This is a genomic window from Enterovibrio qingdaonensis, from assembly GCF_028683135.1.
Taxonomy (GTDB): Bacteria; Pseudomonadota; Gammaproteobacteria; order Enterobacterales; family Vibrionaceae; genus Enterovibrio; species Enterovibrio qingdaonensis.
In genome coordinates this window covers 57,672-173,014 of sequence record NZ_JAJUBB010000003.1, presented here as the reverse complement: position 1 = coordinate 173,014, position 115,343 = coordinate 57,672, and the positions used below count along the sequence as shown (strand labels likewise).

Below are 115,343 nucleotides of genomic sequence, written 5' to 3'. Positions count from 1 at the left end.
AAATTGATGGCTCACACCATGATTGGTTTGAAGGTCGTAGTCCGAAGTGTTGCTTATTGGTGTTTATTGATGATGCCACTGGCCGCTTGATGAACTTGCGTTTTAGTGAAACGGAATCAGCGTTTGATTACATGATGGCAACTCGGGCTTATATAGAACGCCGTGGTAAGCCAACGGCTTTTTACAGCGATCGCCACTCCATTTTCCATGCCAGCAATAAAAACGCTATAGAATCAAAATACCCAACGCAATACGGCCGCGTCTTGAAAGATCTTCATATCGAACTTATCTGCGCAAATAGCTCTCAGGCAAAAGGACGTGTTGAACGTGCAAACAAAACGCTCCAAGACCGCTTACTAAAGGAAATGCGGCTACAAGGAATTAGTAATATCGAGGATGCGAATGAGTGGCTGCCCTACTTCATTGCCGACTTTAACAAACGGTTTGCGAAAGCTGCCAAATTCCCTAAAGACATGCACCGCAAGGTGCAGCAAACAGCTGAAGAATTGGATGATATATTCTCTTGGCAAGAAGTACGTAAACTCTCCGGCTCGCTTACATTTCAATATGACAAGGTTTTGTATTTAATTGAAGATACAGAAGAAAATACTCGCCTTGTTCGCGAGAACGTTTTAGTCCTCGATTACCCTGATGGACGTATCGCAGTCAAATACGGCGAAAGGAAATTAACTTTCCGCACATTCGATAAACTAGAAAAAGTAGATCAAGGGCAAGTTGTTGATAATAAACGCCTTGGCAACGTGCTTAGGTTTGCGCAGCAGAAACAAGAAGAACTTGAAAAAGCCGAGAAAAGAGAAAGAAGCAAAAGTGGGCCCAAGCGACGAGCCCAACGGCGTGAGCTAACAAGACTTCAAAACATCAATCCTGTGCTAATGGATACCAAGACAAAGTAATGGCTACGATAACCCCTTTTCTCAAGCGTTGTTGAGGTCTTTACGAATCGCGTCTAGCAACAGATTAAATGCTTTATCACGAAGTTCTCTGGGGCAATCATTTGTATCAACAATTTCTTGTGCATATTTTGACACATCTGACGAGCCAAAGATCTGGCACTTAGTTTGCCATAACGCATATGCTTTAGAGTTTTCATTTGAGGGCTTTACAGCTGCATCATGCAGCGCGTTCAATAATCCGATGTGAGCCGCTTTCTTTTCTTCATAACGACGGTCATTTTGTTTTGCTTTTTGGGTTGTAACGTGACCAAAAAAGGTATTTAGCAAACTGCCAACGCCTAAACCACCAAGCATTGCCAGAATCGTGTTGATTTCCATCCCAAAACCTCATGAAGGGTTTCACTTAATTAGGTCATTCATATTACCAGATCAAGCCAATACAATACCTTTCACTCACTCAAAAAGAGACATTTTCACTTTGAAAAAAGAAGGACATTTCAACTTAGGATTGACAGAGAGTGTTAGAACTCTTTAGTAATGTCACTTTTAAGCAAAGTTCAAATGTCCCCCTTAGCTAGTCTTTTTGCACAAAGGTTGGCCAAGGGATACACGAGATGTTGATAACCATGAGTGACAAAGAAATTGATCGCGCTGATTTTATCCGTGATATTTGTTGCCATCGCCTTCGACGCAAAGATGCTGCTGCTCTGTTGGTTAAACGGCTAATGAATCAGTATCGCCAGTCCGGTATCGAAGGACTGGTCTCTAAACGTCGGGCGCAGGTAAGAACTATTGGTCGTAACCCAGTACTAGATTAAATATTAATGCACTCGGGATATATTTATTCTCAAGTCGTTAATTAATAGGTTAACCACATTCTCTTGGTCAACATTGCGCCAATCAGTTGTGATCATTTGATTGCCGATATTTAAGCGTAAATCTTGGGAGAAAAGCTTTTCAGACAGTGTATCGCCCGTGATTTTCTCATAGACTTCAGGCAAAACTCTTGCCTTCAAATTACGTCCATGCAGTTCAAGTTTCATCATTTCAATATTTTTCTGATTTTTCGCCCACGTAACGAATTCGAACAGTCTATCTTTATCGATGTTGCTTAAATCTACGTGCATGTTGTATCCCCTAGTCTGTTTTTATTCACTATAGACATTTTTATCCTCTATGAATGAAAAATCAGACAGGACAGTTTACTAATCGTTAACGGATCTGTTCAACCCAAACTCAGCGATACCTTCCACTTACCCACAAACCACAAAGTGACATTTCAACTTAGGGTACAACATACAGATTAATCTCGTGTTATCATGCTTTTATTCCATTCCCCCTATCTTGAGGTTACTTTGAACGCAAAAAATATGCTAGGACAAGAAGCTATTGTTGTACTTGCCTTGACAGGGTTAGTTTACATTTCTGTCTTTAATTATGAGATGAGCTATCTTAGCTACTTTGGTATACCAATGGACTTTGTTTCAGTGTCTTTGGATAGGCTTGTAATCACCGGTGGTAAGTTATTTCTATTTATTGGTATAGTGATATTTGTGTATCACCATGCACTACTATTTATACAACCTTTAGCTAAATCAGACGCATTAAAACGGCTTATAAGTAAGCATGGTTTCATGATTTCTAGCTCAATTGCTTTTTTAATTATAGGTTTTGAAGGGTTAGGCTATCTCATCTATCTAGTTGTTTTTCCTTTCGGATTACTGCTGTTCGATGTAATCCCCCCATTTCTGGATACTAAAAAATCAAACTCTAAGTATGATCAGGAACTTGAACGGTGGTTAGATACTCAAGTTGAATGCGACAACAGTTCTGGATTAGCATCTCTAGTTAAGTCTGAACATGGCAAAACGATTTTTCTATGTGTGATGTTAACGTTGTTATCTATCTTCTTTTCAAGGGCTTTGGGTAACTCTGAAGCAAGCAATATGACCTCAATATTTGTTACCGAAAACGGTAAAGCCATAATTCGAGTCGCAGATGGTAATGGGCTAACGCTAGACTATATCGAAGAAAGTAAAACTCTAGGTAACAATATCAAACTAATGAGCCTTGCGGGACAGTCATTATCTAGAAAAGATTTAATTGCAGAGTAAAAAACGCCTAACGGCGTTTTTCTTTTAACCGTTAAATCAATCTGCTGTATTTGAGAAGTCGGAGTGTAGCTTTATTATCAAGATACGCATCCTAGCAAACATTGCCAGCCTATACTTATACTGTTCCCCCAATCGATTACGCAAACGTTTGGTTATATTTGATCGCAAATATATTCACTAAACGCATGAATAATTGATGCTTTTAGGCCAATACCACAGTAATATCGCGCACCACTTTTTTCGTGCCACACCATCATGAAACACCAAGGCTTTACTCTCGTTGAAATCGTCTGCGTTGTCGCGATTTTGACCATTCTCTCAGTTACTGCTGTACCACGTTTTATCGCTATTGTTAGCGACAGTCGAGCGTCATCACTAGAGAATGTTGCTTCTGCAGTGGAATCGGCGATTACCATGTTCAGAACGCAAGCTATGATGGCTGGCGCGACTGATAAGTTAACGATTAACGGTGAGACCATAAAAGTTGGTCATGACAACTACCCTATCTTTTCTCGCAGAAACAATCGGCTACAAGATCAAGTAAATGCATTGGTGTCATTGGGTAGCAACTTTCGCATCGCATCTGATGAAGATACGCGTGACGAAGACGGCGGATTCGTGGTTATGTTTAGAGATCTCGATGAAGATGTGGAGTGCTATTTCGAATATGAACCACCCGAATCTGACGACGATGATGACGATGATGACGATGCAGAGTTTGAGGTTGAAGACGACGACTGCTAACGCGCAGTCGTTTAATAACTCGCGCCTTAGGGTGATCACAAGACTCTGTAAATAAGCGGTCTGCACGTTATACATATGGTTTGGCCAGTCGCACTTTTTCATTTGAACGCTGAAATACATCCCTAAAATAAGCAACATACGCCCTGTCTTGCGCCTTTGATTGAATACTCTGTTTCCGCTATTTCTCATTCACTCAAACGTAAGGAAATAGTATGCGACAGGAGTTGCCTTTACTTACCCCCATCCGCGGGTTTGCTGCGTTATTCGTAGCGTATTTTCATGCGCGTCTTGTTCTCTTTCCGCAGTTCAGAGACGAAATTGCCAGCCATACATTGTTTCTTGAAGTCGGTTTTATCTGGGTTGATCTGTTTTTCATACTCAGTGGCTTCGTGATGATGCACGTCTACCGAGATTCATTTACTTCTGGATTGAGTTTTAAAGCCTGGAGACAGTTTATGTGGCTTAGGTTTAGCCGTATCTACCCGTTGTTTCTAGTGACAATTGCCGTTTTGGTGCTGTGGGAAACATTCAAATATTTCAATGGGATCTTATTCTACGGTGGCCCGTTATTAGAGTATTGGGGATTAAGCGGCATCCCAGCGTTCCAAGGGCCTTACAATGTCCCACAAACTCTGATGTCGAACTTGTTTTTACTTCAAAGTCTCGATGCCTCTTCAGCGTTAACGTGGAACTTCCCCGCTTGGTCGCTTAGCGTCGAGTGGCTAAGTTATATGCTGTTTCCGGTTATTGTGTGCATGGTTCCCCACGGTGCAAAACGCGGAGTTTGGTTGCCCATCTTAATGCTGTTTTTGCTCTACAGCATGGCGACAACTCACGGCACTATCGATTTAACGTCTGGCCCACAAGCCTTGTTCCGCGCACTATGTGGATTCACACTCGGTATGTGGCTAAGTATGGTTAACCTCCCTACTCTCGTTAAACGACTAGCAAACAATGACGTAGTCATGTTTTCGATTGTCGCGGCGATGATTTATTTGCTACATGCAGGCGCATCAATTCAGCAAGGCGTGATGGTTTATGCGCTTTTTGGATTGCTTGTTCTATTTGGTGCAAATCAAGAGAAACGTCGTTCATTGTTTTTGGCTATCTTTGACAACCGAGCGACACGCTTCCTCGGTGATATTTCCTACTCTTTGTATTTATGGCATGCCGTGGTCTTGTTGGTCGGGGTTGAAGTCGTTAACTACCTTGCGCCTGAGTTTTTGTCATGGTGGTATGAACAAACGACGGGCTATTATCTGGCACTGTCGATGGTTTTGTTCACGGCATTTCTTATTGCGTTATCGACGCTGACATATCGGTTTATTGAACGACCGGCACTAAAAGCGTTGAGGCGTGTAGGTAAGAATAAACACGTTGAATTGGACTCCAACCAAGTCAGTTAGATGCACAAAAATTGCCTGAGATCGTCAGGCATTTTTTTCTCTTATGATCCTTCGGTTTTTTAGATGCCACGCACCAATGTAATTACCGTATTTTGTAGTTACATTTTTCAGGAACCGAGCTCGAAAATTTGAACCTTAATCTTGTAGTACGTGCCCTATGTACTAAGTTTATCTTAACAGAACGGCGGGCTTAGTAAGTTGTGTTTTTTTAATGAGTTACCGAACATTTAAGCGTACTGAATCTGCTTTAAAATAAAACAATATTTCTGTCTCTTTTACCTCCCATTAGGACGCATATGCGTCCTTTTTTTTTGCCTGAAATATAGGCGTTACAATCAGCAGAAAATGAAGTTATCTCGATAAGGGTTTAACCCTCTTATGCGGATATGTTTTCATACCACACATTAGTTATAGTGCGTTATAGCTATAGGTATTGTCCTCCTACATTTGTATTGAACGTTCCGCCGATACCAAATGAAAAGTCACTAAAGTCGGCAATATCAAAGGCAGGATGCGCAACAATGATGTAGCGTTCTTCACCGTTAACGTGAGCATCATTGAACGGATAGCACGTGACAAGCGTTAATCGGTTATCCCCTAAGTCATCGACCCAAACCGTTTCGGACTCATCAACAACATGAACGGATGACACCTCATAGACGACTTGTGTCCCGACTTTGGTTTCGAGTTTAATTTGGTCACCTATGGCAACCGCACCTAATGAAGAAAAGTGTGTATCGTTGTGGCCATAAATAACCACGTTCCCTCTTCGCCCAGGTTGCGCAGTATTCATTTGAAGCACGGGACCAAAGGCCAGATTCCTTGCATTAGCACCAGAAAGCACCATTTGCTCAGTACTCTCTCCCCAACTCAATTTGGCGATGGGAAAGGTATCCGCCCATGGCCAAGGCTTTTCATTCTGACGACTGTTTTGTTGCTTATCCCATGCCTGACTGATCAAATACTGTGCTAGGTGCGCTTTCGCTTTAATAAAGAGTCCTTGTGACATAAAAAACACTCCCAGAACCAATAGAACTAAACAAGCAAGTTTGACGGACTTCATCACATCATCGCTCCCTGTTTGATCACTTGTGTACGGTCGTGGTCACCTTTGTACTTCATTGTTGTGAACCCAATAAGGCTCATAATCAGCAAAAACAGCCCCAAGTAGAGGTCTCTGTCGCTGCCCAGACCACTTTGCAACAACGTTGATTGGCTTCCTTTAGGTGGCATTGGCTTTATGACATGCACTTCAGCATTACTTTCTGCCGGTCTGCTTGGCGTTTTTTCAATCGCAATTAAACTGGTGTACTTGGTCACAATGTGGTGTTTAAGACCCAAGTCAGTGATTGTCTTTTCTCTCACACTGTCTGCGATTGCGGGATTTAAGCGTACACTTTCGATTTGCATTCTTGCCCAAAGCACATTTAGCCCTGAGGCTTCACTGGGCATTATCGTGGTGGTGTCGATATCCTGCTTCCATTCACTATCTTGCAACCGACCAGATATGCTCATCATCTTGTTTTCACCATCAAATCGAAACACTTGTACTAGAGGCTGTTGTGAATATAAATCGGGTATTGGGTTTGGCCATGCGTCGATTGTTGAGCCGTCTTCCCACGTCATGCTAAGACTATGCAATACAGGGCTGGATAGCTTTTGGAAAAGTCGCTCAAGTTGTTTGCTGACGTTGTTTAAATTACCTATATGCGTAAATGTCCCTTTTCCCGCAAGTGCAGCGCGTTGCATGAATGACGTGTTTGGCGCAGATCCGATGCCCACCGTGAATAATCGTCGGTCCCCTAATCCACGATTAATCTCCGTGTAGAGTTCGCTTTCGTTAGCAATTGCGCCATCGGTTACGAAAACAATCTGATTGAGTGCATCCGGCAAGGTCGGAATTGAGAATGCGGCATCGATTGCACTCAGCATTTCAGTTCCCCCGTCGGCGTTTAGTTGCTCGACGACATGTGTTGCTAATCCGATATTCGAAAGTGAGGCCTGTAACGGAGTGTCAGAAATTCGGTATGCCTGATCGTTGAAATAGATAATATTGAAGTGGTCATCTGGGCCAAGTTTGCTCAAGCCGTAAATCACCGCCTCTTTCGCTTGCTCTATCGCTTCGCCGTACATTGATCCAGATACATCGAGAACAAATGTAGTGTTTTTCTTTAATGGCTCGGTGTTAACTGATGGAGGCACCATCATTAGCAGTCCATATTTCGCATCCTCTCTATTTTCAATAAACATAGCCGCGGCGGGTTCAGAGCCTGACTGTGGTGACCACGAAAGCACGAAGTCGCGGTTGGCAATATCCGACTCACTCAATGAAACGCTATAGCGTGACGGCGAGATCTCGGTGATGTTAAGAGACGCGGTATCGCTGTTAATATCCGCAATGGGCAATCCCATATTGATATCAATTGAAAGGTTGAACGATATCGGATCCTCCAGCATTGGATCTCGCTGCTCTGGTGTAATGGCGTTGGCATCAGGCACGCGACTGTTCGGAATTGCCCACCCATTTTGTAGACGATTTACGACCAAGGTTTCGTCCACCAGCAATGGTGAGCTCTGTGTTGTTGGAACATAACGGTGCGTGAATGTAGTTGGGAATCTAAGGCTGAACTCGCCATCTTGATAAGCCACGATTTCCTGATATTCAATAGTGACGTGAATGGTTTCACCAGGCGCGATGTTAGAAACTGCAGTCGAAAACAAATTAGAACGATGCTGCTCAATCAATGAGGCTTTCTTACCCTGACTTGCCGCCAGCTCAAACTGATCTCTCGCCTTTTGCTTAGGCTGAATCTCCCCTTCGATTATTCGCTCACCCACACGGATATACAGCCTGTCTACAGATGCATTCTGCGGCAGAGGAAAAACATAACGGGCATGAACCCATTGTTCAGTTGGGTTGGTAAAAGCTTGCGTAACTGTCGCACGATTTACGATGCCATTGATGACCATGTCGGCATCAGTTGAAAGCTGTGGTGCTTGTGTCCATTGACCGATTTCCTCGCTAACAGGCTGAAGATAAAGTCCGTTATCTTTCTCTGTTGCCTGTACGGATGCGCACAGAACAAAGGTGAGCACAACGGCCAAGCTCCAATCCCCTAGAGCCCCGGTAAAACGAACGCCGAATAGTTTGAGTGAGTACATTTGCCAATCTCGCGTTTCATTTGAATGGCCAAATTAAAACAAATCAATCTGTCGGGTTGAGGGTTTCAGAATGATGGATTAAGGCAAAATATGGCAACAAAATGGCAGGCACAACCATATAGTTATAGTGCATTAGAGGTGATTACACTGACAGGAATCGTACAACAAACATGAACCAAATATTCACTTATTTGAGTATATTATCAGTAACGTTTTTATTTTCCCGAGATTTTTCTAACGCTACCGCCTTTTTATTCACTCAGCTGAATAGCGTCAGTGTGTTTTTTTAACTCTCTGATTTATTGATAAGAAGCTCGGTATATCCTGTCGTCCCATCATATTCACGGCTGAACTGATAACTCGAAAAAGACAGTAAGCACACTTCTGCGGTATGACTAACGATACTTCCTTCCATCAAATGACCGCCCCATACGCGACCTTCCGTATCTGTCACACTTATATGCAAATGGACGTGATCTGGGGTCAGTGAGCCCGATACAGAGAGGATTTCTAACGGTTCATTGAACGTCTTTGTCGTATCGCCGTCTGCTAGACGAATGACCAAGGTGGACAGGCAACCGACTAACGAGACAACGCAGCCTGCATGAATGTTATGTTGGTGAACGGCGGACTGAATGGAGAGCTTTAGGTCTGCCCCTCGCGTTAAGCGAAAGGCGACAGGGAAAACAGATGGGTTCATTTGAAAGATTTATGCGGGAAAACGTTCTTGATTCGCTGCTGTATTTTGTGATCGATATTTTTCGACAACACAAGCTTGGCAGGGTTAAATCGATTTCTATACACCTTAATCGTGCCATTAAAAGGTGTTCGCTTGTTTATCTCTGTACAATCATTAAGGAAGCCGTGCGGGATCTTCCCTTTCTTCTTGACTAGCTCGCCATCTTTAAACTGGATAAATACGATAGGTCGGTCGATAGCGATAAAGATAAATAGCGCGATAAAACTGGCTAAAAGAAAGTACTCCATACTCTTTACCTTACAAATCTAACAAACTACTGAGATCTTTTTTCAGCGCATCAACTTTTTTGTTGGCGTTTTTAGAACGATTCGCTTCTGACAGCAGGTATTCGATGGTGTCAGAAAGCGTGGCATCAAGATCCTGCGCTTTACTTGATAGTTTCTCCCATACGCGAAAATCAAGGTCGATAGATTTTTTGCGCGTATGTTCTTGTTCTGCATTGAAGTGACGCTTGCGTTTAGCACGTATCGCTTGTTTTAACTTCACATCAAGTGCCGGAGACATGTTTTCTTGAATCCATTCGATAACTTTTGTCGGCTCATGCTCTAATGATAATAACGCCTTCACTGACAAATCTATCTCACTGGTATCCACATAACGCGTGACGTTAAAGCCTTCTTTATGCTTCTTAACCAGGTAGGTCCATTTCCAACCCGCTTCCAAATTTTCAAGTTGTTGATATTTCATAATAACTCGATTGTTATTGTTGAGAGCCAAATTCACGTTGAAATACAGTTACAGCGTAACAGTAGATGATATTTTAATCAAACCGCTTTGAGGAAATATTGCGATCACTGTTCTCTTTGCGTCGAATTTGCGATACGTATTAGCCTGCTTTGCCACCGCTGCGTTTCTCGATTTCTTACAGGTGCTTATCTTCGCTATTTTGCAGCTACAGATTCCTTTATACTTGCGGCAATGACGATTAATTCAAAGTTGAATCCCAAACGTATGCAAGAAGTATCCTGGCAGTCCGTTGTTCCTCAGTTTTCTCACGTTGAGCAGCATATTGAAAATTACGCTTCACTCAAATCAGCTCTTCCGTGTGCGTTACAACCACGCTTAAGAAACAGTGTTCAACGACTTGTTCACGAGCATCACTTCCCTCGTTTGCTTCTCGTAACCGCCCCTGATGTCGCAGACTACTTTTCTATTCTGAAATCTGTTGTCGACGAATGTACCTCTTCTTCAGGTATGCCTGTTGTTGAAGCCGAACTTGTTGATGAGGCACAACTATTTGGCACAGTTTATCCCAACGCAAATGATGTGACAACGTCACGAAAGGTGGAAGGTCTGCTTCACAAAGCGAATGGCGGTGTATTGCTCGTCTCGCTAACCTCTATCGTTAGCCATCCGAATATGTGGAGCCGTCTAAAATCAGCACTTTCTACAAATGTGCTTCCATGGAAAAGTGCAAAACCTGACGTTTACTGCGAGATGCCTGAGCCAGAGCAAATGTCAGTGCGCGTTATAATTCTTGGCGACCGTTCACTAATGGCGGACTTTGAGTCTGGTGAGCCTGAATTACACAAGTTGGCTATCTATACCGAGTACGAACAAGATCTTTACCTGACTGAAGACACCACAGAAAACTACCTGTCAGTGCTGAAAGGCTTCCAAGAACGCTATCGCCTTAAGCCTCTAACATCGGGGGCAGCAAAACGCTTCATGCAGGCTGGTGCACGTTACAGTGAAGATCAGTCACGTATGCCGCTTTGCCCACTGTGGATTCAAAGTCTACTTCGTGAAGCTGATTTCCAAGCGACAGGCGCCGAAATCACTGAAGATGATGTGCAGACGGCAATTGATGCGAAGTACTATCGTGAATCCTATCTCCCATTGCGTGCAGTAGATGACATTCACAAAGGACAAGTCTTCATTGATACCCGTGGTGAGCACATTGGTCAGGTTAATGGCTTAACGGTTATCGAAATGCCAGGACATCCTATGGCATATGGCGAGCCCGCCCGTATCTCTTGTGTCGTCCACTTCGGTGATGGCGATATTTCAGATGTAGAGCGTAAAGCAGAGCTAGCCGGTAACATTCACGCAAAAGGCATGATGATCATGCAGGCATTTGTCAGTGCCGCGCTGGACTTGGATGAACCTTTACCCTACTCCGCGTCTATTGTATTCGAGCAGTCTTATTGCGAGGTTGATGGCGACAGTGCGTCTCTTGCAGAGCTGTGTGCGTTTGTCAGTGCGTTGTCTCAAACACCGATTAATCAGAGTATTGCGATTACCGGTGCCGTCGATCAGTTTGGTCGCGTGCAAGCGGTTGGTGGCATCAATGAGAAAATTGAAGGTTTCTACCACATCTGTGAACACCGTGGCTTAACGGGTGAGCAAGGCGTTATCTTACCGAAAACCAACCTAGACGCACTGTGTTTGAACCGTGATGTCGCAGACGCTATTCGTGAAGGTAATTTCCATATCTGGGCCGTAGATAACGTTGAGGAAGCTTTCCCACTAATCACAGGTCTACCTTTCAGTGGTGATGAAGAAAGCGAAACTGAAACACTTCTCGATAAAATTGCAAATCGGATAGACGTTTTTCACCACGGTGAGCATCGTCACACATCATTAATAAATAAGCTGAAAAACTGGTTAAACCACCACTGATCCGAGTTGTTTAGCGTACACGTGTACGCTAATCTGCTCCTATCTTTTCGCAGGAGCAGTATAATGCTAATGAAACGCCACTCATACGACAGAGACGACCTTTTAGCTTCAAGCCAAGGAGAGCTGTTTGGACCAGGTCGTCCTCAACTTCCAGCCCCTAACATGCTGATGATGGATCGCATTGCGGACATCAGAGATGAAGGCGGTGATTTTGATAAAGGTTTTATCCTTGCTGAGTTGGACATCACTCCTGACCTATGGTTCTTTGATTGCCACTTCCCTGGTGATCCTGTAATGCCCGGTTGTTTGGGCTTGGATGCGATGTGGCAGCTAGTTGGCTTCTTCCTAGGCTGGATGGGCGGTGAAGGTAAAGGTCGCGCTTTGGGTGTTGGTGAAGTGAAATTCACAGGTCAAATCCTGCCAACAGCAAAGAAAGTGACGTACGAAATCCAAATGAAGCGCGTTATCAACCGTAAGTTGGTAATGGGCTTGGCTGACGGTCGTGTGCTAGTAGATGGTAAAGAAATCTATGTAGCAAAAGACCTGAAGGTTGGTCTGTTTAAAGATACCTCATCGTTCTAAAAACAGAATACTTCCAGAAACCGCCTACTCTAGGCGGTTTTTTTTATGCCCAGAGAAAACTTCCCTCGCGAAACACCAACGTAGATGACCAGTCATTTATTCGTGGGTTTAAAGGTTCGGATGTATAAACCAGCACAACATAGTTCTATTACTACGTGACGTGCTAATAACTGAAGTCTTTTCATGCAGTTATAGTGCATTATATTACAAAGTAAAGCCCCTTTCGGGGCTTAAATAGTTTGGAAAAATGGGATCATTTCATGGATGTGGCTTTAGTATCTCTGCCGTCGCGCCAGCCTCCTAGCCATTGGCTTCGCGCGTCCGTGGCTTGATAGGGACATGTTTCAGAGGATCGACCGCTCATACCAGCTTGATAGCCTTTGGCTTGTGCTCGCTCTAAACGATCTCGCTTCTGTCTCTTCATATTTCCGCCCTCTTATCCTTAGGTGGATGATTCTCTACAGTACGATTGCATTCAAGTTGATCTTTTATGAATCGTACTTAATAAGATTCAAACATGGTCGAAAATTAATCAAGCCAGAAATGACTCATCCACTAAAAATTTGTGAAGATGAGCCAAAAATGTTTACTACTTTTTACGACGCCAGAACCCACCCACTACCAGCAAGCCCAAACCGAGCAGGCCAAAGCTGGCACCGCTGCGCTTAACTGGCTCATTGATTTCCGTTCGAGGTGTGATTGTGCCGCTATTGTTACGGGTCAATTTCACCGCCACCAGCTGCTCGTTTTCGATACATTGTGCATTTTGCGCTGTCGAGCTATAGCCAGGTGCACAGTAAAAAGCTGAGGCTGAAATATCACCTTTATCATTGATATCAAAAGCTTCTGCGATTCGATATTTGTTCGCTTCACCAGAAGCATTCCCGTCATTCGTTAGGTCATCAAGTAACCAACCACGTGTATTATTGAAGGTGGAAGCTAAGTACGTTGCGCCATCGTTCAAATAAATATAACCACGCTGCTTGCGGATTCGATCTTGAACGTTCTCAACATCTACCTTACCAACAAGCTCATTGTTATTGTTGATACTCGCTGCCGTAGCATTGTAGCCATAGAAGAACAGGTTGCTTTGCCCTGATTGCAACACAGTCGTGCTGTTGCCCTTGTTAACAAAGATGTTTTCAGCGTAGGAGCCATTTTGCGGGTTTTGGTTTTTAACAACACCAACAACAACACCATCAGTGTTGATATCTGTGGCTACCGTGTAGCTATAGATTATATCGTTGTTTCCGTTTCTGACGTCAATGTTTGGAATGGTTGCCATTGTCCAACAACGCTTGCTGGTATTGGTCTCAAGGTCATCGATACATGTAGAAAAATCTGCGTCAGCAATTGGCGTAAATTTAACCGCACGGGTAAAAAAGCCATCATTATTATACGTGCTGTAACCCACCATCGTTGGGGAGGTCGCGGCACTTACAAATGCAGCCCCCTTAACAGAAGCCTGTGCAGTTTCTTCGTTGTGTTGTTGTCCGTTAGGAAAGTCTGCCATTACATGTGCATAGGCAGGGTTTGAATAGTCTGACACCCACACCGACGCCTGATTAGCGAATTCGAAATACTGACAAGCTCGATTTGTGTAGTCGGCGGTTGTAGAACAGGTAGAGAGATTAGCACCACTCCCTTCAGGCGATTTATTTTCGTTCCCTGGGTCAGCCATATTAAACTGTGAAGCTGAACCGAATGTTATAACACGCCCTGCCCCCAGATCGATGGAGCCATTCGCGTTGGTTTGACCAATGGTGCTGATTACCTGACTACTGCCAGTAGGTGGAAGCAACTCCGTTGACCCCGTAAATCCGCGTAATTGAAATGCACGAGCGTAGTTAGATGACTGGTAGTAAGGACTGCTTGATGAGCCAACCGCTGTGCCAGAGTCATCAACCTGATTGATTACAACGTTAGTCGAGCCGGCATTTTTGCTGCCCGAAGGCGGGTTCGCTACTCCATTGTCGCCAAAAGGATTTACCTGAGCAGACGTGAAAGCTTTACTATTACTGGTATAACCTTCCGTCCATGCATCAATCTCGTCCTTTATACCACCAACACAGACATTAGCATCGTGATCTTCAGAATTGCATATTTCGCCAGAAGTTTGAATGCCGTACCACTGCTCATCAGCCCAAGAGCCACAGGTTGCGTATCCAAGCCTATTCTCACAGTAGTTTGTCAGGTCTTCCACACTGTTAATAAAGTGTTCTTGGTCGACGTAAAATGGGACTTCTTGAGTGTAATCAATACCCTCTGGACCCGCGAGAACCTCGTAGCCCACCGACGATGAATTTGGAGAAATAGCTGTCGCTTTTGCGGATTCTGACGCTGACGCGTTATCCACTCTGTCTACTGTATAAACCGCTGCATTAGCAACGGTTGGCAGGCTAGCGATCGCCAAAGCGATCGCTGATAATTTGAATGTATTGAACTGCATTACGATTCCTTTTGCATTTCTTCGAGTTCTTCCCAGCGCTCAAACGCGGTATCCAATTCTGCTTCAGCATCACTGAGTTTCTGCAAAACTGACTGCGTTTCTTCGTTGCTTTGTTGGAAGAACGCAGGATCGTTCACCGATTCCTGTAATTGCGCGATAGCATTTTCTAGGTTTTCAATCTGCTGTGGAAGTGCCTCTAGCTCTCTTTGCAACTTATAAGACAGTTTTTTGCCTGATTTACTGCTGTTAGCTTGTTTTTTAGGCTCTTCTACTTGGACAACTTCTTTTACTTTTGGAATTTCGGCTTCAACTGTCTTTATGTAATTCTCACGTTGCTGCATTGCATCATGATAACCACCAACAAACTTACGGATAAGTCCGTTACCTTCGAAGATCCAACTGTGAGTAACCGTATTGTCAACGAACTGACGATCGTGACTCACTAACAATAAAGTACCCTGATAGTTGGCAAGCAATTCTTCTAAAAGTTCCAACGTTTCGATATCCAAATCGTTCGTTGGTTCATCGAGCACCAGAAGGTTGCAAGGTTTGAGGAAAATACGCGCCAGTAACAGACGGTTTTTCTCGCCGCCAGACAGTGCTTTTACAGGTGTGCGTGCACGACGTGGGTGGAACAGGAAATCTTGGAGATAGCCCAATACGTGACGCTTACGACCACCGACTTCAACTTCTAACTTACCTTCAGCCAGGTTGTCGACAACGGTTTTTTCTGGATCCAGCTTTTCTCGATACTGGTCGAAGTAGGCAACTTCAAGCTTGGTCCCGACATGGAATTTGCCAGATTGAGGATCAAGCTTCTCAAGCATAAGCTTCAACAAGGTACTTTTACCGCAACCATTAGGACCTATCAGCGCAATACGGTCACCGCGCATAACATTAAAGCTGAAGTCATTGATCAGATTCTTACCGTCCCACTGGTAATTGATGTCTTCGGCTTCAAAGACAATCTTGCCTGACTTCACCGCCTCATCAAGAAGGATGTTGGCATTACCTTGAACGTCTACCCTTTCGGAACGTTCACGACGAAGCTGTTTTAGTGCTCTTACACGCCCTTCATTACGTGTACGACGTGCTTTGATACCTTGGCGGATCCACGTTTCTTCTTGTGCGAGTTTTTTGTCGAATTCCGCATTTTGCTCCGCTTCGACGCGAAGCATCTCTTCTTTACCTTCCAGATACTTTTCGTAGTCTCCCGGCCAAGATGAAAGCTTACCGCGATCTAAATCAACGATGCGGGTCGCCATTGAACGAATAAATGCACGGTCGTGCGAGATGAAAATAATGGCCCCTTTGAAATCCTTCAGGAAGTTTTCCAACCAAAGAATGGTTGCAACATCCAGATGGTTAGTCGGTTCGTCAAGTAGCAAGACATCAGGCTCACAGACAAGCGCACGCGCAAGTGCCGCTTTACGCTGCCAACCACCAGAAAGTTCAGACAGTTTTTTAGAGCCGTCTAATTTCAGTGCTTCAAGCACTGTTGTCAGTTGGTTTTCAAAACGCCAAGCACCTGAATGATCAAGTTGCTCTTGAACACGGGAAAGGCGATTAATGTTCTTTTCGCTCGGATCCGATTCAATCAAAACCAATAGTTCGTGGTATGCCTTAAGTTGTGCACCAACTTCCGCGAGTCCCTCGGCAACGTAATCAACGACCGTCCCCTCTGCATCACGCGGAGGATCCTGCTCAAGACGAGAAACCTTCAAGTCGGGTTGACGAAGGACACTTCCATCATCCAGCTGTACGGTGCCATGGATGACTTTCATCATCGTCGACTTACCAGCACCATTTCGGCCTACAAGACAGACACGCTCGCCAGGTTGAAGAACAAATTCTGCATGATCAAGAAGAGGGTTATCTCCGTACGCCAATTGTGCGTTGGTGATATTAATTAATGCCATGTTTCACTAACCAAGTTTCTAATTCGGGATAATCAAAGGGCCAACCCAGTTCATCGACAACTGAGCCGCTTTTATTTTGATGAGAAAGTACGGGTATTGTGACACCGTAACGAGAAAAGAGTTCATCATCGAAGGCAATATCTACAATGTGTAAAGCAGTGGTTTTACCCACTGCTTCGTACAATGCCTTCGCATCTTCGCAAAGATGACAGCCTTCCGTGCTGTAAAGGACTAAGCCCATTAACCTTCCTTGTGAGTGATAATCCAACAGTTATGGATGTGCTTGTTTCGTTCAAAGTCCATTGGGATAGAACGATTAGTAATGTTTTGCGCTTTCATGCCCAACACGTCTAACTGCTCCATGTCCATTTTGAAATGACGTTTGTTGTTTGAGAACACGATTTCGCCATTCGGACGCAGCAAACGCTTCAAATCCGTCATGAGTTTGATGTGGTCGCGCTGGACATCGAACGTATCTTCCATGCGTTTTGAGTTAGAAAACGTTGGAGGATCGATAAAGATAAGGTCGTACTGTCCCTTCTCTTCTGAAAGCCACTTCAGGCAATCTGCGTGGATGAACTGGTGTTGACGCCCAACTTTACCGTTAAGCTTCATATTACGCTCAGCCCATGCCAAATAGGTTTTAGACATATCAACGGTCGCTGTTGATTTTGCCCCACCGACTGCTGCATGCACAGTTGCCGTACCGGTATAAGCAAACAGGTTAAGGAAATCTTTACCTTTCGCTTTTTCGCCAAGCATCTTACGGGTATAGCGGTGATCCAAGAACAAACCGGTGTCTAGGTAGTCTTGAAGGTTAACTTCTAGCTTTACACCGTACTCTTGAACTTGCATGAAACGTTTAGCTTCACCTAGCTTCTGGTATTGGCTCGTGCCTTTTTGCTTTTCGCGCGTCTTCAATACCACGTTATTCGCATTCACACCGGTTACGGTGATCGTTGCGCGAACGACATCAAGCAAACGACGACGTGCTTTCTCTTCAGGTACAGTCTTAGGTGGCGCATACTCCTGAATAACAATTTGCTCTGCATAGCGGTCAATCGCCACATTGTATTCAGGCAGGTCAGCATCATACAGACGGTAGCATTCAATGCTCTGCTGCTTAGCCCACTTCTCAAGCTTTTTGATGTTCTTACGAAGGCGGTTAGAAAACTCCGGCGCGACATCTGCCACTGGAGCAGCAACTTGCTGACCATCTTGTGACGTTGTCACCTCACCACGTGCAGTGATTTGATAGGTTTTCATTACACAATCAAGCGCACCATTTCGTAGCTTGTAGGTGCTCTCTGCGCGCATTCTCAGGCAGCTCAACAATTCGTCTGAGCCCGAGTAAATAGATGCAACAGAACCTTTAAATTGCGTTTTCAACTGCACACCCAGTTGGGTATATAGTGCGATCAAACCAGGTGTTGTACCCAAACGCTCGCCGTAAGGCGGGTTACAAATGATAACGCCCTCTTCAAAACCTTCTGGTCTCGTCAAATCTGCGGCATCTGCCAATTCGAATTGGATAAGATCACCAACACCAGCACGACGTGCGTTAGCCTTGGCTGTTTCTAATACGCGACGATCGTTATCGAAACCGAAGAAACGCGATTCACAGTTAGCTGGTCCTTTCTTAGATTTGAAGGTCACTTCAGCATGCACTTCCATCCAATCTTCACGTTTAAATGAACGCAAAGATTCAAAACCCCAACGTTTACGCTTTAGGCCTGGTGCAACTTGTGCAGCCATCATTGCCGCTTCAATCAGCAAGGTGCCTGAACCACACATTGGATCGAGCAGAGGCTTATCAAATGTCCATCCGCTCTTTTTAACCAATGCAGCAGCGTTCGTTTCACGTAACGGTGCCGCACCTGCTTCGGTACGGTAGCCGCGCTGATGAAGACCGCTACCTACCATGTCGATACCCAGTAAGCCTTGCTCTCTAGAAAGGCGCATGTGAATACGAAGATCAGGCTGCTCTCTATCAATGCTAGGACGAGCAAGGTCGGCTTTTACAAAGCGGTCAACGATTGCATCTTTGACTTTCAATGCGCCGTATTGGCTATTACGGATTTCATTATTCGTACCGTTAAAGTCAACGACAATACGTTTGTTTTCGCTAAAGTACTCAGGCCAGTTAATCGCCGTCGCACCGAGGTACAGGTCCATGTCATCGCGAACAGCGAACTCACTCAAAACGAGGATAAAACGCGATGCCGTGCGGCTCCATAAACAGCACGTGTAAAGGGTTTTTTCATCCGCGCGGAAACGAACACCGGCGTTTACTGCTTTTACGCTGCTTGCGCCCAATTGTTCTAGTTCTTCTGCTAACAGGTTTTCAAGACCGCGGGAGGTAATTGCTAAATATTGATTCATGGATATGGATACTGAGGAATGTTGCGCGCGATTATAACCGAAAACCCCGTGCCGCGCTCTACCTACTGGGATTAATCTTCACTTAGTCATCTCTTTGCTACACAAACACCCCCATCAAGATGTTTTATTAACGCTTCAATACTCTGAATATAACTTATCCACACGCCAGTTTTTGTTTACCAGAAGAAACATTTAATTCATCCCCATATGATAAAGACACCGTCTCCATTCATCCCATCACAACACCGCCCTTTTCGATTAATTAGTAAGCGCACACTTATCCACAGATACAACAAAATAAAGACATGTAATTTTTAAGTTGTCGACACTCTGAATCATTGATTTCCTGACGGGAAACAATCCACCCGTACGGATATTGGTATATACCAGTACGAGTTTTTAATGAATAAATGCGGAAATTGGCTACCTTTTGTTTCTAAAAAACATGGATATTTGGTATTTTTTTACGTTGAAATGAACAAAGATAAAATGAAGATAGATACCAATATGTGACGAACATCACTGTGGAATAACAGTAAAAAGCATACAAGAAGCGATAAATCGGCATACGCCATACGTGGTTTTACGATATGTTTTGAGAGATTGTGAAGCGAATTGGGTGAGATTTTTGAGACGTTCTGGGGATTAAAGAGTGATAGGTTGCGCGATTTTTGATGTGGGTTTACAGGCCGCCTCTAGAAAGAAATAAGGCTGATACATTACTGTATCAGCCTACCAACGCATACTGACCACTGCCACTATCATATTGTTCTTCATATGCTGATAGTCGGTCATTCATTACTTTTATCGCTTCACAGAACCGCATTTGTTTTGATTCTGACAGAGCCAAAGGCGACTCTCCTGCATGCATACATAATGACGCACAACCAGAGTTTTCAATCACCAAAAAGGCTTCACTGCCAAAGTCAGTTTTCAGCTCGACAATTGACCCTGCAGCTGGCGTAGCATGGTCGCCTATCGTTTTGAAAAACCAACTTTTTGGTAGTAACGGTTTATGGAAGCGGTTTGCTGCCACTGCGTTTAATATCAGTTCCGCCCTACGCGGGCTAGAAAGAGGTAGTACACGTAGTGCTTCGTTGTACACTTGAAAGAGAGATGCGTCATCGACTGAAAATGGGTTATCAACAAACGCATCGGGGATAAGATGCTTTTTTTCAATGGCAACGCGGAAAACCATATCTTTACCCAAATCTAGCATCAGCTGTTGTGCTTCTTCGTCGAAGTACCATTTCCATGCATTATTTGGTTTCAACATAATTCGCTCCTGCGCCTGCAGAGAATCGGTCCGTGACCACTGAAATTAAGGTGCTTTTACGAAGTTTAATCGCGGAAAAACAAAAAAAAAGGGGAAATGAAATTCCCCTTTTCGACTGCTTTTTTATTTCTATGGTCAGATATTTCTAACGATGTCTTTTACCAAGCGAGGGCCATGGTAAATGAACCCCGAGTAAACCTGAACAAGTTCAGCACCCGCCATCATCTTCTCTTTCGCAGACATTACTGAATCAATACCACCAACACCAATGATTGGAAGTTTGCCATTCAGCTCTTGATGCAAACGACGAATGACCTCTGTGCTCTTGTTTTGAACAGGACGGCCACTCAACCCACCAGCTTCATGCGCGTGAGGCATCCCTTCTACCAAAGAGCGATCGAGTGTTGTGTTCGTTGCGATAACACCATCGATACCATGACGGACTAAGGAGTCAGCAACTTGAACCAACTCTTCTTCACTCATGTCAGGCGCAATTTTTAGTGCCAACGGAACATATTTACCGCGAGACTCCGCCAATTCATTCTGACGCGCTTTAAGAGAAGAAAGAAGATCGTCCAGAGCTTCACCGTATTGTAGTGAACGCAATCCTGGCGTGTTAGGCGAAGAAATATTTACCGCAATGTAACCTGCATGGTCATACACTTTGTCCATACAAATCAGGTAGTCGTCTTTACCATTTTCTAGCGGCGTATCTTTGTTCTTACCGATATTAATGCCGAGAATACCGTCATACTTCGCTTTCTTAACGTTCTCTACTAAAGCGTCAACACCATGGTTGTTGAAACCCATTCGGTTGATGATCCCTTCAGCGGGAATAACACGGAACAAGCGAGGTTTGTCGTTTCCGTCTTGTGGACGAGGCGTAACGGTCCCTACTTCGATAAATCCAAAACCCATTGCGCCAAATGCTTCAATGCATTCACCGTTTTTATCAAGACCGGCGGCAAGACCAACAGGGTTTTTAAAATGCAGTCCCATAACTTGAGTAGGACGAGGAGGAAGATTTTGACGATAGAAAATATCGAGAGGTGTGCCAGTAAAGCGTTTAAAGTTTTTCATTGCCAGATCATGAGCATGCTCTGGGTCCAACTGGAATATTGCCGTTCTGGCGAGGCGGTACATCATGTAACCTCCAAAAAAAAAGCCCCGAATAAACGGGGCTGTATTATCAACGGTTTGTGGCCTTAATTCAAATTTAAAAGCGTCAGTTCTCGCAATGCGACAGAGAATTTTGCAAATTCATGCGCAGTACCGACTTTAAACTCGGCTACGATGCTCTCCCAACGCCCCAAACTCACTGCATGTTCGACCATCCAAGCCTCTAAACCAAGTTCTGCAGACTCGCCTTTCTTCATTCCTTCCAAGATATGAGCGGTCAACATACGTTGCTGCCAATCCAAATCTTCTCGGAATGATGCTCGCGCTAATGCTTGCCAGTGGTTTTCAACTGGCTGATTGGTGATCTGTTTGAGGAACCAATGAAGGGACAAGGTATCACCCAAGACAAAGTAAAGGCGAGCCACCACATCGAACGGCTGTTCGCTTTGATCAGAGACTTGCGCTAGATCCAAGCCAGCAAACAGACTACTTAGACGGGCTACTTTATCAGCAATCGCTTTAGGTACGCCTTTGTCCATGTATTCTTTACTTTGATGCTCATGCTCTTTAATTTCAGATGGCACCAAGTACTTCTCAAGATTATCGGCAATGTTGTTAACCGCAGGCTTATAGAAAGCGACTAATTGTTCAATGCCCTTTTCCTTCATAGGATTACGCAAGATCCAACGTGTTGCCCGGCGTAGCGTTCGACGACAACGGAACATTACCGCGTACTGAACCTGTGCTGGCAGTTGGTTATCTAGAGCGCGGATGTCTTCGAAGGTTTTACCAAACTCAAAGACTTCACGTGCAATCGCATAGGCCGACGCAATATCACCGACTCTCGCCCCAGTTTCATCTTGCATACGCGTGACGAAATTGAATCCCATGTCGTTAGACATTTGATTTGCAAGGCTAGTTGCTATGATTTCCCCTCTCAGAGGGTGCGTTTCCATAGCATCACGGTAGTTACGTTGTAACTCTGTTGGGAAGTAATCCGGCAATAACTTACCAAAATGGTCATCTTTCGTGATTTGTTCAATCACCAGTTGCTCTTTGAGCACCATTTTCCCATAGGCCACCAGCACGGCAATCTCTGGTCTAGTCAGACCTTTGCCGTGCAGTTGTCTTTCTGCCAAGGTTTCATCATCCGGTAAGTTCTCTAGTTGTCTGTCCAACTTACCGTCTTTTTCAAGGTAATGAATAAAGCGAATTTGTTCTTTGAGTAATGCAACTTGCTGCTCAGCAGTGACTGAAATCGACTCGCTTTGGCAGTATGCATCATCCAAAACAATGTCAGACACTTCATCTTCCATTCGCTCAAGCAATTCATTACGCTGCTTGTATGTCAAATCCCCTGCTGCAACCAAGCTGTTCAGCAAGATCTTGATGTTTACTTCATTGTCTGAGCAGTCAACACCACCAACATTATCAATAAAGTCAGTGTTGACGAGGCCACCATTCATCGCGAACTCTATACGTGCCAGCTGAGTCATGCCCAAGTTGCCACCTTCACCAACGATCCTTGCACCCAACTCACTGCCGTTAACACGAAGTGAATCATTGGCGCGGTCACCAACTTCAGTATGCGTTTCCGACTCTGACTTCACATACGTACCAATACCGCCATTCCAAAGCAGATCCACATTTGATTTCAAGATCTGTTTGATCAACTCATTTGGCGTCATGGTTTGCTTGCGCACGCCCAGCATTTTTTGAATTTCAGGTGTCAGTTCGATAGATTTCGAACGACGAGAGAAAATACCGCCACCTTTCGAAATCAGTTTTGCGTTGTAATCTTCCCAACTGGATCGTGGCAGTTTAAACAGTCGATCCCTTTCTACCCAAGATTTGGCAGAATCCGGCGTCGGGTCAATAAAGATATGCATATGGTTAAATGCCGCAACCAGTCGAATATGTTTCGACAAGAGCATGCCGTTACCAAATACATCACCAGCCATATCCCCGATGGCGACACACGTAAAGTCAGTTTCTTGGCAATTAATACCAATTTCTCGGAAGTGACGTTTAACCGACTCCCAACCGCCTTTTGCCGTGATACCCATGGCCTTGTGATCGTAACCATTAGATCCACCCGAAGCGAAAGCATCACCCAGCCAGAAGTTGTATTCTTCTGACACCGAGTTAGCCAAATCAGAGAAGGTGGCCGTACCTTTATCTGCTGCAACAACCAGGTACGAGTCATCTTCATCATGCCTAACAACGCTTGGCGGCGGAGCCAACTCGCCTTCAACAATGTTGTCGGTTATATCTAACAGACCCTTGATAAAGATACGGTAGCAACGCTGACCTTCCGCAAAAATTTCATCGCGATTCGTCAAATGATGTTGTTTCTTACAAACAAAACCACCTTTTGCACCTACTGGAACAATAACTGTGTTCTTAACTTGCTGCGCTTTAACAAGACCTAAGACTTCTGTACGGAAATCCTCTTGGCGATCAGACCAACGCAATCCGCCACGTGCGACTTTGCCGCCTCGCAGATGAACACCTTCAATATCCGCCGAGTAAACGAAAATCTCGAACGCTGGGATAGGTTTTGGAATTTCAGGAATTTTCTGGGGCTGCAACTTAAAGGAAATGTAATCTTTCAGTGCCCCTGTTGACCCATCTGTCTGGAAATAATTGGTACGCAGAGTCGCTAGAATCATTTCCATATAGCGGCGAATGATACGATCATCATCCAAACTCTCAACTTGCTCGAGCTCTTCCTCTATTTTAGTAATGATCTTTGTCTGTTCTTTCTGGCTATTCTTAGCTGGGTCAAAACGTTTATTAAACAGATCAACCAGCAACTGCGCCAGGTCGGCATGCGATGCCAGTGTTTCCTCAATGTATGCCTGACTAAATGGGAACGCAACTTGACGCATATAGCGTGCATAAGCACGAAGAATCGTCGCTTCCCTACCACTCAGCCCTGCATTAAGGACAAGTCGGTTAAACCCATCGCTTTCTAAACGTCCATGCCATATACCAGCAAACGCCTCTTGGAAACGATCGCGCGCTTCTGACAGGTCAAAGCCCTTGCTTGCGGAGTGCAGCATCGAGAAATCAAGGATCCAATATGTGTCGCCAGAGGTTGTTTCTACTTTATACGGTGCCTCACCAATGACGCGAAGGCCGAGGTTTTCGAGCATCGGCATCACATCAGACAGGTGTATCGCTTCATCTTTTTGGAACAGTTTCAAACGCACTGCACAAGATGACGCGGGTTCTTCCTGAGGACGATAAAAGAGCATATCGAGCTTTTTATCTTCACTGAGGTTTTCAAGACGTTCAATATCCGCAACCGCAGAACCCGGCAGCATTGCCTCTTTATAAGAGCGTGGGAATGCACGCAGGTAACGTTTGGCAATGGGGGTACCGCTGTTTTCACCAAAGTTAGCAATAACAGCTTCTTGCAAACGATCATCCCAAGACGATGCCGCTTCAGTGAGGTTTTGCTCTAGCTTTTTCACGTCGATATCAAAATTGTTATTCTCGACACGCACAATGTAATGAGTCCTTGCCAATGGGCTTTCCGAGAAGAAGGTATTAAATTCAACTTCCTGTTCAGACCCAAAGTAATTTTTCAAAATACGTTGAGTCACACGACGGAACTCGGTGTTGTAACGCTCCCTTGCGACATAGACCATGCAAGAAAAGAAGCGTCCGAAAGGGTCACGACGCACAAACGCACGAAGCATATCGCGATCTTGTACTTGAACGATCCCCATACCAATATCAAGCATTTCCATCTCAGTTGCTTGGAAAAGCTCGTCTCGTGGGAAGTTTTCAATGATGTTTGCCAGTGCTTTCCACGAATGCGATCCTTCGTAGTAACCACTGATCTCGAGGATCCGATTAACTTTGTTGCGTAATACCGGAATGTTGCTGGTGGATTGATTATAAGCGGACGAGGCATAGAGCCCGTGGAAACGGTGTTCGCCGACAACGTTACCCTTTTTATCAAAACACTTAACACCGATATAATCCATATATGCCGGACGGTGAACGCGAGACTTACTACTGCCTTTATTAATGATTAAAATTTCTTTTCTGAGCGCAGTTGCACGTGCCGATTCAGGCATATCGGAAAGCTTCATTCCCGGACGCTTTAAATCGAGTTTCTTGGCTAACCCTAAACCCGGATCTTTTGAAGGGATTAAAATATGATCCCCTTCTATCGCGTTCAGTTCATAATACTTGTACCCCATAAACGTAAAGTTATGGGACGCAATCCATTCTAAAAACTCAATCGCTTCGACCTGACGTTCTTTTTCAACGACAGGTTTTTCTTTTTTCAGCGTGTCGATGATCTGTTTAACTTGCACTTGCATCGACTGCCAATCATTAACGACAAGAGCAACGTCATTTAATGTCTCCATTAGTTCTTTTTCTAACGCAGACATCTCTTTCTTATTTGTCATCCTATCGACTTCGATATGGAAGACCGTTTGCCTCTCCCCTTTGTCCCCACCGATTTCGGTGACATTACCGTTACTGTCTTTGACAATTCGATGCGGTCCATTGAGCATTAAGTGCGTCGCGATATCCAGTCGATTCAGAGCCATACGGACAGAGTCGACTAAAAATGGTGCATCAGGAGTAAGTATTTCGACAATGGTATGTGTGGACTGCCAGCCATTACCGCTGAGCGTGGGGTTAAAGACTTTTACATAGATGGTGGATTGATCGTAGTTATTAAGGTGGTGCCAGAGACTTATTACTGCACCATAAAGGTCAGACTCATTTCTTTCCTGAAGATCGTCGTCAGAAATGGGTCCGAGAATCCTTTTTGCCAAAGTCTCTACGAGCGGCTGTTGTTTCTTATCCAGTTTTTCAGCAATCAGATGATAAACTTTCTCAAGCAACACCGGCACAATAGGGTCACGCGCGGTCATGGCTTACTCCATTTATTTTTTATGTAATCGCTATGAGTATAGAGGTTAATCAGTCTTTGCGACTTATGAAGTAGTTTACGGCGTTGTTAATAAAAACGTTACATTAAAAAACGTTAATCCGGCAGGAGTTTTTAGATATGTGATTGACGTACGGTTTAAACCATTTTGTCGAGTGACGTAAAACGGTTATTTTCATCCACAATCAGACGAAATCTCCCTTTTACACCCAGTTGACTTAAATATGGACGCAGTCTAGAGGCCGGAAGCTGGAGAGTTAACCCATTATCTGTCGTAACCACAACATTGGCTGCTACACCGGCATAGTGTTGCTGAAAAATGTGGTAAGAAATATCAACGGAAAAGTAATAGACACTTGAGTTCATAAAAAAGCCGCCCTATTGAAGACGGCTTTTAAATTACTTAATTCCAGAAATTAATCAAGATGTGGCATCCAACGCCTTGTTAATTTTTTCATAAAGATCTTTCGCAAGATCGTCGAGTGCGGCTAAGCGCTCAAGAGACTGACGCATCAACGCCTGACGATCTTTGTCAAACCGTCCGAACTTAAGCAGTGGATCAATCAAACGAGACGCAACTTGCGGGTTAGATGCATTCAACTGAATAAGGATGTCAGTAAGGAATTCATAACCCGAGCCGTCTTTTGCGTGGAAATGCAGTGGGTTGTTATTACAGAATGCCCCTACCAGAGAACGTGTACGGTTTGGGTTTTTTAAACTAAACGCAGGATGCGACATTTGCGCTTTCACATTCGCCAATGCACCGACAGCGGGATTGCAGCCCTGAAGCATAAACCATTTGTCCATCACCAGGCCATCATGTGTCCACTTGTCACTAAATATCTTCATCAGTTCGGCACGTGCAGGCAGTTCTGCATGGTTCGCAGCGGCTAAGGCGGCCGCTGTATCTGTCATATTGTTTGCGACATTAAAGTGCTCACGTACAAGTGCATCACCATTGTCTAGTTGCGCCAAATAGCCCAAGCAAACATTGCGAAGACTGCGCTTTCCAATGGCTTCATGCTCAATCGTATATTCGCCTTGGTGTAATGTATGGTAGACGGCACTCAATTCATCACATAGATCAACGGCCAGTCTTTGTTTGATCGCACTTCGTACTTGATTGATCGCATCCACATCCACTTCTTCAAACCAACCACCAATTTCATTCTCGCTTGGTAGCGTCAGAATTTCTGCGATAAGTGCAACGTCAAGAGAGCCATCAAGCAGTACACCACGAAATGCATCAACAACATCTCCAGGCAGAACAAACGCTTCACCCTTTTGGATGCGCGCAACATTTTGTTTGATGTGTTTAGCCAAGAGCATCTGACCTGCATCCCAACGCGCAAATTCGTTTCTGGCATGCACCATCAAAAATACTAACTCTTCATCCGTGTACTCAAACGTCAGTTTTACGGGAGCAGAAAACTCACGCAACATCGAAATAACCGGTTTCTCGTTAACGTTTTCGAACACAAACTCCTGCGTTTCTTGATTCACATGCAGAACGTTCTCTACTTTTTCATTGTTACACTGTAACTCAATAACGCTGCCGTCTTCACCATATAGCTCTATGTCGAATGGAATTAATAGAGGGGCCTTCTCTTTTTGATCTGCTGTTGGTCGCGTCGTTTGATTAACCGTCAGCGTCAGTGTTTTTTGTTCAATATCGTAGGCCGAAGAAACGGTTAACTCTGGTGTTCCCGACTGGCTATACCATAATCGGAACTGGCCAAGGTCAGTTCCAGATGCATCTTCCATCGCCTTGACAAAATCTTCGCAGGTCGCAGCGGTTCCATCATGACGTTCGAAGTATAGCTTCATGCCTTTTTGGAAATTTGTTTCGCCTAAAAGCGTATGCATCATTCGAATAACTTCACTGCCCTTTTCATACACCGTCAGCGTATAGAAGTTATTCATCTCTATGACTTTTTCAGGTCGAATTGGGTGTGCCATCGGGCTACAATCTTCAGCAAATTGAGGACCGCGCATGATGCGTACATTGTTGATTCGGTTAACTGCTCTTGAGCCAAGGTCAGAAGAAAATTCTTGATCGCGGAAAACAGTCAGACCTTCCTTTAGGCTTAACTGGAACCAGTCTCGACACGTAACTCGGTTACCCGTCCAGTTATGGAAATACTCGTGGCCGATGACTGACTCAATTCCCAAGTAATCTGTATCAGTCGCCGTATCTGAATTTGCCAACACAAACTTAGAGTTAAAGACATTCAATCCTTTGTTTTCCATTGCGCCCATGTTGAAGAAATCAACGGCTACAATCATGTAGATATCTAAGTCGTACTCGAGACCAAAACGATCTTCGTCCCACTTCATCGAGTGTTTTAGTGACGTCATTGCATGCGAAGCACGCGCCAAATTTCCCTTATCCACAAAGATTTCGAGTGCGACGTCTCGACCACTTCGGGTTGTGAACGTATCTTGTAGTAAATCAAAATCACCGGCGACTAATGCAAACAAGTAGCTTGGTTTTGCGAATGGGTCTTCCCACTGAACCCAATGACGACCACCGTCAATTTCTCCTTGGCCAACCTTATTACCATTGCTTAGCAAGAATGGAAATGCCGATTTGTCAGCGGTGATTTTAGTCGTGAACTTCGCCAACACATCTGGACGATCTAAGTAGTAAGTAATTCGACGAAAACCTTCCGCTTCACACTGCGTACAATATGCGCCGTCTGAAAGATAGAGTCCTTCCAGTGATGTATTCGCCGACGGGTCAATTTCAGTTTCTATTAACAGCGTGAACTGTTGCGGTAGATTGGTCAGAACAAGCCCTTCTGGCCCTTCTTCAAAACTCGACCATTCAGTGCCATTTATCTCTACACGGCGAAGTGTCAGTCCTTCACCATCTAGCGTTAAGGTATCACTGCCCGCAGTGAGTTGTTTCACCTGACTTTTTGCAATCACAACGGTGTGTGATTTTCGGAGATCAAAGTCTAAATCGATTTGGGTAATGGTGAAATCGGGGGCCTTGTAGTCTTTACGATACTTTGCCTGAGGTTGTTGTGCCATGACAGTTTCCTTTAAATATTCACGCCAATGCTCTCGGTCAAAAAGAAAATGCAGAGAGAGCTAATTATGTGAGATAATTACCTAAGATACTCATAAACATAACGCATTGCTACTCACTCCCTGCACAAGGCGTAACCAATTGAACTCAAACCCTCCACATTTTCAGATAGAAATCGTGGTACTAATGGGTTGACTAAACCGCGCCATTTGGCGTTAAATTTGCCCCCTTATGCTCAATGTTGCATTACTTGGGTAGCAAATTGAAGATCTCAGCTAAAACGTTTCAGAGGTACTTTTTAAGGCATGCTTAAGCCAATTATTTCGTCACTATTAGACACGGATGCCTACAAACTAAATATGCAACAAGCGATATTCCATCATTATCCGGAAGTCGATGTTGCTGCTGAGTTTCATTGCCGTAGCGATGAGAGCCTCGCTGAACTAAAAAAACAAATAGAACATGAAGTTCAGTCGTTAGCACGCCTCCGCTTTACCGCACCAGAGATTAACTTTTTGTCAGTGTTGGGGTTATACCAAGCTGACTACCTCTCTTTTTTAGAAAACTTTTCTTTAAACGCTGACCACGTTTCAGTGTCAATTGCCAATGATCAACTTGCCATTCGTATCGAAGGCAAATGGATTGATGTCATCCTGTGGGAAGTTCCGTTACTTGCTATTATCTGCGAGTTACGCTGTAACAAGAGATATTCACAGGCGACGACTTCACAGGCAGTAGAACTTTTAGACAACAAGTTGCTCTCACTTGCCCATATTGGCAAAGACTTTCAGTTTGTAGATTTTGGAACACGACGCCGTTTCTCTAAGGCGGTTCATCAAGCTATTGTTTCCCACTTAGTCGAGCACTGTGAACATTTCGTTGGTACCTCAAACCTTGAGTTGGCCATGACACATGGTATTCCGGCTGTCGGAACCCAAGCACACGAATGGTTCCAAGCGCATCAGCAACTCGCGGGAGATCTTGCAGATTCTCAACAACTTGCATTGCACCGGTGGCTTCAAGAGTATCCCGACAAACTCGGGATCGCCCTCACCGACTGCATCAATATGGATGCGTTCTTAAATGACTTTAATAAACACTTGAGCGAACAATTCAACGGTTTGCGCCATGACAGTGGTGACCCAATCGCTTGGGGCGAAAAAGCAATTGCGCATTATGAAAACCTTGGAATTGATCCGCTCAACAAGGTGTTAATCTTCTCTGATGGTTTGACACTTAATAAAGCTGTCGACATCCATCAGCATTTTACCGGTCGTATCAACACCTCATTCGGGATTGGCACGCAACTAACCTGCCATCTCCCTGAAGTGGAAACACTGAACATTGTTATCAAGCTTGTCACCTGCAACGGAAAGCCAGTAGCAAAAATTTCTGACGAACCCGGAAAGTCGATTTGCCAAGACAATGAATACTTAAGTGAGTTAAGAAAAGCTTTCAATATTTAATAAAAAAGGACGCCTTGCGTCCTTTTTTATTACGTGGTTTCACTGCCGTAGGTTTCTTTTTAACACGGCTTCCATACCAAACTGGTTGTTGCTGAGCTTTAACGTATCTGCTTCTAACTCAAACACCGAATCTTGCTGACCACCTCGATAAATTAAAACCAGATGATCATCTTCTAGATAGTACACACCACGGTGAGTCACCGACCGCCCTTCCACACCCGATACTTTGACAGAAAACAGGAAATCAGGTCTGAGCACCAGCGCGAGATCTGAAACGCGTTCATCAACGTCTTTGCCAGAAATCAGATTGCTATGCCAGGTGCCAGAAAGGTTATTGGGCAAGACTTTTGTAAACTGCGCACCTTGAAGAGAGAGTTGGTTATGATTGAGTTGATAAGCATGGCGCTGTGTTTCTCCGAAATCGTCACTTAGTACAAGTGTCGACTCATCTAGATCATACTCACCCACGGCTTCTTCAACCGTTCCATCCCGCTTCAACAATTTCACATTAAATCGGAAATCCGAATTGAACGAGATGTTAATTGCTTTGTAGGCATTTTCACCAGAGTCAGAGGTGGATTGATCAGGGCTGAACCAGTACCAGTCACCGATAAGCAATGGGAAATCAAGTTGAGTAAGATCTTGAGATTTTGCAGGCGTTGAAAGAAAGAAGATAACTAAGATAAGGCCATACCATTTTTTCATACGCTTCCCCTAACTTGTATTGTCTTATTACATTTTAGACAAACATCACAGGTTATGAGATTGTTAATAATAAAAATGATATTTTTACAATTGAAAAAAGGCGAGCACTATGCTCGCCTTTTTAGTTTATCTGCATCAGCACATTAGCTGCGTTTAAGCTTTGTTGCCATATCTAAGGTGATTAGAGCCGCTTCATCAAGATAAGCATCTGGCTCTTCATAATCACTAGGTACATCATCCAACGTTTTAAATGGTGGTTGACCTAAAGATACTTGACGTTCATTCAAGCGAATAAGACGTTTTTTATCTGCGTCTTCTCGTTCTTGAATTCTCGCTTTCTCGCTCAGTGAAACGTCATTGTCATCTTTGACTGCTTTGTATTCTGCGATGTCATCGAGAATAAAACCAAACTCTTGATCTTTATTGATACGAGTTTGGTGTTCTGCATCCAATGATTTGACCAAAGAACTCAATTGATTCACTTTCTCATAAGCAGCTGGTGTGATGCTGTCCCATGGAAGTGCATTCTCTTCAACACTTTCGCCCGTTTCTTCAGGATCAACCGCTGTTGGGAAAGCAATATCTGGTACTACACCCAAATGTTGCGTGCTCCCACCATTAATACGGTAGAACTTCTGAATTGTGTACTGAACATGACCTAATGGTTTATCAAAAAGGTCATAGATATGATTCAACGAACGATGTTGTTGAACCGTTCCTTTACCAAACGACTGTTCACCAAGAATCACTGCCCGGCCATAGTCTTGCAGTGCAGCAGCAAAAATCTCAGACGCCGACGCAGAGTAACGATTGATCAAAACAGTTAAAGGGCCGTCGTAGTAAATCGCGTTATCACTATCGCTATTTACTTTGACACGTCCGTAGCTATCTCTAACTTGCACAACAGGACCACTCTCAATGAACAGACCTGTTAGTGCGGACGCTTCACTTAACGCACCGCCACCGTTATTACGAAGATCAATGACAATACCGCTAACCTTGTCTTTCTTAAGGTTAGCGATTTCTTTTTTCGTATCTTCAGCTAAACCAACATAGAAGCTAGGGACAGAGATAACACCAATCTTGGCGTTGCCCTCTTCAATAACTTCAGATTTAACTGCGCGATCTTCTAATCGAATTTTGTCTCGCACCAAGGTGACAGTGTAACTCTTAGAATTTGCACCTTCAGGCAAGATCTCTAGTTTCACCGTACTCCCTTTCGGGCCCTTTATCAGCTGAACAACGTCATCTAAACGCCAACCTATGACATCAACTACTTTGTCTCTGTCTTGGGCCACGCCGATGATGCGATCACCTGGTGCCAGTTTTTTCGACTTTGAAGCAGGACCGCCAGCAACAAGAGAGCGAATCACAGTGAAATCATCTTCGACTTGAAGCACTGCACCGATCCCCTCCAGAGAAAGGTTCATCTCTGACTGGAATTGTTCTGCATTGCGCGGAGAAAGATAACTTGTGTGCGGGTCAACTTCGCGAGAAAACGCATTCAAGTACAATTGAAATGCATCTTCACTCTTCGTTTGCGTCAAACGCTTAATGGCATTATTGTATCGTTTTGACAACGTTTCTTGAATGTCAGGCCACTCTTTGCCAGCCAGCTTCAAGTTCAATGCATCATTCTTAACGCGTTTGCGCCACAGTTCGTTCAGCTCTGCTTTATCTTTCGCCCACGGTTGCTCGCTTCTGTCGATAAGCATGTTTTCTTCTGCGTCGAATGTGATCTCATTATCTAGCAGTGCTAACGCATACTGATAACGGTCAAAACGTTGTTGAAGAGACTTGTTGAAAATATCGAAAGCCGCTGTTGTATCACCAGAGCGAAGTTGATCATCAATCTGAAGTTGCCACTTTGAGAGTTCATCGATGTCTTTTTGAGTAAAAAACAGTCGATTGAAATCAAGTGTTTCTAAGTAGCGTTCAAAAACTTCTGAAGAGAATTCGTCGTCAAGCAAGAATTGCTTATAGTGAGATTTTTCAAAACGACGAGTAATTCGTTTACTCGCTGTTTGATGCTGAGGTTCAGAAACCAGCGTAGGAATATCAGCAGCGTCAAATTTGGCCTCGAAGGCCTGGGCGGATGCCGCTAGCATTAAGCTAGCAGCAATCGCGGAAAAGCGGAATCGACAGATCATGCGTCGAGGTTTCTCCTTTATGAACTTAGGTGCTCCGCTTTCACTAGCATGGTCAGGCCATTGCTCAAACGAACGCGTACCTCGTCCTTGTTAAGTTCTACAATCGTAGCAGGCATGTTGCCATTGCCCATATTTACGTTTACGTCTTTACCTACGACAATGTCTTCAGCCTTGAGTTCACGACGTGGTTCAGCAGGCTTATTATCTAGCTTAGTATTCTTTGCCTTAGCTGGTCGAGATTTTGAAGGGTTAGCTGTTGATTTATTTGCTTTTGGTGCTCTTTTCGCTTTCGCGCCAGGCTTTTTGTCACCGTTTTTAGCTGCTTGCTCTTTACGGCGTTCGCTTGCGCGCGCTTTGCTTTCTGCCAGCGCAGTTTGAGCATGGTCAATATGCTCTTGCTCAAGCTCTCCACAGTCATTGCCATCTAGGTCGACACGGATCGCGCCCGTTTTCGCACCATATAGGTAACGCCAAGAAGAAGTATACTGGCGTAGTGCTGCGCGCAGTTGCGTTTTACTTACTTTAGGATCATCAGCAAGGCGGTTAGCCAAGTCTTGAAAAATGCCGATCTTCAGAGGACGGGCTTCACCTTCCAGTGTGAAGCATTGCGGGAAAAGTTCAGCAATGTAGGCGATAACTTGCTTGCTGTTGGCCAGTTTTTCAGTGTTTTCCATCTTTCTTCCTGTCTCTTTGTGTTACTAGCGCACAATAGAGAGTGTACGGGTTAACAAATTAAGTGCTGCGTATTATAGATACCTCTCTGTGAAAAACCACAAAGAAGCTTAAATTTAGAGGTGTTTTTGCAATTCATTGACCAATAAAGTGAGACCCGTTTCATCATCTTGATCGAATCTTGCTAAATTTGGTGAATCTATGTCCAGCACGCCGACAATTTTACCTTTCACGATTAAAGGTAAAACAATTTCTGAATTACTGGCTGCATCACATGCGATATGCCCTTCAAATTGATGAACATCTTCGACTCTTACGACATTTTTATGGGTAAACGCACTTCCGCACACCCCCTTTTCGTAAGGAATCCGCACGCAGGCTGGTTTTCCTTGGAATGGTCCAAGAACCAACATTTCACCATCATCCAAATAAAAGCCAGACCAGTTGATATCTGGCAACGCTTGAAACAGCAACGCGCTAACATTTGCTAGGTTTGCAATTAAGTTTCGCTCTCCTTCAACCAATGCAACGGCTTGGCGAGTGAGTAATGAATAAAATTCGGCTTTATTTTCCATGGTGTTACTGCTTCCATATAAATCGAATGCAACCATAAAACGGATGCGCTTTTTATTCAATGCTGCCTTAGAATCATGACCATTTTATGTGCGCTTTGATTGCCTTTTGTTCACCTCTGGTGAAAAAGTGATTTTCTTTTTTAGGTCTAGTGACTAAACCGATGAAAAAAGGTGTTTAAAACTAGCAGTTTGATTAAGATACCTGTCAATGTATAGCAAGCATGTCTGCCTAATTGGATTTTGGTCTTGTGGATGAGTCATAAGATTGGCTACCACCCGATTTATCTAGACCCTAAGACATTCTCTCTAGTTCTCTCTACAAGAGATGTAAACTGTTAAAGGTCAGCATGCAATCTTTGCAAGGTTTAGAATATGCACGTCCTAAGATGCACGTCTTGCGATCTCCTGTTGAAGAACATTCCGGTTTCAACTGGCCAAAGTGCATGCTGCCCAAAATGCGGCACAAGAGTTATCAAACGTTCTTCAATCACGCTTTCCGGTGAACTTGCGATTGCTCTCGCAGCATTTGCTTTGCTCATCCCTGCGCAAGTCTACCCGCTTATTATCATCGAATTATTTGCTGTTAAGATATCGACGACAGTCACAAGCGGTGCGATAACACTTCTTAACACATTCCCGTTCGTTGGCGCGCTCGTCATCTTCTGCACTGCGTTTTGTCCGCTGATATATCTGCTGGCGATTTTCGCGTCTCACTGGTCCCTTCGCTTTCTTAATGTGAAAGCACTTTACTATGCCACTTACGTCATTAAAGTCGCCAGGCACTGGGTGATGATTGATGTGTTCCTTGTCAGTCTCGCCATCGCGGCGTTTAAAGTACGTGACTATGCCGACATCATGGTGGGGCAAGGCTTGTTTAGCTTCGTGATACTGCAAGTGCTCATGGCTATTTTACTTTCTCGCGTATCACCAAAACGCTATTGGGATGCTTACAGTGAAAAGTGTAAACAGGAAACCAGTTTAGATACGGAAAGCGACGAGGCGGTAGGCTCGGTGATCAGTTGTAGCCATTGTGGACTGACACAATGTGACTCACACTCGCAATGCAACCGCTGTGGTGCCCGACTCGCGCTGAGGCGTTACCAAAGTATCCAAAAAACGTGGGCATCGTTACTTGCCGCCGTCGTTTTTATCTTTCCCGCTAACTTCTACCCTATCTCGATTCTAATCACGAACGGTAAACGGCTAGAAGACACCATATTCTCCGGCGTCGCCTCATTGATCAAAACTGGCATGTACGGCATCGCCATTATCATTTTTACCGCCAGTATTATCGTACCGGTGGCGAAGATTATCTCCCTCGCTTACATACTGATTTGCATCCATTTTAAAGTGGAGACAGGACGTAGTCAGCGCATGAAACTCTATCGATTCGTAAAATGGATAGGAAAATGGTCAATGATGGACTTATGCGTGATCGCCATCATGGTGTCATTGATTGACCGAGGTAACCTTCTTGATTTCACACCGGGCCCCGGTGCCATTGCTTTCGGATTAGTTGTCGTGTTAACAATGATTTCAGCAGAAAGCCTAGATTCTCGACTTATTTGGGACAAGTATGAGCAACGTAAATGATTCTCAAGTGACTGAGCCAACCATTAAAAAGGATCGTGGTATTTCGCCACTTTGGATTTTTACCCTTCTCGCATTCATTTTGGCTGGTTGGCTACTTTATCGTTCCGTTAGTGAGGCTGGCGAGCGTATTCAAATCTATTTCACTGATGCACAAGGCATTCAAGCCGGACGGACCACCATTCGTTATCAGGGCTTGGAGGTCGGTATGATTCGCCGTGTGACACTGTCAGACGATCTTAAAAGTATCTACGCTGAAGCTGACATTTACCCAGAAGCAACTAAGATTTTGCGCCAGAATACGGTATTTTGGGTAGTTCGTCCTAAGGCATCTATCACGGGCATAAGTGGCCTTGATGCACTTGTGTCAGGCAACTACATTGCCGTTCAACCGGGCTCGGGTGAAGAACGAACGACCTTTATCGCAGCCGATGAAGCGCCGAAAGATGCTTTTGATGACGACAGCCTTCACATTCAACTGGAAGCCCCTGACTTAGGCTCGCTCAGCATAGGCTCTGGCGTCTACTTTAAGAAGATCCTCGTTGGCGAAGTGTACGACTACAAGCTAAACAAAGACAAAAGTGGCGTGACATTGTCACTTAAAGTCAAAAAAGAGCACGCACAACTCGTGACTAAAGCGACGAAGTTTTGGAATGTCAGCGGTATCAATGCCGACATCAGTCTTAGTGGCGTTGATATTAACGTTGAAAATCTCGCTTCCGTTATCGCAGGCGGAATCGCGTTTGATTCCCCTAAAGACAGTAAACCCGCGGACGAGCTAGACACTTATACGCTTCACAAGTCAATTAACGATACCGACCGTGGCATTACCGTCACACTGAACCTGCCGCCAGAGCATGGAATTCGCAACGCCCAATCCGCTATTCTCTACCAAGGTTTAGAAGTCGGACGATTAAACGGGATCGATTTCAATAATTCCTTCTCAGGGACGGTAGCAACCGCCAATATCAATCCAGAAATGGCATGGATGCTGAAAAGCGGCAGTGAGTTTCTGATTGAAAAGCCGCAGATTAACCTTAGTGGTTTTAAAAACTTAGGGAATCTGTTTACGGGCAATACACTCACCCTTCGTCCTGGTAAAGGGGACGATGAACGTGAGTTCACGGCTAAGACAAAGGAATCCCTCATTGCTGACGACCCAAATTCGCTCAAAGTGACGCTTGATGCGGAAAGCTCTTGGGGATTAGCAAAGAACACCAAAGTCCTTTATCGCGGCCTGCAAGTCGGTTTTATTAACTCTACCACCCTGAGCCCAGATAAGGTTCAGCTTGAGTTAGTTATTTATCCAAAGAACAAACACTTGGTTAGAGACAAATCTCGCTTCTTCATAGTCGGTGGCATAACGGGGCAAATCTCCTCTAAAGGTGTAGAGTTTGCAGTACCTGCTTTTTCCCAAATCGCCGACCCTGCGATCAGCTTTACTAGCGAAGGAAGTGATGGCGTCGCCGATAGCTACTACCTATTTAAATCGGAAATCCAAGCCCGCAATGCGAAAGATGCCGAGCGCGGTGTCACTGAGTTCAAGCTGATTGCAAACAAGCTCCCTTCTGTTTCTGAAGGAAGCCCTGTTATGTATAAGAACTTCGAAGTCGGCAAAGTCTCTCGATTTTCGCTCATGAAAAACCGCGTTGAAGTCGTCGTGCAGGTCGAGAATCGCTACAAGCACCTTATCAATCCAAACACTGTTTTCTGGAATCAATCAGGTATTGATATCAAAGCGGGCTTATCCGGTGTTGAGGTAAATACGGGGTCGTTTAAATCGATTGTTGCTGGCGGTATTGCGTTTGGTGACATTAAAGGCATCGACAACAAACAAGGCCGAGATTGGATTCTTTATGATAGCTTGAGTGCAGCACAGAACTTTGGCCTCGCCATTACTTTCTCATCAACTGCAGCAAATGGACTCAGCCAAGGCAGCAACATTCGCTATCAAGGCGTCAATGTGGGTGAAGTCACTCAACTTAAGCCTGACTTTGACACAGATGGTGTTGTCGTTTCAGCCATCATCTATCCGGAATACGCGGCTCAACTCGCGAAGGCCACGAGCTATTTCTGGGTCGCTCAGCCCACGTTGAGTCTGACCAAAACAGAAAATCTGGATTCACTATTTGGTGCCTATATTTCCGTTGTACCGGGTAAGGGGGCTAAACGCCAAGCGTTCACACTGCACAATGCTGCTGAATATGCGGGCGGACTTACCATTGTGCTAGAAAGTGAAACCCGAGGCTCCGTCGCTGTGGGCACGCCTATCCTGTTCCGAGATTTTGAAGTTGGCTCAGTAACCGATGTGCGTCTGGGTCGTTTTGCCGACCGCGTCCTCATTGAAATTAAGGTCAGTGATGATTACAAACACCTCGTCCGCCAAAACACTGTGTTCTGGAACGACTCGGGGATTGATGTCTCCATTGGTTTGACAGGTGCCACAGTGAAAAGCGGTACACTTGAAAGTGTGATCAAAGGTGGCATTGCCTTTGCTACCCCAGAAGGGGTGGAACTTGCTAAGCCTGCTCGCTCTGACCAGCACTTCTTGCTTCATAACTCTCCAAAAGATGAATGGGAGCTTTGGCGCACGGCAATTCCTTCTTACTAATAAAGTCCACGCTAAAAGGCGTTTTGATTACATCAAAACGCCTTTTTTGTATCTGTGCCGCGCCTTGTAGAGCTCTGTGTAACGTTATAAACTTCGCGGTTCACTAGAACTTCATGCGAGACCTTCCAGGTGCATCCAAATATCGTCTTTCCCGAGTTGTTCCTAAAGCATATGGAACAAACCCTGCCTTCACACTTATCGATGAGCGATTTTATAGACGCATGCAAACGTCCACTGCGTCGTAGCATCCGCGTTAACACGCTTAAAGTCTCTATTGAAGATTTCAAAGAACGAGCTGCGGAAAAAGGCTGGACCTTATCCCCTGTTCCTTGGTGCGAGACAGGCTTTTGGATTGATGAAGAAGACGACTCTGTGCCGCTAGGTAACACCGCAGAGCATATGTCTGGGCTTTTCTACATCCAAGAAGCAAGCTCTATGCTGCCCGTCACAGCATTGTTAGAAGAAGACCGTGAATTGGAGCGTGTGTTAGATATGGCCGCGGCTCCAGGGTCAAAAACCACCCAAATCGCTGCCGCTATTAACAATCGTGGGGTATTGGTTGCCAACGAATATTCGGCTAGCCGCGTAAAAGTGCTTCATGCCAATTTACTTCGTTGTGGCGTCTACAACTCGGCCCTCACAAACTTTGATGCGCGCGTATTTGGTGGTTGGTTGCCAGAAACGTTTGATGCGATCTTGCTCGATGCGCCCTGCTCTGGCGAAGGAACCATAAGAAAAGACGCCGATGCATTTGCAAATTGGAGCCTTGAGTCAATTTATGACATTGCCAACACGCAAAAAGACCTGATTGAAAGTGCATTTCATGCACTGAAACCTGGCGGTGTAATGGTGTATTCCACCTGCACATTGAGCAGAGAAGAAAACCAGGATGTTTGCCACCACATAAAAACGCTGTTTGGTGATGCTGTTGAATTTGAACCGCTCAACCATCTGTTCGAGAATGCAGGTGAAGCATGCACAGAAGAAGGCTTCTTGCATGTATTCCCACAGATTTTTGACAGTGAAGGTTTCTTCGTTGCGCGTATTAGAAAGACGAAAAGCGTTGGCAGTGAGATGGTTAAAAAACGCCCTCGCAACTTCCCTTTCAAAAAAGCGGGAGCAAAAGACGCTGACACGGTCGCTAAGGCACTGAAAGAGAGCCTGCAGCTTACAATCCCAGACACTTCAAGTGTGTGGAATCGTGATAAAGAAGTCTGGTTATTCCCAGAAGCTATCGAAGGCATACTGCCTGAAATTAAATTTGACCGCATTGGTTTGAAGCTTGCTGAAACACATAAAAACGGTTTCCGATGGCAGCATGAAACGGTGATGGCTCTGGCCACAGGTAAAGAGTCAAACTGCATCGAGCTAACAGCGGAAGATGCTAAAGAATGGTATATGGGACGAGATGTTCGACCACAAATAACGCCGACCAAAGGTGAAGTCATTGTCTGCTACCGCCGTCAACCAATCGGAATTGGCAAGTGGGTTGGCAATAGAATTAAAAATGGCCTTCCGAGAGAGCTAGTTAGGGACGTAAACCTCTTTATTGCATGATTGATTTTAAAAGTCTCATGCTTGAAACGCCCCTACCATCTTGCGCCAACTAAAGTTTGAAGTGCTACAAATCTCCATTTAAACCAGTTAGCGCAAGGCTCTTACGAGCCATTCCCCTAAGCCCGGAACAGGAATCGTTCCGGGCTCTTTTTATTGGTTACTTTCTACCGTGTCAAACAGTCACAAAAAAGGCCGCCATCGGCAGCCTCTTCATTGTGAGATTACTTAATCAAGTAAATACCATCTCTTTCAATTCGAATGCGGCGCTCTTTATATAAGCCACCAATCGTTTTCTTAAACGTCGCTTTACTTGTACGGAAAAGATCAAAGATCTGTGCAGGACTGCTCTTATCATTGACAGGAAGGAATCCACCTTTCAATTCAAGCGTATGGATAACTTTATCCGCAAGATCGTCGACTTTACCTTTACCTAGCTTTTGCAACGCAAGGTCAATTTTTCCGTCTTCACGCATTTGCTTGATGTACGCTTTCAGATTCTTACCGACGAACAACTTACCAAACGCTTCAGTTTTAAACAGCAAGCCCCAGTGCATATCGTTCACTGCACATTTGTAGCCCAGTTCTGTTTCTTCAACAACAGTGATATTTACTTGCTCACCTTTCTGATAGCGAGCTGGCGTTTTATCCAAGAATTTGTTGAATTTGGTTGAGCCAACAATACGACCAGACGCGTTATCAAGATAGAGGTATACAAGATAGGAGTTGCCTTCCTGCATACGCATTCGCTGTTCACTGAACGGTACTAGCAAGTCTTTTGGTAGTCCCCAGTTTAGGAATGCGCCAATACGGCTCGCGCTGACACAGTTTAACTTAGCAAACTGTCCAACCTCAGCCAGTGGCTTTTCTGTTGTCGCAATGATGTTGTCTTCAGAGTCGAAATAAATGAACACAGAGATTTCGTCACCTAGCAGTGTTCCTTTTGGCACATAGCGTTTTGGCAAAAGAATATTGCCGTACTCACGACCACCGTCAACAAAGACGCCAAATTCTACTTCTTTGACCACTGTTAGGGTGTTCACCTGACCGATCTTAATCATTGACCTTTTTACTCACTCTTTTTTAATTAGGCGCAGTATACGAGATTTACGCAAAGAGCGTTGCAGTAATTTATAAACTCATGTCCGATTGTCTTTTTATTGTTCCTTTTAAAACCCAAACAGTGTCAAGACATCGGCTTTCGCTTTCATTTACAGCCTGAAAAACAAAAAACGCCACATCTACGTGGCGCTTTAACGGGTGGTGCTTGAACGGTTAAGACTGTGTTTGGTGCGATTACTTAAAAATCAGCTCTACACCAGCACCATCAACGAGTTCGATCACTTTTTTATCCTGCTCATTTAACAACACTAACACCGGCTTTTCAGAGGATTGCGTTTTCTTGATGGTATCTAAAATCAAACCACGTACCGCTTCATTGTGCTTTGTGAAGATATAAGGCAATGCTGTGCAGTCGAAGTCAACGCCCAACGTAAAGCTGGCGAGGCAATCAACATCAATGATCACGCCATCAAAGTACGCCAACAACGACTCTGCGAGTAATGCGTTAGACGGTAGTTGACATGCAAGCAAGACTTTAAGCCCTTTCGCGCCGCGGCAAAGCCCTTGCTCTGCCAACAGATCGATCATGGTTGCGGCTTCACTGGACGTGCGGATAAAAGGGACCACAATTTCAATGGCGATGTTTTTATCTTCGATGGCCGATTTCAATACGTTGCACTCGAAAATAAAACCAGGCTTACCAACCTGACTAGCAAAACGAGAAACACCACGCAAGCCCATCGCTGGATTGGCTTCCGCTGGCTCGACCTCACCGCCTTTTAACGCGCTAAAATACAAGGCACCTTCATCATTGAGTAAAATGCGCAGTGCCCTACCACCGTTTGCTTTGCTCGCCTTATCTAACGCTTCTACCAGTCGATTCACTGCACTTTCCGTATCTGAAAGGACAGATGGGTGCTCACCAACGAGCTCTTGATAGAGCCCCGCGAGTGCGACTAGCCCAATATTTGCTTCTGCAGCATCCAACTGGGATGAGTGCTTGAGCAAGAGTGAAGAATTCAAATCCATTTGAGACATAACGCACCAAAACTACTTAGAAAAAACAGACATACCTATACCCAATCAACCTAACGATGCTTGGGTATATAAGGCTCATTTATTTGATAACGATAAGGTTGTTACACGCAACCGACTGATTTTCGTCCATCTACTACAAAACATACCCACACCATCAAATCGTTACAAGTGAAAATATTAAATTTACATCCCGTCTATCACATAGGAACAATATTCAAGCAACAGACCGCTAAACGAACAAAACTAAAGCAACAAAGAGAATAAATCGATGAAAGATCACATCGCTACTTTTATGTGACCGAAATTTTGCTATCTTACTGCCTTCGCAACAAAGCTGATGTAAGGAAGGCAGTGTCCATGCCTATTAAAACTGACGAACTAAGAACGCAACCTGTTGACACGCTGCCAACACCCGCTGAAGTAGAAGCTGCGTTTCCTATTACTGATAACGTCGCCGAACACGTTGCTCTTGCCCGCAAGCAAGCAGAAGATATTCTGACAGGACGCGATGATCGCCTGCTAGTTGTTGTAGGCCCATGTTCCATTCATGACCCTAAAGCTGGCTTAGATTATGCGGCACGCTTAAAGACGTTCGCAGATCAGCACAAAGATACGTTACATGTTGTCATGCGTACCTATTTTGAAAAGCCACGCACCGTTGTTGGCTGGAAAGGCATGATCAACGACCCGGACTTAGACGGCAGTTGCAAACTGCAAGAAGGCCTATTTAAAGCGCGTCAGTTCCTTTTGGAAGTGAACAAACTCGGTATGCCAACCGCAACTGAGTTTCTTGATATGATCACTGGCCAATACATTGCGGATCTTGTCACGTGGGGCGCGATTGGTGCACGTACAACTGAATCTCAGATCCACCGCGAAATGGCCTCTGCACTATCTTGCCCTGTCGGATTTAAAAACGGCACCGATGGCAATATTAAAATTGCGATTGACGCTATTCGTTCTAGTCAAACATCACATTTGTTCTGTTCGCCAAATAAACAAGGACAAATGACAATCTACCGTACTAGCGGCAATCCACATGGGCACGTTATTTTGCGCGGTGGGCATCAACCAAACTATCATCGAGAAGATGTCGTGAATGCTGCTGAGAATCTGGCTTCATTTAATCTTTTTCCTCGTTTGGTTGTCGACTTTAGTCATGCCAACTGTGAGAAACAACATCGTCGTCAATTGGACGTCGCTGCTGACATTTGCCAACAAATCGTAGACGGCGATATTTACATTGCTGGTATTATGGCGGAAAGCTTTATCACCGAGGGAAATCAAGCGGTCGATAAAGACAAGATTGAAGCACTGACATACGGCCAGTCTATCACTGACCCTTGTCTGAGCTGGGAAGATACAGAGACTATGCTCAAAATGCTTTCTGATGCTGTATCACAGCGCAATGGCAAAGCAGCCGCTCTGTGATACTATTCGATTAATTTTTCAGGTAATAATCAGGAAAAGCCAATGCCTTCTTTTGATATCGTGTCAGAAATTGACAGCGTAGAACTAGGTAACGCTGTAGACAACTCAACTCGTGAACTTGCTACTCGTTTTGACTTTCGTAATGTAGAAGCAAGCTTTGAACTAAAAAAAGAAGTTGTAAAAGTTTCCTCTGAGTCAGATTTCCAAGTGAATCAGTTGATGGAAATCTTGCGTGGTAACCTTGCAAAGCGTGGCGTAGATGCACGCTCAATGGAACCTAAAGACTACGTGTACTCAGGTAAAAACTGCTACGCAGATGTTCACTTCAAAAATGGTATTGAAACCACAGTCGCGAAGAAAATCGTTAAACTGATCAAAGACGCGAAAATTAAGGTTCAGGCACAGATCCAAGGCGAACAAGTTCGCGTGACAGGTAAAAAACGCGATGACCTGCAGCAAGTAATGCAGTTGATTCGTGAAGCCGACCTAGGCCAGCCATTCCAGTTCGAAAACTTCCGCGACTAATCGCCGAACTTTCGACGAAAAACGCCCCATACGGGGCGTTTTTACTTTTATAGGTGCTAGGTTTAAGTCACCGTAATGACACGGCTTGCTTTCTTGTATTGGATTTTCCAACCCTTCCACGGCGGCAACTCCCAACGTTTTGGCCCATCTTTTCTGCTGCCTTTCACATGATGTACGATAACTGTTCGTTTTAACTTGTTGTATTCCACCGAAAGATGCAAATCAGCCAATACCAAACGTAGCGGGTATTTCTCGACAAAGTCTTTAAGCTCCCACTCAGGTACCCCATCGAACATCAAATCCTCGCCGTCGATTAACTCAACATCGTCTTGAGATTCAATGCCCAGTGTTCTTAAACGGTCACATAACCATGTTGCTGCTTCAATATTCGGCTCGGGTGTGATTGCTTCGAATTGCTGATACAAGTTCCAATATGCGACATCATCACTAATACGATCTCCAACACCGGGAAACAATTCACCGTTTAGTATTTGTTGGCACATCGCATGTATTAATCCGTCGCCTTCAGACTCCTGCTGAACGGTTTCAATAATTCTTCCAGCATACACTCTCTGTTTGCTGTCAAGGATCATACCATCAATCTCTTGGTGCTCAATCACTTCCCAAATGCCCAGATCTGCATCAGAAATCCAGTTAAAGGGGATCGGTGCTAGGCATGTTGCATAAGAGGTTGTTTGCTTGCTTCCCTTACCGGCAAGATGAAACTGATCGAATACAATCGCAGATTGTGGGGTATCAGGGAAATCACTGTCACGACTCAACACAACTTCACTGATCCCGTTACCGAAGGCTTGCTGCCGACGCTCTCGACGCACAAACACCAACTCAGGAGAAATTTCGATGACGTTGCGAAGAAAAGCCTCGCGATCGAAACGCGAAGCGACTTCCCATTGCGGCAGTCCCAATGCTTCGCGTAATGATGCGCTCAAAACTCGTGCTTCGTTTAAAGCCAGAGAATCAACCAGTACTTCATCAGGTTGTTCACCTCGGATTACCGCAATTGATGTGACAACGTCACACACATTGCGATTCCAGTCTTTGTATGCATCTAACGCCAAATCGCCGCTCTGTCGCTGCCAAACCCGCATCGGCGTTTGCAAAATCGCAGCAAGATCGCACATCGCCTCTCGATTGCTTTTGGTTCTCATGCCAGTAATCAGGTGAGCAAACAGTGAATCGATCGGCAATGGATAAAGCAGGCGACCATGCTCTGTCACGTTCCCCTTATCATCGATTGCACGCATGCCAATCAGGCGTGCTTCTGCCGACGTCAACGATTTCGAGGGAAGCGGGGATAAAAATGCCAATTCATCCAACCTAACGCCACAACACGCCGCTGCCAACATTGTTTCAATCAGATCTTCACGCTCTAGTTCCGGTGGCGTAAAAAGTTCTAATGGTGCATGCTCACCATAGAGTTTTTCGCAAAAGCCTGCCGTAATCCGACCGGCTCGACCCGCCCGTTGTTTCGCGCTTGCTTGAGAGATAGCGTGCAATGCTAATGCCGTGCGGCCATTCCTCTGGTGCGTTCGTCGCTCTAAGCCTGTATCGATTACCGTTACAACACCAGGAATGGTTAACGACGTTTCAGCAACATTCGTGGCCAAAACAACCCGTTGTCTTTCGCCGATTTCTAAAGCCCGTTTCCTGTCGCTTTCTGACGCCGAAGCATGTAGAGGAATAATGTCAGCGTCTAAGTGCTTTAACAGACTTTGGCATGAACTAATTTCTTTCTTACCAGGCAAAAAGACCAATATATCGCCTCCCCGGGCTATCGCGTTTTGGGCGACAGGAAGAAGGCGTTGCTCTAAGTCCCTCCCCGTTGGGGTTGACTGCGTATCACGAGAATGGCAATTAACAGTGACACCGTAACTCTTGGCGTTTGCTTTTATCACGTCAGCAGAAAAGTAACCCGCAAGCTTCTCACTGTCTAAGGTGGCTGAAGTAATAAGCAGGCGGTGCTTGTCATGCTTGATTAGAAGAGCCGCCAATAAATCTGTTTCGGCACGTCTTTCATGAAATTCATCGATCATCACAACATCAAACTGCGCCAATTGATTTTCAGCAAACCAGCGAAGAACGACCCCCGGTGTGGCAAACACAATGTTGGTCGACTCATCAAAGCGATAATCGAACTTAATGGCGTAACCCACGCGTTCCCCTATTTCACTGTCTATCGTCTTTGCGACGAACGCAGCCAGCGACGTACAAGCAACACGTCTTGGCTCAACAACGAGGACTTTCCCCAGAGCCATTGCCCACACTGGGAGTCTTGTGGATTTTCCCGTTCCTGTATCCGCTTGGACGATGATATTATTCTTTTTTATTACCTTTTCGACGTCGCTTTTAAGCGCATCAATAGGAAGCGTTATCGGGGTTGGTGTTATCATTACTACGTAAATACAGATGAAGTCAGATTGGCTTAGTCTAAACGAATATTCATGGTTATACCCAAACTACCTGAACACGCGCGATTTCATTGCTGATTTGCGCGTAAATAAACGGAAAACGTATAGGATCACATACGTTTAAATCTCATCGCATTACGCAACAAAATTCACAATTATTTCTTAGGGTTATATTTAAAACCACGTTAATAATAAATTTGTATTTTGTACAAATGTGTCGTAATCCACCCGTCAATATTGGGTAACATCACTATTTTGACAAGCCTAGGGTTTTAATACCATTTTCACCTTGAATCCCTAAGCCCAACAACACTACACTCTTAGTGCAATTCTCCCATGTTAATATTGAATTGTATTTGCCCGTCCATTGAACTGAATTAGATTGAGTTGCTGTCATCCATGCATAATCAAAAACGTCCGCTATATCTCCCTTACGCAGGGCCCGCTTTACTTGAAACCCCTCTATTGAATAAAGGCAGTGCCTTCTCCGTTGAAGAGCGCATGTTTTTTAACCTTGAGGGTCTGCTGCCTGAAGCGATTGAGTCAATCGAAGAACAGGCAGAACGTGCATACAAGCAGTACATGCGCTTCGACAATGACATGGACAAGCACATTTACCTCAGAAATATTCAAGATACTAACGAGACACTGTTTTATCGACTGGTGAATAACCACATCACAGAGATGATGCCAATCATCTATACACCGACTGTCGGTGCTGCATGTGAAAACTTTTCTGAAATTTACCGCCGTGGTCGTGGTCTGTTTATTTCCTACCCAAACCGTTTCCGTATTGATGAGATGTTAAACAATGCATCTCGCCACAACGTAAAAGTCATCGTTGTTACAGACGGTGAGCGCATTCTTGGTCTTGGCGATCAGGGCATTGGTGGTATGGGCATTCCAATCGGTAAACTGTCGCTATACACCGCATGTGGCGGCATCAGCCCAGCGTATACGCTTCCAATCGTACTCGATGTTGGCACCAACAACCCTCAACGTCTATCGGACCCTATGTACATGGGTTGGCGCCATACGCGTATTTCTGGCCCAGAATATGACGATTTCATCGAAGAGTTTATTCAAGCAGTGCAACGTCGCTGGCCAGATGCGTTGATCCAATTCGAAGACTTCGCACAGAAGAACGCAATGCCAATCCTTGAGCGCTACAAAGACCGCGTATGTTGTTTTAACGACGATATCCAAGGTACTGCTGCGGTCACCGTTGGTTCATTGATAGCGGCATGCAAAGCGGCCGGCACAAAACTTTCTGAACAACGCATCACTTTCCTTGGTGCAGGCTCAGCGGGCTGTGGTATCGCTGAAGCAATTATTGCGCAGATGGTTGCGGAAGGAATTAGTGACGCAGAAGCCCGTGCACGCGTATTTATGGTCGACCGCTGGGGCTTGCTGATCGATGCAATGCCAAACTTGTTAGATTTCCAACAAAAGCTGGTACAGAAATCAAAAAGCATCAAAAACTGGGAACTGGCTGACCAAAACATTTCACTGCTAGACGTGGTCAACAACGCTAAACCGACCGTGTTGATCGGTGTATCTGGTGCGCCGGGTCTTTTCAGCGAAGAAATCATTAAAGCTATGCACTCGCATTGTGAACGCCCAATCGTATTCCCGCTTTCTAACCCGACAAGTCGTGTAGAAGCCACGCCGTTTGACATTCTGCGCTGGACCAACGGTGACGCTTTGGTAGCAACGGGTAGCCCGTTTGAGCCAGTCGTACTTGACGGTGGTAAGACGTTCACCATCGCACAATGTAACAACAGTTACATCTTCCCAGGTATTGGATTAGGTGTATTGGCGGTGGAAGCGAAACGCGTCACCAATGAAATGCTAATGGAATCAAGCCGTGCGCTTGCTGAGTGTTCACCTCTCGCCAAATTTGGCCGTGGTCCGCTTCTGCCTGCACTGGAAGAGATCCAAAACGTTTCTCGACACATTGCGTTAGCCGTTGCCAAGAAGGCTATTGAACAGGGTGTGGCACTTGAATTGACTGAGGATGCTCTCCTAGAACGTATTGACGCGATCTTCTGGCAACCTAAGTACCGTCAATATAAGCGTACGTCCTTCTAACCTATCAGTTCGGATAGCATACTGAACCTCCGCTTTATAAAATGGGCGGAGGTTCTTTTTGTTATTTCGTTCATTTTCGTATAACCTGCTGGTTCTCCGCAATTTTAATGCCTTTCTTGTTGAGATGTCATTGCGAAAAGTTTTAATAGCCATCTGTGCTTTTCTCATCCTTTCAATCACCACCATTGTGGGGATGGACTTGTGGGTCACGATAAAAGCATCCGATCGCATCTATACGTCTATCGATCAAATCCCTCAACGCCATATCGGCTTGGTACTGGGTACAAGTAAATACATTGGTAGAACACGAAACCCCTATTACACCTATCGAATTGAAGCTGCTCAGCGTCTCTATCAGGAAAACAAAGTCGACGTGTTACTCCTAAGTGGTGACAATGCACATCGTTCTTACAACGAACCGTGGACAATGAAACGCGACATGCTTCAAGCTGGCATTCCCGAGGATCGTATTTTTCTCGACTATGCCGGTTTTCGTACGCTCGATTCCATCATTCGTGCCAAACGTGTATTTGATGCCGACGAATTCACACTCGTTACACAGGCGTTCCATTGCGAACGCGCACTGTTCATTGCTGATTTCTACAATATTGATGCAATCTGCTTGGCCGTTCCTAGCCCTTCTGGATTATCAGGTTTGAAAATTCGAGCCAGAGAGACACTCGCTCGTGTCAAAGCCGTGCTGGATATTTACGTTTTAAACAAGCAACCAAAGTTTCTGGGACCAAAAGAATCAATCCTCGTTGAGCCAGTAAACACCGCACAAGATCCACAAATAGACTAGTCACAACGCGATTTATCGAGCCAAATAAAGACAGCTTCGCTGTCGTCACTATAAATAATGGGTGGTTTTACACCCATTTAAAAAATGACACATCTCAATTCAAAACATTCATGTAACACACCGTTAATATTGTGCGTTTTCGCCATTTTCAATTAACAAATAACCGCAATAATACCCCTCGACGTTAAACAAATAATTAACGAAAACCATACCCTACACTTTTTGAGGAAGTCACTATGACAGCACTAACTCTTGCGGTTCGAGATTGGCTGTTGAATCGAAATAGCCTGATTCTTATCGCCGACATAATACTCTTTACCCTACTCTACAATTTCTTACCTTATGAAAATGACGTCGTCATCGGACTAAGCCTACTGGTTTTTATCGCCATACTTTGGCTTACCGAAGCATTGCACGTCAGCATCACAGCATTGCTTGTTCCTTTGATTGCGGTTGGTCTCGGCGTATTTAAAACGCCAGCTGCATTGGCCAATTTTGCAAATCCAATCATTTTTCTTTTCCTTGGTGGCTTTGCACTTGCAGCTGCATTGCACGTACAAAAGCTCGATCAAGCGATTGCTGATAAAGTTCTCGTCGTCGCGAAAGGAAAAATGAGCGTCGCTGTCTTTATGCTATTTGGCGTGACAGCAGGTTTATCCATGTGGATTTCGAATACCGCAACCACGGCAATGATGCTACCACTCGTGCTGGGTGTGCTAAGTAAGGTAAATGCTAAATCAGAACGCGGAACCTACGTTTTTGTTTTACTTGGTGTCGCCTATTGTGCCAGCATCGGCGGGATTGCCACTATAGTTGGCAGCCCTCCAAATGCGATTGCTGCGGCTGAAACGGGGCTTAATTTTGCCGAATGGATGGCCTTAGGACTTCCTATTACTATCACGCTAATGCCGTTGGCCGTTGCACTTTTGTATTTCATCACCAAGCCAAACCTTAACCATACCTTCGAGCTTGACCACAAGCCCATCGAATGGACAAACGAAAGACGCCTTACGCTTGCGATTTTCGCGTTCACTGTATTTTGTTGGATCTTCAGTAAGCCTATAAACCAAATGCTGGGTGGACTCAGTAAATTTGACTCGCTGGTTGCTCTCTCCGCCATTGTTTTGCTAGGTGCTACACGCGTTGTTAAATGGAAAGACATAGAAAAGACGACCGATTGGGGTGTTCTGTTGCTCTTTGGTGGTGGCCTATGTCTTAGCAATGTACTGAAAGCGACGGGTACGAGCGTTTTCCTTGCCGAATCTCTAAGTACATTTCTGTCCTCTGCTGGTATCTTCTTTACACTGCTAACTGTTGTTGCGTTCGTTGTCTTCCTTACCGAGTTTGCAAGTAACACAGCAAGTGCTGCGTTGTTAGTACCTGTATTTGCCACAGTTGCAGAAGCATTAGGCGTATCTCCTGTCGTGCTATCAGCACTAATTGCTGTTGCGGCATCTTGTGCCTTTATGTTGCCAGTCGCCACACCACCAAACGCCATTGTGTTTGGCTCAGGTCATATTCAGCAATCAGAAATGATGCGAGCAGGCTTTTACCTAAACGCACTTGCAATCGTAGTTCTGTCGATGTTTGCATGGATCTTCTGGTAAACATCCGCTGAAACTAAAGCCGCATGCCTCATTGGTTATGCGGCTTTATCTTGCCTTTATAATCCGCTAACGACTTCACTATTGTCCTTCTCGCAACGGCTATCCTTTTTGTTTGATCATTTCTGTTTTAAACGAAATTATCCCTCGTTAATTTTTTTGAGCAAAGTTAGATACATGGCCTCATCGTTTGTTTCATACCTGTTTCACGGGTACACTAAATTTTCAATAACAACGATAAGAGAAGCTCATGCCATACGCAGAAATTACTGGCTGGGGAAAATGCCTACCACCAGCTGAATTAACTAATGACGACCTCAGTACTATTATTGAAACCTCTGATGAATGGATTTCTAGCCGAACGGGCATAAAGGCAAGGAGGATAAGCCATGTAAATACCTCTGATATGTCTACCGTTGCTGCAAAGCGAGCATTGGCCGCTGCAGGTGTTAACCCAGAAGATGTTAATCTTGTTATTGTTGCGACCTGCTCTCCAGACACTCTTATTCCGAATATTGCATCCAAGGTTCAACTTGAACTGGGTGCTGTGAACGCTGCAGCATTTGACTTGAACGCAGCATGTACGGGCTTCCTTTACGCTTTAGAAACGGCAACTCGCATGATTCAAGCGGGCGCCTATCAACATGCTGTTGTTATTGGTGCTGAGCGACTAAGTTGGTACTTGGACTGGAGCAAAAGAGACACAGCCGTGTTATTTGGTGATGGCGCGGGAGCTGTTGTCGTTAGTCGTTCAGAAGAAACAGTTGGTTTGCTTGAAGCCAAATTGGGCTGTGACGCTGAAGGCCGCGACGTACTTGCTGTTCCGAAATTCGGCACCGCAATGGCACGCTTTGATCAAGACAATGGCTATTTTGATTTCAATTTCGTTGGCAGAGAAATCTTTAAGCGCGCAGTCAAAGGTATGGGCTCTGCCGCGGGATCTGTGTTAACGCGCTCAAACATGACACCAGAAGATATTGACCTTGTTGTTCCTCACCAAGCCAATAAACGCATTATTGAAGCGTTGTGTGATCATGCAAAAATTCCGCTTGATAAAGCCTTCATCAATATTCACAAATACGGAAATACATCTGCTGCCACGATCCCTATCGCCCTTTGTGAAGCCGTCGAAGAAGGTGCGGTAAAACCAAACAGCACACTGCTACTAGCCGCATTCGGTGCAGGTCTGACTTGGGGTGCTGGTATTATCCGTTGGGGGTCACGTACAACGCCAATTTCCACGACTGACGCTGAACTACCGGAAGTGGGTAAAACCGCACTAGAGCTTCTTGAGGATGCCGTCAGGCACTGCAACGAGAACGCGAACAAATAAAAAAAGGCAGCTTTCGCTGCCTTTTCTTCTTTATTACTGCTGCTATTTATTTATGACCCAACATGCTCAGCCATATGGACTTCAACGCGATTACGTCCTGATTGCTTGGCCTGATAAAGCGCATCATCTGCGTCAGCAATTAACTCTGCAAGATTATGGTCAGTTGTTGAAGCCACACCCACACTACACGTCATCGACTCACCATGTGGCCAATTGAAATTTTCAAACGAATAACGAATCTTTTCAGCTAAAAAGGTTGCTTGCGCTAGATTTCTTGTCGGGCAGAAAATAACAAACTCTTCACCTCCCCACCTGACTACGATGTCGTTCGTGGATGTCGCATCGCGCAAAATCTGGGCTGTTGCAACGAGCAATTGATCACCCATGTCATGACCAAAATTATCGTTCACTGCTTTGAAGTGATCCAGATCTAAACACAATGCCGAACAGACCTGTTTATTCGCCGCTTTGAGGTGCTTATTAAGTACTGGGTATATTTCCGTTCGGTTTCTTAACCCCGTCAATGCATCCGTTGTAGCCAGTACCGAAAGGGTTTCGCTTTGTTGCCTCAGTGATGAATTGATTTTCTTTAGTTTGTCAGCACGACGCCTCTCTAATCTATACGTCGCTCTGCTTTGCCAATATTTGACCGTCAGAATAATCATCACCACACTCATCCACATAAATGTTAGCGTGCGGAATAAATCAGCCTCCGTCACCATTAAACCTTCGAAGCGAATACTTTTTATTGTTAGCGTGTGGTCACCGATGATTGGTGCACTCCCCGTTGCGATTTCAATCAAAGAAATATTGTCGAGCTCAGGTCCTGCATGTTCGAGAGGAACCGCCAAGTCAGAAATCCACCATGACAGCACTTGGAACGAATTTAAAGGGAGAACAAACTCGCTCATTGTCTCTGTAGGCGCATATTCTATGCCATTGAATTTCAATGAAACAGGATCGTGAGTATTAGAGTATTCTTCGTTGTAGTTTCGAAGGTAAACACGTAGCCGCTGGTCTGGAGCCGGTGCTTTATAGGCTGCCTCAATGACCATGGAATGGTAATTGGACAGATCGATGCCATTTTGGACTTTTTTGGTGAGGCTTATTGCTATTTCACAATAAGGCCATTTATACCTCTCTCCCAAGGTACACGCCAACACTGCGCCTTTTCCGTCGGCACTCTTTGACACCGTACCTAACGTATCTCCTCCACTGGGAGTGTCATCAATATAACGGAAATGATAATCGGAAGGAGATATAACGTATTCTGAACGCGCGCCACCAGCATAAAACCAAGTGACAGACGCGAGAGAGAAAAACGCAAGAACAAATAAGACGAACACAGTTCGAGAAAAATTCTGATTCAAACTAACCAACAGATGTTTTCTAAGTTGATACTACTCTAAGGCTGCTACTTCTTGTTTAAAGCTTTATTAACAACCCTACCCCCCAATCAACGCGCACTGTATTCAGCGAAGGCTATGCCTTCGCTGACATCTCTATCTTGGTTAACGTTTGATATTTAAAAACGCTGCACCGCGAACACCACCAGAATCGCCATGTTTGGCTTTCATGATTTTTGGTGGGTTTGCAATAGAAAGAAGATACTTAGGCACGCGTTTTGGCATTTCTTCATAGATATAATCGAAGTTGGAAAGGCCACCGCCCAACACAACAACATCTGGGTCAATACCTGTAAACATACCACCGAATACCATCGCAAGCATTTCCATATAGTTGTCGACAAACTTTGTTGCGTTGTCTTCACCTTCATAGAACGCATTGATGATTTCTATCGCTTTTTTACTTTCACCATAGAAATGCGTATAAAGCATTTCAAAGCCGCGACCTGAAAGGTAATTATCAATACAACCCTTCTTCTCACAACCGCAATCAAAAATAGGTGCGTTTTCACCCAACTGAAGCCACGCATCAATTGGCATACGCATGTGGCCTAGTTCACCAGCCACATTATTTTTCCCTGAAACAACAGTGCCATCAACAACGATGCCACCGCCAAACCCCGTTCCCAGAATCAGACCAAGAACCAGACTCTCATCTTGCAGTTCTTCATCCCAAGCTTCAGAGAGTGCAAAACAGTTTGCATCGTTGTTTAGTGCTACCTTGCGGCCAATCTTTGCTTCCAGATCAGCACGGAGTGTTTGTCCTTTCGCTGCAGGAACGTTAACCGTCAGCACTGTGCCATCTTCTGCTTTTTCGATACCAGGGATACCAATACCAACAGTGCCTTCACAGCCAAACTGACTGTCGTATTTTGCCACCAAACCCGCGAGGATTTCGATTAGCTTTGGGTAGTCGTCGCCCGGCGTTGGTACACGCTCTGTGGCCTGACGAACCAGTTTTTCGTCAAACGCACCAAACTCAATTTTTGTACCGCCCACGTCAAAGCCGTAATACATCCTTTACTCCATTGTTCCTAAACGCATATTTTATGATGTGCGCATTATCGCGTTTTATGAGGGAATTGAATGTGATACAAGACAAAGTCCCTCTTTGAATATCCGCCTAACGCCCTCGCAAATGATGCACAGATCGCAAAATGTCACCAAACTATATCTTGGCCGTCTCTCGATAACGATCAAGCGCACCGGGAATAGGCAGTGTTTTCTGTCGCTTCCCAGTCAGATAGTGCTCTCTGAAAACATCAAACCAAGCATCCAAACACTCGCTAGCGACGGTGTCTCCAGCCAACGCTAATACTTTTGCTGCCACCTCTGCTGTTGCAAGTTGGCTTTCCCCAGACGCCTCTCTCACACCATATCGAGAGCTTTCTGTTGACTTAATGCTCAGTACAGGAAAGTCAGCCATCCACGGACTTTTTCTAAAGATTTTCTTTGCCTCACTCCACGTACCGTCAATCATAATAAACAACGGCCTTTTCCCTTCAGGAGTACTCACTGAAGACACAACACGATTTTCTTCCGCATATTGAGCAGGGAAAACAACAAAAGGTTGCCATTTCGGGTCTTGAACCAACGCAAGCATTTCTTCATTTGGCTCAGTTCGAGACCAGATATAAGCGAATGTATCGTTGACAGTATCAGCGATTAACCGTCCTGTATTGCTCGGCTTTAATACTTCGTCATCATACATAACGAGCAAAAAACCAGAGTACGTGTCGAAAGTCACTTTTTCTTTACAGACACAAAGAGGCTTCACCAACATGCATAACTTGCATCGTTCAACACTTGCGCCACGCGCTCGAAAAGGCTTCGTTGAAGCTGCAAGGCGTTTGTCATAAAGGTGATGTACGGCGTGAAGTTTCATGAAATGCGTCTACTAAAAATGTAAAGACGCATTGTAATCGGGGATGATTAAGGTGCAAGCGTTATGCGAAGTAGGAGTAACTAAACGCTGTTTTTAAACACACTCTGAGACAGCCGCATCAAACAAGTTTTTGACAAGACCAATGTACTCCTCGAGCACAGAAACTTGCTTAAACGTCGGTTTTTGGTTCCATACGGAGCTTAATACCTCTTCGAGATCTGCGACAATTTTGTCTGCTTCACTCATGACCTCAAATCTCATGGATTGAGGCATTCCTTTGTTTTGATCGCAGATTGCCATGATTTCGCTAGCGACTAGCTCATGAACCAACTCATCGATAGTCTCAGAGCCCACTTTCTGATCCTGCGATGAGAAGACGGATAAGTTATCAACAAAGTACTCGATTAGAGCAGCGTACCCATCTGATTCAACAACCATTTATCTCTCCAAAACACGAAAGGTCTTTAAACAATTCTATTGCCTTTAATTGCATATTAACACCCATTATTACGTCGCATGTCACTTTTTTAAATCTTTAGTGCCCTTTTTGATACACTCAGGACTACAGTATAAGTTCCCTGCTGAGACACGCTGGTTTTTCTAAAATACGCCGCGACGCTTTTCCAAAAAAAAGCCCATTTAAAACGATATTCAAAAGCATCTCGCAGCGACAGCTCGTGAAACACTCACGCGCGAATTTAAGATGTAGTTCAAGGATGAGTAATGAGAGAGCGAAGGATAGAACGCGCTAATCAGTTTCCGTTCCCAAAAAGTATTGTTGGTAAAGTCGGCCTGATCATGGGCTTAATGACCCTGATAGCAATGGCTCTGGCAGTTTCTGCTTATGTCATGCACGATAGTGCGAGTGCTGACACCACGAAGACCAGCAAGCTAGAAATCCCCAGTGCCCTGCTGTCCGTTTCTATGCTCAGATATGCCGGTGAAATGAACCGTAGTATGTTTAGCTTTGCTTTAGGCGAACCTGAATCGCTCGATTCCTATCATTACAACAAAAACCAATTTGATGCATCCTTAGGGGAATTAAGGCGAATTCACGGAACCAACTCTGGGCATCTAAAACGCATCACAGAAAACTACAACACGTTCGTCCGTAAAATTGATCTTGGAATAATACAAGCGTTCGACCCGACCCTTGAGAAATGGGCCATGGTAGAGAAACGAACGATAACAACCCTCCTTGCTCCAGAACTCGACGAAGCCATTCAACTGCTGTATCAAAACAATAATCAAGACGTTCGTTTGGACATGCATCAAAGACGTTATCATTATTTGCTCTTGAAAGAAGAAGCCGACGACATGGTTGGTTTTTTGTTTTACTACCTCAGCAATACATCAGCGAGTCGCCATGAGTTTGCACAAAACGAAAGTAGCTTTCACAACTCACTAAACTACCTAATTAACAACACATACAATAAAGAAGAGTCTGAGCAACTTAAGCACATCCGCCAATTAAGCCAAGGGTTGATTTCTCGCATAAATTTCATTCTTGACCGTTACGACCCTAGCGACAAAGAATCAGTGACAACCACCCTAAGGCGCATAAATGACGGTGAGTACAAGGAGTTGGAAGCAAGCCTTACAGAATTCTCTCGTGAGACAAGCTTTAGAGCTGCAAACTCCATGGCTGGACTGCACAAGATTCTTAAAACGAATCAGTTAACGTTTTTTGCATTGTTTGCCGTTATGATTCTTTCCAGCGTTGCGTTGACGGTATACATCTACAAAAAAGTCACCCAGCCCATTGCGAGGCTGGCAGACACGATGCTTAAGCTTTCCGACGGAAACACGGAAATTCCAATTCACTACAAAGATCGTTCTGATGAGGTCGGTCAGATATCTCACGCGCTTAGCTCATTTAGAGATCACATCATTTCGAGGAACCAAGCAAGAGAACAGTTGCTGTATCAAAAAGAGCGTGCGGAGTCCGCATCAAAAGCAAAAGCACAGTTTCTTGCCGCAATGAGCCACGAAATCCGAACACCGATGAATGGTGTTATTGGCATGATTGACATACTTCGTCGTTCCAATTTAAATGCCACCCAACTAAGCGTCACCACTACAGTTCGAGAGTCTGCACTCTCCCTACTGGCAATCATTAACGATATCCTCGACTTTTCGCGCATTGAAGCGGGCAAAATGCGTATCGACAAAGTACCACTTTGCGTGAGAAGCATTGCTGAGTTAGTCATGGACAATTTAGCCAGTGAAGCCAGTGAAAAGAACGTATCTCTAATTCTTTATGTCCATCCTAAAGTCCCTTCATCGCTTCTGGGGGACCCAACACGAATTCGCCAAATATTGTATAACCTGATCGGTAACGGCATTAAGTTCTCAGGTGGTCAACCTCATCGTGGTGAAGTGCATGTATCAATTAATGCCAACACGGTGACAGGAGGAAAACACGTACTTTCAATCGCGATAAAAGACAATGGCATCGGAATAAGTAAAGATAAACTGCAAGCCATTTTTAAACCTTTCACTCAAGCAGAATACTCCACGACACGACGTTTCGGGGGCTCCGGTCTCGGTCTTGCCATTTGTCAGAATATTGCAACGCTGATGGGAGGAAAGATCGAAGCGTCAAGTGAAGAAGGTATCGGAGCGACGTTTACCGTTTCCTTTACCCTTGAGCGTGAAGAAGAAATCAACACACCGGAAAATTGCAAAATAGAAGTGCTCAATGCTGCAGCGAAATCACTTCAACACGTTGTTTGTATTAACACGTTGGAAAACGGCGCACTGAAGTCCAGTATTGATGCGTATTTAAGGGAGCTAGACATCCCTCATAGCCAAGTCGGCCTAGAAAGCTTACATACTGAATCGTTCAAAGACCCAGATAAAAAATACGTCATCGTTTGTCGCGATTATTTACGCACTCGACAGCTCATGCCGCCTAACCAGACAAAGAGTTCAGATATTCGCTACCTCGAACTGAATATGTCTTTACCCGTTAGACGTTATGGCGGTATTGATGTATTTGCCATCTATGCATCTCCACTTAAGCTGTCTACGCTGCTTAGTGGCCTGCGTATTTGCGTAGGTATGGAGAGTCCTGATTACCCTGCGCTGGATACGAAAGGAAAAGAAGACTTTATAGAGCGGACTAACTGCAACAGCGGCACGATCCTAGTGGCTGAGGATAACGTTACTAACCAGGTGGTGATAGAAAAACAGCTGACCTACTTAGGTTACAGCGTAGTGATGACCGCTGACGGCCAAGAAGCCTTGCGAGCTTACCGTAAAGAAGCTTTCTCTTTGGTCTTAACTGACTGTCACATGCCAGTCATGGATGGCTATGAACTGACAAAAGCCATTCGTGACATTCAAACTGAACGCGGGGAATTTGTCCCTATTATTGCTTTAACCGCAAATGCACTAGTTGGCGAAGCTGAACGTTGTATTGAAACTGGCATGAATGATTTCATTGCTAAACCTGTCGAAATAGATGTGATCCAATCCGTTCTCGATAAATGGATATCACAAACAAAACCTTACGACTCGCCAAAAGTAGGCCCAGACAGAATCATTAGCGTCTATGCAAAACCGTTGACGGACATTACGTCTGAAAAAAATACAGAGCTTGAGCCTGAAGTGCTTGAGAAATTGTTCTGGGGTGACAAAGAGACGTACTTTGATGTACTGGAGCAGTTTAACCATCACTGCTTACCCGAACTTCGGGAGCTTTCTAATTCATCGGCTCCCTTCAACTTTGAGAAACTGAAAGCATCGTCTCACAAACTCAAGACATCCTCACGCAGTATTGGTGCAAGAGCCCTTTCAGACATCTGTTTTGAAATAGAAAAAGCCAGCTCAGAACAGGACAACTGTGTAGGAAGAGCCTTAATAAAACTCGGCATCGAACTCACAATGTCGATCGCTGCGATTGAGAAAAAACAAAAAGAATTGAAAGAGGAGTTAGCCAAAGAAAGTGCTAATTAGTTTTTTACTTAATCCGACTATTGGAAATCGCTAAAAATCATATACGCGACGTACATTTATGCGTCGCTCTCCCTTTCTTATCAGGTCTATTCCCCTTCTCTTTTCTCTTTATCGGCATATTTCGGCAACGTTTCAGATTTAGTGCCACACTTATACAGATGCGCTAATAACAAAGACAAGTGGAAGAACTATGAGAAAGACAAAGATCATCACGTCCGAAGACATTTTGCTTAAACTTTGCCAATCAGTAACAGCCGTCCTGACAAAAGCAACCGACACACCCATTCACCATTCTGCGATGGTGCAAAAAATCAGCAAAACGAGCCTAAAACCTGATTTTGGTTGTTTTGTGTTATTTGATGGCGGCTTTTCGGGTTTGGTTGTCATCAATTTTGAAGCAAAAGCGGCACTTGAGGTCTACCAAAAATACATGTCACACATGGGTATACCACAAGAAGAACTCGCTACCTTGCATACATCCGACGAAGTTGCTGATGTGCTTGGCGAACTCATGAACCAGATAGTCGGTGACTTCACAGGCAAAGTGAGACGCTCGCTACACACGAATATCACGCAAAACCAGCCAAAAATGATGGCGATTAACAAGAACATCAATGTCACTGTCGATAGCAACATTGAGAGACCTCAAGCTAGACGCGTCAGTTTCAGCACAGAAGACAACAACATCTTTTATCTTGAGTTGTCCATGGAGCGTACCGAATTCATACAGCTCGAAGAGTTTGAAGAAGGCGATGAAGTTAACCCAGATTCGATTCTTGAAACTGAAATCGCGAAACAACTCGAAGGCAAAGATAAAAAGTCCGCGAACAAGTCATCCATTAATGAGTCAACATCTTTAACGGATGATCTAGGGATCTGAACCGATAGCAAACGGCTCTTTCTGAATAGTCAGAGCCGCTTTCAACTAAACGTATTCAAACTCTACGTAGTTAAATACCCGCATCTAACGATGTTCTTTCCCCATAGTTTAGGAGTGGTTGATGCATCATTTAGTGGACTGGCTAAGTAACATTGAAGCGTGGTATCGCGACGAGAACAGGCAGTATCCTGCGTTAAAGAAGCTAATCACTGCCCCTCCCGGAGACTTATTCCTTTCACCTGTGTCAGATGAAAAAAGTGATTCATTAGCATACTTTTTTGATGGTTGTTTGATGTTATACCGCCACGAAAAACAGCTGCAAAATATCGACAATGCATATAGCTATTTGCACTTTAGTTATGCAAAGTTACAACAACTTGCTAGCGAGCCCACATCAGACTTAGACGTACGACGCTGGAGTATAAAAAAACTCGATCATATCATTGTTGCAATGATGGAGTTTTGCCAAGAGCAAGGAACAGATGCTTGGCGAAGAGAAAGTGAAACGCTCGTCGAGCTTCATATTACCTTTATGCTCGCCCAATCAGATATGAATATACAGAGGACGACTAACGTCTGAAATCCTTCCATCTTTACTCTTCGCCTCAAATCGTCGTCTCAATACTAAAACATCACACACGTAAAACGTTCGACTCACAAGTTCGGGAAAAAATCCTCTTTACTTTTTAAAAATGCGAACGAAAATGATATGTATTATCGTTTATGGACATATCTCTATGATGGATGATTGGCAACACCTCATAAGAACGGGAAACCAGTTTTTCGCGTTGAGCGATCTAAACGAAGCGGAAGATAGCTATTTTGATGCATTGACGATTTTAAATAACCAGCAAAACAACGTGTTCCGTGAAAAAGATAAACTTTTCGGTTGGCTGGCCTGCCATCACAATCTCTCTGCAGTTTATCGCGTTGATCGCCAACATCTACTCGCCCGATTTCACCTGGAATCGCCGTTAGAAGTTATTGAAACGTATTTAAACAAAACACCACCTGAACAGTCATTTTTTGTTGAGCTATTAAAAGCGTACCAAATGGGCCTCAACGAATTATACGTGTTTGAAAAAAGCATATTGGAAGCGTCAGCCTAATATATATTGGGAGCGAACATATGGATATTCGAACCTTCATACTCCTGCTACTCACTAGCTACAGTTCTATTTCTCTTTCTCATGACGGTCACGACCATCACCATTAGCTATCAGGCTTTATTCATCTTCTTTGGATTACCCCACTGGTAATTGGAGTCATTATTATCGTATTGGCCATCATTTACCTCGATAGAAAAACAAACTTAGGAGATAAATAGTATGCTGCACGCACTAATGAGTCATATTGACCAACATATCAAACTTTCAACCGTATCTGCACATTGTGATATCCCTTGTAAGATTTATGATCCTATTCATGCCCAAATTGCAGCACTAACAATTATCAGAATGATAGATTTAATTGAGGATTTACCCAAAGGCAACCTGAGCGTCAACCAACACGCAACACTCTGTCGTTTAGTTGAGCAAAAAGACGTTCACGGGAAAAAAGTGAAGGAGGAAATCTGTGTCATTTGGGGAGATTACTTTAAGCAACCTCAATTTGAAGAGTTCCCTGAGATTCATGCACTTGCCCATGAAATTATGTTGTTGGCTTCACGTGCAAAACAAGAACTCAACCGAGACGATGCACTTGCATTACTTAACAAGATAAACCGTTTCGCTGAGATCTTCTGGACAACAAAAGGTGTGGCTGTCTATACGGCAGACTGTCCCTATCTCCCCTCACTGCCAACTGTGTATCCTGACCTCAAGCCCTAAATGTTTGCGATCAAAGTAATGCGAATCACAGGAGATTCAATGTCTCCTACTGTCAATCATCAAGACTATGTATTGGCATTTAGAGAGCCTAAATGGTGGCCGAAGCACCAGTCACCAATATATCTTTTTAAACATCCCCATTTAGGTTGGATGATAAAAAGACTCGTGCAATTCTCTTGGGGAAAAGGGATAACCTTTAGGGGTGAGAACGCATGCAGCATTTCGACTGAACAAATAGGAACCTTGCCCCTCAATACCCCTTTGTTTCGGGTGATATATATAGTCCGACGTCCTCGCTTAAAATCAGGTTATCTAAAATAGAACCATAAAAAAGCGCGTCAGCAGGTCTCTGCCAACGCGCTTTCCGAACCAAAACGGCTACTTCGCAATATTGAAGAAAGAACCGTCCTTGCAGGTGAACGTGTAATATTTATCGCGCTCCATGAACTTCTCGAAGCCCTTCCCTTCGCAATAAGTCGCATTCAAATCGCTAGAGATATTTAGACGGCTATCTACAACACGCTGATCTGGGTTTGGCATCGACTCGGCAGTTTCAATCGAGGAACATCCTCCTAATACAAGAACTGTCGTTGCCATCGCGAGTATTTTTTTCATTTATTCTATCTCTTTATAAAACGTAATTTGAGCCATCGTTGCAAGACAGTAAAATTTCACCGTCATCGCTAGACTGAAAATCTCGAATGCCCGTACTGGAGCAGTAGACACGATCCATTTCTACGATATTGTCCACGGTAACATCGCCGCGAATAACGTACGAACTGCCGTTATGACACATTACTCGAAGGCCATCACCAGTATATGAAAAAGCTTTCGTACTATCACTGTGACAAAGTTTTATTGAGGTATCAATACGTTCATCAACCGAATCTTTTGGCGAAGAACATCCCACGACCAAAATCGCGGTAAGAAGAGGAAGTAGTGCTTTCATGGTAGGTACCTGTTTTCTCATCACTAAAGTCAGCTTCAGCATTGCTATACGGTAGCATATGCATCCCTCTTAGACTAAGACATTTCAAACTGTTTCATACAGTTCAGATACCACACAAGAATACCGTTAGGTCACGAAAAAAATGGCTTTAAATTGCTATTTAGCAAATCTGGTGTCGACGTTGCAGTTATCGGCGTGATTCCGTAGTCAGAAATTCGCTTCAAAACCAACGCAGATGTGGATACACCAAGCTCTTTAGCTTCTGACTGCAAATCTTCCATCACGATGCAATTGATCAGATTGTCATAGGCTTCTGGGAGTTCATCCGGTGAGTGCTCAAAGCAGCCATCCATCAGTGGGCTATAGCCGATCACTTCCGGTTTAAATGGCAAACCTTTCAACGCACCAAATAAATGTTCATTCATGACGATTTGAGGACCAAAGTCTGCATCAGAGTTTGGTGTAATAAGTGAGTAGCGATATTGGGCTTGGTCAAACGGAACCAATCCATGCTCTTGAATCACGTCAACAAGCTCAAGCATTCTCGCTTCGGTGTAATTAGAGATGCCCAAGTGCTTCACGGTACCTTCTTCTACAAGGGCACTCATTTCCTTCCATGTTTCAAGCAGCGGCGTGTTTGGGTCATCAACATGTGCATATAGCGTATCGATGTAGTGGGTTTGTAATCGATTTAGACAATCGTCAACCGACTGACGTATGTTGTTTCGCGACAATCCATCTAATCTATCGTAGGTAAAGCCATCTACGGATCTGGCACCTATCTTGGTGATAATATGCAGACTCTCTCGCTGCTTGGTTTTCAACCACTCTCCCAGCAACGTTTCACTTTCTCCGCCTTCTCCATCAGGGTGCCAACATGCATAATTATTTGCAGTATCGAGACGCTCTCCGCCAAGTTCTATAAACCGGTCTAATACTGAATAGCTCTGCTCTCGATCATTGAACGTTCCAAATTTCGCTGTGCCTAGAATAACGGGGAACATAAAAAACACCTCAGTGTGTCAATCTAAGTGAATGGTGCGAATGTTATTATTTTGTTATCTCCATAATTAACCATAGACATAGTCGGTATAATGCTCAATGAATACTCAAACCCAAATCCCTCAATTTCAGCCGAGAAACACGCATTCTCAGATATGAATAAAAAAAGGACGCCAATGCGCCCTTTCTTTGTCCAGTCATCAACAAAAGCCGTCTAGTAACCCGTCACTTCCATAAAGCCAACGCCTTGTTTTGAACCTGTTATCTCTATAGGCCCTTCCCAATACGGGAAGGCAAATGACAACCAGTTTTGTTCATTTAACGGTGATGTCGTGATATCTATACCATGCTTGGGTAGTTTCAATTGCCATTCCGTTGGCACGTAGCGACCTGAAGACACTTTGGTGAATGTCTGTGGCATCATTTCGATTTCTTCAGGTTGTAAGATAACTGTTTCCCCTTCGGCATTTGTTAATGAACCAAATCGATAGGGTCCATTTTCGCTGCGTACCTGTACCATCACCAACGAATCACCATCTTCGAATTGTAAAGCAAACCAATCCCAGCCTTTTTGGTCATCACTCAGGGCCTTTGTGCTCCACTCACGATCAATCCAGCCCTTACCGGTCACATCTACTGATTCACCTTCAATCATAATCGTTCCAGCAATATCAACCGCTGGCACACTAAAGTAATAAGATGCGACATTGTCCTTTGCATGCTTTTTGCTATAGCCGTCGACACCTTGAAGAACTTCGCTTTGTGTCCGCTTCATGTTCAAATAAAAACTAAAGGTGTTTTCTCCTGCGACAAGAATCGAGGGAAATACTTCTTTCGATGCTGAGGTCCATTCCCAATCATCAAGCCACACTGAAAATGGTTGAGAAGAAACGCCAGCTTGTCCAATCCCGCCGCGAGAGAATCGCTCTGAGCTATACATCTGTTCTGATGTCGTTAGTACGGCATGCGCCATATAAATCTGTTGATTGTCCCATTGCTCACCTTTTTCTGGTGAAACTGCACTGCGAAACACCGTCCACTGAATACCGTATTTATTCCCGTCCTTGTCGCTCAGATTGGCGGTGACATACCACCACTCTTGGCGGAACTCTTCGTGTACGCCATAGTCTTTTGGAAATGTTATTGCATAGCCAGGCTCAACGTTTGCGAAACCTTTCTCGTTGTTAGCGAGTAGCATTTCCACCGCTCCGCGCTCAGGTGGCGAGCTCTTAAACAATACAGAACCAAAGAATGCGATTACGCACAGAAAGATTGCCGTGCTCCACCCAATAATTCGAAGCATGGGCCCTTGGCGTGGATCTCTTCTCGACATTACTGTGCATCCCTCAACGACAAAATGGCCGACCGCTTAATCAATCGCCAAACTGGCCAACACCCGGCAATCAGCAGAGACGCGAGAGCACCGCCTAACGTGACGAAATAACTGAAGGGGAAATAAGACACAGTCATGGTCCAACCGAAAGAGTATTTAAGCACTATATTGACGAGGACTTCGGCGATGATCAGGCCGAGTGGCAAGGCAAAAAGCGCAGAGAACAAGCCGATCAACATCAATTGGCCACCGCCGACAAATGCGAGCTCACGTCCTGAAATCCCCATATATCGTAATAACGCATACTGGCGCTGTCGGGAGAGTTCAGTGGCTAAAGTGGAGAAGAATAAACCACAAATTGCGATGATGAGTGTCAGTGTGCAAAGCGTGTCCGTCACCAAGAAAGTACGGTCGAATATACGCATAGCCATCGATAAGATATCGCGCTGATTACTGATCTGAGAATCTACCAAACCAAACTCTTGCTTCAGCTTGTTCACAAGAGTTTCGCTATCAGCCCCATCTTTCAACTTTGCCGCAACGCCGACCCTGCCTTGATCCTCTACCCAAGGAATCAGTGCAGAGCGATTAGAAATGATCACCTGCCCATGAGGGTTACCATAGTCAAAATACACACCTGACACTGTCCATTCATCGGCAAACGGTGGTGGCAATTGAATCGTATCGCCCGTTTCCACATCAAATTCCAGAGCTAACGATTCACTCACTAACAAGGATTGCTGTTGGTGCAATGCATTCCAATAGTCAGGTACAGTAACTTTGAGGGCGAGAGCTTCACGTTCTTCTTTCGTGGTGCCTATGGTTTGAATCTCGACAACACCACGCAACGAATCAATTTCATGCCGCCATTGAATGAGGTTTTGTTCAACGTCAGGCTGCGCTTTAAGCCAATCGGAAAGCGGCGTGACAATGCTTTTATCCGGACGAATGTAAATGTCAGCTGCGAGGCGCTGTTGAAGCCAATTCTCGGTGGTATTTCGGAAACTCCCTACCATGGTTTCCATGCCAATATTGGTCGCAATAGCCATCATAAACGCCATGGCTGCGATACCACGATAACTCAGGCTCGCAGATGCATCCGACATTAACCAACGCAGACGTGCGACGTTTACCTTGTCTGAAATCAGCAGAAACGTCTTCCACATAAAATACGGCAGCAGCAGACCACCACTGATCAGAATCAACGCAATGAGTGTGAACCCCTGAGCCTGACTCTGTGGTGCTGCGTAAACGAACAAGGCGACAATACTGAGAAATACTGCGATACCTGCCTGCCATTTAAACTCTTTCCCAGAGAATCGCACCAAAGACATGCGCTTGGAAAGGTGGGCCGGTGGCGTTGTAAGCAGGCGATATAGCGGCCAGCCAGAAGCGAGAATAAAACCGCATACGCCAAGCAAGAAGCTGTAGAACCCCCACTCCCACTGCCAATGCAGCGTAAGGTCGATATTGGCCCCGTAAAGGTCACTCAGTGTTGTCGCCACCGTTGGCATAAGTTTTTGAGCGAGCGTCAGGCCTGCGATGTTACCGCCTACCAAACCCAGGAATAACCAAATCAGCATTTCCAATGAAATAACGAGAGCCAGAGACTTGCGCCCAACGCCCAATTCTCGCATCGTCCCAACGAGCGGTTGTCGCTGTGCCATCGACAAGGATATGGCTTGGTAGAAGATAAACAGGCCAACAACGAAAGCCAGCAGCCCCATAGCAAAGAGGTTCAAATGAAAGGCATGAGTCAGCGGGCCAAGTTGCGCAGATTCTGTACGAGTAAGTATGGCTGTCGGGTGGACAAACGCCCGCAACGCATCCCTTTCAACCTTTGTCATCTCGCCACAATATACTTGCCGGAAACCGTCATGATCGGACAAATTACGAATGACCGAAATATCGCCAAATATACGTGTTCCGGCTCCGATATGACGCGCTTCCATCAATGCAATCGGCCCGATCTTTTCCCCGTTTTTAAGGGTGATATGTTGACCTTCTTTCCAACCGAAGTGATTAGCAAGCTCTGTGCTTACCCATAGAGAGTTGTAGCCAAGGGACAAGGGTTGTTGATTTTTAATCGCATCAGGGTTGGCACGATTAAACGAATACATGGCAACCGTATCGACACCCATTAACTGAATATCTTTGCCATCGGCAGTTTGCGTTCGAAGATAATCAATCGGCACGCATTGTGAAAATCCGTGACGACGCAGAGAAATATACTGCGATTCAGGAATACGTTTACCACGCTCTTGGTGCTGTACGACATAAGGGAAAGGATTGGTAAATAAATTCGCCCCTTTTTCGTAGCTGTCTTTCGCATGCTGGTTGATGGACATTACACCAACCAGCAGTGCAACACCGAGCGTTAACCCAAGCCATACCAACAACACTTGAAACGGATGTCGTCGGTAGTGTCCGAAAAGGGCTCTAGCTACGGGCACGTACATTGAGGACGCCCCCTTGTAAAGTCACTCTATTTCCTAGGTGATCAGCCACTTTTTCACTATGAGTAACAATAAGTAGTGCGCAGTCGAGAGACTTTGTCAGTGAGGTCAATAAACGCATAACCGCTTCAGCATTGCGTTCATCTAGGCTCCCCGTTGGCTCATCGGCAAGCAGGATTTTCGGCTCCATATACAAAGCGCGCGCAATTGCCGCGCGTTGCTGTTGACCACCAGAGACTTCTTCAGGGTATCGGCCTAAAAGGGGCATTAAGTCCAATGCCGAGAGTATTTGTCGCCACAAGCTGTCATCTTCATGAAGCCCTTTGAGCTGTCGACAAAATCGGATGTTATCGGCGATTGTTAAGGTTGGAAGCAAGTTGAATTGTTGGAAGATCATTCCAATGTTGTGTCGGCGATAACGGGTACGTTCGCGCTCGGACAGTTCATGAAGCGGTGTTTTATCTAGCCATACTTCGCCCGAGTCGGGGTTATCCAATCCACCAATCAGGTTAAGCAAGGTGCTTTTCCCTGACCCACTCTCGCCCATTAGAGCCATTTGGTCGTGCTTAGTCAGAGACAATTCAGCACCTTGCAATACAGGGTGAAATTCACCACCATCAAGATACCCTTTGCAAAGACCCACCAGCTCTAACATCATATCCCCTTTATGAATAAATTCCTTTGGTTACGCAGTTCGACACAAAGGAATGGTGAAGCAATTTACCGCAATATTTGCTGTCAAGAAAGAGATTTGAAGCAAGTCCTCAAATTGACCGTAAATGACAGACGGTGAAATTGACTAATTCATCATACAAATACTAACACGCACGGCTTAACGGGATCTCTCGTTAAAACAATCCCCTTTATTTCAATGATGTGACAGCACAAGTGCTTTATTCCGTTTGCCACTTTAAACAATACGGACGAAGCACACCGAAGTGTCACATAATTTACGCTTTCTCCTGCACCTGCCTTGCAATCTAGATAAGATTTAAAAGTGATTGTCATACACCTCACCATTGAAGGTAAGAGATGAATATCAGCCAGGATCCAGTTTCAGCGTCTCGTATTCTCGTCATAGGAGCGAATGGTTACGTCGGTAGCAATCTCGTTCCAGCGTTGTTACGTGCAGGTCATCATGTAAAAGCCACCAGCAGAAACCTGTCTCAACTGTCAAAACAAGTCTGGCATCGTCATCCAAATGTGTCGCTACACCATTTAGACCTAGATGGAGAGTGTGCGGCTGCGCTTTCAGAGCTTTTACACAATATTGATATCGTTTATTACCTCGTTCATGGCATGGCATCAGGCTCTGCGTTTTACGACTATGAACTAGCCATCGCGCGCAACGTGTCTAATGCCCTTTCGCTAAGCCATGTCAAAAGGGTTATTTACCTCGGTGCAACGCAACCAGAAGGCAAATCATCCCCCCACCTGAGTGCGCGTAAAGCAACGGGTAACATCCTTCGAGAAAGCAATGTGCAAATCATAGAGCTTCGAGCCGGCATTATCATCGGAACGGGATCTGCCGCTTTTGAAGTGATGCGAGATGTAGTCAGTCATCTCCCCGCTGTGATAGCCCCCATATGGCTTACCTCCCAATCCAGCCCAATAGCCCTTGAAACAGTGATTCGTTATTTAGGTCAAATGGTGACGTTGTCACTCGATGGTTCCCTCGTATTAGAAATGAAAGGCCCTGAAGTCATTAGTTACGAGCAACAAATGCAACGACTTGCTCGCATGATCAACAAGCGTATTTTGATCATTAAAGTGCCTTTCCTAACCCCAAAAATGGCAGCCTCTTGTCTATCGATTGCTACCTCCGTACCAACCCCTATCGCCGCTGCACTCATTGAAGGCCTTAGCCACAACTTGGTGTCTGATACGACCGATGTGTCTACCTTACTTCCCTTGCCTGCTATTCACTTTGAAGCCGCTGTGGAAACGGCCTTGTCTTCAGAAAGTGATGTCGTTAAAAATGAAATTTGGGGATATGACCCGGATGCAATTTCCCGCTGGCATAAAGGATACGGATACTACCCAAAACAAGCAGGATTCAGTGTTGATACCGATGCTACTGCGGAACAGCTATGGAAAAACATTCAGAAAGTCGGTGGAGATGAAGGTTACTTTTTTGGCGATTGGCTATGGGTACTGCGCGGATACATTGATGCCTTGTTTGGTGGCAACGCGCTAGTTAAGCAACATCCGTCAGGTGACAACCTAGGTGTCGGCGACTTCATAGACAGTTGGAAAGTCATTCAGTGTGAGCCACTCAAACACTTATCCCTGTTGTTTGGAATGAAGGCACCAGGACTCGGTCGACTTGAGTTTACGATTATCGACCATGGCACGCACCGTACCTTAGATATTCGCGCCTGGTGGCACCCTGCCGGTTTCAGAGGGTTACTCTATTGGTTTGCAATGATGCCAGCCCATCTGTTCATTTTTAAAGGTATGGCTATCGCGTTAGCAAAAAAAAGCGGGGCGACAGAAATTACTCCATCGCCCCGCCAATAGACATTGTTATGTCAGCTTACGGTTTCAGGCTCGGTGGCAAAATCGCCAGCCTGTCGGCTTTGTTGCTCGGCCATAACACGTATTCACCGTGATACTTCACGATAGATTTATAGTCAGTGACTTTTGTCAGTAACATACCTTTCTCGAGTACGGCATCCAAAAACCAAGGCTCAGGGCCACGCACATAAAGGCTTAGCGGCTTAACAAGCTCACCTTGCTCATTGAAGCTTTTAGCAATCGCACTGCTGCAAACCGCAAAAGAATGCTGACCATCAGAGATAACACGTACCTTACGATTGATTTCATATTCCGTGTGGATCATCCAATCTTCAGCAGCTAACGTCTCAACCAACGCATCAAAGTGCGCTCGAGTGATTGGGGCATGCTCGTCACCTTCAGGGAACACGGTGTGATACGCCTTAGCAATATGTTGCATTTGACCTTTCAAGTTCGCGTTCTTACCATGGCTACGACCCTGCTGCACCCAGCCAGTCATCTCTTTAGCAACCGAATTGCCAAAACGCTGCTTTTTCATTGCTTGCGCAACCCAGCGGCACAAAAAAGATTCTTCACTAACAGGGTTATTTTGTACCTTGCCAGCCGCTTTCATCTCGTCCAATTCTGCCAATGCAGAATCAACCAGTGATTTAATATCTAAAATGTAACTCATGTTTTTATTTTTTCGCTAAACCCCAATAAAACAGGGCGGATAGAATTGCACATACAGCCATGGCACCTGTCATAGGCCATGCTGATTGAACCGGAATCGACGCGACTATACCACCAACTACTGTGCCTGTCCCAAATCGCATGGTGCCTGCTAACGATGACGCCGTTCCCGCGAGTTCTGGGTAGCTACTTAGTACACAAGCCATTGAGTTACTGCCCACGATAGAGATTGTACCCACAAAGAACACAACCGGAATCACGGTACCCCACAAACCAAGTTCAAGCACCTGGCCTACAATCAGTGCGATACCCGCAAGCAATTGGATAGTCAGGCCGATTTTGAGCATTTTTTCACTGCCAAGCTTGCGAACAAACTTACCATTAAAAGACGTCATGAATATCAGGCACACAACGTTCAAACCAAAGAGGTAACCGAAGTTTTGAACACTCACGCCATAATAGTCGATATAAACAAACGAACCCGCCGTTAAAAACGAGAACATACCAGCAAACGAAAAACCTGATGCAAAGATATACCCAACGGATTTTCGTGTGCGAAGAATTTTTAGGTAGTTTCGCAGCGTCGCGCCTATTCGCAATGGCGGGCGTCGCTCAGCGGGCAGCGTTTCAGGGATCAACGTAAAAATAAGTACGATGACCAACACCGCAAAACCGGCCAACAACCAAAAGATCGAACGCCAACCAAACCACACCGCCAAGTAACCACCAATCATTGGTGCCGCTAACGGTGCAACCGTCATAACAAGCGTAATGAAAGACATGGTGCGCGCAAAATCTTCACGATCAAACATATCGCGAACCAAGGCCTGAATGACAACGGCCGCCGCAGCACCGCAAAAACCTTGAGCCGCACGAACATAGGTCAAGGTATCAATGTCTGCTGCCAATGCGCTAACAACGGCACCAATTAAGAACAAAACAGTGCCGACAATAAGCACAGGTCGACGACCATAGCTGTCTGAAATTGGGCCATGTATCAACTGACCAATTGCGAATCCCGCGGTATAGGCAGCTAACGTTGTCTGAACCTGACCCGGAGTCGCCGCCAAATCGCGCGCAATTTCAGGCATTGCAGGCAGATACATGTCGATAGCAAGCGGCGTCAATGCGGAAATAGCACCGAGCACAAGGATCAGTAAAAATGTCAGCTGTTGTGCTGGCGGATTAGTAGCATTCGTTGTCATGGACGCCTTGATAAGAAAAGGTGAAGTAAGAAGTTATTCTTGCCGTACGAAACGGGTCAGAAGTCACATAATAACACTTAGATTAATTCCATTGAGGAAATAATGACTTTCTAGTTGGAAGCGAAAACTAATGCTGCTAACCCTAAGATTGTTAGATGGAAATTCCACTTAAAAGCGACCATCTCAGAGTAAATCTTTACGGGTCAAAACAACTTAACTCTTGATTACAAGGACATAAAAAAGCACTGCTAACGAACAGTGCTTTTTCTTCCAAAGGCATTACGCCGCGTGTGAAATTACTTTTTCGGCATGAACAGTGCGATTTCGTCTTCAGTCAGTGAACGATATTCTCCTGGCTCCAAAGCTTCATCAAGTACCAGTTCGCCTACAGATTCACGGTGCAAGCCCACGACTTTATTACCGACCGAAGCGAACATACGCTTAACTTGGTGGTATTTGCCTTCGTGGATTGTCAGCAGCACTTCTTTCTCGTCAACTTTCTCCATTTGAGCAGGCAAGGTTTCAGCCTTCTCTCCACGAAGCTGAACGCCTTCAGCAAATAGATCAGCCGTTTCGTCCGACACTGCATCTTCCAACCAAACACGGTACGTTTTATCGCACTTATGTTTTGGCGAAGTCACGCGATGCGACCATTGACCGTCGTCAGTCAAAAGCAACAAACCCGTTGTATCGCAGTCTAAACGTCCTGCAATGTGCAATTTCTCAGCACCGACTTCATCGAAAAGGATAAAAACGGTTGGGTTATGCGCATCTTCATGTGAACAAACATAACCTTCCGGTTTGTTCATCATGTAATAACGCGGGCCAGACAAGCGAAGTGCCATGCCATCAAATTCAACGTTCGCATCTTCTGCAATTTTAAGCGCACCGCTTTTTACGATTTCGCCTTCAACAGTTACACGCTTTTCTTTCAGCAAATACGTTGCTTGCTTACGTGTCACACCGACGGTGTCACACAGAAATTTATCTAGCCTAATCATTGATTGTTATCCAGGAGGCAATTTAGCGGCGCAGTATATAACGAAAACATCCGGTCCGGCAGGCTCTGAGCCAACATTTCTATCTTGTTGGTAGCAAGTTTTTAAGCAGAAGCCTCTTAGCATGAACGCAATACACTGCTTAATTGGTCTTATTATCTATCATCCAAAATTGCACTTCACTTCGCTATGTTCAAAACTTATAAGCAGGGAACTTAACATTTTTGTTACACTCTAAAATCTGACATTAGTCTAGTGAGTTACTTTGGTAGTTTGTACAATCGAGTTTATAATCTCTAGTCACATAACCTATTGATCAGGTAAGCATTTATGAATATTTCGCTGTTATCGCCGTCTGTGGACTCTATGTCGCGCCTGTTGGACCTGTCAAAACAGCTACATGATTATGAAGCGCTGTCATTTGACGTTGAGCATGTCACCACTGCATTCAACTTCCTGATCTCTAACCCTAGCCACGGTGATGTATTCTTAGTGTCCGTCGACCACGACGATGAGGAGAGTGAAATCATTGGATTTGTCGTGCTCTGCTACAGTTTCAGCGTCGATCTTGGTGGACAGATTGCCGTTATCGACCAAATCTACCTAACGCCCGAATGGCGTCGACAAGGTGTCGGCTCTCATGTACTGCCGAATATTGAAGCGCACGCGCTGCAAAAGGAATGTCATGCCGTGATATTAGAGGTCAATATCGGTAACAGTGGCGCGCGCGAATTCTATGAACAGTTCGACTACATGCCTCGCCGACAGCACTGCATCATGTCCAAACGTTTGATGCGATAATCTGGCCTTTAGTCAATCACCTCGTTAAACTGGGCAGCCTAATACGGCTGCCTTTTAGTTTTCATGTATACCCTTCGCCCTTACCAATCTGACGCGGTCAAAGCCGTTGTTCATTACTTTAGAAAAAACACCTCTCCTGCTGTCGCTGTTTTACCGACAGGCGCAGGAAAAAGCCTTGTTATTGCCGAACTGGCAAAGCTTGCTCGTGGTCGCGTTTTGGTTCTTGCACATGTAAAAGAACTCGTAGAGCAGAACCATGAAAAATACGAAGGCTATGGCCTCAAAGGTGGCATTTTTTCGGCTGGACTGGGTAGAAAAGAAAGCTCAGACAAAGTTGTTTTTGCCTCAGTACAATCTGTCGTGCGTAACTTAGAGGCATTTAAAGATCAGTTTTCGCTGCTGGTTATTGATGAATGCCATCGCGTTCCCGACAACGAAGACAGTAGCTACCGTAAAGTCATCTCGCACCTGCAAGCGGTGAATTCTGGCATTAAAGTGCTTGGCCTGACAGCCACACCTTATCGGTTAGGAATGGGATGGATTTATCAGTTTCATACCGCTGGTCGTGTTCGCAGTGAAAAACCGCGCTTTTTCAAAGACTGTATTTTCGAATTACCCATTCGATTTCTACTAGACGAAGGGTTTCTCACCGAAGCAAAAGTCCTTGATGCTCCCGTGCTCAGTTATGATTTTTCGAGCCTGAAAGCGTCGCCTACTGGCTTTTATAAAGAAGCGGACCTCGACAGAGTCATCGAAAATGCGCCTCGCGCGACGCCTCAGATTGTCACTCAGGTGCTTGATTACGCCAAAGAGCGACACGGTGTGATGATCTTTGCCGCGACCGTGAAGCACGCGCAAGAAATCCTGACCTTGCTGCCAGAAGGTGAATCAGCATTAGTCATTGGCGATACTGCTCAGGATGAGCGTGACAGCATTATTCAGCGATTCAAACGCAGAGAGTTAAAGTATCTGGTTAACGTGTCCGTTTTAACAACTGGCTTCGATGCCCCACACGTCGACCTTATTGCCATACTTCGCCCGACCGAATCCGTAAGCCTTTATCAGCAAATCGCAGGCCGAGGGTTGCGACTGTCTCCAGGGAAAGAGGATTGCCTAATTCTGGACTACGCAGGAAATGTCTATGACCTTTACCAACCGGAGATCGGCGATCCCAAGCCTGACAGTAACAGCGAAATCGTGACAGTGCCCTGCCCAGCCTGTGGCTTTAACAACAATTTCTGGGGCAAATTAGACACTAACGGATTCTTAATCGAGCACTATGGGCGACGCTGCCAAGGCTTCTTTGAAGACGATGACGGGGAAAGAGAGATTTGCGGGTATCGCTTCCGTGCAAAATTTTGCAGCGAATGCGGTGCTGACAATGACATTGCCGCCAGACGCTGCCACCAATGTGACCATGCACTGGTTGATCCGGACAAGAAACTCCGTGATGCATTAAAGCTAAAAGATGCACTTATTATGGCGTGTGCAGACATGCGTTTGGAGGCAGGGAAAAACAAATTTGATAAGCCTCAGCTTAAAGTAACCTACGTAGGTCATGATGGCGCAGAGATCCATGAAGTATGGCCACTTTCTACCAAACGACAAAAGCAAGAATTTCTGGCCAAATTTATCAATCCACATTTGATTGATCGTCATCGCCCTTTCACCGATACTGCGCCCTCAAAAGTGGAACGTGCCGAGCATCGACTTCGGTTTCCCGACTTTGTCGTTGCAAGAAAGAACGGACGATTTTGGGCGATCAGAGATAAGATTTTCGATCTCACACAGTTTGCATCACAGCAAGACGTCAACGACATGTTGACCCGAGTTGCGTAAACCATGATAAGCGCGCTTAGACGTTTGAAAATAGAGCACATTGATTCAATCACCCTCACTTTGTCTAGAAAGACGACAAACAGGCGCAAGAATCCATGTAACGTCGCATTTTCACTTGTTATACACTAGGTCGGGTGTTAATATCCGCGCTCGATTTACTTGGCACTTAGTTTGGTCGCAAATCTAGGTGTTTATTTTCCACTCTCTATTAAGAGTATTTATTATGAAATTCGAAGCAGTAGTACGTACTGAGCAGGGTAAAGGTGCGAGCCGCCGCCTGCGTCACGCTGAGCAATTCCCAGCAGTTGTTTACGGTGGTGAAGCAGCTCCAGTTGCAATCGCTCTGGATCAGAAAGCAGTAATCAACCAAATGGACAAGCCAGAATTCTACGAAGCGATTACTCTAGTAATCGACGGCGCGGAAGTTAAGGTTAAGCCTCAAGACATCCAACGTCACCCATTCAAGCCAAAAGTTCAACACATGGACTTCATCCGCATCTAATTGCGTTTGAGCTTGAAATAAAAAGCACCCTCTGGGTGCTTTTTTTGTATCTGCAATTCGTGGTGTGCTTGAGCCCTCTCTTCTAGCTTCAGCACTTTACGGCTATGACTCGGGGTCATCGTCATCGAAGAGTGATTGTTGTGGGTTAATTTCTTCTTCATTACGCTGCGATGCGTCTTGGGCTAGCTTCGCGCGAAGGATTCTCTGATAACGTTGCTTACACAACCTCACCACATTTCGCCGCTGCTCGCTGGTAAAGTCGTTCCATTGGAATCGCTCTTCCCTGCTTCTGAAACAACCTTTGCAATACCCTTTGTTGTTAGCCTGACAGACCCCGATGCAAGGGCTGGGCACAGTAAAAAAGTCTAATTGTTCCATGCTCTAACCTGTCTGGAGATCGTTACGGTACGTTTCATTCAAGCCATTTTTTCGATGAAATGCAAACTTTGTCTGCCAATGTCTTTAAATAACAATATGTTGAGAAAACCTCAAAACGCCTAGGATTTCCATCTAGTTCGACGAAAATCGCTATTCTTTACTAGGTCATTTCCCCTAGTTAATCAAAATAACATTGCGTTTAGGCGTCTAAGTTTGTTAGGTTAACAAAATAACCTGTTGGTTATACGCCGATTATCAGAATATACACCAAGAGATAGCAGCTCAGATTCCAATGAATAGCTTCAGGTCGTTTGGGTATAGATAATCGGTTTCAGGGAAGAATGTAATTTAGGAGGAATTATGTCATTTTTCGTTCCATCGGCAGAGTCTCAGGATCAAGCAGAATCCATCTATACCGCCATTGCCAAACACGTTGATGCTCCCGTGTCTGACACGCGCATATCTACTCTGCAATGGGAACATGAAGGTATAGAAGTGACGGCTCGCGTCGGTGAAAAGTTGCCATCATGTTTTGGTGTTGAAGATGAAGTCGTTCTCGCCATTTTTGATTGTGGTGACATTTTCAAAGTCTGCACCCCAAATCGCGGCGCAGTGTGTTTCGACCCCGTCGTCGCTTCACGTCCTTTTGTCTCTAGCGTCGACTTTTTCTAACACGCCATTCATACATTGTAAAAGCGCCGACTCTGAGTCGGCGTTTTTGTTGGTCATGGTGGTGCATTTGGCTTGCGCAGTTAAAACAAGCCAAGCTGAGGCATAGAGAGTTCGTCAAAGCGTTTTCCAATAAATGGCAAAATACCGTCAGCAATCGGTTTTAGCTGTTTATCGACGTAGTGCTGATAGTCATAAGGGCTTTCCAATGCCTCCAGTGGCTCGGGTCCGTTAACCGTAATCACGTACTCAATCCAGCCACCGTGCTGATATTGAAGTGAACGCCCTAATTTCTCATTGTAGGCATCCGCTTTACGTGCAGCTTTCACATGAGGAGGGACGTTTTTTTCATAGTCAGACAGCTTACGTCTTAAGCGTTTACGGTAGATAAGCTGATCATTGTTGTTACCCTGTAACGTATTCTCTACTGTATTGCGAACGTACTCATCAATGTCTTCGCCATCAAAAACCCGTTGATACAGGGTTTGTTGGAATACCTGTGCGAGTGGCGTCCAATCGGTACGAACGGTTTCTAACCCTTTGTAGACAATACGGCGATCACCGTCTTTGTCGACTAAACCCGCATAGCGCTTTTTACTGCCCGTATCTTGTCCGCGAATTGTCGGCATCAAAAACTTCTGATAGTGGGTTTCGTATTCAATTTCTAACGCAGAATCAATTTGGTAGTCGTCTGCTAAGTGCTTTGTCCACCATGCATTAATATGAGATACCAAGGCATTACCTATCTCATCCGCATCCTGATTACTGTATTGCTTACCTAAAGAAACAAACGTCGAGTCGGTGTCGCCGTATATCACTTCGTAGCCTTGCGCTTCAATCAGTTCACGCGTCATTTTCATGATTTCATGGCCACGCATGGTGATAGAGGACGCGAGCCGATGATCAAAGAACCGGCAACCCGATGAACCCAATACGCCATAAAACGAGTTCATGATGATTTTGATAGCTTGAGAGAACGCCTTCTCTCCGAGGCGTTTCGCCTCATCCCTCGCCCGCCATAGATTTTCAATCATGGATGGCAGGAAATGCTTTTCGCGATGAAAAACACCGCCACGAAAACCCGGGACTGTTTCAGACTCGTCGGTACTATGAAGCCCTTCAATCAACCCCAGCGGATCAATGAGAAAGGTACGGATAATTGAGGGGTAAAGCGATTTAAAATCCAGTACCAACACGGATTCATAAAGTCCTGGTTTACTGTCCATCACGTAGCCACCAGGGCTCGCTATCCAGTTTTCGCTGGCAAGCGTCGGCGCGACAAAACCGCCACGGTGAAGCCTTGGTAGGTAGAGGTTTGTAAACGCTGCAACCGACCCGCCAATTCGATCCAGTTCAATCCCCGTTAAACGGCTTCTCTGGATTAAGTACTCCATGAGGTGCGTTTCTTTAAATATGCGATTTACCAACACACAGTCTTGAAGGTTGTAGGTCGCGAGCGCGATTTTGTCATCTCGGAACATACGGTTAATCGAATCCATGCGATCGTAGGGATTGTCGATAGCCTTACCTTCACCAAACATGTTCTGAGAAACCGATTCGAGTGACCACGAGCGGAAACTGTACGTCGCCGATTTGAGTCCATCAATACCATCAATGACCACGCGACCAGGAATGGTAATGAACCCTTGGCGACTATTGCTGGAATCACGCCAATGAACTTTTTCGCCACCTCGCCCTAAGCGCAAATCAATGTGATTAAATGCCGCGCGCTTTACGAGTAACCTAAAGTCAAAATCGACAACACTCCAGCCAACTACAACATCAGGGTCAAACTCATCGAACCAACGGTTCAGGCTTTTTAGCAAAGACAACTCATTCGGCACCCACTCAATCCACGGCGTGTCTTTCGCGTTATCTGGTTGTTCACCAATCATAATAACGCGACTGTCCGCGTCACTGTCTAAGCCAATGGAATACAAAACGCCTTTTTCAGAACACTCAATATCCAACGAAACACGTGAGAGCGACGTGGTGTAGTCCGATGCCTTCGTTTTAACGTTTCGGTACTCAACATACCCTTTACGTGCCGTTGCCTCTCCGGCAAACGTTAAGCCGCCACAGATAAAACGCTCCATCAAATAACGATCGCCTAATCGTACATCCGACTCCAACGCATCAATCCCTTCCACCAACAGTTCTCTTGCTGCGCGGTTGGCGGCCTGAATGGTTGCAAAATAAAATGCAGAAACGGGCTGATAAGCGAAGTTTTTTAGCGGGAGCAATTTTTGAGTAAATGGGATGGACGATGAACGGAGCACGCGCTGTGCTTCATCGGCTGAATCCTGTGCAACGAAGAAGACCGGCTTTTCATTATGTACCAGTAGTTTAGCCGGCCCAGATGGTGTATGAACCCAAAAGACAAGTTCAGTGCGATCGCCAATGTCTCGGCTGTGTCGACTGATAAGAAAGCCATCTTGATATTGCAATGTAGCCTCGGCACTGATTATTACCCCAGAAGTATACCCGAAACTGCGTCGCGCTTCTTTCTGCCTCTCGATTTTTATGCTTGTGCCAGCGATATGAACAGAGCTTGCTAAACTCGTTACAAGGTTATTCAGGAGCAGTTATGGACAATCACGTCTCACATATTGTGGTAGTGGACGACGAAAAGGACATCAGAGACGTTCTCGCCGATGCACTTCAACAACAAGGTTACCGCGTCACAAAAGCCGCCAATAGTTCTGAACTTTTCGCCGCTGGCCCATCAGATTTAGCCATTATCGACTTACGCTTAAACAACGAAGACGGTCTGACCCTCGCCAAAGCCTTGCGTGCACAAAGTGCTATTCCCATTATGATGCTGACAGGAAAAGGTGACGAAACGGACATCATCATTGGTTTGGAATTGGCCGCCGATGATTACATGTTGAAGCCATTCAATCTGAGAGAGTTTACAGCGCGCGTTAATGCGCTTTTAAGGCGCAGTAATCGACTCGCCAACAACAGCGAAGCTCTCAGCAACAACGAAACGCTATACCGATTCGATGATTGGACGCTAAACCTGTCTCAACGCACGGTCACGCGATCAAATGGCAATCAGCCCACCTTGACGCATGGCGAGTTTTCATTGCTAGAAGCCCTCGTCATGTCTCCCCAGCGAGTGTTATCCCGTGAACAGTTGATGGAAAAAACACACGGCTATGGCTCTGACTCCCAAGATCGCACCATTGATGTATTGGTTGTTCGCCTTCGCCGAAAAATCGAAGACAACCCACGGGTTCCAAAACTGATCAAAACCGAGCGAGGTATTGGGTATCGATTCAACACCTCGGTGACAAAACACAGCAAGACAGAGAGCTAGCCTGAATGCAAGCGCAGAGTATTCGCCCTCGCCTCATGATGACGTTATCAGCTCTGTTGTTTTTAACGACGCTCATGGCTAGCGTGGCTGTCTATACACTTTGGCAAAACCAACACCTGCTGGACGATGTGACATCCACGACGCTCGTAGATACCCAAACCTCGCTGATATTGTCAGAAAACGTTGCCCAAATTGCCGCCCTTGCACCCTATATCGCGACGTCTGCCCGTCCCTTTCAAGTACAAGAAGAAAAAGCCAAACTGGCGACGAGAATCCAAACGTTATCCGATGTAGCTGGCCGCCTTTCCGATCCTCGTTATGCAGGTGAACTTTCACAGCGCGTTGCAAAAGTCGAAGAGTCGCTTACACGACTAATGAGTAACGTAGAACGCGAGCTTTACATTCGCGAAGATTTACTGGCGCAGCAATTTAACCTCGACCCTCTGCAGAAGTATCGATTCGGTAGAGCGTTTATCGACGCCTACTCTCAAAACCCCACCTACATATCTCAAGGGTGGATTGATAACGTGGTAACGCTGTTTGCCGAGCGTTCTGATACCACGCAGGAGCGGCATACTGTGATGCCCGTATTTGCGGCACTCAGTCGCGGCATTCAACATGTGCAGCAACTTCGCCAAGAAAATGCCTACTTGCTTGCTTCCATTCGCGCACAATCTGATCGCATGGCTGACTATGTACAAACCATTGTCAGTGACCACCAGCAATCTGTTAGTGAACAGCAAAAACACGCAAAACAAGCGATTACTCGCGCTACGCTCGTCATGGGGTTCATTTTGGTCACCCTTAGCTGTGGCGTTTTTTATCTCTTTCGGTTTAACAACAAAATGGCGAAAGACCTCGAACTCGTCACAGAAGAGATGTTAAACCTCGCCAAAGGCGACACAACCATAACCCCCGTTGAACTCGAACGTCACGATGAGATTGGTCAACTCGCGCAGGCGTTTGGAGCGTTCCAACGAAACGCAATCGAGAAAGTACACGCAACTCAAGCCCTACATAGCCAAAAAACCCTTCTCGAAACCTTGTTCAATGAAATGCAGGATGGTTTGAGTGCCTACGACGCACAAGACACCTTACTGGCTTGGAACAGTAGCTATGCCACTTTGTTAGGAATCGAAGAATCCAAACTCTCTGTCGGTATGTCGATTAAAAGCGTGCAATCGTTACTACCTAAAACATTAAGTACAACCGAAGATCCAACCCGCACTCATGAAAGACAACACATCCCTCAGAGTTTCGAAAGGCAATTTGTGGATGGTCGAATCATCGAATATCGCAGCCAACCTATACCTTCCGGCGGTTTTATTACCTTGTATCGCGACTTAACCGAAAAGCGACTACTCGATCAACAGCTTCGTCAGGCACAAAAAATGGAAACCTTGGGCCAACTGACTGGCGGTATCGCGCACGATTTTAACAATTTGCTTTCCGCGTTAAGTGGCAACCTCGAACTCTTGTCTCTATCGGCGCGTATTTCTGAGGAAAGTCGGATTTACCTCAACCGTGCACTCACTGTCACAGAGAAAGGCAGCCACTTAATCGACAGATTGCTCGCATTTAGCCGCAAATCTTCGCTTCACCCTGAAGCCCTTCACTTAGAAGACACCTTGCAGGAGCTTTCTGACTTGTTGGAATACACGTTAGAAGGTAACAGCCAGTTGGTCATGAACCTCGCTGCAGACCCACACACCATATTTGTTGATAAAAACGGCCTTGAAAGCGCACTAATGAATCTTCTCCTCAATGCCAATGCCGCCATGCCCGAAGGCGGACGTGTCACGGTTTCAACGCGCTCATGCAGTTTATCAGCCGACGAACCAAGTGCAGTCTCCATTGAAATCCTTGATGAGGGGCAAGGTATTCCGCCTCACCTTCTTAACAAAGTGATGGAGCCTTTCTTCACCACGAAGGATAAAGGCCAAGGCAGCGGATTAGGGTTAAGTATGGTGTATGGCTTTGTTGAGCAATCTAACGGATACGTTACCGTCGAATCTACGATTAACCACGGGACAACGTTCACCCTTGTTTTCCCCAGCACTGTAACAGAAAAGACATCGTCTCGCGGCTCACCTATCGAAGAAAACAACGTTGTCTTGGCTGGCCTTAACCTTCTCTTGGTCGAAGATGATGAAGACGTTGCGACACCGCTCATTGACGTACTAAAACGACATAATGTCAGAGTCACGTGTGTGCATACATCACGAGATGCACTGCTCTTTTGTGACAGCGTCACACCAGATCTCATTTTAAGTGATATCAATTTGGGAGAAGGCCTCAACGGCACGGCATTTAAGCGTAAGCTGTCAAAAACGCACCCTTCTGTGCCCGTTCTTTTGATGTCAGGTTTGCCAAAATCCGACCTTATCGGACAATTTGATTTCGACCCAGCGTGGTCCTTGATCACAAAACCGATTAATCATCATCAATTGTTTAAATTGCTTTCTTCCTATTACTCAGCGCGTTAAGCGGATTATTTCAATTGTGAACGAAAAAACAGCGCGCTTGAAACCGTCCATTCGCAAAACCCTGCCACGTTGTTTATACCGACACCTCAAGGAGATCTGGTATGAAGAAGATAGTAAAAACATCGCTATTGGCAGCCATGATGGCAAGCCTTCCTTTCACCCAAGCCATGGCAGAAGAAGTCCTGATTGGTTTAATCACAAAAACCAATACCAACCCGTTTTTCGTCAAAATGAAAGAAGGTGCCAAGCAGCAAGCAGATGCCATGGGGGCGAAGCTGAGCTCTTTCGCTGGTCGATTTGACGGTGACACCGATTCTCAGGTACAGGCTATTGAAAACCTCGTTGCCGCGGGAGCGAAAGGTATTCTCATCACGCCCAGCGATCCTCACGCTCTCGCGCCTGCCGTGAAACGCGCACGTGACGCGGGTGTACTCGTTATCGCTTTAGACACGCCGTTTTCTCCCGCCAACATCGCTGACGCCACCTTTGCGACGGATAACTTTAAAGCCGGCGAACTGATTGGTGAATGGGCCAAAGCAAAACTGGGGGACGATGCGAAAGACGCAAAAATTGCGCTGCTCGATTTGAGTACTGCCAACATCACCGTTGATGTGGCTCGCGACCAAGGCTTCCTAACCGGTTTTGGTATCGACACCAACAACCCCAATATCAACCGAGATGAAAACGACCCGCGCATCGTAGGGAATGATGTCACTCAAGGGTCTGAAGAAGGTGGCCGCCGTGCCATGGAAAACCTGCTTCAGAAAGATCCCGGCATCAACCTTGTTTACACCATCAATGAACCGGCAGCAGCCGGAGCTTATGAAGCGCTCAAAGCCGTTGGACGTGAAGATGACGTTATTGTCGTTTCCGTTGATGGTGGCTGCCCAGGCGTCGACAATGTGGAGGCAGGAGTCATTGGCGCAACCTCCATGCAATTCCCACTGCGCATGGCCTCACTTGGCGTTGCTGCGGTCGTTGAATACGCGAAATCAGGCGTAAAACCGGGCGCAACACCGGGCAAAGCGTTTTATGACACTGGCGTTGAGCTTATCACCGACGAACCTGTATCTGGCGTTAACTCCACAGACTCCAAAACCGCCAAGTCCAAATGCTGGGGATAAGCACTGAGGACAGACGAAACGAGGAGGGCAACCGCCCTCCTTACTAGAAACATTCTGTGTGGTTTTCGTGTTTGCAGGAGTTCTTCATGTCTTCACCACAAAAGTCGTCGGACTCAGCCCAAACGAGGCTGGCTGGCGATGAACTCAGCGGCTATTCGTTTTCCTTCGGGCAACGTATTCAGCTCTACTTACACAATCACCCAACAGCGGCCCCCTTTCTGGTGCTGGTGATGGCAGTGGTCGTGTTTTCAACCTTGGTGGGAGATCGCTTCTTTCACCCCTTCAATCTTTCGCTGGTATTGCAACAGGTCACCATTATTGGCGTTATTGGCATCGCGCAAACACTGATCATCCTGACTGCTGGAATTGATTTATCTGTGGGCGCAGTCATGGTGCTGACGTCCGTTGTTATGGGCCGTCTGGCGATAGACTATGGTCTCCCACCCTCAATCGCATTTCTTGGAGGAATAGCGGTAGGTGCTATCGCAGGCATGATCAACGGCTTATTGGTGTCACGGGTAAAGCTACCTCCCTTTATTGCGACGCTTGGAACATGGAACATTTTCTTTGCGTTGAATCTTTGGTATTCAAACAGCCAAACCATTCGCTCTCAAGTCATCGACCAACAAGCGCCTTTACTTCAGTGGTTAGGTAATACGATTGAAGTCTTTGGTGGGCGTATCGCGTACAGCTCTATCTTTATGCTGCTACTGTTTATTATCGTCTGGTACGCACTGAATTGGACGCCTTGGGGGCGCCACGTCTATGCGACAGGCGACGATCCCGATGCTGCGCGCCTTGCAGGGATAAGAACCAAACGCGTTCTGCTGTCTATCTATATCATCGCTGGCGTCATTTGCGCCCTCGCCGCTTGGGTGCTCATTGGCCGTATTGGCTCTGTTAGCCCGCAGGCTGGTTATACCGCAAACCTCGATTCCATTACCGCCGTGGTAATTGGCGGCACCAGTCTTTTCGGTGGCAGAGGCTCCATCTTTGGTACTTTGATCGGCGCATTAATCGTCGGTGTGTTTAGAAACGGACTCGCACTGCTCAGCGTGGATGTGCTTTGGCAGGAATTTACGGTGGGCGTGCTGATCATCGTCGCGGTCAGTATTGACCAATGGATTCGGAGAGTCGCGTCATGACAGAACAAACACCTGTACTGCAAGCGCGTGGACTCGTAAAACGCTATGGTCGAGTGACCGCATTAGATGGCGCAGACTTTGATTTGATGCCTGGTGAAGTCTTAGCGGTCATTGGCGACAATGGTGCAGGCAAATCCAGCCTGATCAAAGCCCTCTCTGGAGCGTTGGTCCCTGACGCCGGTGAAATCACGCTCGAAGGGGAGCGCGTTAAGTTTTCCAACCCCATGCAGGCACGCGAAGCAGGCATTGAAACGGTTTACCAAAACCTTGCCGTTGCACCTGCACTCAACATTGCCGATAACCTCTTTCTTGGTAGAGAAATCCGTTGTAACGATTGGCGAGGAAAATGGCTTCGGATGTTGGATAAAAAAGCCATGCGTGAAAAGGCGAAAGAAAAACTGACCGAACTTGGACTCATGACCATTCAGGATATCACCCAAGCGGTTGAAACCCTGTCAGGAGGTCAACGGCAAGGCGTTGCTGTCGCGCGTTCCGCCCTTTTTGGGACACAAGTCGTCATCATGGATGAACCGACGGCCGCACTGGGTGTTAAGGAATCTCGACGCGTTCTGGACCTCATTGTTGAAGTGAAAAATAAAGGGCTTCCTGTTGTGCTTATCAGTCACAATATGCCGCATGTGTTTGAAGTTGCCGATCGTGTTCATATTCATCGATTGGGTAAGCGAGTAGACATCATTTCACCCAAGACCCACACTATGTCTGATGCCGTTGCCATTATGACAGGTGCCATGGAACCCGGCACAGGAGGCAGCGCAGAAATCAGTTAGGTTGGCTTATTACGCACGCACATTAAAACTCAACACTGTCACTCAGAGCAGGAATCAAATGCCCTGAGTGACGAAAGATTCAGCGTGCGATTAGCTATAGAAAGTGCGCTCAAGAGCCAATTCTAAACCACGCAGCTCTGCTAATCCCTTCAAGCGACCGATACACGAGTAACCAGGGTTTGTTTGCTTTCGTAGGTCATCAATGATTTGGTGACCATGATCTGGGCGCATTGGGATTAGCCGCGTTTCTCCAGCTTGCTTACGGCGATGCTCTTCCTTCAATAACGCATTGACCACATTGTACATGTCCACGTCCCCTTCCAAGTGCGCCGACTCATGGAACGTCTTGGGGTTATTTTCGCGCTGTGTAGAGCGTAAGTGCGTGAAGTAGATACGCTCGCCATAGCGTTCGATCATTTTCACCAAATCATTGTCACCTCGCACTCCGTAAGAACCCGTGCACATGGTGATCCCATTCATTTTGCTAGGTACTTGAGTCGTTAGCCACTCAATGTCTTCTATTGTCGATACTATCCGTGGAAGACCAAGTATGGGCCGTGGTGGATCATCTGGATGCACTGCAAGTTTCAAACCGTATTGCTCACACACAGGCACCAGTTCTTTCAAAAAGGCCGCGAGATGCTCCCTAAGCTTGTCCTTACTTATATGCTTGTAGCTATCCAAACGAGCTTGAAATTCTTCTAATGTGTAACCTTCTTCAGCACCGGGTAAACCCGCGATAATATTGCTAGTGAGTTTAGTAACATCAGCCTGCGTCATCGTATCGAAATGTCTGGCCGCTTCCTGCTGTTCTTCAAGGGTATACTCTAATTCCGCTCCCGGGCGTTTTAGGATAAATAGCTCAAAGGCCGCAAAGGCCGTATGATCAAACCTCAATGCTCTTGAGCCATCCGGCAACTCGAACTCAAGGTCTGTGCGCGTCCAGTCCAGCACAGGCATGAAGTTATAACAAACCGTATCTAGGCCACACTTTGCTAGGTTTTCGAGGGTTTGTTTGTAATTAGCAATCCATTTTTTATAGTTTCCAGAGCGCGTTTTAATCTCTTCATGTACGGGAACACTCTCAACAACAGACCAAACCATTTCACATTCAGATATGATCGCCTTACGTTGCTCTATCTCCTCAGTACTCCAAATTTCTCCGTTTGGTATATGGTGAAGCGCTGTGACAATCCCTGTTGCACCTGCCTGTCGAATATCTTGCAGTGAAACGGGATCGTGTGGGCCATACCAACGCCATGTCTGTTCCATATCGTTATCCTGTCGATACACTTCTCTAGCGTAAAGAATGCTATTGAATTAAGTAGTTACTCTGATTGTGACAACGTAACTGGGTAGGAACTGAACAGGTATCCATCAAAACTCGGATCATCCACATCTGACAGTTCAAACAAAGTTTGCTTAACATTTTCTAAGTGCTGCCACATGGCTTCTCTAGCCGCCACAGGGTCCTTTCGGACCAATGCCTTGAAGATACGCTCGTGATCGGCAAGCCAGCGTTTCCGGTAATCCTGATCAGAAATTCGCTCATGAAGTTGTTGCCACATTAAGCTGCGATTTCGTCTTTCCCACATGTCTTTGACCATATCGCTGAGCACACTGTTTTGCGTCGCTTCAGCGATGACTATGTGAAACATTTGGTCACCATCGTAGTCGTTGCTTCCAGCCTCTAAGTCTTTACGCTCGAGTTCGAGTGCTTCACGGAGACGGAAAATTTCATGCTTCGTCACCTGTGTCGCCGCAAATTCAGCGATATGACTTTCCAATAGCTGTCTGGCCTGCAACATTTCAAACGGTCCGGCGTCATCTTCATCAGATTCCGATTGCCCAGTTACCTTTTCAGTAGGCTGTAACGAGGCTTGGTTTAAAAAGGTCGAAGGCGTATTAATCACATACACGCCTGAGCCTTTCTTCACTTCAACCAGTTCCTTTATCTCTAACATAATCAGCGCTTCACGGATAACTGAGCGACTCACTTGCAATTGTTCAGCGATGTCGCGTTCCGGGGGCAATTTATCACCCACCTTGTATTCACCGGCCGCAATTTGTTCCATGATTTTTGTACCGATTTTCTGATAAAGACGCGTTACATTGCTCATATTCACTAGCCTACTGGTTGTATCTACTCACCTATTTGGTCTGGCATCATAGCATTGCTGCAAGGTTAACCAAATATTGGTTAACCAATATCTGTGATGTAAGGCTTGATTTATACTTTTTGGTCAAAAGGGCTCACTACGGAGCAAGCCCTGACTGGGTTTATTCCGCGAGCTCGCCAATGGCACGTACATAACTCGCGATAGCTGGATTTTGTAACGCTGCATCGTGCATGGGTTTAACCGCGTCAACAAAAGGCTGCTTTTCTACCGAGACAAACTTAACACCCAAGTTGTTCTTAGCCTTATCGATGGCTTCATTCGTCATCTCTTCCCACAGGGTTTTGTGGTACATCATTGAATTTTTCGCAGCTTGTCGAAGTGCACCTTGGTGGCTGTCACTTAGCTCATCCCAAGCCTTAGAACTGATAAGAAGTACATCTGGGATCATTGTGTGTTCATCCTGACTATATACTTTGGCAACTTCACCATGACGAGATAACGTCAACGCAGCGGGATTGTTCTCTGCGCCATCCACAACGCCTTGCTGAAGGGCTGTATACAGCTCACCGTAAGCCAAAGGTGTTGGAGAGCCTCCCATTAATTCAATCATTTGAACAGCTGTTGGGCTAGGCTGTACCCGTATTTTCATGCCTGCCAAGTCAGCTGGACTATTGATAGCTTTATTCGCATAGAAGTTACGAGATCCCCCATCGTAATAGGTCAGTCCAATAAAGCCTTTGTCATAAGATGTTGCCAATATCTGCTCGCCGACGTCTCCCTGCATTACACGGTAGTAATGATCTCTATTGCGGAAGATATAAGGAAGATTAAAGGTACCGTAAGCTGGCTCAAACGTTTCTAGCTCACTGGCATTGGATTTCACCATATGCAGAGCGCCGTTCTGCATCAACTCCATTGACTCGCGTTGTGTGCCCAACTGAGCATTTGGATAAATACGGATCTTCACTTCTCCACCGGTCAATTCTTTGACTTCATCCGCCATAAATTTCATTGATTTATGTACTGGATGGTTTCTGTCTTGATTGTGACTAAGCTTGAGTACAGTGGCAGCGCTTGTTGGTAAAGCCGTAATGACAGCGACAATGCAAGCGACAAGACTTACAACTGCTGATTTGTTCCTGAACATAATAATTCTCCGTTGCTCATCATTGCTGATGGAAATGGTATGGTTCAGCAAAGTTAATGGTTAACCAAAAGGGTCAATACTTATCATTGCACTCCTAAATTGGCCTAACCAAAATCCATTTTCAAATTATAAACGCTCATTATTTGATCAAATGCACAGTTATGACCCATAATTGGACTGACCAATATTAGTGTGATCTAGACCGCTATGCATAATTATAACTCTATTTATACTTTCACGACCTTTAGGTTTACCAATTTTTCGATTTGGTGAGACCAATTCACATCTATAGCCTAAAAGGAAAGGATGATGAAAAAACTGATTAGCATTATGGATAAAGCACTATCACTGTTTTGCATATCACTGAGCGGCTTTCTCGTGGTGTGTGTGGTATGGCAAGTATTTTCTCGCTATGTACTCAATTCACCGAGCACATCAACAGACGAAATAGCTCGCTTCTTATTTATCTGGGTTGGTCTGATGGGGGCGGCTTATACCCTTGGAAAAAAGCGCCATCTCTCCATCGATCTGCTTTCGATGAAACTTGAACAGAACCCTCGTAAACAAGCCGTATTGAAAGTGGTGATTGACCTTGTATGTCTGTTCTTTGCGCTTGTCATTCTTATCTATGGCGGCGGGACACTCATGATGAAAACACTTGCAACCGGACAAGTTTCACCTGCACTGGGCTTGGAGATGGGATCGGTTTACGCCGCGATTCCGCTCAGTGGTTTTTTTATGTTTATTTATCTTATTCAAGATATTACCGCAAATCTCGCAGTCATTAGTCAGCCTAGCAAAGTATTCCCTACCTCAAAAGGAGACAGCTAATGGAGTGGCAAGTCATTATCGTATTATTTGGTAGTTTTTTCTTTTTCCTCGCGTTGGGCGTGCCCATCTCGTTTGCAATCAGCGTCGCATCGCTACTTACGGTCATGCTTCAATTGCCGTTTGATGCTGCTATCGCTGTAATTTCACAAAAAATGGCTTCGGGGCTAGACAGTTTTGCACTTCTCGCCATCCCTTTCTTTATTTTGGCTGGCAATATCATGAACCAAGGCGGCATTGCTATACGCCTCATTGAGTTCGCAAAGGTCATGGGTGGGCAACTACCGGGGTCTCTCGCTCACGTGAATGTGCTCGCCAATATGATGTTTGGGTCTATTTCCGGCTCTGCCGTTGCCTCTGCGGCCGCGGTGGGCGGCACAATGTCTCCTCTTCAAAAGAAAGAAGGCTACGACCCCGCGTATTCAGCAGCTGTCAATATCACTTCGTGCCCTACCGGACTACTTATTCCGCCGAGTAATACCTTCATTGTTTACTCTCTAATCTCTGGCGGCACTTCCATCGGAGCACTATTCCTAGCAGGTTACATACCCGGCATGCTGATGGGTTTCGGCCTGATGTTGGTCGCTGGCATTATTGCAAAAAGACGTGGCTACCCTATCTCACCAAAGCCAACGCGTGCTGAAGTAATCCGCAAAACTCTCGACGCACTTCCTAGCTTGGGCCTTATCGTCCTAGTCATGGGCGGTATAATCGGGGGAGTATTCACAGCCACTGAGGCCTCAGCTATTGCGGTTGTCTATACGCTTTTGCTAGCTGTTGTATTTTACCGAGAAGTGTCGTTTCGACAGTTACCAAGCATTGTACTTGAGTCTGTCGTCACCACATCAATCGTGCTGTTACTCATTGGCGCATCAATGGGCATGTCTTGGGCCATGGCAAATGCGGATATCCCTTACATGATCAGTGACGCCCTGATGACAGTCTCAGAAAACCCAATCGTGGTATTGCTGATCATCAATCTCATCTTGCTGGTTGTTGGCGTGTTTATGGATATGACGCCCGCCCTTCTGATTTTCACGCCAATCTTTCTGCCAATCGCGATGGAACTGGGTATGGACCCCGTTCATTTCGGCATCATGATGACCTTTAATCTCTGTATTGGCATCTGTACGCCTCCTGTTGGCAGCGCTTTGTTCATAGGGTGTTCTGTAAGCAAAGTGAAAATCGACAAAGTCATCAAACCCCTATTGCCATTCTACGCCGTGCTCGTGCTGACACTTGGCCTTGTCACTTATATACCTCAGTTGAGTCTCACGCTTCCTAAGGTGTTTCTAGGCTACTGATTAATTTGAAAACTTAGATGTAGGGACAGCGAGATTGCATGTAATGCCAATCTCGCTAAAACAGAAAGCGAATCATATGGATATAAACATTTCAAATAGCGCGTTATCTGACAGAGTATTGTTGCCAACATATAACCGTAAGAAGCTAAAAAGTCGGATCGTGCATCTGGGTTTTGGTGCTTTCCACCGAGCGCATCAAGCTTTATATACCAACGAATTGTTGCACAGAACGAACAGCGATTGGGGTATATGCGAAATCAGTCTTCTGAGTAATGCTCCTCTTTTTGAACATTTACGCGCCCAAGATCACCTCTATACCATCGCTGAAAAAGGGGCTGATACAACAGCATTACAAGTGATTGGTGCTGTGTGCGAATCTCGACATCCCGCTTTAGATGGTGTTGAGGCTATCTTGGAAAAAATGGCAGAGTCTCAGGTCGCAATTGTCTCAATGACTATCACGGAAAAGGGATACTGTATTGACCCTTTATCAGGCACCCTAGATAGGAACGCCCCCAATATCCGTCATGATATTGATAACCCAACCAAGCCAAAGTCGGCACTTGGATACATCGTTCAAGCTCTGAGGCTTCGTATGGTTCGGAAACTTCCCGCATTTACCGTACTTTCCTGCGATAACCTGCGAGAGAACGGCCGAGTCGCCAGCGCAGCCATACTCGAGTATGCCAACTTGGTCGACCCTGAACTTGGCTCTTGGATTGCTGAAAACGTCTCTTTTCCCTGTACTATGGTTGATAGAATTGTGCCTGCCGCGTCTGAGGAGACCTTGGTAGAAATCGCTGACCTGCTAGGCGTTTTCGACCCTTGCGCAATAGCGACCGAGCCATTTCGTCAATGGGTGATTGAAGATAATTTCGTAGCGGGACGCCCGGATTGGAACCTTGCGGGTGCTGAGTTTGTCGCTGATGTGATTCCTTACGAAGAGATGAAACTACGCATGCTGAATGGCACTCATTCATTCCTAGCCTATCTTGGCTATTTGGGTGGCTATGAGTACATATCAGACACCATGAGGGATCCGAATTATCGAAAAGCCGCTTTTGACATGATGATGAAAGCACAAGCCCCTTCTCTATCAGTACCTGTGGGCACGAATCTCGAACGCTACGCAAACATGCTCATCGAGCGCTTTAGTAACCCTAGCTTGAAGCACCGGACGTGGCAGATTGCCATGGATGGAAGCCAAAAAATTCCGCAACGCATGAGTAATAGCTTGATGTTCCACCTCGCAAATAGAAGCGATTTTTCATGGATTGCCACGGGTATAGCTGGTTGGATGCGCTACGTTTCTGGCGTTGATGAAAAAGGCAATGCAATTGATGTGCGTGACCCGATGGCGCAATTACTCTGCTCTATATCCGCAAAGCATGGGCAACGTACTTCCGTGGTTCCTGAACTTTTGGCAATCGAGACAATCTTCCCATCGGAAATAGGCAAAAGCCCCAAAGTGATAGAAGCCGTATCAAAAGCCTATCAGTCATTAATCGATAACGGGGCTCAAACCACTGTCGCGTCGCTATAGGATGTAACCTGATGAATCATTTTATGAGTGAGGATTTCTTGCTGCTGAACGAAACAGCTCGCTTCCTCTACCACGAGCATGCAGCCAAACAGCCAATCTACGATTTCCACTGTCACCTCAATCCGGCTGAAATCGCCAATAACCGACAGTTTGACAATATCACGCAACTTTGGTTAGAACGCGATCATTACAAATGGCGTGGTATGCGCGCAGCAGGGATAGAAGAACGCCTTATCACCGGCGATGCCGATGATTATGAGAAATTTCAAGCGTGGGCAAAAACAGTACCAATGACAATGGGTAACCCACTCTATCATTGGACTCACCTCGAACTTCGACGCCCTTTTGGAATTACAGGCAAACTATTAAGTCCTAAAACTGCCGAAGTTATCTGGAGTGAATGTAACGAGAAGCTTGCCTCTTCCGGGTTTTCTGCTCGTGGCATCATGCAACAAATGAATGTCAAATTCGTCGGTACTACTGATGATCCCATTGATTCATTGGAACATCATGCCGCCATAAATGCAGATAGCGAATTCGATATTGATGTCAGACCGAGTTGGCGACCCGACAACGTGATTCACATCGAGCGTGATAACTTTGCCGATTACTTGCAAGCTCTTGAACAAGCCTCTGATGTCGCTATCTGCACTTTTAGTGATCTTGTCATCGCATTAAGTTCACGTTTAACTCATTTTGACCGACTTGGCTGTCGAGCTGCTGATCATGGCTTAGATACAATACGTTATGCCGAGATTCCTTCCGTGCAGACACTCGACAAAATTCTCTCTGACCGACTTAACGGTCTTATTCTTGACGACATTCAGGTGGCTCAGTTCAGCACTGCCATTCAGGTTTGGCTTGGCGAACAATATCATCGATTAGGCTGGGTTATGCAGCTTCATATCGGCGCACAGCGCAACAACTCGACCCGCATGTTCCGCTTACTGGGGCCAGATACAGGTTTCGACTCTATTGGTGATCGTAATATTGGGTGGCCGCTCGCTCGACTACTCGATGAAATGGATAAAAGCGACAAGCTGCCTAAAACAGTTCTTTACTGTCTAAACCCCGCCGACAACGAAGTGTTGGCTACGATGATGGGCAACTTTCAATCTGGCGGTATTCAAGGCAAGGTGCAATTTGGGTCTGCTTGGTGGTTTAACGACCAAAAAGACGGCATGACGCGCCAACTCACCCAATTGGCCCAGCTCGGCTTGCTCAGTCAATTCATTGGCATGCTCACTGATTCTCGCTGCTTTCTTTCTTATACACGCCACGAGTACTTCAGAAGGATCCTATGCCAAATGATCGGGCGTTGGGTTGAAGAAGGGGAAATCCCCAATGATATGTCGATGCTCGCGCCTATGATCGAAGACATCTGTTTCGGGAACGCCAAGCGTTATTTTGATGCAACGGAGTCTTAAAATGCCACAGATAAAGAAAACCAAGAAAATTGCCATCATCGGCGAATGCATGATCGAACTTAGCGGAATGCCATTTAGCACAATGCAGCAAACGTTTGGCGGCGATACTCTGAATACCGCAGTCTATCTCTCCCGCGTTTCGGCTGCACGCTATCAAGAGCAGTCCATCGACGTATCCTATGTCACTGCGCTTGGTGAAGATGTACTCAGTGATGAGATGCTAAATCGTTGGCAAGGAGAAGGAATCAACACTCGCCTTGTGCTTCGAGACAGTAAACGCAACCCAGGTCTTTACATGATTCAACTGGATGAGTCTGGCGAGCGTAACTTTCTGTATTGGAGAAACCAATCTGCTGCGAGGTACTTGTTCCAACACCCAGAATTTCAGCGGCTCGCTCAAGCATTGAGACAAGTAGATGTCGTAATGATAAGTGGAATAAGCCTCGCGATACTTCCAGCAAAAGATAGAAAATCCATGTTAGCCCTGATAGCAAGCTTAAATCAGGCTGGCGTTGAAATTGTATTTGATAGCAATTACCGCCCGACTCTGTGGCCTTCTGACGATCATGGGCTGACCGCAAAGCAGGCCTATCGGTCCATGTACGAGTTCACAGACCTCGCGCTTGTCACCTTTAAAGATGAGCAGACGTTATGGGGAGACGCTTCCCCGCTAGCAACCATTGCCCGTTTAAGCACGTTTGGCATCCAAAAAATTGTCGTCAAACATGGTGCTCATGGATGCCTATTCCAAGATTGGGCAAGTGATGTCCCCCAATATATCGCAACCAAACCGGTTAAATCCGTCGTCGATACCACCTCAGCGGGTGACTCTTTTAACGGAGGGTTTCTTGCCGCTTACCTTGCAGGCAGAACAATTATTGAAGCGTGTCATCAAGGCAATGCGCTTGCGGGAACTGTCATCCAGCATCGTGGTGCCATCATCTCCAGAGACCTTACCTTCTCAGCAGCAATCTAAGGAATAACAATGCCAAATATTAGCGAACAATTAGGACAGTTAAAAATCATCCCTGTCATTGCTCTTGATAATGCTGAAGACATCATTCCTTTGGGAAAAGTGCTTCATGAGAACGGTTTACCCGTTGCAGAGATCACCTTTCGATCAGATGCTGCAGTAGAAGCTATTCGTTTATTGAGGCAACATCGGCCTGACATGCTCATTGGTGCAGGCACGGTATTGAATCGCGAGCAAGTCATTGCTGCGAAAGATGCAGGAGCACAATTTATCGTCTCTCCAGGCTTTAATCCCAATACTGTTCGAGCATGCCAAGAACTGAACATAGAGATAGTGCCGGGCGTGAATAACCCGAGCACGATTGAAGCCGCCATTGAAATGGGCGTCAACACCCTAAAATTTTTCCCCGCTGAAGCCTCTGGCGGCATTAACATGGCCAAATCATTACTCGCGCCCTACAGCAATATTCAACTGATGCCAACCGGTGGTATAACGCAAAACAACATTCAAGATTACTTAGACCTGCCAAGAGTGATCGCTTGTGGTGGCACTTGGATGGTAGACAAAACGCTGATTGCTAATAAAGACTGGGATGAAATTGCAAGACTTACATCTGACGTTGTAAAGTTACTAAGATAGGTGCTCAGTATTGTTTCGAACAAATTGGATTCAGCCTTACCCGTGTCGATATCCCCAAATGAAAGCTAGACAGCGACTAAACTCATCAAACTCAGGTAATGCCATGCCAAAAGGCCTTGTTCTTTTTCTAGCATTGACATTTTTCTCTCACCCTGCGCTCGCAACAATAAAAGCGGGCGTCAGCGTTTCTGACCTGACAAATCCTTATTTCATTTCCATGGTGAGAAGCATTCGGGACGAAATGCATCACGTGTTTGGCTTAGATGCCAAGCTGCTCGTCCGATCCAGTGCCTATGATATTCCCCGTCAAATCAGACAACTTGAAGAGTTTGCCGCAGAGGATGTTGACGTTATTTTCCTCGTGGCATCAGACGAACACAAAATTGGCCCAGCCGTTAAATCAATAACCAGAAACGGGACTCCTATAGTTGCCATTGATGTAAGAGCCAGACATGCTTCTGCCACGGTGACGACAGATAATTATCAGGCAGGATCGATCGCCTGCCTTGGATTGGCGGACGCACTTGGAGGGACAGGCAACGCACTCATTATTAACGGGCCGCAAGTTTCTTCTGTCATCGAACGTGTTGAAGGATGCATTGATGTCCTCTCAGCCTATCCGAACATATCGCTTATCGATAAAAGTCTGAATGGAACAGCCAGCTTTGAAGGTGGGTTAGAAAGCATGGCTTACGCACTGCAAGCTTTCGATGACATAGATGGTATATTTGCGATTAACGATCGAACCGCATTAGGCGCGGAACAGGCCATATCACAGGCAGGATCCAGTGCATTGATCATGTCAGTAGACGGCAGCCCTGCTGCTCGTGACGCGTTGCTTGAGAAAAGAAGCGCATGGCTAGGTACTGCCACACAGTTTCCCGATACAATGAGTCGAGAAGCCGTCGGTCTAGCGAAACAGTTACTTAACGGACACACACCCGAAAACCTAAATATTCTGATCCCAACCAAGTTGATGACCACTGAAAATGCCGCGTCGTTTACCCAGTGGTAACCTCTGTGGCATGAACTGAAGCTTGCCGGAGGTGATAGATTGACTCTCTATCGGTTCGTCGCGGCAGGCTGCTTACGCTCTTTCGCCACAAACGTAACCGCAATACCGAGCAATATTACCGTTGCGGCAATCGCCATTCGCATCGTTAACGCTTCATCAAGAAACAAGAACCCCGCGTACGCTGCAATCAGGGGAACCGTCAACTGCATCACGCCGGCTTGGGTTGCTTTAAATTGCTTAACGACCCAATACCAAATCGCATAACCAACTGCAGATGCAATGGCTCCCGATGCAATGGCAAGCCAAACACCATCAGCTGAAAGTGCGTTCATCGGTATATTTAGCAAGAAAAAAGGCACGACAAAAAACAGGCTTAAACGAAAGTTGATGCAGTTAGCTTTTAACTGAGGCAGTTTGATTTCTTTACCGAGAACACTATAAGCCCCCCATGCAATGCCAGAAATCGCCATCAGAGCCGCTCCCCACATATCAGGCGCGTGGATACCGGGTGAAACTAAATACCCCAACCCACAAATTGCCGTGAGTGCGCCAATGTACTCCAATCCACTGGCTCCGCCTTCTTTGTAGTGGCTATACGCAAACATGGTCAACTGTACAAATGCGAATAACACTAACGCGCCAACGCCCGTATCAAGGTACATATATGCGAAAGAAAACGCAGCGGCATACAAGAAAAGCATGGCAGCAGCGAGCCAGTGTTCAAGCGGGCGATGGGTGAGCTTGCAACCATCATCGTCATCACCTCGACGCCAGCAATCAATTGAAGACAGCAGAAAAAGCATGATTGCGCCCGACACGAGACGAATGCTAGTAAAAGAAGCAGGATCGATATTGGTTTCCGCCAACGCCATTCGGCATAGCACAGAGTTAGCAGCAAAAAACAACAAGGCCAGCATCGCCATCGTTGTATTTGTTAGTTCTTTTTTTGAGATTACTGCCATGGTTACACTCATCCTTGTTATCGTCGAAAATACAGACCGCAGGATTACCGGTTAACTTTCACCGTGTTACTGAATTCTCAAAAAGTTCACCTGACTTAGCGTCCCTTTTTTGCTACACACCTTAAAAATTCTCATGTCTATTTGGTAAATCGCGCAGTTGAATGTAAAATACTGCTCCCGTTTTTTAGTGGTGAATTGAATGTCTGACGCGAAACGCAAAGCGCTTAAGAAAATTGCTAAATGTCTTGAACTGAGTAACTCTTCGAACATCAATGAAGCTGCTCAAGCCATCAAAATGGCGCAGAGCTTGATGCGAAAATATGGCCTTGATCAAGATGATATCGACTTCATCAGTATGGGGAAAACCACCTCAGAAACCTTGCTGCCAACCTCTATCAGTGATGCAGTACTGAAGATCATCCGCGGTATCAACACGCGTTTTGGTGTTGAGTGCGTATTGACCAACCATAAAGGGTTAAAGAAAGCAGAATTCATTGGTGATGCTGATCGTGCCATTTTTGCCGCATTTGCGTTTGATATTGTTTATCGCGAGATGAACGAACACATTGGTCAATTCCGCAACAGTTTCCAAGGCTCAGGCACATCCCAGATGGAGCTGACACGACGCGTCTCTTCATTCACCATGGGTTGGTTAGAAGGTGCGTTAGCGAAATTACCTAAGATTGCGCCAACCGATGATTCAGATGACAAAATCAAAGACTACATTGACAGCCAATTCAAAAACATCGATCGTGAAACCTTCAAACAACAACTAAAAGAAGCGATGAAGGCCATCACCGACGATTATGAAAAAGGCATGAAAAAAGGAAAACAAATTTCTGTCAGTCGTCCCGTCGGTGGAGCAAGAGCAGTAAAGCGCCTCGCATAGGCGCTTTTTTATTTCCCCACATTCTTACTCTTTCAGCCCGCACTTACTGCCACAAATTTTCACATTAGCTCTTCTTGAATCTCTCGCTTTTTCGAACAGTGTTGCATTAAAAAAGCCTGATTTTCCGTGCTTGCACTTGTATTGCAAGCTAGCCACACCTAGCCTAGCTTATTAAATCACCAGTCCGTTGGTGATTGAGAAGATTTGCGTTTAGCAAACTTTTGAACCGTGACTTGCGGCCAAGCAATTGAGTCATTAGTTCAAAACCCTCTCTAGAAGGAATGGAGAAAAGTAAAATGAAAAAAGCAGTGACTAGCCTAGCAATCATGATGGCACTCTCGCCTTTCGCGTATGCCCAAGATGATTCAAACTTTTATCTTGGTGGGCGTTTCGGCTCATCAACACTAGAAGATGCGTGTCAAGCTGGCAGTTGTGATGACCAAGAAGTGGGTGTAGGCCTGATTGCAGGTTATGACTTTGCCAATGGTTTTTCGATTGAATCAACCTATGACTACCTTGGCAACTTTGAAACCTTTTACAACTCAGTCGGCACGAAGCGTAGTGGTGATCTTACCGCTCTGACTCTGGCACCAAAGCTCAATATCGGCATCACCGACGCTACCGACATCTACGGTAAAATTGGTGTCGCGTGGTGGGATTGGGATAGCAACGCAGGCAGCGAAGATGATCTCTCTTTGCTGACAGCGTTGGGTGTTGACCACCGTGCAAATGACCTTGTAAACGTTCGCTTGGAATACCAATACATTCCGAAAATGGATGAAGGTTACATGGACGCTGACCACCACTTCATTTCAGCGGGTATTACGTTCCACTTCGGTCGTCACTCAGAGCCTGAGTACGTCGTTGTTGAAGAAGTGGTCGTCGTTGAAGAAGTCGTGGAACCAAAACGCTATGTGTTCTCTGAGGCTGATGAAGTGGAACTGTTCGCCTTCGGTAAATCTTCACTGTCTGCGGGTGCCGCAAGCCAGTTAGACCCGATGCTCAAGCGCTTGCAAGACTTCCCACAGTCAACGGCGATTATCATTGGCCACACCGACAGCGTAGGCTCAGAAGCATTTAACCAAACACTGTCTGAGCAGCGTGCACAAACTGTCGCAAACTACTTCACAGACAATGGCGTTAGTGCTGATCGTTTGAGTGTTGTCGGCATGGGTGAAAAAGATCCTGTTGCATCAAATGACACAGAACAAGGTCGCGCGAAAAACCGCCGCGTTGAAATCGATTCACCAGAGTTTGTTTACGAAGAGTAATTCAACTCAAAAGCTAGAAGTGAAAAGCCACGCAATTGCGTGGCTTTTTTAATCGTTCGAAGAACGTAAAATCAAGCTTAATCCATCCATGGTGGCATGCTATTTAACAGCTGATCGATTTGTGCACGATCATTTTCTCTCACACCAGCCACGCGTTGATATACCGGGTTGTCTCTGTCGTTAACCCTTGGGTAATCCCACCCGTACGTCGATTGAATAAAAGACTGAGCAAACTCAGCAGAGTAGCGTAAACATCCCGCTAGCACGGTATCTACATAGCTTTGGGCAATTGGCTGAACGTAGCACGGTGACACGACATCATCCGTCACATAGACAAACACAGGGCCATCAAGCTCAATGGTTTCGTCGAGTGTTTTGACTTTTTCTGCGTCAAGTTCAACACGCTGATAACCCGCTTCACGTATATCAAAGACCTCAAGCAAATCATCATCAACGTGGATCAACACACCGTTACATTGCCCGAGCCCTTCTTTTACGACGAGGTGAGACATCACTGGCGACCCTGTCTTCCCCCAATGTCGCTCTAACCCTGACACCGTGGCGGGTATCGCTTCGCCTGTATCGCCTGTTAATTGACGAGAGTCTTCATTGATCAGACTTCCATAACCGAAAATGTACATACTGCCCTTATACGTTACTTCACTCCTTTAAGAATATTCGTTTTTCACGTGCCAGTGTCAATAGAATCTCTCGGCAATGCCCTTTTCTTTTACCTAACTCTCTCTGCTGATAGACTTGTTAGATAAACACTTTCTACCACTTTTCAGTGCTCCCCTTCTGTCACTGAACGTTAAGGATGTTACGTGGACGCCTACCTTCAACTAGAAAAACAATTCAAAAAGCTCGCTAGCTACCATCACTTAACCGCCATTTGTGGCTGGGACCAAGCCACCATGATGCCAGACGGCGGCAACGACGCACGTGCCAACGCCATGAGCGATTTAGCGGTTCTATGCCATGAAACATTGGTTGCCCCTGAAGTCGGTGAATGGATTAACGCCATTGACGAACACATCGACACGCTGACTGACGAACAGAAGATCAACGTGCGAGAAATCAAACGCCAGTGGGCACATGCAACGGTTTTGCCGTCAGATCTGGTAGAAGCAAAATCACAAGCGGGATCTAAGTGTGAACACCAATGGCGTAAACAACGCCAAAACAACGACTGGGAAGGCTTTGCCACAAACCTAAAAAGTGTAGTTACGCTTTCTCGCGAAGAAGCTAAAAAACGTGCTGCGCACACCGGTTTAACGCCATACAATGCCATGCTGGACCTTTATGAGCCTGGCATGACAACAGAAAAAATCGATGCTTTATTTGCCGATTTAAAATCATGGTTACCTGCGCTTACCCAACAGATCATCGAAAAACAAAAGACAGTGGCACTTATCTCACCGGAAGGTCCGTTTTCTACCGAGAAGCAAGCCAACCTAGGTCAGCAACTTATGTCATTGCTCGATTTCGATTTTAATCATGGCCGCCTTGATGTCAGCGTTCACCCGTTCTGTGGCGGTGTTCCTGAAGACGTACGTATTACCACTCGCTATGACGAAGAGGATTTTACCTCCGCAATTATGGGGGTTATTCACGAAACGGGTCACGCGCGATACGAACAAGGGCTACCCAAGCACCTATCAGGACTTCCGTCAGCGGAAGCGCGTTCTATGGGCATTCATGAAAGCCAGAGTTTGTTTTTCGAAATGCAGATCGCACGTTCACCGGAATTTGTCGCGCACATCGCCAAAATGGCAGCCGAAACATTTGAACGACAAGCCGACCCCGCGTTTTCGCTTGCTAACATGAACACACTCTACAAACGCGTTCAGCCTGGCTATATCCGCGTTGACGCCGACGAAGTCACCTACCCTGCGCACATTATTCTTCGCTACGAAATCGAGCGAGGCCTGATTGAAGGCACTATAGAAGTCGATGATATCCCTGCGCTCTGGAACCAAAAAATGCAGGAATATTTGGGTATTGATACAGAGGGGAATTTCACCAACGGTTGTATGCAGGATATCCACTGGACCGACGGAAGTTTCGGCTACTTTCCTAGTTACACACTAGGTGCCATGTATGCCGCGCAGTTTATGCATGCCATGCGTAAAGACGTTGATGTTGATGCCTGCATTCGCAATCTAGACATCAAGCCAATCAGTGCTTGGCTTGAAAAGAACATCTGGTCCAAAGGCTCTACGCTGTCTACTGAGGAATTAGTGATTCAAGCGACGGGTGAACCGCTGAATCCTGAGTACTTTAAGCAGCATTTGATTTCGCGCTATTTGAATAGTTAACTTCCCACCAGCGCAGCCAATGGCTGTGCTTCTAGCCTCTCAGTTTCACGATGGGGGGCATTCCGAACCAATAGTGGCCTACAGAACTGGGGCGAACTATCCTAACTGCATAATCACTCAACTTATTCGCCAAGGAGTATAAGGCGGATTCATCAAAGGATTGTTTATGCAGCTTAGCGACCCACGGCTTTACCGCCAACAAGCCTATATCAATGGCAACTGGACTGATGCAGGCGCGCAAAGTGTTATTGAAGTAACAAACCCTGCGACGGGCGAGAAGCTTGGCACTATTCCCAATTTAGGTAGCGCAGAGACCGCTAATGCGATTTCGGCCGCTGAATCTGCGTGGTCAGGTTGGAAGGCGAAAACAGGAAAAGAGCGTGGTTTGATTTTGCGCCGTTGGTATGACCTTGTCATGGAACATATCGATGATCTCGCCATGATCATCACACTAGAAAACGGAAAGCCACTCGCCGAGGCCCATGGAGAGGTACTTTACGCCGCTTCCTTTCTCGACTGGTTTGCTGAAGAGGCGCGTCGACATTATGGTGATGTGATCCCGCAGACCAAGGGAGACCAGCGTTTGTTTGCGATACGCCAACCCGTGGGTGTGTGTGGCGCAATCATAGCGTGGAACTTCCCCTGCACGCTGGTAACAAGAAAGGTAGCTCCAGCTCTGGCTGCTGGATGCACCGTTGTCCTTCGGCCTGCTAGCCAAACTCCCCTCTCCGCGCTGGCTCTTGCAGAACTGGCTGAACGGGCAGGCGTTCCGGCAGGTGTGTTTAATGTAGTGACTGGTGATGCAAGGCCAATCGGCGCGGAGCTGACTGCCAATGAAACGGTTCGTAAAATCACCTTCACAGGCTCGACACCGATTGGACGCCTGCTAATGCAGCAATCAGCGCCTACGGTAAAGTGCTTGTCACTTGAATTGGGCGGAAACGCACCGTTCATCGTGTTTGAAGATGCAGATGTCGAAAAGGCTGTCGACGCCTTAATGCTCTCCAAATTCCGGAATGCAGGCCAAACCTGCGTTTGTGCTAACCGCGTTTTTGTTCATGGTTCGGTCTATGAAGAATTTGCTCGCCGAGTAACTGAAAAAGTGCGCGAGATGAAGGTTGGTAATGGTCTTGACCTAGGTGTCTCAATCGGCCCTTTGATTGACAATGCGGGTGTCGAGAAAGTCTCTGCGTTGGTTAAAGACGCTCTCGGTAAAGGGGCGCGCTTGATGGCAGGTGGCAAAAGACATGCGCTTGGCGGCGGCTTTTATGAACCTACCGTACTGGCAGATGTGGGGCCGGATATGGACGTCGCGAGTGAGGAAATTTTCGGACCAGTTGTCACCTTGTTTCGCTTTGAATCGGAAAAAGACGTAATAGAGAGAGCTAACGCCGTAGAAACAGGGCTTGCCGGGTATTTCTTTAGTCGAGACACGTCAAGAGTGTGGCGTGTTGCCGAAGCACTGGAGGTGGGCATTGTTGGCGTAAATACCGGCATGTTCTCAAACGAAGTGGGCCCTTTCGGCGGTGTTAAGCAGTCTGGTTTCGGGCGCGAAGGATCCCGTTATGGCCTTGATGACTTTTCAGACCTGAAATATATCTGTCTCGGCGATGTAGATTGATCGCCTGATTACTAAATATGCCTGCATTCGTGTTGCTAGAATGTGGGCGTATAAGTGCACCCCCTCCCCTTTTTGTTCCCGTCACTGAGCGCGAAAACCGGACCAATTTCCCCCGACGAAACCGTCGTTCTTACGCCTTTCATATACCGAATAGGCTCATCACTGCCTTCTGATCCCCCCTATTTATCACCCATCACGAAACACGATGCCCGCCATTCCGGATGGCTTGTGCGGAAGTGCCGAGAATTGGCGTATAACTAAATGCAGATGACACAAGCTCATCTATCAACCTTCTTAAAAGTCAATAGGGACGTTTTCATGAAGAGTATTCAAAAATTAGCAACAGTATCTGCAATACTATCGGCTCTCCTTACCCCGGTAGCATCGGCTGATCCCGTGAAATTAAACATGCCTTCGGTGTACCCTGGTTCTCTGACCCAACTTGGTACAGCAGGTGTACGTGTCGCAGATACCGTCAATCTGATATCTGGTGGTGAAGTAAAGATTAAATTTTTTGAGCCTGGAGCCCTTGTTCCTGCACTGGAAATTTTCGATGCCGTGTCTAACGGTTCTGTTGATGCGGGTTGGTCTACCTCCGGTTATTGGGGTTCGAAAAATTCTGCATTGAATATTTTTGCCACTGTGCCTTTCGGTCCACAAGCAGGTGAGTACCTCGCGTGGATGTGGTACGGCGATGGCGATAAGCTAAAGAACGAAATCTACAATAGATACGGTATCCAAAGTATCACCTGTGGCATCCACTCCCCAGAAACCTCCGGTTGGTTCAAAAAGGAAATCAACAGCCCAGAGGATCTTAAAGGCCTGAAAATGCGATTCTACGGCATCGGCGCGAAGGTCATGCAAAAGCTTGGTGTCGATACGCAATTGTTAGCCGGCGGAGATATCTTCCCCGCTCTTGAGCGCGGCACCATTGATGCGACCGAATTCTCCATGCCTGCCATTGACCTTAACCTCGGCTTCTACAATGCAGCCAAACATAACTACTTCCCGGGCTGGCACCAACAATCAACGATTCAAGAACTGCTGGTTAACAAAAAGAAGTGGGACAGCTTGACCGAAAGGCAGCGGGCGATCATCGAAACCACGTGTCGCTCTAACATTGCCACTCAGTATGCCGAAGGTGAAGCTATTCAGGCTCCTGCCCTGGCCGCAATGAAGGAAAAAGGCGTCATTACACACCGTTGGAATGACGAGATGCTTGATGCAATCAGAAACGGTTGGGTCGCAGTTTTGGCAGAAGAAAAAGCCGCTAATCCTGAGTTCGAAAGTGTTTGGAACAACCTCGAACAATTCCGAGAGCAATACGCAACCTGGAAGAACCTCGGTTACCTCTAGTCATTTATTAGAAAACAAGGAAGGCCGCCTTTAAGACGGCCTTTAGTTCGATAAAAACGCTGGAGGGATACCTTGCGATTTTTTATTAGTTTTTCTGACATGATCGACCGTGCCATGAGGTTTATCGCTATGTTTGGCGGTTGGCTTGGCGTGATGTTGGTTATCGCTGTTTGTTATGATGTGATCACGCGCTACTTTGGCGTCCCCAAGCCTGCCGGTCTGAACTCCACGATGATCCAGGAATCGGAATACTGGCTCCACAGCTTTCTCATCGCGTGTTCAATTGGTTACGCCTATCTCAAAGACGCTCACGTTCGCGTCGACCTCTTTCGGCCCAAATTTTCTGGAAGGACCAAGCTCTGGATCGAACTGTTCGGCCTGATCACCGCAGTTATTCCTTACTCGCTATTAGGCCTCTGGCTGGCTTGGCCTTACACCGTTAAATCGTTTCTTTCCGGCGAAATTTCAAAGTCACAAAATGGACTTTCTGATCTTTGGATTCTGAAAGGCGGGCTGGTTGTTCTCTTTGTACTCATCTTTTTTGCCGGCATTTCTAAGTTCATTAAGATCATCGCAGCGCTTCGCGGTGACCTCCCCATGGAAGAAGTAAGTGGAGAAGAATTATGACCTTGATTGAAGCGCTTCCATTATTAATGTTTGCTGTGCTTGGTCTGCTGCTATTCACAGGCTTACCGGTCACGTTTGTTCTTGCCGGTGTTGGTCTTGGCTTTGCAGGAATAGGTATCTGGCTTGGCGAGTTCTTACCCATCCAATTCAATGTACTGCCCTCGCGGATATTTGGCAGTATCTTCGAGAACGCCATCCTTACGGCAATTCCCATGTTCATTTTCATGGGAACGATGCTAGAAAAATCTGGCGTAGCCCGCGACCTATTGAATTGTCTCCAAGTGTTACTGCGCCGTGTACCTGGTGGTCTGGCACTTGGCGTGACGCTCATGGGCACCATCCTTGCTGCCACGACAGGCATCATCGGCGCATCGGTGATAATGATGACGCTGCTCGCGCTACCCGTCATGATCGAACGCAAATACAGTCATGAGCTCGCAACAGGAACCATTGCTGCATCAGGCACGCTCGGGATTTTAATCCCACCGTCAATCATGTTGGTCATCATGGCGGATCTGCTCTCGCGGTCAGTTGGCGATCTCTTTATGGCCGCCGTATTCCCCGGCCTTTTGCTGGCTGGACTTTATATCGCGTATATTTTAATCCGCTGCACGATAAACCCCACTTTAGCTCCCAAGATGGATGATGATGCCGGACCGCAGAACTTAAGCGCACTCCTCGTCATGGTCGCGCGTAGCTTCGTACCCCCCATTCTTCTAATCTCCATGGTTCTCGGTTCCATCCTTGGTGGTCTGGCGACCCCGACTGAAGCAGCCGGTGTTGGGGCGATGGGGGCCATTCTGCTTGGTTTATTCAACCTTGTTATTCTGCCCACATTAGGTGTCGACGAAGTCGCAGGCCTTAATCCAAATGTTGACGATGGTATGGGTGATCGCGCCGTTGGTGGTGGCTTTATAAAAGAGCTGCATCACTTTTATAGCGTCCTCACTGAGGTTGTGGAACGCGCAATGCTAACAAACGCCATGATCTTCGGTATTTTTATTGGCGCAACGTTTTTCAGCTACGTATTCCGAGCACTCGGGGGCGACGATATTGTCATTGAACTGGTTCATTCTCTTGGTCTTGGGCCTTGGGGCTTCCTGTTCCTGATTATGGGACTCGTGTTCGTCCTCGGCTTCTTCTTCGATTGGCTTGAGATCACCCTGATCGTACTGCCAGTGTTTGCCCCCATCATTGCGCAGCTTGATTTCGGCGATCACGTGGCGCAAATCGAGGTGACCTATTGGTTTGCAATATTGCTTGCCATGAACCTTCAAACCTCGTTTTTAACCCCGCCCTTCGGCTTTGCACTGTTCTATTTGAAAGCGGTAGCCCCGCCTTCTGTTCAGATCAGCGAAGTGTATCGCGGGATCATTCCTTTCGTGTTGTTACAGCTCATCGGTCTGGTGCTCGTGATTACCTACCCAGATATTGCGCTCTGGTTGCCGAGGGTCCTTCAGGACTAAGGTTCCGATTCTATTTCACTTTTCATTTGAGGTACGTTGCTATTATGGATAGAGAATCGACACCTTTAGACCGGAGACTTAACGTGGCAATTGTCGGCACGAGATCCTCAGCAGCAAATTTTGACATAACCACGTTGCGCTTGTTCGTTTCCGTGGCTGAGCAAGGGAATATCGCCGAGGCGTCGCGGATAAATCACATCGCGGCGTCAGCGATCAGCAAACGGATTTCGGACCTTGAAGCTCGCGTGGGCGTTAATCTGCTGTATCGGTTACGTGGTGGTGTCGAACCCACACAAGCTGGCAAAGCCATGTTGCGGCACGCAAAACGCGTTCTTCTGCTTTTGGAGGATATGGACGCAGAACTGAGCGAGTTTACCCACGGCATGCGCGGGCAAGTACGACTGTGGGCCAACACATCGAGTATTACCCAGTTTTTACCCGAGGATATCTCTCGCTATGTGGAACGCTTTCCTGAAGTTGGCATAGAGTTACGTGAGGAAACGAGTCGTATCATCGTCGATGGCGTTCGCGAAGGCCTTACCGACTTAGGCATATTTTCCGGTCATACCGACAGTGGCGATCTGGAAACGCGTGTCTACCGCCACGATACTCTCATGGTCATTCTGCCCACTGGACACCCTTTGGAAGAACACGAAACGTTAAAGCTCGCCGACATTGCGGCCTACAATCAGGTTGGCCTGCAAGATGGTAGTTCACTACAAAATCAACTCATGAGGGAAGCCTCCTCACTTGAAGATCCACTGAAGTTTCGCGTGAGGGTGCTGAGTTTTGATGGTATTAGACGTATGGTCGAGGCAGGTTTAGGGTTGGCAGTATTACCTGAAGGTGCTGTTATCCCCTTCCTCGAAATGGGAACCTTTACTGCCGTTAAGCTCGACGAACCATGGGCAAAGCGTTCTCTGATACTGGGTTTCAGGGACTACAAGTCTCTGCCCGTAGTCGCTCGAACCCTGATTGAGTGCCTTGCACCAGAATCCTCATAGGACGCCGGCCAAGCCGCAGTAAGAGAATAGCCGACCACACCATGTTATCGCTCCACGCCCTTAGGCTCTCTGTGTTGTAACCCAACAACGCAGAGGCTTAATACCCACGCTCGTCTACATCTTCACGCAAATCGAAATCCCATCCATCACAGCAATCAAGCTGCGATCGCGATCCGATATGTCCACCCTCTTTATTGGGAAGTGGTGAAGAGAAGAAAAGTTTGCAATTCTTAATTAAAAATCAAATACGTTCGCTATATTCACTCATACAGGTAGGTAGACCGAATATGCCCCTCGTTAAAGAGATCTTTGATTACGTCATCATTGGCGGTGGAACAGCTGGAGCACTTCTCACCAACCGACTTAGCGAGGACGGTTCAACCGTGTGCCTCCTTGAAGCCGGACCTAGCGATATCAATCCACTCATCCACATTCCTGCGGGCTACATAAAGAACGTCTACTCGAAAACTCTGACCTGGGGTTTTGAAGCGGAAGCCAGTGAAGGTACTGCAGGGCGTCGATTTTCTCTTCCGCAGGGGCGCGTGCTAGGAGGCTCAAGTTCCATTAACGGGCTCAATCATAACCGAGGGCAACGTGCAGACTTTGACCATTGGGCAGAGCGGGGAAATCCGGGGTGGAGCTATAACGAAGTCCTTCCCTACTTTCGCCGTTCAGAACACAAAATCGGCAAGGCTGACAAACGATATCGCGGGCTTGAGGGAGAAATGCCAATCACTGAGCTTGATTGGCATCACCCCGTGTCAGAAGCGTTCATAAAAGGCACGCAGGAACTTGGCATTCCAGTAAATTCTGACTACAACGGCGAACGCCAAGACGGCGCCGGTTATTACCAACGCTGCATCAAAAACGGCTTTCGTATTTCATCGGCTCGCGCTTTTTTGGGAACAGCAAAAAAACGGCCAGGTGTTGATGTGCGCACCCACGCCCACGCGACTGCGATTCTCTTCGAAGGTAAACGTGCGGTTGGCGTTAGCTACATGAAAGGTGGCTCCTCTGGTAAGGCGCAAGAAGTCTTTGCTCGTCACGAAGTTATTGTGTCTGCAGGAACCATTAACACCGCGAAGTTATTACAAATATCCGGTGTCGGTGACACGCAATTACTCGATGAAATCGGTGTTCCAGTGGTCCATCATCTACCGGGGGTGGGCAATAATTTGCGTGATCATTATGGTGTTCGCATGGTGTCACGAGTCAAAGGCATCCGCACAATAAACAATATGGCTCAGGGCCCCCGGTTACTGCTGGAAATTGGTCGTTGGTTGCTTCGCAAACCCAGTTTATTGGCAGTCAGTCCTTCCCTCGCCCATGTTTTTTGGAAATCCGACGAGGCGATGGACAAACCCGACCTGCAGTTTGTGTTCTCACCAGCCAGTTTCCGTGAAGGTGTGGTGGGTCTGCTCGATAAAAAGCCCGGCATGACTACGGGAGTGTGGCAGGAACGGCCAGAAAGCACAGGTTATGTTCGAGCACGCTCTGCAAACCCCTTTGAAACGCCCATTGTGCAGCCCAATTATTTGTCTGACGAAAGGGACCAGCAAGTGTTGCTGGCTGGAATGCGCCTTGCCCGCCGACTCATGCAAACATCTGCGCTGACACCCTACTTTGACCATGAAACGGCGCCGGGCGAAGAGGTGCAGACAGACGAGGAATTATTGGATTTTGCACGCAAGAATGGTACGACGGTATATCACCTCATAGGGACCGCTCGGATGGGGCCGAAATCCGATCCCGATGCCGTCGTAGACGCAGAACTGCGCGTCCATGGGCTAGAGGGGCTGCGCGTTGTCGACGCTTCCATCATGCCAACCATGCCTTCGGCAAATACCAACGCGGCAACAATGATGATCGCAGAGAAAGCCTCAGACATGATTCGAGGGCTACCCCCTCTCACGACAGCTGAAACCATCTCGAAAACCGAAGAAACGGAAACAAGTGACTGTTGATCGTTCGCGATAACTTTTACGTTTCTCGGTCGTTGTAAACGATAAACACAAACAGCAACGCACATTATGTGCCGGGGGGTATAGTGCGACGCCAAGCACTAAGCCCCCCGCCACGCCTTCAATACCCCATTTGGCTTTCTCCATACGCCGAATTCTCGGTTCACAAGCACGCTTTTTCCTTCGACAACAAAACCCGTTCAACGCCCGATGACGCGCCGCATAGCAAACATCGTCGGCAGATCACCTTCTGTTGTAACTCAATACCTTGCACCAACACCGGGCGCTCACAAAGTGGCAACGTATTTCGGTAACGGGGGCATCGTTATTGAACGCTTCGGGAGGTCCACTTCACCAATTATGATCAAGTAATGCATAGCAACGGATATAACTGAGGTGTTGATGAAAGCGGGTTTTGTAGGTGTTGGTCAAATGGGCGGTCCGATGGCTGCCAATCTAGCTTCAAACTTTGGGGTAACGGCACACTGTCGAGATGAAGCTACCCGCCAGTATTTAGAAGCATCTGGGGTAATCACCACGGCAAATATGCAGGATATTGCAGACTCAGAGGTCATTTTCTTGTGTTTACCCAGTGGAAGCATCGTCGATCAGGTTCTTTTTGGGCCAAATGGATTAGCTGAGGTTCTGCGCCCCGGAACGATTGTTGTTGATACCAGCACCGTCGAATATAGCACCACAATTTCTCTTTCAGAGAAGCTCGCTTCGTTGGGTTTGAAATTTGTCGATGCGCCAGTATCTGGCATGAGGGCGCGTGCAGAAAATGGCACCCTCACCGTCATGTGTGGCGGCGAACAAGAGTTAGTTGAATGCCTTCAGCCACTGTTTTCCAGCATGGCCTCAAACATCATCTACATGGGGCCTGTTGGCAGTGGGCAACTCACCAAGCTGATCAATCAACTCCTGTTTGATATCAACGCCGCAGCCCTAGCAGAAATCTTGCCGCTGGCCGTCAAACTGGGGCTGGACCCAACAAAAGTCGGCGATGTGGTTAACAGCGGAACCGGCCGAAGCTACGCATCAGAATTCTTCATTCCCAATGTGTTGAATGGTGTCTTTGACAAAGGATACCCCATGGAACATGCCTACAAAGATTTGATCAGTGGTGCAGAAATATCGGTTCAGAATCAAATACCCACACCGGTTTTAGCTGCTGCAACAGCCACTTATCAAGCGGCGTTACTTAACGGACATGGCGCAAAGGATAAAGGCGGCATGATACGTGTCTTCGAAGATCTGCTTGATGTCAGATTTCGCGCAAGGAATGCTGAAGGAGATTCAAAATGACAAAAGAACGTGGCTTAAAACGCAACCTCACCAACTACGGTGACAAAGAGTTTGCGACCTATTTGCGGAAGTCGTTTGCACGTTCAATGGGTATATCCAAGGAAATGCTGGATAAGCCCATTGTCGGTATCGCAATGACGCCCTCAGGCTTTAACAGTTGTCACCGAGGCATGCCTGAGCTCGTAGATGCGGTATCACGAGGGATCCTCGCGGCTGGTGCGCTTCCTCGCCCATTTCCTACCATCTCTCTAGGTGAAGTTTTTCTCAGCCCCACCAGCATGGTTTATCGCAACCTCATGGCAATGGATACAGAGGAAATGGTACGCGCTCAACCCATGGACGCGGTCGTTTTAATTGGTGGATGTGACAAAACCGTCCCCGCGCAATTAATGGGGCTCGCTTCAGCCAATATTCCCGCCATTCAACTCGTCACTGGACCTATGTCGACAGGTCGCCACCGCGGGGAGCGTCTGGGTGCTTGTACAGATTGCCGTCGCTTTTGGGGAAAATATCGCGCCAACGAGATTGATACCGCTGAGATCACTGAAATAGAAGGTAAATTATCAACCACTTCTGGCACCTGTGGCGTTATGGGTACCGCAAGTACCATGGCGTGTATTGCAGAAATTCTTGGCATGTCTCTGCCCGATACAGCGGCGATTCCATCAGTGCACTCAGAACGTTTGGTCGCGGCTGAAGCAAGTGGTCACGCCATCGTTCAACTGATTGATAACCCGATTCTTCCGAGTGAAATCATTACCGAAAAATCCGTTGAGAACGCCTTTCGTGTACTCATGGCTATCAGCGGCTCAACCAATGCGATCGTCCATTTAACCGCTGTTGCAGGTCGATTGGGCATCAAGATTTCTGATGAGCGACTCAATGAGATCTCGGATGAAACGCCGGTTCTGGTGAATTTGAAACCCGTTGGCGAAGGCTATATGGAAGATTTCTATGCTGCAGGTGGCCTTCGCGCGGTATTGCATGAGATTAAACACCTGCTTCACCTCGATACCATTAACGTTGCCGGACAAACCCTCGGAGACATTCTTGAAGAGCCGATGGATTGGGTTGATCGCACCTATATCAAATCACTCGACAATCCTGTCTCGGATGTTGGTGGCTTGATTTCAGTAAAAGGCAACATCGCCCCAGACGGCGCGATATTCAAACGTGCAGCTGCCACACCAGAACTGTTTGAAGTAGAAGGCAGAGCCGTTGTGTTTGAGAACTTGGAAGATCTCGCAAACCGCATTGACGACCCAGATCTTGATGTAGAACCCAATGACATTCTGGTGTTAAAAAATGCAGGCCCGGTCGCGGCTGGCATGCCCGAAGCCGGATACCTCCCCATCCCCAAGAAACTCGCACAAAAAGGCGTGAAAGACATGGTGCGTTTATCAGATGCCCGTATGTCAGGAACAGCATTCGGCACCATTCTTCTTCATATATCGCCTGAAGCCGGTATTGGCGGCCCATTAGCAGCCGTTGAAAACGGAGACCGCATTCAATTTTCCGTAAGCCAAAAGCGCATATCGCTATTGGTCGACGACGAGACAATTGAGAGACGGCTGGCAGAAAAAGAACCACTGAAAACACCAGAACGCGGGTATCGCGCGCTATATAGCAAGACCGTTTTACAAGCCCCCGATGGTTGTGATTTTGATTTCCTTCGTCATACATCAGTTGATTCCTGATGCCGTCCCCTACTCATTTTCTAGGAAGCTAACATGAACCTTTTCACCAAACTCAAGCAGCGTGAACAAGAAGGCACTCCCATTAAGGTCGGTTTGATTGGAGGGGGAAAATTCGGGACCATGTTTTTGTCTCAGGTCACACGTTTACCCGGTATTCACGTTGTCGGTATTGCTGACTTATTCCCAAGCGCAGTGCAATCAAATCTCGAACTCGTCGGCTGGCCTAAAGCCTCTTATTCTGCTGCAAATTTAGAAGAGGCTGTCAGCAAAAGAACAACACATGTGACGGATGATTGGCGTAGCCTCGTCGAACAGCCTGAAATTGAAATCATCATCGAAGCGACAGGCAACCCCATGGCTGCTGTCGAGCACTGCCTTGGTGCTTTTCATCAAAATAAACATGTGATCAATGTGACCGTTGAAGCTGATGCCTTTTGTGGTTACGGGCTGGCATTAAAAGCCAAGGAAGCTGGCGTCATCTATAGCATGGCGTATGGCGATCAGCCTGCATTGGCTTGTGAGTTGGTAGACTGGGCTCGCGCGAGCGGATTCAAGGTTGTTGCTGCGGGAAGAGGCCATAAATGGTTACCTCATTACCGCCATTCCACACCCGACACGGTCTGGGATCACTGGGGATTAACCGCAGAGCAAGCAAAACGCGGCCGCTTGAACCCCAAAATGT

Annotated in this window: 95 protein-coding genes (2 of these 95 cut by a window edge); 51 read left to right on the top strand and 44 right to left on the bottom strand. The window is 46.0% G+C overall.

The genetic code is table 11. From position 1 onward, the window contains the following. On the top strand, positions 1-914 hold the 3' portion of the coding sequence (locus LRP49_RS05645) for an ISNCY family transposase (protein WP_274141194.1). 418 nt of this gene lie to the left of the window's left edge; the window shows 914 of its 1,332 coding nt (coding positions 419-1,332); the start codon falls outside the window, past its left edge; its stop codon occupies positions 912-914. A 21-nt stretch (positions 915-935) separates the two neighbouring features. Here LRP49_RS05645 and LRP49_RS05640 read toward each other — a convergent pair whose 3' ends face one another. Beyond that, entirely contained in the window at positions 936-1,292 is a 357-nt protein-coding gene (locus LRP49_RS05640) for a hypothetical protein (RefSeq protein WP_274140819.1), read from the bottom strand. A 236-nt stretch (positions 1,293-1,528) separates the two neighbouring features. Between LRP49_RS05640 and LRP49_RS05635 the strand changes: the two genes are divergently transcribed. Beyond that, positions 1,529-1,732, top strand: a complete 204-nt coding sequence (locus tag LRP49_RS05635; RefSeq protein ID WP_274140818.1) for a hypothetical protein — start codon at positions 1,529-1,531, stop codon at positions 1,730-1,732. Between the two features lie 3 nt (positions 1,733-1,735). Here the strand turns inward: LRP49_RS05635 and LRP49_RS05630 are convergent, their stop codons facing one another. Next, positions 1,736-2,041 carry a hypothetical protein gene (locus LRP49_RS05630; protein WP_274140817.1) on the bottom strand — a complete coding sequence of 102 codons (306 nt, stop codon included), beginning with the start codon at positions 2,039-2,041 and terminating at the stop codon, positions 1,736-1,738. A 243-nt stretch (positions 2,042-2,284) separates the two neighbouring features. Here LRP49_RS05630 and LRP49_RS05625 point away from each other — a divergent pair, with 243 nt between their 5' ends. The 3 genes from LRP49_RS05625 (at position 2,285) to LRP49_RS05615 (ending at position 5,178) form a co-directional block, all read left to right on the top strand. Beyond that, positions 2,285-3,028 carry a hypothetical protein gene (locus LRP49_RS05625; protein ID WP_274140815.1) on the top strand — a complete coding sequence of 248 codons (744 nt, stop codon included), beginning with the start codon at positions 2,285-2,287 and terminating at the stop codon, positions 3,026-3,028. A gap of 255 nt (positions 3,029-3,283) precedes the next feature. Continuing rightward, complete coding sequence (locus LRP49_RS05620; protein WP_274140813.1) at positions 3,284-3,772, top strand: type II secretion system protein; 489 nt, start codon at positions 3,284-3,286, stop codon at positions 3,770-3,772. Between the two features lie 212 nt (positions 3,773-3,984). Beyond that, positions 3,985-5,178, top strand: a complete 1,194-nt coding sequence (locus LRP49_RS05615) for an acyltransferase family protein (RefSeq protein WP_274140811.1) — start codon at positions 3,985-3,987, stop codon at positions 5,176-5,178. A 424-nt stretch (positions 5,179-5,602) separates the two neighbouring features. Here LRP49_RS05615 and LRP49_RS05610 read toward each other — a convergent pair whose 3' ends face one another. The 5 genes from LRP49_RS05610 to matP form a co-directional block, all read right to left on the bottom strand. Continuing rightward, positions 5,603-6,241 (bottom strand): class GN sortase, encoded by a 639-nt coding sequence (locus LRP49_RS05610; RefSeq protein ID WP_274141193.1) that lies wholly within the window; start codon positions 6,239-6,241, stop codon positions 5,603-5,605. Continuing rightward, on the bottom strand, positions 6,241-8,340 hold the full coding sequence (locus tag LRP49_RS05605; protein ID WP_274140810.1) for a marine proteobacterial sortase target protein: 2,100 nt from the start codon (positions 8,338-8,340) through the stop codon (positions 6,241-6,243). The genes LRP49_RS05610 and LRP49_RS05605 overlap by 1 nt, the downstream gene beginning before the upstream one ends. Positions 8,341-8,626: 286 nt before the next feature. Next, positions 8,627-9,040, bottom strand: a complete 414-nt coding sequence (locus tag LRP49_RS05600; RefSeq protein WP_274140808.1) for a PPC domain-containing DNA-binding protein — start codon at positions 9,038-9,040, stop codon at positions 8,627-8,629. After that, on the bottom strand, positions 9,037-9,327 hold the full coding sequence (locus tag LRP49_RS05595) for a DUF3634 family protein (protein ID WP_274140806.1): 291 nt from the start codon (positions 9,325-9,327) through the stop codon (positions 9,037-9,039). Before LRP49_RS05595 ends, LRP49_RS05600 begins: the two co-directional genes overlap by 4 nt. 10 nt (positions 9,328-9,337) lie before the next feature. Beyond that, entirely contained in the window at positions 9,338-9,787 is a 450-nt protein-coding gene (gene matP / locus LRP49_RS05590; protein ID WP_274140805.1) for a macrodomain Ter protein MatP, read from the bottom strand. Between the two features lie 264 nt (positions 9,788-10,051). Here matP and LRP49_RS05585 point away from each other — a divergent pair, with 264 nt between their 5' ends. Both LRP49_RS05585 and fabA read left to right on the top strand, forming a co-directional pair. Then, a complete protein-coding gene (locus tag LRP49_RS05585) occupies positions 10,052-11,722 on the top strand; it encodes a Lon protease family protein (RefSeq protein WP_274140803.1) in 1,671 nt (556 codons plus the stop codon). Positions 11,723-11,785: 63 nt separating this feature from the next. After that, entirely contained in the window at positions 11,786-12,304 is a 519-nt protein-coding gene (gene fabA, locus LRP49_RS05580) for a bifunctional 3-hydroxydecanoyl-ACP dehydratase/trans-2-decenoyl-ACP isomerase (protein ID WP_274140802.1), read from the top strand. Positions 12,305-12,557: 253 nt separating this feature from the next. On the opposite strand, the gene rmf is transcribed toward fabA, so the two are convergent. The 10 genes from rmf to pepN form a co-directional block, all read right to left on the bottom strand. Beyond that, a complete protein-coding gene (gene rmf / locus LRP49_RS05575) occupies positions 12,558-12,728 on the bottom strand; it encodes a ribosome modulation factor (protein ID WP_078752376.1) in 171 nt (56 codons plus the stop codon). A 165-nt stretch (positions 12,729-12,893) separates the two neighbouring features. Next, positions 12,894-14,753 carry a DUF3466 family protein gene (locus LRP49_RS05570; RefSeq protein ID WP_274140800.1) on the bottom strand — a complete coding sequence of 620 codons (1,860 nt, stop codon included), beginning with the start codon at positions 14,751-14,753 and terminating at the stop codon, positions 12,894-12,896. Beyond that, positions 14,753-16,672 carry an ATP-binding cassette ATPase Uup gene (uup, locus tag LRP49_RS05565; RefSeq protein ID WP_274140798.1) on the bottom strand — a complete coding sequence of 640 codons (1,920 nt, stop codon included), beginning with the start codon at positions 16,670-16,672 and terminating at the stop codon, positions 14,753-14,755. Before uup ends, LRP49_RS05570 begins: the two co-directional genes overlap by 1 nt. Next, positions 16,659-16,913, bottom strand: a complete 255-nt coding sequence (locus LRP49_RS05560) for a glutaredoxin family protein (RefSeq protein ID WP_274140797.1) — start codon at positions 16,911-16,913, stop codon at positions 16,659-16,661. The genes uup and LRP49_RS05560 overlap by 14 nt, the downstream gene beginning before the upstream one ends. Then, complete coding sequence (gene rlmKL / locus LRP49_RS05555) at positions 16,913-19,054, bottom strand: bifunctional 23S rRNA (guanine(2069)-N(7))-methyltransferase RlmK/23S rRNA (guanine(2445)-N(2))-methyltransferase RlmL (RefSeq protein ID WP_274140796.1); 2,142 nt, start codon at positions 19,052-19,054, stop codon at positions 16,913-16,915. Before rlmKL ends, LRP49_RS05560 begins: the two co-directional genes overlap by 1 nt. A gap of 727 nt (positions 19,055-19,781) precedes the next feature. Beyond that, positions 19,782-20,330, bottom strand: a complete 549-nt coding sequence (locus LRP49_RS05550) for a cell division protein ZapC (RefSeq protein ID WP_274140795.1) — start codon at positions 20,328-20,330, stop codon at positions 19,782-19,784. A gap of 135 nt (positions 20,331-20,465) precedes the next feature. Beyond that, positions 20,466-21,476, bottom strand: a complete 1,011-nt coding sequence (gene pyrD, locus LRP49_RS05545; RefSeq protein ID WP_274140794.1) for a quinone-dependent dihydroorotate dehydrogenase — start codon at positions 21,474-21,476, stop codon at positions 20,466-20,468. Between the two features lie 59 nt (positions 21,477-21,535). After that, positions 21,536-26,353, bottom strand: coding sequence for an NAD-glutamate dehydrogenase (locus LRP49_RS05540; RefSeq protein WP_274140793.1), 4,818 nt, complete (start codon positions 26,351-26,353; stop codon positions 21,536-21,538). Between the two features lie 155 nt (positions 26,354-26,508). Continuing rightward, entirely contained in the window at positions 26,509-26,736 is a 228-nt protein-coding gene (locus LRP49_RS05535; protein ID WP_274140792.1) for a DUF2835 domain-containing protein, read from the bottom strand. A 54-nt stretch (positions 26,737-26,790) separates the two neighbouring features. After that, positions 26,791-29,406: an aminopeptidase N gene (gene pepN / locus LRP49_RS05530; RefSeq protein ID WP_274140791.1), complete on the bottom strand. Its 2,616-nt coding sequence runs from the start codon at positions 29,404-29,406 to the stop codon at positions 26,791-26,793. Between the two features lie 303 nt (positions 29,407-29,709). Here pepN and pncB point away from each other — a divergent pair, with 303 nt between their 5' ends. Next, complete coding sequence (gene pncB / locus LRP49_RS05525; protein WP_274140790.1) at positions 29,710-30,870, top strand: nicotinate phosphoribosyltransferase; 1,161 nt, start codon at positions 29,710-29,712, stop codon at positions 30,868-30,870. A 39-nt stretch (positions 30,871-30,909) separates the two neighbouring features. Here pncB and LRP49_RS05520 read toward each other — a convergent pair whose 3' ends face one another. The 4 genes from LRP49_RS05520 to LRP49_RS05505 all read right to left on the bottom strand — a co-directional run bounded on the left by LRP49_RS05520 (position 30,910) and on the right by LRP49_RS05505 (position 34,972). Further along, the gene (locus tag LRP49_RS05520) at positions 30,910-31,575 is read right to left on the bottom strand and encodes a hypothetical protein (protein WP_274140789.1); all 666 of its coding nucleotides are present in this window, start codon (positions 31,573-31,575) and stop codon (positions 30,910-30,912) included. Positions 31,576-31,718: 143 nt separating this feature from the next. Then, positions 31,719-33,725 (bottom strand): carboxy terminal-processing peptidase, encoded by a 2,007-nt coding sequence (gene prc, locus LRP49_RS05515; RefSeq protein ID WP_274140788.1) that lies wholly within the window; start codon positions 33,723-33,725, stop codon positions 31,719-31,721. Positions 33,726-33,742: 17 nt separating this feature from the next. Then, on the bottom strand, positions 33,743-34,399 hold the full coding sequence (gene proQ, locus LRP49_RS05510) for an RNA chaperone ProQ (protein WP_274140787.1): 657 nt from the start codon (positions 34,397-34,399) through the stop codon (positions 33,743-33,745). 114 nt (positions 34,400-34,513) lie between these two features. Further along, the gene (locus LRP49_RS05505; RefSeq protein WP_274140785.1) at positions 34,514-34,972 is read right to left on the bottom strand and encodes a GAF domain-containing protein; all 459 of its coding nucleotides are present in this window, start codon (positions 34,970-34,972) and stop codon (positions 34,514-34,516) included. Between the two features lie 372 nt (positions 34,973-35,344). Here LRP49_RS05505 and LRP49_RS05500 point away from each other — a divergent pair, with 372 nt between their 5' ends. The 3 genes from LRP49_RS05500 to rsmF all read left to right on the top strand — a co-directional run bounded on the left by LRP49_RS05500 (position 35,345) and on the right by rsmF (position 40,730). Next, the gene (locus tag LRP49_RS05500) at positions 35,345-36,565 is read left to right on the top strand and encodes a paraquat-inducible protein A (protein ID WP_274140784.1); all 1,221 of its coding nucleotides are present in this window, start codon (positions 35,345-35,347) and stop codon (positions 36,563-36,565) included. Then, positions 36,549-39,173: an MlaD family protein gene (locus LRP49_RS05495; RefSeq protein WP_274140783.1), complete on the top strand. Its 2,625-nt coding sequence runs from the start codon at positions 36,549-36,551 to the stop codon at positions 39,171-39,173. The genes LRP49_RS05500 and LRP49_RS05495 overlap by 17 nt, the downstream gene beginning before the upstream one ends. A 129-nt stretch (positions 39,174-39,302) precedes the next feature. Further along, positions 39,303-40,730, top strand: a complete 1,428-nt coding sequence (gene rsmF, locus LRP49_RS05490; protein ID WP_274140782.1) for a 16S rRNA (cytosine(1407)-C(5))-methyltransferase RsmF — start codon at positions 39,303-39,305, stop codon at positions 40,728-40,730. A 221-nt stretch (positions 40,731-40,951) separates the two neighbouring features. Here the strand turns inward: rsmF and LRP49_RS05485 are convergent, their stop codons facing one another. Further along, on the bottom strand, positions 40,952-41,788 hold the full coding sequence (locus LRP49_RS05485) for a CvfB family protein (RefSeq protein ID WP_274140781.1): 837 nt from the start codon (positions 41,786-41,788) through the stop codon (positions 40,952-40,954). Between the two features lie 235 nt (positions 41,789-42,023). After that, entirely contained in the window at positions 42,024-42,827 is an 804-nt protein-coding gene (locus LRP49_RS05480) for a putative PEP-binding protein (protein ID WP_274140780.1), read from the bottom strand. A gap of 357 nt (positions 42,828-43,184) precedes the next feature. Between LRP49_RS05480 and LRP49_RS05475 the strand changes: the two genes are divergently transcribed. Together LRP49_RS05475 and LRP49_RS05470 are read left to right on the top strand one after the other, a co-directional pair. Beyond that, entirely contained in the window at positions 43,185-44,258 is a 1,074-nt protein-coding gene (locus LRP49_RS05475; protein ID WP_274140779.1) for a 3-deoxy-7-phosphoheptulonate synthase, read from the top strand. 42 nt (positions 44,259-44,300) lie between these two features. Beyond that, on the top strand, positions 44,301-44,783 hold the full coding sequence (locus LRP49_RS05470) for a YajQ family cyclic di-GMP-binding protein (protein ID WP_274140778.1): 483 nt from the start codon (positions 44,301-44,303) through the stop codon (positions 44,781-44,783). A gap of 62 nt (positions 44,784-44,845) precedes the next feature. Here LRP49_RS05470 and LRP49_RS05465 read toward each other — a convergent pair whose 3' ends face one another. After that, on the bottom strand, positions 44,846-47,194 hold the full coding sequence (locus LRP49_RS05465; RefSeq protein ID WP_274140776.1) for a helicase-related protein: 2,349 nt from the start codon (positions 47,192-47,194) through the stop codon (positions 44,846-44,848). 417 nt (positions 47,195-47,611) lie between these two features. On the opposite strand from LRP49_RS05465, the gene LRP49_RS05460 reads away from it, so the two are divergent. From LRP49_RS05460 to LRP49_RS05445, 4 genes are all read left to right on the top strand, one after another. Beyond that, on the top strand, positions 47,612-49,303 hold the full coding sequence (locus LRP49_RS05460) for an NAD-dependent malic enzyme (protein ID WP_274140775.1): 1,692 nt from the start codon (positions 47,612-47,614) through the stop codon (positions 49,301-49,303). 124 nt (positions 49,304-49,427) lie between these two features. After that, positions 49,428-50,105: a SanA/YdcF family protein gene (locus tag LRP49_RS05455; protein ID WP_274141192.1), complete on the top strand. Its 678-nt coding sequence runs from the start codon at positions 49,428-49,430 to the stop codon at positions 50,103-50,105. A 236-nt stretch (positions 50,106-50,341) separates the two neighbouring features. Continuing rightward, positions 50,342-51,712: an SLC13 family permease gene (locus LRP49_RS05450; protein WP_274140774.1), complete on the top strand. Its 1,371-nt coding sequence runs from the start codon at positions 50,342-50,344 to the stop codon at positions 51,710-51,712. Between the two features lie 247 nt (positions 51,713-51,959). Continuing rightward, a complete protein-coding gene (locus LRP49_RS05445) occupies positions 51,960-53,042 on the top strand; it encodes a ketoacyl-ACP synthase III (protein WP_274140773.1) in 1,083 nt (360 codons plus the stop codon). A gap of 50 nt (positions 53,043-53,092) precedes the next feature. Here LRP49_RS05445 and LRP49_RS05440 read toward each other — a convergent pair whose 3' ends face one another. From LRP49_RS05440 to LRP49_RS05425, 4 genes are all read right to left on the bottom strand, one after another. Continuing rightward, positions 53,093-54,412 carry a GGDEF domain-containing protein gene (locus tag LRP49_RS05440; RefSeq protein WP_274140772.1) on the bottom strand — a complete coding sequence of 440 codons (1,320 nt, stop codon included), beginning with the start codon at positions 54,410-54,412 and terminating at the stop codon, positions 53,093-53,095. A gap of 141 nt (positions 54,413-54,553) precedes the next feature. Further along, a complete protein-coding gene (gene nagK / locus LRP49_RS05435; RefSeq protein WP_274140771.1) occupies positions 54,554-55,465 on the bottom strand; it encodes an N-acetylglucosamine kinase in 912 nt (303 codons plus the stop codon). 151 nt (positions 55,466-55,616) lie between these two features. Then, positions 55,617-56,333, bottom strand: coding sequence for a tRNA-uridine aminocarboxypropyltransferase (locus LRP49_RS05430; RefSeq protein WP_274140770.1), 717 nt, complete (start codon positions 56,331-56,333; stop codon positions 55,617-55,619). A 93-nt stretch (positions 56,334-56,426) separates the two neighbouring features. Continuing rightward, a complete protein-coding gene (locus tag LRP49_RS05425; protein ID WP_274140768.1) occupies positions 56,427-56,771 on the bottom strand; it encodes a DUF3802 family protein in 345 nt (114 codons plus the stop codon). Positions 56,772-57,056: 285 nt separating this feature from the next. On the opposite strand from LRP49_RS05425, the gene LRP49_RS05420 reads away from it, so the two are divergent. The 5 genes from LRP49_RS05420 to sodN all read left to right on the top strand — a co-directional run bounded on the left by LRP49_RS05420 (position 57,057) and on the right by sodN (position 63,002). After that, positions 57,057-60,293 carry a hybrid sensor histidine kinase/response regulator gene (locus tag LRP49_RS05420; RefSeq protein WP_274140766.1) on the top strand — a complete coding sequence of 1,079 codons (3,237 nt, stop codon included), beginning with the start codon at positions 57,057-57,059 and terminating at the stop codon, positions 60,291-60,293. A 190-nt stretch (positions 60,294-60,483) separates the two neighbouring features. Continuing rightward, entirely contained in the window at positions 60,484-61,173 is a 690-nt protein-coding gene (locus LRP49_RS05415; RefSeq protein WP_274140765.1) for a DUF3334 family protein, read from the top strand. A 121-nt stretch (positions 61,174-61,294) separates the two neighbouring features. After that, positions 61,295-61,753 (top strand): hypothetical protein, encoded by a 459-nt coding sequence (locus tag LRP49_RS05410; RefSeq protein ID WP_274140763.1) that lies wholly within the window; start codon positions 61,295-61,297, stop codon positions 61,751-61,753. Between the two features lie 124 nt (positions 61,754-61,877). Beyond that, on the top strand, positions 61,878-62,282 hold the full coding sequence (locus LRP49_RS05405) for a tetratricopeptide repeat-containing protein (protein ID WP_274140762.1): 405 nt from the start codon (positions 61,878-61,880) through the stop codon (positions 62,280-62,282). Positions 62,283-62,501: 219 nt separating this feature from the next. Beyond that, the gene (gene sodN, locus LRP49_RS05400) at positions 62,502-63,002 is read left to right on the top strand and encodes a superoxide dismutase, Ni (protein WP_274140760.1); all 501 of its coding nucleotides are present in this window, start codon (positions 62,502-62,504) and stop codon (positions 63,000-63,002) included. Positions 63,003-63,380: 378 nt separating this feature from the next. On the opposite strand, the gene LRP49_RS05395 is transcribed toward sodN, so the two are convergent. From LRP49_RS05395 to LRP49_RS05370, 6 genes are all read right to left on the bottom strand, one after another. Next, positions 63,381-63,617: a putative periplasmic lipoprotein gene (locus LRP49_RS05395; RefSeq protein WP_274140759.1), complete on the bottom strand. Its 237-nt coding sequence runs from the start codon at positions 63,615-63,617 to the stop codon at positions 63,381-63,383. A 13-nt stretch (positions 63,618-63,630) separates the two neighbouring features. After that, on the bottom strand, positions 63,631-63,951 hold the full coding sequence (locus LRP49_RS05390; protein WP_274140757.1) for a hypothetical protein: 321 nt from the start codon (positions 63,949-63,951) through the stop codon (positions 63,631-63,633). A 131-nt stretch (positions 63,952-64,082) separates the two neighbouring features. Continuing rightward, a complete protein-coding gene (locus tag LRP49_RS05385) occupies positions 64,083-64,955 on the bottom strand; it encodes an aldo/keto reductase (protein WP_274140755.1) in 873 nt (290 codons plus the stop codon). 212 nt (positions 64,956-65,167) lie between these two features. Continuing rightward, positions 65,168-66,286 carry a lipocalin-like domain-containing protein gene (locus LRP49_RS05380; RefSeq protein ID WP_274140754.1) on the bottom strand — a complete coding sequence of 373 codons (1,119 nt, stop codon included), beginning with the start codon at positions 66,284-66,286 and terminating at the stop codon, positions 65,168-65,170. Further along, entirely contained in the window at positions 66,286-68,745 is a 2,460-nt protein-coding gene (locus tag LRP49_RS05375) for an ABC transporter permease (protein ID WP_274140752.1), read from the bottom strand. The genes LRP49_RS05380 and LRP49_RS05375 overlap by 1 nt, the downstream gene beginning before the upstream one ends. Next, positions 68,726-69,397 (bottom strand): ABC transporter ATP-binding protein, encoded by a 672-nt coding sequence (locus LRP49_RS05370; RefSeq protein ID WP_274141191.1) that lies wholly within the window; start codon positions 69,395-69,397, stop codon positions 68,726-68,728. The genes LRP49_RS05375 and LRP49_RS05370 overlap by 20 nt, the downstream gene beginning before the upstream one ends. A gap of 377 nt (positions 69,398-69,774) precedes the next feature. Between LRP49_RS05370 and LRP49_RS05365 the strand changes: the two genes are divergently transcribed. Further along, entirely contained in the window at positions 69,775-71,262 is a 1,488-nt protein-coding gene (locus LRP49_RS05365; protein ID WP_274140750.1) for a DUF2867 domain-containing protein, read from the top strand. Positions 71,263-71,278: 16 nt separating this feature from the next. Here LRP49_RS05365 and LRP49_RS05360 read toward each other — a convergent pair whose 3' ends face one another. From LRP49_RS05360 to rsuA, 3 genes are all read right to left on the bottom strand, one after another. Further along, positions 71,279-71,932, bottom strand: coding sequence for a DUF2913 family protein (locus LRP49_RS05360; RefSeq protein WP_274140748.1), 654 nt, complete (start codon positions 71,930-71,932; stop codon positions 71,279-71,281). A gap of 4 nt (positions 71,933-71,936) precedes the next feature. Beyond that, entirely contained in the window at positions 71,937-73,136 is a 1,200-nt protein-coding gene (locus tag LRP49_RS05355) for a Bcr/CflA family multidrug efflux MFS transporter (RefSeq protein ID WP_274140746.1), read from the bottom strand. 296 nt (positions 73,137-73,432) lie between these two features. Beyond that, complete coding sequence (rsuA, locus tag LRP49_RS05350; RefSeq protein ID WP_274141190.1) at positions 73,433-74,134, bottom strand: 16S rRNA pseudouridine(516) synthase RsuA; 702 nt, start codon at positions 74,132-74,134, stop codon at positions 73,433-73,435. Positions 74,135-74,464: 330 nt separating this feature from the next. On the opposite strand from rsuA, the gene LRP49_RS05345 reads away from it, so the two are divergent. From LRP49_RS05345 to rplY, 3 genes are all read left to right on the top strand, one after another. Beyond that, on the top strand, positions 74,465-74,935 hold the full coding sequence (locus tag LRP49_RS05345) for a GNAT family N-acetyltransferase (protein WP_274140745.1): 471 nt from the start codon (positions 74,465-74,467) through the stop codon (positions 74,933-74,935). 63 nt (positions 74,936-74,998) lie between these two features. Then, positions 74,999-76,774 (top strand): DNA repair helicase RadD, encoded by a 1,776-nt coding sequence (gene radD, locus LRP49_RS05340; protein ID WP_274140743.1) that lies wholly within the window; start codon positions 74,999-75,001, stop codon positions 76,772-76,774. 223 nt (positions 76,775-76,997) lie between these two features. Next, positions 76,998-77,276, top strand: a complete 279-nt coding sequence (gene rplY / locus LRP49_RS05335; protein WP_274140742.1) for a 50S ribosomal protein L25 — start codon at positions 76,998-77,000, stop codon at positions 77,274-77,276. Positions 77,277-77,378: 102 nt separating this feature from the next. Here the strand turns inward: rplY and LRP49_RS05330 are convergent, their stop codons facing one another. Next, complete coding sequence (locus LRP49_RS05330; RefSeq protein ID WP_274140740.1) at positions 77,379-77,654, bottom strand: DUF1289 domain-containing protein; 276 nt, start codon at positions 77,652-77,654, stop codon at positions 77,379-77,381. A gap of 360 nt (positions 77,655-78,014) precedes the next feature. Between LRP49_RS05330 and LRP49_RS05325 the strand changes: the two genes are divergently transcribed. Then, positions 78,015-78,326: a hypothetical protein gene (locus LRP49_RS05325; RefSeq protein WP_274140739.1), complete on the top strand. Its 312-nt coding sequence runs from the start codon at positions 78,015-78,017 to the stop codon at positions 78,324-78,326. A gap of 80 nt (positions 78,327-78,406) precedes the next feature. Here the strand turns inward: LRP49_RS05325 and LRP49_RS05320 are convergent, their stop codons facing one another. Further along, positions 78,407-80,770 (bottom strand): DNA polymerase II, encoded by a 2,364-nt coding sequence (locus tag LRP49_RS05320; RefSeq protein ID WP_274140738.1) that lies wholly within the window; start codon positions 80,768-80,770, stop codon positions 78,407-78,409. A gap of 140 nt (positions 80,771-80,910) precedes the next feature. On the opposite strand from LRP49_RS05320, the gene LRP49_RS05315 reads away from it, so the two are divergent. The 5 genes from LRP49_RS05315 (at position 80,911) to LRP49_RS05295 (ending at position 87,188) form a co-directional block, all read left to right on the top strand. Then, positions 80,911-81,645, top strand: a complete 735-nt coding sequence (locus tag LRP49_RS05315; RefSeq protein WP_274140737.1) for a response regulator transcription factor — start codon at positions 80,911-80,913, stop codon at positions 81,643-81,645. Positions 81,646-81,650: 5 nt separating this feature from the next. Next, the gene (locus tag LRP49_RS05310; protein WP_274140736.1) at positions 81,651-84,131 is read left to right on the top strand and encodes an ATP-binding protein; all 2,481 of its coding nucleotides are present in this window, start codon (positions 81,651-81,653) and stop codon (positions 84,129-84,131) included. Between the two features lie 101 nt (positions 84,132-84,232). Beyond that, positions 84,233-85,255, top strand: a complete 1,023-nt coding sequence (locus tag LRP49_RS05305) for a sugar ABC transporter substrate-binding protein (protein ID WP_274140735.1) — start codon at positions 84,233-84,235, stop codon at positions 85,253-85,255. An 86-nt stretch (positions 85,256-85,341) separates the two neighbouring features. Then, on the top strand, positions 85,342-86,400 hold the full coding sequence (locus LRP49_RS05300) for an ABC transporter permease (protein WP_274140734.1): 1,059 nt from the start codon (positions 85,342-85,344) through the stop codon (positions 86,398-86,400). Then, positions 86,397-87,188 carry an ATP-binding cassette domain-containing protein gene (locus tag LRP49_RS05295; protein WP_274140732.1) on the top strand — a complete coding sequence of 264 codons (792 nt, stop codon included), beginning with the start codon at positions 86,397-86,399 and terminating at the stop codon, positions 87,186-87,188. Before LRP49_RS05300 ends, LRP49_RS05295 begins: the two co-directional genes overlap by 4 nt. Before the next feature lie 90 nt (positions 87,189-87,278). On the opposite strand, the gene uxuA is transcribed toward LRP49_RS05295, so the two are convergent. The 3 genes from uxuA to LRP49_RS05280 all read right to left on the bottom strand — a co-directional run bounded on the left by uxuA (position 87,279) and on the right by LRP49_RS05280 (position 90,455). Further along, positions 87,279-88,460, bottom strand: coding sequence for a mannonate dehydratase (uxuA, locus tag LRP49_RS05290; RefSeq protein WP_274140731.1), 1,182 nt, complete (start codon positions 88,458-88,460; stop codon positions 87,279-87,281). Positions 88,461-88,516: 56 nt separating this feature from the next. Then, positions 88,517-89,308, bottom strand: coding sequence for an FCD domain-containing protein (locus LRP49_RS05285; protein WP_274140729.1), 792 nt, complete (start codon positions 89,306-89,308; stop codon positions 88,517-88,519). 160 nt (positions 89,309-89,468) lie between these two features. After that, positions 89,469-90,455: a TRAP transporter substrate-binding protein gene (locus tag LRP49_RS05280; RefSeq protein WP_274140727.1), complete on the bottom strand. Its 987-nt coding sequence runs from the start codon at positions 90,453-90,455 to the stop codon at positions 89,469-89,471. 309 nt (positions 90,456-90,764) lie between these two features. Between LRP49_RS05280 and LRP49_RS05275 the strand changes: the two genes are divergently transcribed. From LRP49_RS05275 to LRP49_RS05245, 7 genes are all read left to right on the top strand, one after another. After that, the gene (locus tag LRP49_RS05275; protein WP_274140725.1) at positions 90,765-91,286 is read left to right on the top strand and encodes a TRAP transporter small permease; all 522 of its coding nucleotides are present in this window, start codon (positions 90,765-90,767) and stop codon (positions 91,284-91,286) included. After that, positions 91,286-92,587: a TRAP transporter large permease gene (locus LRP49_RS05270; RefSeq protein ID WP_274140723.1), complete on the top strand. Its 1,302-nt coding sequence runs from the start codon at positions 91,286-91,288 to the stop codon at positions 92,585-92,587. Before LRP49_RS05275 ends, LRP49_RS05270 begins: the two co-directional genes overlap by 1 nt. A gap of 76 nt (positions 92,588-92,663) precedes the next feature. Further along, the gene (locus tag LRP49_RS05265; RefSeq protein ID WP_274140721.1) at positions 92,664-94,130 is read left to right on the top strand and encodes a fructuronate reductase; all 1,467 of its coding nucleotides are present in this window, start codon (positions 92,664-92,666) and stop codon (positions 94,128-94,130) included. An 11-nt stretch (positions 94,131-94,141) separates the two neighbouring features. Further along, positions 94,142-95,557: a glucuronate isomerase gene (gene uxaC / locus LRP49_RS05260; RefSeq protein WP_274140719.1), complete on the top strand. Its 1,416-nt coding sequence runs from the start codon at positions 94,142-94,144 to the stop codon at positions 95,555-95,557. A 1-nt stretch (position 95,558) separates the two neighbouring features. After that, positions 95,559-96,533, top strand: a complete 975-nt coding sequence (locus tag LRP49_RS05255) for a sugar kinase (protein ID WP_274140717.1) — start codon at positions 95,559-95,561, stop codon at positions 96,531-96,533. A gap of 9 nt (positions 96,534-96,542) precedes the next feature. Then, complete coding sequence (locus LRP49_RS05250) at positions 96,543-97,169, top strand: bifunctional 4-hydroxy-2-oxoglutarate aldolase/2-dehydro-3-deoxy-phosphogluconate aldolase (RefSeq protein WP_274140715.1); 627 nt, start codon at positions 96,543-96,545, stop codon at positions 97,167-97,169. 58 nt (positions 97,170-97,227) lie between these two features. Then, complete coding sequence (locus LRP49_RS05245; RefSeq protein ID WP_274140713.1) at positions 97,228-98,184, top strand: substrate-binding domain-containing protein; 957 nt, start codon at positions 97,228-97,230, stop codon at positions 98,182-98,184. A 47-nt stretch (positions 98,185-98,231) separates the two neighbouring features. Here the strand turns inward: LRP49_RS05245 and LRP49_RS05240 are convergent, their stop codons facing one another. Next, the gene (locus tag LRP49_RS05240; RefSeq protein WP_274140712.1) at positions 98,232-99,146 is read right to left on the bottom strand and encodes a DMT family transporter; all 915 of its coding nucleotides are present in this window, start codon (positions 99,144-99,146) and stop codon (positions 98,232-98,234) included. A gap of 199 nt (positions 99,147-99,345) precedes the next feature. Here LRP49_RS05240 and LRP49_RS05235 point away from each other — a divergent pair, with 199 nt between their 5' ends. Together LRP49_RS05235 and LRP49_RS05230 are read left to right on the top strand one after the other, a co-directional pair. Then, positions 99,346-100,035, top strand: a complete 690-nt coding sequence (locus LRP49_RS05235; RefSeq protein WP_274140711.1) for a DUF2786 domain-containing protein — start codon at positions 99,346-99,348, stop codon at positions 100,033-100,035. 296 nt (positions 100,036-100,331) lie between these two features. Further along, a complete protein-coding gene (locus tag LRP49_RS05230; protein WP_274140709.1) occupies positions 100,332-101,306 on the top strand; it encodes an OmpA family protein in 975 nt (324 codons plus the stop codon). A 77-nt stretch (positions 101,307-101,383) separates the two neighbouring features. On the opposite strand, the gene LRP49_RS05225 is transcribed toward LRP49_RS05230, so the two are convergent. Then, positions 101,384-101,947 (bottom strand): gamma-glutamylcyclotransferase family protein, encoded by a 564-nt coding sequence (locus LRP49_RS05225; RefSeq protein WP_274140707.1) that lies wholly within the window; start codon positions 101,945-101,947, stop codon positions 101,384-101,386. A 183-nt stretch (positions 101,948-102,130) separates the two neighbouring features. Here LRP49_RS05225 and LRP49_RS05220 point away from each other — a divergent pair, with 183 nt between their 5' ends. The 10 genes from LRP49_RS05220 to LRP49_RS05175 all read left to right on the top strand — a co-directional run. Beyond that, the gene (locus LRP49_RS05220; protein WP_274140705.1) at positions 102,131-103,624 is read left to right on the top strand and encodes a carboxypeptidase M32; all 1,494 of its coding nucleotides are present in this window, start codon (positions 102,131-102,133) and stop codon (positions 103,622-103,624) included. A 166-nt stretch (positions 103,625-103,790) separates the two neighbouring features. Beyond that, positions 103,791-105,245, top strand: coding sequence for an NAD-dependent succinate-semialdehyde dehydrogenase (locus tag LRP49_RS05215; RefSeq protein ID WP_274140704.1), 1,455 nt, complete (start codon positions 103,791-103,793; stop codon positions 105,243-105,245). A gap of 318 nt (positions 105,246-105,563) precedes the next feature. Next, positions 105,564-106,601, top strand: a complete 1,038-nt coding sequence (locus LRP49_RS05210; protein WP_274140703.1) for a TRAP transporter substrate-binding protein — start codon at positions 105,564-105,566, stop codon at positions 106,599-106,601. A gap of 72 nt (positions 106,602-106,673) precedes the next feature. Next, positions 106,674-107,228: a TRAP transporter small permease subunit gene (locus tag LRP49_RS05205; RefSeq protein ID WP_274140701.1), complete on the top strand. Its 555-nt coding sequence runs from the start codon at positions 106,674-106,676 to the stop codon at positions 107,226-107,228. Further along, a complete protein-coding gene (locus tag LRP49_RS05200) occupies positions 107,225-108,694 on the top strand; it encodes a TRAP transporter large permease (protein ID WP_274140700.1) in 1,470 nt (489 codons plus the stop codon). Before LRP49_RS05205 ends, LRP49_RS05200 begins: the two co-directional genes overlap by 4 nt. A gap of 83 nt (positions 108,695-108,777) precedes the next feature. Next, positions 108,778-109,698, top strand: a complete 921-nt coding sequence (locus LRP49_RS05195; protein ID WP_274140699.1) for a LysR substrate-binding domain-containing protein — start codon at positions 108,778-108,780, stop codon at positions 109,696-109,698. A 287-nt stretch (positions 109,699-109,985) separates the two neighbouring features. Further along, complete coding sequence (locus tag LRP49_RS05190) at positions 109,986-111,662, top strand: GMC family oxidoreductase (RefSeq protein WP_274140698.1); 1,677 nt, start codon at positions 109,986-109,988, stop codon at positions 111,660-111,662. A gap of 399 nt (positions 111,663-112,061) precedes the next feature. Next, positions 112,062-112,964: an NAD(P)-dependent oxidoreductase gene (locus LRP49_RS05185; protein WP_274140697.1), complete on the top strand. Its 903-nt coding sequence runs from the start codon at positions 112,062-112,064 to the stop codon at positions 112,962-112,964. Then, entirely contained in the window at positions 112,961-114,661 is a 1,701-nt protein-coding gene (locus LRP49_RS05180) for a dihydroxy-acid dehydratase (RefSeq protein WP_274140695.1), read from the top strand. Before LRP49_RS05185 ends, LRP49_RS05180 begins: the two co-directional genes overlap by 4 nt. Before the next feature lie 33 nt (positions 114,662-114,694). Beyond that, on the top strand, positions 114,695-115,343 hold the start of the coding sequence (locus LRP49_RS05175; RefSeq protein ID WP_274140694.1) for an NAD(P)H-dependent oxidoreductase. 689 nt of this gene lie beyond the right edge of the window; only the first 649 of its 1,338 coding nucleotides appear in the window; the start codon lies at positions 114,695-114,697; the stop codon falls past the right edge of the window.

What these genes read in the sequence shown, in the direction of transcription:
- LRP49_RS05300 (WP_274140734.1), top strand. Translation starts at nt 85,342, where the DNA reads ATGTCTTCACCACAAAAGTCGTCGGACTCAGCCCAAACGAGGCTGGCT.
- LRP49_RS05520 (WP_274140789.1), bottom strand. Translation starts at nt 31,575, where the DNA reads ATGAAAAAATGGTATGGCCTTATCTTAGTTATCTTCTTTCTTTCAACG.
- uxuA (WP_274140731.1), bottom strand. Translation starts at nt 88,460, where the DNA reads ATGGAACAGACATGGCGTTGGTATGGCCCACACGATCCCGTTTCACTG.
- LRP49_RS05465 (WP_274140776.1), bottom strand. Translation starts at nt 47,194, where the DNA reads ATGATAACACCAACCCCGATAACGCTTCCTATTGATGCGCTTAAAAGC.
- LRP49_RS05225 (WP_274140707.1), bottom strand. Translation starts at nt 101,947, where the DNA reads ATGTACATTTTCGGTTATGGAAGTCTGATCAATGAAGACTCTCGTCAA.
- LRP49_RS05460 (WP_274140775.1), top strand. Translation starts at nt 47,612, where the DNA reads ATGCATAATCAAAAACGTCCGCTATATCTCCCTTACGCAGGGCCCGCT.
- LRP49_RS05380 (WP_274140754.1), bottom strand. Translation starts at nt 66,286, where the DNA reads ATGTCGAGAAGAGATCCACGCCAAGGGCCCATGCTTCGAATTATTGGG.
- LRP49_RS05385 (WP_274140755.1), bottom strand. Translation starts at nt 64,955, where the DNA reads ATGTTCCCCGTTATTCTAGGCACAGCGAAATTTGGAACGTTCAATGAT.
- LRP49_RS05255 (WP_274140717.1), top strand. Translation starts at nt 95,559, where the DNA reads ATGCCACAGATAAAGAAAACCAAGAAAATTGCCATCATCGGCGAATGC.
- LRP49_RS05250 (WP_274140715.1), top strand. Translation starts at nt 96,543, where the DNA reads ATGCCAAATATTAGCGAACAATTAGGACAGTTAAAAATCATCCCTGTC.
- pncB (WP_274140790.1), top strand. Translation starts at nt 29,710, where the DNA reads ATGCTTAAGCCAATTATTTCGTCACTATTAGACACGGATGCCTACAAA.
- LRP49_RS05275 (WP_274140725.1), top strand. Translation starts at nt 90,765, where the DNA reads ATGAAAAAACTGATTAGCATTATGGATAAAGCACTATCACTGTTTTGC.
- LRP49_RS05180 (WP_274140695.1), top strand. Translation starts at nt 112,961, where the DNA reads ATGACAAAAGAACGTGGCTTAAAACGCAACCTCACCAACTACGGTGAC.
- pyrD (WP_274140794.1), bottom strand. Translation starts at nt 21,476, where the DNA reads ATGATGTACCGCCTCGCCAGAACGGCAATATTCCAGTTGGACCCAGAG.
- LRP49_RS05355 (WP_274140746.1), bottom strand. Translation starts at nt 73,136, where the DNA reads ATGACAACGAATGCTACTAATCCGCCAGCACAACAGCTGACATTTTTA.
- LRP49_RS05560 (WP_274140797.1), bottom strand. Translation starts at nt 16,913, where the DNA reads ATGGGCTTAGTCCTTTACAGCACGGAAGGCTGTCATCTTTGCGAAGAT.
- LRP49_RS05325 (WP_274140739.1), top strand. Translation starts at nt 78,015, where the DNA reads ATGTCATTTTTCGTTCCATCGGCAGAGTCTCAGGATCAAGCAGAATCC.
- LRP49_RS05365 (WP_274140750.1), top strand. Translation starts at nt 69,775, where the DNA reads ATGAATATCAGCCAGGATCCAGTTTCAGCGTCTCGTATTCTCGTCATA.
- LRP49_RS05570 (WP_274140800.1), bottom strand. Translation starts at nt 14,753, where the DNA reads ATGCAGTTCAATACATTCAAATTATCAGCGATCGCTTTGGCGATCGCT.
- LRP49_RS05485 (WP_274140781.1), bottom strand. Translation starts at nt 41,788, where the DNA reads ATGATTAAGATCGGTCAGGTGAACACCCTAACAGTGGTCAAAGAAGTA.
- sodN (WP_274140760.1), top strand. Translation starts at nt 62,502, where the DNA reads ATGCTGCACGCACTAATGAGTCATATTGACCAACATATCAAACTTTCA.
- LRP49_RS05215 (WP_274140704.1), top strand. Translation starts at nt 103,791, where the DNA reads ATGCAGCTTAGCGACCCACGGCTTTACCGCCAACAAGCCTATATCAAT.
- LRP49_RS05475 (WP_274140779.1), top strand. Translation starts at nt 43,185, where the DNA reads ATGCCTATTAAAACTGACGAACTAAGAACGCAACCTGTTGACACGCTG.
- LRP49_RS05540 (WP_274140793.1), bottom strand. Translation starts at nt 26,353, where the DNA reads ATGACCGCGCGTGACCCTATTGTGCCGGTGTTGCTTGAGAAAGTTTAT.
- LRP49_RS05500 (WP_274140784.1), top strand. Translation starts at nt 35,345, where the DNA reads ATGCACGTCCTAAGATGCACGTCTTGCGATCTCCTGTTGAAGAACATT.
- LRP49_RS05595 (WP_274140806.1), bottom strand. Translation starts at nt 9,327, where the DNA reads ATGGAGTACTTTCTTTTAGCCAGTTTTATCGCGCTATTTATCTTTATC.
- LRP49_RS05270 (WP_274140723.1), top strand. Translation starts at nt 91,286, where the DNA reads ATGGAGTGGCAAGTCATTATCGTATTATTTGGTAGTTTTTTCTTTTTC.
- nagK (WP_274140771.1), bottom strand. Translation starts at nt 55,465, where the DNA reads ATGTATTACGGCTTTGACGTGGGCGGTACAAAAATTGAGTTTGGTGCG.
- LRP49_RS05210 (WP_274140703.1), top strand. Translation starts at nt 105,564, where the DNA reads ATGAAGAGTATTCAAAAATTAGCAACAGTATCTGCAATACTATCGGCT.
- LRP49_RS05480 (WP_274140780.1), bottom strand. Translation starts at nt 42,827, where the DNA reads ATGTCTCAAATGGATTTGAATTCTTCACTCTTGCTCAAGCACTCATCC.
- LRP49_RS05360 (WP_274140748.1), bottom strand. Translation starts at nt 71,932, where the DNA reads ATGAGTTACATTTTAGATATTAAATCACTGGTTGATTCTGCATTGGCA.
- LRP49_RS05405 (WP_274140762.1), top strand. Translation starts at nt 61,878, where the DNA reads ATGATATGTATTATCGTTTATGGACATATCTCTATGATGGATGATTGG.
- uxaC (WP_274140719.1), top strand. Translation starts at nt 94,142, where the DNA reads ATGAATCATTTTATGAGTGAGGATTTCTTGCTGCTGAACGAAACAGCT.
- LRP49_RS05415 (WP_274140765.1), top strand. Translation starts at nt 60,484, where the DNA reads ATGAGAAAGACAAAGATCATCACGTCCGAAGACATTTTGCTTAAACTT.
- LRP49_RS05605 (WP_274140810.1), bottom strand. Translation starts at nt 8,340, where the DNA reads ATGTACTCACTCAAACTATTCGGCGTTCGTTTTACCGGGGCTCTAGGG.
- LRP49_RS05425 (WP_274140768.1), bottom strand. Translation starts at nt 56,771, where the DNA reads ATGGTTGTTGAATCAGATGGGTACGCTGCTCTAATCGAGTACTTTGTT.
- LRP49_RS05185 (WP_274140697.1), top strand. Translation starts at nt 112,062, where the DNA reads ATGAAAGCGGGTTTTGTAGGTGTTGGTCAAATGGGCGGTCCGATGGCT.
- proQ (WP_274140787.1), bottom strand. Translation starts at nt 34,399, where the DNA reads ATGGAAAACACTGAAAAACTGGCCAACAGCAAGCAAGTTATCGCCTAC.
- prc (WP_274140788.1), bottom strand. Translation starts at nt 33,725, where the DNA reads ATGATCTGTCGATTCCGCTTTTCCGCGATTGCTGCTAGCTTAATGCTA.
- LRP49_RS05625 (WP_274140815.1), top strand. Translation starts at nt 2,285, where the DNA reads ATGCTAGGACAAGAAGCTATTGTTGTACTTGCCTTGACAGGGTTAGTT.
- matP (WP_274140805.1), bottom strand. Translation starts at nt 9,787, where the DNA reads ATGAAATATCAACAACTTGAAAATTTGGAAGCGGGTTGGAAATGGACC.
- LRP49_RS05310 (WP_274140736.1), top strand. Translation starts at nt 81,651, where the DNA reads ATGCAAGCGCAGAGTATTCGCCCTCGCCTCATGATGACGTTATCAGCT.
- LRP49_RS05635 (WP_274140818.1), top strand. Translation starts at nt 1,529, where the DNA reads ATGTTGATAACCATGAGTGACAAAGAAATTGATCGCGCTGATTTTATC.
- LRP49_RS05230 (WP_274140709.1), top strand. Translation starts at nt 100,332, where the DNA reads ATGAAAAAAGCAGTGACTAGCCTAGCAATCATGATGGCACTCTCGCCT.
- rplY (WP_274140742.1), top strand. Translation starts at nt 76,998, where the DNA reads ATGAAATTCGAAGCAGTAGTACGTACTGAGCAGGGTAAAGGTGCGAGC.
- LRP49_RS05620 (WP_274140813.1), top strand. Translation starts at nt 3,284, where the DNA reads ATGAAACACCAAGGCTTTACTCTCGTTGAAATCGTCTGCGTTGTCGCG.
- LRP49_RS05420 (WP_274140766.1), top strand. Translation starts at nt 57,057, where the DNA reads ATGAGAGAGCGAAGGATAGAACGCGCTAATCAGTTTCCGTTCCCAAAA.
- LRP49_RS05395 (WP_274140759.1), bottom strand. Translation starts at nt 63,617, where the DNA reads ATGAAAAAAATACTCGCGATGGCAACGACAGTTCTTGTATTAGGAGGA.
- LRP49_RS05610 (WP_274141193.1), bottom strand. Translation starts at nt 6,241, where the DNA reads ATGAAGTCCGTCAAACTTGCTTGTTTAGTTCTATTGGTTCTGGGAGTG.
- LRP49_RS05245 (WP_274140713.1), top strand. Translation starts at nt 97,228, where the DNA reads ATGAAAGCTAGACAGCGACTAAACTCATCAAACTCAGGTAATGCCATG.
- LRP49_RS05280 (WP_274140727.1), bottom strand. Translation starts at nt 90,455, where the DNA reads ATGTTCAGGAACAAATCAGCAGTTGTAAGTCTTGTCGCTTGCATTGTC.
- LRP49_RS05285 (WP_274140729.1), bottom strand. Translation starts at nt 89,308, where the DNA reads ATGAGCAATGTAACGCGTCTTTATCAGAAAATCGGTACAAAAATCATG.
- LRP49_RS05315 (WP_274140737.1), top strand. Translation starts at nt 80,911, where the DNA reads ATGGACAATCACGTCTCACATATTGTGGTAGTGGACGACGAAAAGGAC.
- rmf (WP_078752376.1), bottom strand. Translation starts at nt 12,728, where the DNA reads ATGAAGAGACAGAAGCGAGATCGTTTAGAGCGAGCACAAGCCAAAGGC.
- LRP49_RS05535 (WP_274140792.1), bottom strand. Translation starts at nt 26,736, where the DNA reads ATGAACTCAAGTGTCTATTACTTTTCCGTTGATATTTCTTACCACATT.
- LRP49_RS05505 (WP_274140785.1), bottom strand. Translation starts at nt 34,972, where the DNA reads ATGGAAAATAAAGCCGAATTTTATTCATTACTCACTCGCCAAGCCGTT.
- fabA (WP_274140802.1), top strand. Translation starts at nt 11,786, where the DNA reads ATGCTAATGAAACGCCACTCATACGACAGAGACGACCTTTTAGCTTCA.
- LRP49_RS05330 (WP_274140740.1), bottom strand. Translation starts at nt 77,654, where the DNA reads ATGGAACAATTAGACTTTTTTACTGTGCCCAGCCCTTGCATCGGGGTC.
- radD (WP_274140743.1), top strand. Translation starts at nt 74,999, where the DNA reads ATGTATACCCTTCGCCCTTACCAATCTGACGCGGTCAAAGCCGTTGTT.
- LRP49_RS05495 (WP_274140783.1), top strand. Translation starts at nt 36,549, where the DNA reads ATGAGCAACGTAAATGATTCTCAAGTGACTGAGCCAACCATTAAAAAG.
- LRP49_RS05235 (WP_274140711.1), top strand. Translation starts at nt 99,346, where the DNA reads ATGTCTGACGCGAAACGCAAAGCGCTTAAGAAAATTGCTAAATGTCTT.
- LRP49_RS05410 (WP_274140763.1), top strand. Translation starts at nt 61,295, where the DNA reads ATGCATCATTTAGTGGACTGGCTAAGTAACATTGAAGCGTGGTATCGC.
- LRP49_RS05265 (WP_274140721.1), top strand. Translation starts at nt 92,664, where the DNA reads ATGGATATAAACATTTCAAATAGCGCGTTATCTGACAGAGTATTGTTG.
- LRP49_RS05450 (WP_274140774.1), top strand. Translation starts at nt 50,342, where the DNA reads ATGACAGCACTAACTCTTGCGGTTCGAGATTGGCTGTTGAATCGAAAT.
- pepN (WP_274140791.1), bottom strand. Translation starts at nt 29,406, where the DNA reads ATGGCACAACAACCTCAGGCAAAGTATCGTAAAGACTACAAGGCCCCC.
- LRP49_RS05640 (WP_274140819.1), bottom strand. Translation starts at nt 1,292, where the DNA reads ATGGAAATCAACACGATTCTGGCAATGCTTGGTGGTTTAGGCGTTGGC.
- rlmKL (WP_274140796.1), bottom strand. Translation starts at nt 19,054, where the DNA reads ATGAATCAATATTTAGCAATTACCTCCCGCGGTCTTGAAAACCTGTTA.
- LRP49_RS05200 (WP_274140700.1), top strand. Translation starts at nt 107,225, where the DNA reads ATGACCTTGATTGAAGCGCTTCCATTATTAATGTTTGCTGTGCTTGGT.
- LRP49_RS05615 (WP_274140811.1), top strand. Translation starts at nt 3,985, where the DNA reads ATGCGACAGGAGTTGCCTTTACTTACCCCCATCCGCGGGTTTGCTGCG.
- LRP49_RS05445 (WP_274140773.1), top strand. Translation starts at nt 51,960, where the DNA reads ATGCCATACGCAGAAATTACTGGCTGGGGAAAATGCCTACCACCAGCT.
- LRP49_RS05370 (WP_274141191.1), bottom strand. Translation starts at nt 69,397, where the DNA reads ATGTTAGAGCTGGTGGGTCTTTGCAAAGGGTATCTTGATGGTGGTGAA.
- uup (WP_274140798.1), bottom strand. Translation starts at nt 16,672, where the DNA reads ATGGCATTAATTAATATCACCAACGCACAATTGGCGTACGGAGATAAC.
- LRP49_RS05630 (WP_274140817.1), bottom strand. Translation starts at nt 2,041, where the DNA reads ATGCACGTAGATTTAAGCAACATCGATAAAGATAGACTGTTCGAATTC.
- LRP49_RS05390 (WP_274140757.1), bottom strand. Translation starts at nt 63,951, where the DNA reads ATGAAAGCACTACTTCCTCTTCTTACCGCGATTTTGGTCGTGGGATGT.
- LRP49_RS05375 (WP_274140752.1), bottom strand. Translation starts at nt 68,745, where the DNA reads ATGTACGTGCCCGTAGCTAGAGCCCTTTTCGGACACTACCGACGACAT.
- LRP49_RS05600 (WP_274140808.1), bottom strand. Translation starts at nt 9,040, where the DNA reads ATGAACCCATCTGTTTTCCCTGTCGCCTTTCGCTTAACGCGAGGGGCA.
- LRP49_RS05295 (WP_274140732.1), top strand. Translation starts at nt 86,397, where the DNA reads ATGACAGAACAAACACCTGTACTGCAAGCGCGTGGACTCGTAAAACGC.
- LRP49_RS05430 (WP_274140770.1), bottom strand. Translation starts at nt 56,333, where the DNA reads ATGAAACTTCACGCCGTACATCACCTTTATGACAAACGCCTTGCAGCT.
- LRP49_RS05345 (WP_274140745.1), top strand. Translation starts at nt 74,465, where the DNA reads ATGAATATTTCGCTGTTATCGCCGTCTGTGGACTCTATGTCGCGCCTG.
- LRP49_RS05305 (WP_274140735.1), top strand. Translation starts at nt 84,233, where the DNA reads ATGAAGAAGATAGTAAAAACATCGCTATTGGCAGCCATGATGGCAAGC.
- LRP49_RS05190 (WP_274140698.1), top strand. Translation starts at nt 109,986, where the DNA reads ATGCCCCTCGTTAAAGAGATCTTTGATTACGTCATCATTGGCGGTGGA.
- LRP49_RS05470 (WP_274140778.1), top strand. Translation starts at nt 44,301, where the DNA reads ATGCCTTCTTTTGATATCGTGTCAGAAATTGACAGCGTAGAACTAGGT.
- LRP49_RS05455 (WP_274141192.1), top strand. Translation starts at nt 49,428, where the DNA reads ATGTCATTGCGAAAAGTTTTAATAGCCATCTGTGCTTTTCTCATCCTT.
- LRP49_RS05550 (WP_274140795.1), bottom strand. Translation starts at nt 20,330, where the DNA reads ATGTTGAAACCAAATAATGCATGGAAATGGTACTTCGACGAAGAAGCA.
- LRP49_RS05585 (WP_274140803.1), top strand. Translation starts at nt 10,052, where the DNA reads ATGCAAGAAGTATCCTGGCAGTCCGTTGTTCCTCAGTTTTCTCACGTT.
- LRP49_RS05240 (WP_274140712.1), bottom strand. Translation starts at nt 99,146, where the DNA reads ATGGCAGTAATCTCAAAAAAAGAACTAACAAATACAACGATGGCGATG.